The organism is Rhodococcus sp. BUPNP1, from assembly GCF_002215235.1.
Classification (GTDB): Bacteria; Actinomycetota; Actinomycetes; order Mycobacteriales; family Mycobacteriaceae; genus Rhodococcus.
The window spans coordinates 115,343-230,685 of record NZ_NERM01000004.1; the positions used below are offsets into that span (position 1 = coordinate 115,343).

Genomic DNA, 115,343 nt, shown 5'->3' on the forward strand with positions numbered 1-115,343 from the left:
CGACGCCGAGTCGCAGTGCGGCGGCGAGATCGTCCGGTGTGTCCACATCGAGTCGCAGTCCGGGGAGCGCGTCAGGTACCGGATACGCGCCGGCATCGATGTGGCGACCGGCCGATCCCGGTCCGAACGACAGGGGCGGCAGGGTGCCGCTCACGCAGTGCAGCAACGCCGTCGTACCGCTCGCCGTGTGGTCGACGACCACGGCCGTTCCCGTCCGCCGCGCAGTCTCGCGTGCGAGCGCGAATTCCTCGGGCCGCAGGGAGGGCAGGTCGGCCTGCAGTGCCACGAGTTCGGCGCCGGGTGCATGCTCCCGCGCCCGGCGGGCCGCTGCGAGCAGTGCGGAGTTCAATGGGTCGGGGGAGTCGGGACCGACCGGATCGGGGAGGACGTCCGCGCCGCAGTCCAGCGCCGCGGCCGCGACCCGCTCGTCGGCGGTGACGACGGTGACCGTCACGTCTCCGGCGGACAGCGCCGCCGTCGCGGTGTCCTGCAGCATCGCGAGCACCAGTGATTCCCGCGCCGCCGGGTCGAGGACGTGCGAGAGCCGCGACTTCGCCAGGCCGAGGGCCTTGACGGGAACGAGCACGTGCGTCGCGGGCATTGCCCGATTGTGCCATCAGCGATCGATCGCACGATCGCGCGAGGTGACGAACCGCACGACCGCCCGCTGTGACCGCCGTCGTATGCGGTCCGTCCTCCGACCCGGCGCGGTGTCGGTGGCGCCTGCGCGATACTGGGTGCGACCGTGGGTGGTGACCGCCCGGACCGAACCGGTCGCGACCGCCCGCTCCGGGCCGATCGCGACCGCGAGTGCCGGGCATCGGACGAGAGTGAGGATCGCGTGACCACAGCAGCAGTTCTGGGCGCGGGTTCGTGGGGGACGGCGTACGCCAAGGTGCTGGCCGACGCCGGAACGGACGTGACGATCTGGGCACGGCGCGAGGAGGTGGCGCGCTGCATCGCGGAGCGACACGAGAACTCCGACTATCTGCCCGGTGTGGAACTGCCGCACTCGCTGAAGGCGACGGCCGATCATCGGGTGGCCGTCGAGGGCGCCGATTTCGTGGTCCTCGCCGTCCCGAGCCAGACCCTGCGGGCCAATCTCGAGGCGTGGAAGGTGGATATCGGACCGGAGGTCACACTTCTCAGTCTCGCCAAGGGAATCGAGAGCGGCACCCTGATGCGCATGAGCCAGGTGATCGGTCAGGTCACCGGCGCCGAACAGAATCGCATCGCCGTGCTGTCCGGCCCCAACCTCGCTCGCGAGATCGCCGAGGGGCAACCGGCCGCGACCGTCATCGCGTGCCCCGACTCCACCCGCGCCATGGAGATCCAGAAGTCCTGCGCCACAAAGTACTTCCGTCCGTACACCAACTCCGACGTGATCGGCTGTGAGATCGGCGGCGCCTGCAAGAACGTCATCGCCCTCGCGTGCGGCATGGCCGCCGGGGTGGGCCTCGGTGAGAACACCGTCGCGAGCATCATCACCCGCGGTCTCGCCGAGATCACCCGGCTCGGAACCGCCCTCGGTGCCAAGCCGGCCACGCTCGCCGGTCTCGCCGGGGTCGGCGATCTCGTCGCCACGTGCACGTCCCCGTTGTCCCGCAACCGTTCGTTCGGCGAACGCCTCGGTCGCGGCGAGTCGCTCGAGAGCGCGCAGGCGGCCACCCACGGTCAGGTGGCCGAAGGGGTCAAGTCGTGCACCTCGGTCCGAGCCCTCGCGGCGAGCTACGACGTCGAGATGCCGCTCACCGACGCCGTGCACCGCGTGTGCCACGAAGGCATGTCGGTGCCGGACGCGATCGGACAGCTGCTCGGACGCCGGATCAAGCCGGAATGAGCGGCATGACGGGCGATTCGACACGCTGTGTGAAGGCGGTTGCACACGAGGGTGTTCCGGGCTCCCCGCTGCAGGCGGGGCCGGTCTTCGCCGCGCCGTATCTGCTCGGTGAGGGCGAACGCGACGATGTCGACACCTATGCGCGGGCCTCGAATCCCGGCTGGCGCGCACTCGAATCGGCGCTCGCGGAACTCGAGCACGCCTCGGCCGCCCGCGTCGTCGGCTCGGGCATGTCGGCGATCACGGTCGCGCTGCGATCACTCGTGGCCCCGGGTGGCACGGTCGTCGTCCCCTCCGACGGCTACTACCAGGTGCGCAAGTTCGCCACCGAATATCTCGCGCCGCACGGCATCGACGTCCACGAACTCTCCGTCGCCGAATTCGGGGACGGCTCCCTGCAGCGGGTCCTCGACGGTGCGGGCCGGGGTGCGGTGGTCCTTGCCGAGACGCCGTCGAATCCCGGTCTCGACACGGTGGATCTGCGTGAGACCGCGCAATCGTGCCGTCGCACCGGGGCATTGCTGCTTGTCGACAACACGACCGCCACCCCGCTCGGACAGCTCCCGCTCGACCTCGGCGCCGACGTCGTGGTGGCCAGCGGAACGAAATCGCTCAGCGGACACAGCGATCTGTTGTTCGGATACATCGCCGTCGCCGATCCCGACCTGCTGCCCGCGATCGACCGGGAACGACTGCTGTCGGGAACCGTGCTGGGACCGTTCGAGACCTGGCTCGCGCACCGCAGCCTCGGCACCGCCGGACTGCGCTTCGAACGGCAGTGCGCCAATGCACTCGCCGTCGCCGGGATGTTGCTCGAGCATCCCGCCGTCACGGACGTCCGCTATCCCGGGCTCCCCGGCGACCCCGCTCACGCCGTGGCGGCCGGCCAGATGAGCCGCTTCGGCCCCCTGGTCACCTTCCGGCTGCCCGGCCGCGACGAAGTGCACCGCTTCGTCCGTGCGGCCGCGCTCGTCGCCCCCGCCACCAGTTTCGGCGGCATCCATACGACAGCGGATCGCCGCGCACGCTGGGGCGATGCGGTGCCGGAGGGATTCGTCCGGTTGTCGTGCGGAATCGAGGACACCGCGGATCTGCTCGCCGATCTCGACGCAGCGCTGAAGGAGACGGAGTCGGCGGGGACATAGCAGGGTGTCCGGTCCCACCCGTGTAGGACTCGCCCGTCACGCGGAGATCGCCACCCGGTACGGTTCGACACGTGAGTACGCCCCGAACCCGGGTGGCCGTCGTCTTCGGTGGTCGCAGCAACGAACATTCCGTCTCCTGCATCTCGGCGGGGAGCATCCTGCGCAACCTGGATCCGGAGAAGTACGAGGTCGTGCCCATCGGCATCACTCCCGAGGGCGCATGGGTCCTCGGCGACGCGGACCCCGCCGGCCTCGCCGCGGCCGGTCGCGAACTGCCCGTCGTCGCCGGTGACGGCTCCGATCTCGTGCTCACCGCGGATCCCACTCGTGGCGGCGACATCGTCGCCCTCGACGAGGCCTCCTACGGCCGGGTGCTCGCGTCGGTCGACGTGGTGTTCCCGGTCCTGCACGGCGCCTACGGCGAGGACGGCACCATCCAGGGTCTGCTCGAACTCGCGGACATCCCGTACGTCGGTCCCGGCGTCCTCGCCAGCGCCGCCGGGATGGACAAGGAGTTCACCAAGAAGCTGCTCGCGGCCGAAGGCCTGCCGGTCGGCTTCCAGATCGTCCTGCGTCCCGGCACCGCGACCCTCACCGAGGAGCAGAAGAACCGCCTCGGCCTGCCCGTCTTCGTCAAGCCCGCCCGCGGCGGATCGTCGATCGGCATCAGCCGCGTGGCCGACTGGGCCGCCTTCGACGACGCCGTCGCGAAGGCCCGGCAGCACGATCCCAAGGTCATCGTCGAGTCCGCGATCCTCGGCCGCGAGGTGGAGTGCGGCGTGCTCGAGTTCCCGGACGGCGACGTCCGCGCGAGTGTCGTCGCCGAGATCCGCATGCCCGACACCTCCGGCGACCACGAGGCGTTCTACGACTTCGACACGAAGTACCTCGACGACGTCTGCGAGTTCGACGTCCCGGCCAAGCTCGACGAGGAGATCTCCGACCGGATCCGCGAGCTCGCGGTCCGGGCGTTCCGCGCCCTCGACTGCCACGGTCTGTCCCGCGTCGACTTCTTCGTCACCGAGGACGGACCGGTGATCAACGAGATCAACACGATGCCCGGTTTCACGTCGATCTCGATGTACCCGCGGATGTGGGAGGCCACCGGCGTGGAGTACGCCGAGCTGCTGTCGATCCTGGTGGAGACGGCGCTCGCACGGGGGACCGGCCTGCGCTGACGGCACACGGCCTGTCGGGTTCCGCGAGGACCCGACTAGGCTGGACACATGACTGCCGTGACCCCCGACTCAGCTGCGACCGACGCCGGCACGGACACCCGTGAGGCCGTCCACGAGGCCGCGCGTCGCGCCCGCGTGGCCTCGCGTCGTCTCGCGCTGCTCACCACCACCGAGAAGGACGCGGCTCTGCACGCCGCGGCCGACGCTCTGCTCGCCGCCGCCGACACCGTCCTCGCCGCGAACGCGGAGGACATCGAGGCCGCCCGCGCCGGTGGCACCGAGGAGGCCATCCTCGACCGGCTGCGCCTGACCTCCGCCCGGATCGACGGGATCGCCGCCGGCCTGCGCCAGGTGGCCGGCCTGCCCGACCCGATCGGCGGAGTGGTCCGCGGCTCGACGCTGCCGAACGGTCTCGAGCTGCGCCAGGTGCGCGTCCCGCTCGGCGTGGTCGGCATGGTCTACGAAGCGCGTCCCAACGTCACGGTCGACGCCTTCGGTCTCGCCCTGAAGTCCGGCAACGCCGCACTGCTGCGCGGCTCGTCGTCCGCGGCCCGGTCGAACGCCGCGCTCGTCGAGGTGCTGCGTGCCTCGCTCGAGAGCCGGGGCATCCCCGCCGACGCCGTGCAGCTGCTGCCGAGCGCCGACCGCTCGTCGGTGACCCACCTGATCCAGGCTCGCGGCCTGGTCGACGTCGTGATCCCGCGCGGTGGCGCCGGTCTGATCGCCGCGGTGGTCCGCGACGCGACCGTCCCCACGATCGAGACGGGCACCGGCAACTGCCACGTCTACGTCCACTCCGCGGCCGATCTGGAGATGGCCGAGAAGATCGTGATCAACGCGAAGACCCGCCGGCCCAGCGTGTGCAACACCGCCGAGACGATCCTCGTCGACAAGGCGATCGCCGACACCGCCGTCCCGAAGCTCCTGCAGGCGTTCCAGCAACACAGCGTGACGGTCCACGGCGACCTGCCCGGCCTCGTGCCCGCGACCGACCAGGACTGGTCCGACGAGTACCTCTCGCTCGACGTCGCCCTCGCGGTGGTCGACGACCTCGACGCCGCCGTCGACCACATCGACCGTTACGGCACCGGCCACACCGAAGCGATCGTCACCTCGGACCTCGCCGCTGCGCGGGAGTTCACGACGCGCGTGGACGCCGCAGCCGTTATGGTCAACGCTTCGACGGCGTTCACGGACGGCGAGCAGTTCGGATTCGGCGCGGAGATCGGCATCTCCACCCAGAAGCTGCACGCCCGCGGTCCGATGGGTCTGCCCGAGCTGACGTCGACGAAGTGGGTGGTGTGGGGCGACGGCCACACCCGCCCCGCCTGATCGAGACCGGCCCGACGAAAGGAACCAGCGTGGATCGTGCGCTGCCCGCCACCCCGCCGATCTTCGCGGACGTCCAGGACGTCGTCGATCGTCTGGCCGGTACCGGATATCTCGCCGACAAGTCCACCGCGACCGCGGTGTTCCTCGCCGATCGCCTCGGCAAGCCGTTGCTGATCGAGGGACCCGCGGGCGTGGGCAAGACCGAACTCGCCCGCGCCGTCGCCGAGACCTCCGAGGCCGAACTCGTGCGCCTGCAGTGCTACGAGGGCGTCGACGAGTCCCGCGCGCTGTACGAGTGGAACCACGCCAAGCAGATCCTGCGCATCCAGTCGGCGGGGGCGACCGCCGCGGCGGGGGAGTCGTGGGACCGCACCAAGGAGGACGTCTTCTCCGAGGAGTTCCTGCTGTCGCGGCCGCTGCTCACCGCGATCCGGCGTCAGGATCCGACCGTGCTGCTCGTCGACGAGGTCGACAAGGCCGACGTCGAGATCGAAGGCCTGCTGCTCGAGGTGCTCAGCGACTTCGCGGTCACCGTGCCCGAGCTCGGCACCATCCGGGCCACCCGCAAGCCGTTCGCGGTGCTCACCTCGAACGCCACCCGCGAGCTGTCCGAAGCGCTCAAGCGCCGATGCCTGTTCCTGCACCTGGACTTCCCCGATGCCGACCTCGAACGGCGCATCCTCGCCAGCCGGGTCCCCGATCTGCCCGACGCGCTCGCCGAACAGCTCGTGCGCACCGTCCGGGTACTGCGGGGCATGCAGCTCAAGAAGGTGCCCTCGGTGGCCGAGACGATCGACTGGGGCCGCACCCTGCTCGCGCTGGGTCTCGATACCCTCGACGACACCGCGCTGCGCAGCACGCTCGGCGTGATCCTCAAGCACCAGTCCGACCAGGTCCGCGCTGCCGCCGAGCTCCGGCTGAACTGACATGGCGGCCGCGCACCTTCCCGGATCCGGGGCGCCCCCGACTCCCCACGGACTGCCCGGGCACCTGGTCGGATTCGTCGAGGCGCTGCGTCGCCGCGGCATCGCGGTCGGGCCGTCCGAGACGGTCGACGCCGGACGGGTCATGACGGTGCTCGATCTCCTCGACCGGGAGGCCCTCCGCGAAGGTCTCGCGTGTACCCTGCTCCGCCGGTCCACGCACCGCCCGACCTTCGACGCCCTGTTCGACCTGTGGTTCCCACCCGCGATCGGACGTCGCGAGGCCACCGGCCCGCAGGTGAGCATCCCGCGCACCCCCACGGGGGAGGTCGACTTCGAGGCCCTGCGCGACCTCATTGCCGAGTTGCTGTCCGACGAGTCGCCGGAGGCACTCGAGGCCTCCGAGATGCTCGTCTCCGCCATCGTCGAGGAACTCGGCCAGTACGCGTCGTCGAACGGCCCGTCCTTCTCGGCCTATCAGGCGCTGCGCGACGTCTCCCCGGAGACCTTGCTCACGAAGATCCTCGAGGGTCTGCTCGGCAACGGCACCCGTGAGGAACGCGACGACGCCGCCTACGAGAGCGAGGTCGCGCGGCGCACCGCCGCCCAGCGCATCGCCGATTTCCGGGCGATGGTCGAACGGGAGACCCGCCGGCGCACCGCCGAGCAGGTCGGCCGCGAACGAGTCGAGAAGTACGGGGTGCCCAAGCTCGCCGAGGAGGTCGACTTCCTGCGCGCGTCCGACGCGGAACTCGTCGCCCTGCGCCGCAGCGTCATGCCGCTCGCGCGTCTGCTCGCGAGCCGTCTCGCCGCGCGCCGCCGGCGCGCTCGTGCCGGCGCCATCGACCTGCGACGCACCCTGCGCAAGTCCATGTCTACCGGTGGCGTGCCCATCGATCTGGTCAACCGCAAGCCCCGTCCGGCGCGTCCCGAGCTCGTCGTGCTCTGCGACGTCTCCGGTTCCGTCGCCGGCTTCTCCCACTTCACGCTGCTGCTCGTGCACGCTCTGCGCGAGCAGTTCTCCCGCGTGCGCGTGTTCGCGTTCATCGACACCGCCGACGAGGTCACCCACTATTTCAGTGCGGGCTCCGATCTGGGCGAGTCCATGTCGCGGATGCTGAAGGAAGCGGAGCTGATCACCTACGACGGTCACTCCGACTACGGACACGCCCTCGGCAGCTTCGCGGAGAACCACGCACACGCCCTCACCAGCCGCAGCTCACTGCTGATCCTCGGCGACGGTCGCACGAACTACCGCAATCCGAACCTCGAAGTCCTCGAACATCTCGTGTCCGTCGCACGGCACGCGCACTGGCTCAATCCCGAGCCGAAGGGACAATGGGGTTCGGGGGATTCGGCCGCCAGGGTCTACAGCGAGGTCGTCACGATGCACGAGTGCCGGTCGGCGCAGCAGCTCGCAACGGTGGTGGCGAGTCTGCTCCCCGTGTGAACCCGTAAGCTGGACAACCGTGCATCAGCCAACGGATCGGCCCTCGGCCCCCAGGCGCCGCCTGGGCGTCATGGGTGGAACGTTCGACCCGATCCATCACGGACACCTCGTGGCGGCCAGTGAGGTCGCCGCGAGCTTCGACCTGGACGAAGTGATCTTCGTGCCCACCGGGCAACCCTGGCAGAAGACCGGACGCGACGTCAGTGCCGCCGAGGACCGTTACCTGATGACGGTGATCGCAACCGCATCCAACCCGCGGTTCTCCGTCAGCCGCGTCGACATCGATCGACGCAAACCCACCTACACCGTCGACACGCTGCGCGATCTCAGCGAGCAGTATCCCGACGCGGATCTGTACTTCATCACCGGCGCGGACGCCCTGGGATCGATCCTGTCCTGGCAGGACTGGCAGACCCTGTTCGACCTCGCCCGCTTCGTCGGGGTGTCCCGGCCCGGATACGACCTGCACGCCGAACATCTGGCACCGCATCTGGACGATCTTCCGCCGGAGGCGGTGAGCCTGGTGGAGATCCCGGCACTGGCGATCTCCTCCACGGACTGCCGCAGGAGGGCACGCGAGAACCGTCCCGTCTGGTATCTGGTGCCCGACGGAGTGGTGCAGTACATCAGCAAACGCCGGCTCTACCGCACGAATCCGCACCCCGACGGAGATCCCGTCTCGGTGTTCGACGGAAACACCCCCGGCACCATCGAGAGAAAGAGCACGCAGTGAGCGCAACGGCAGAAGCCACGGAGATGGCCCGAATCGCAGCCCTGGCCGCCGACGAGAAACTCGCCACCGACGTCGTGGTGCTCGACGTGTCCGAGCAGCTGGTGATCACCGACTGCTTCGTCATCGCGTCCGCACCCAACGAGCGTCAGGTCAACGCCATCGTCGACAACGTCGAGGAGAAGCTGCGTCTGGCCGGCCACAAGCCCGTCCGCCGCGAGGGCACCCGCGAAGGACGGTGGACCCTGCTCGACTACGTCGACGTCGTGGTGCACATCCAGCACGAGGACGAGCGCAACTTCTACGCCCTCGACCGCCTGTGGAAGGACTGCCCGACCATCGAGGTCGACGGTGTGGGCGGCCCCCGTTCGGCGATCGACGCCGCCGACTCGCCGGAGGACGTGTGAGCCATCCGGGGGAGGGGGCGCAGAGCCCACGGGTGCGGCAGCTGGTCCTGCTGCGCCACGGTCAGACCGAGTACAACGCCACGCGGCGGATGCAGGGACAGCTCGACACCGATCTGTCCGAACTCGGCCGACGGCAGGCGCTCGCCGTCGCCGACGTGATCGCCCGGTTCGATCCGCTCGCCGTCGTCTCGTCCGATCTGCGCCGCGCCTACGACACCGCGACCGCGCTCGGTGACCGCATCGGCCTGCCGGTCGCGATCGACACGCGCCTGCGCGAGACGCATCTCGGCGAATGGCAGGGCCTGACCCACACCGAGGTCGACGCCGTGGCCCCGGGCGCGCGCAGCGCGTGGCGCGCCGACGCGACCTGGGCACCGCCGGGGGGCGAGAACCGCGTCGACGTGGCACGGCGCAGCATCGCCGTCGTCGGCGAACTGCTCGACAAGTACGAGGACTGGAACGATCGGCCCATCGTGCTGGTCGCGCACGGGGGCCTGATCGCCGCGCTCACCGCGGCCCTGCTCGACCTGCCGGTCGACCGGTGGCCCGTCCTCGGCGGTCTCGGGAACACCGGCTGGGTGCAGCTCAGCGGATACGGCGAGGTGCCGTCCTGGCGCCTCGACGTGTGGAACGCGTCGGCCACGGTGGCGCCCGATGACGTCCTCTGAACCCACGCCGATCGAGACCGACGCCGCTCCGCGGCGCCCGGTCCTGCTGGTGATCGGCGACTCGCTGAGCTATTACGGTCCGAAGGGCGGTCTGCCCGCCGACCATCCGCAGATCTGGCCCAACCTGGTCGCGGCCGAACTCGGCTGGGACATCGAACTCGTCGCCCGGATCGGGTGGACCACACGCGACGCGTGGTGGGCCATGACCCAGGACCCGCGGGTATGGGCCGCGATCCCGCACGCCGGGGCTGTCGTCCTCGCCGTGGGCGGGATGGACACTCTGCCGTCCCCGCTGCCCACCGCACTGCGGGAAGGCCTGCGCTACATCCGCCCGCCGGCCCTGCGTCGCGCGGCGCGTAACGCCTATGGGTGGTTGCAGCCGCGACTGTCGCCGCTCGGGCGTCCCGTGGCGCTCCCGCCCCGGGTCAGCGTCGAGTACCTCGAAACGATCAGGGACGCACTGGCATACATGCGCCCCGATCTGCCCGTCATCGGCACCCTGCCGTCGGTGCACCGCAGCGAGCAGTACCGGTCGGTGCATGTCGGCCGGCTCCCCGCGGCACGCGCGATCACCCGCTGGGCGGCCGAGAAGTCGGTTCCCCTCGTCGATCTCGCCGAAGCGGTGCGGGAGAACGTCTTCTCCGACGACGCCAATCCCGACGGGATCCACTGGGGTTGGGAAGGACACCGTCGCGTCGCCTCCGCTGTCGGCGATGCGGTCCGGATCGTGCATCGGGATGCGGAAATCCCGGTGGAGGGCCTACGGTAGGCGTCGTGTCCGTCGTCGTCGTCACAGATTCGTCGAGTTGTATCGACCCCGAACTGGTCCGTCGGTACGACATCCGTGTTGTGCCACTGCACATCATCGCGGGCGGACGCGACCTCCGCGAGGGCGTCGACGAGTTGCCGGACGACCTGTCGACCGTGACCACCTCCGGGCCGTCGCCCGCCGAACTGACCGACGCCTACACCGAGGCGCTCGAGGCCAGCGGGGGAGACGGCGTCGTCGCCGTGCACCTCTCGCGTGTGCTGTCCGGGACGTGGGACGCCGCCCGGCACGCCGCAGAATCGCTGGGCGACCGGATCCGGCTCGTCGATTCGCGGAACACCGCCATGGGTTCGGGTTTCGCCGTTCTCGAAGCGGTGCGCGCCGCCCGGGCCGGAGCCGATCTGGCGCGGGTGTACGACCGGGCCGTGGAGGTCGCGGCGTCCGCCCGGACCCTACTCGTCGTCGACCGGCTCGACCACCTGCGTCGCGGCGGCCGGATCGGCACGGCCACAGCGCTGTTGGGTACCGCGCTCGCGATGAAACCCGTGCTGCACATCTCCGACGGCAAGCTCGTCCTGCGGGAGAAGACCCGCACGATGACCAAGGCGATGGCCAAACTCGTCGACGGAGCCGCAGCCGATGTCGGCGACGAACCGCTCGTCGCGGTACACCACCGCGAGGCACCCGAGCGGGCCCGCAGCCTCGCCGATCAGCTCGCGCAGCGCCTTCCGGAGGGTACCGAGATCGTCGTGTCCGAACTCGACGCGGTTCTCGGCGCGCACGTCGGGCCGGGCGCGGTCGGTGTGGTCGTCGCCTCCGCGGCGACCGGTACCACCGAGGACTGACCACCTACACCACCTCCCGGCCCGGATCATGCCGGTGGAGGCCCGATCCGGGCATTCATCCACAGGGGTGCTGGTCATCCACAACCTGGGCCGGATCGGCGCCGACACCGAATCCGGCGTTCGCGGACGCGGTTAGCGTCGCGGCATGGCGAGCAGTGACCACCGTGATCTCGCGCGCACCCGCCTCGGCGCAATCACGCGTTCCTCGGCGATGCCCGCGGAACCGCCCTGGACCGAAGACACATCGACCGACGACCACCCCTGGGCGGATCCCGACGACGGCGACGAACCCCTCCACAGCGGTCCCGGCCGGGAACGATTCGTCGATCGGCTGACCGCCGCGCGATGGGACACGGGACGACGGGGAACCGCAGCTCTCGCCGCGATCGGAGTGCTCGCCGCCGCAGTGGCTCTCGTCGTCGTGTGGCGCGACCGGCCGGTCCCCGAACCGGTACCGCCGCTGCCACGGGTCGAAGTCGTGGACACCGCAGAGCCGTCCGCCACGAAGGAGACGGACACGGCACAGCCGGATTCCGCCGAGTTCGTCGTCAGCGTCGTGGGCGCGGTGACACGGCCCGGACTCGTGCGGCTGCCGGCAGGGTCCCGTGTGGCCGACGCGCTCGACGCGGCCGGCGGTACCGTCGACGGCGCCGACCTCATCGGCCTGAATCTGGCCCGGCGGGTCGCCGACGGTGATCAGATCGTCGTGGGAATCGCCCCGCCCCAACCTGTTCCGCAGACCAGTGGAATCGTCGGGGTGCAGGCACCGGGCGATGCTCCACCGGAGGAAGGCGGGCTGGTGGACCTCAACACCGCCGACGAGACCGCGCTCGACGCGCTGCCGGGAGTCGGTCCCGTGACGGCCGCGGCGATCGTGTCGTGGCGCGACACCAACGGACCGTTCACGGACGTCGAACAACTCGGTGAGGTCGACGGGATCGGACCGGCGCGACTGGCCAGGCTGCGTGAACTGGTGACGGTGTGACCGTCCGCAACGACAGGTCCGATTCCGCAACGGTTCTCGACGCCAGGTTGGTGCCGTGCGCGTTGGCCGCGTGGGGCGTGACGCTTCTCGGGTTGTACACGGGATGGCGGATCGTCACCGTCGTGGCGGTCGCGGCCGTCGTCGGATGCGCCGTGACGGTCCGTCTCGTCGCGACCGGGCGTATCCCTCGCGGAGGTGCACGGATCCTCCTCGCCGCACTGGCCGTCGTCGCGGGATTCGGGCCGGCTGCCGGTCTCCGGATGTGGGCCGCCGACCAGCACCCGATCGCCTCCGCAGCGGAAAGGGGAGCGTGGGCCGGTGTCGTTCTCGTCCCCACGGACGACCCGCGGCGCATCCGGTCCGCGGCCTTCGACGACACGCCCCGGGTACGCATTCCGGCACGGCTCGAGCAGGTGACGGTCGGTGGACGATCCATGGACACCGGGGGATCGGTGGTCGTGTTCGCGCCGGCCGACTCGTGGGGAGATCTCCTGCCCGGACAGTCGGTCACCACACGGGTGCGGGTCGCGCCGCACACCGGGCCGGGCACCACGGTGGCGGTGCTCCGCGCGGAGAACGCGCCCACGGCCCTCGGCCCGCCACCGATGTGGCAGCAGTGGGCGGGCACGGTGCGCGACCGACTCACGCAGGTGAGTTCCGCCGTGCTTCCCGCTGATCGGGCCGGACTGTTGCCCGGTCTTGTGGTGGGCGACACCACCGCGCTCACCGACGAGGTGCGCGAGGACTTCCGGGTGGCCGGACTGACGCACTTGACCGCCGTGTCCGGAGCCAACGTCAGCATCGTCCTCGGCGCGGTGCTGCTGCTCGTGCGCGCGGCGGGACTCGGCCCGCGTTCCGGGACCGTCCTCGCCGCAACGGCTCTCGTCGCCTTCATCGTCGTGGTCCGTCCGTCGGCGAGTGTGGTGCGCGCGGCGGCGATGGGATCGATCGGGCTGCTGGCATTCGTGACGGGTCGTGAGCGACAGGCACTTCCCGCACTGTGCACCGCGGTGGGCGTGCTGCTCGTGCTCGTGCCCGACCTCGCCGTCGACGTCGGGTTCGCGCTGTCGGTGTCCGCGACGGCGGCGCTCATCGTCGCCGCGCCACCGGTCGTGACCCGACTCGTGGATCGCGGGTGGCCGCGTCCCGTCGCGGAAGTCATGGCGATGTCGCTGGTCGCGTTCGCGGCGACCGCACCTCTCGTCGCGGCGGTGAGCGGGACGGTGAGCGTCGTGTCGGTCGCGGCCAATGTCCTCGTCGCCCCGGTACTCGCGCCACTGACGGTCCTCGGCTCGCTCGTCGCGGTAGCCGCTTTCGTCGTCCCGTGGGCGGGGGAGATGCTCGCACGCGGCACTGGGCCCTTCCTGTGGTGGCTGATCTCGGTGGCCGACCGGGCGGCCTCGATGCCGTCGGCAGAGTTCGAGGTGCCGGACGGACCGGCGGGGGCACTCGTCGCGGCCGTACTGGTCGTCGTGGTGTGGTCGGTGGCTCGTCACCGGCGGGTGCGGATCACGGCTCTCGTGATCGCGGTGGCCGTCGCGGCGGTGTGGCTTCCGGTGCGGATGCTGCGGCCGGGCTGGCCCGGAGCCGAATGGGTCCTCGTCGCATGCGATGTCGGCCAGGGCGATGCACTGGTATTGGCGACGGGGGACGGACGCGCGGTCGTCGTCGACACCGGGCCCGAGCCGGAACCCGTCGATCGGTGCTTGCGCCGGTTGCGGATCCGCGGTGTCGCGCTGCTCGTCGTGTCGCACCTGCACGCCGACCACGCGGGCGGAATCCGTGGTGTGCTCGGCGGGCGCTCGGTCGAGGCGGTCGTGGTCGGGCCGGGCGCTGCGAGTGACGACGCGGCGGACGTTCTCGACCCCGCGATCGAGAGCGGTGTCGTCGTGCGGGAAGTGGCCGCCGGTGCGGTCCTGCGCGCAGGCGATCTCGAGATCCGGGTGGTGGGACCGGCCGCACGCGGGACGGGCGGTTCCGAGAACGACGACTCCCTCGTCCTGGTGGTCGATACTGTCGTGGGGCGGATCCTGCTGCCGGGCGACGCGGAGGAGGCCGCGCTCGACGCACTCGTGCGGTCGGGCATCGACGTGCGTGCGGACGTGTTGAAGGTGCCGCACCACGGCTCGCGCACCACTCCTGCCCGGTTCCTCACCGCCGTGCGGCCGAGCGTCGCCCTCGTCAGCGCCGGGCGCGACAACCTGTTCGGGCATCCGCATCCCGAGATCGTGTCCGCCCTGGCCGGAATGGGGGCGCGGGTGTTGCGGACCGACCTGCACGGCGACGTCGCAGTGGTCCGTGCCGGTTCCGGGGCGCTCGCGGTGGTGTCGGACGTGCGTGGCACGATCGAACCGTGAGCGACGCGTCCCTGCATCTGGTCCTCGGTGAGGAAGAACTGCTCGTCGACCGTGCCGTCGCGCAGATCGTGTCCGATGTCCGCACGCGCAGCGAAACTCCCGGTGACCTCCCCGTCTCCCGGCTGCGCGCCGGCGACGCGGGTGTGCCCGAACTTGCCGAGCTGCTCAGCCCGTCGCTGTTTGCAGAAGAACGCATCGTGATCCTCGAATCCACGGCCGACGCCGGGAAGGACGCCGCGGCGCTGATCCTCGACGTCGCCGGCGATCCGCCTCCGGGCGTGACGCTGGTGATCCTCCACAGCGGTGGCGGTCGCACCAAGGCGATGGTGCCCGCCCTGCGCAAGTGCGGCGCCGAGGAACACATGTGTGCCGCTCCCGCGAAGGCGGGGGAGAAGGCTGCGTGGGTGCGAACGTTCGTCCACAAGGAGTTCCAGGCCGCGGGCGTGCGGGTCTCGGGCGACGTCGAACAGCTCGTCATCGAAGCGGTGGGATCCGACCTGCGCGAACTCGCCGCTGCGTGCAGCCAGCTCGTGGCCGACACCGGCGGCAAGATCGACGCTGCGGCCGTGCGGCGTTACTACTCGGGCAAAGCCGAGGTGTCGGGATTCGACGTGGCCGAGAAGGCCGTGGCCGGCGACACGGCCGGTGCGCTCGAAGCACTACGGTGGGCGATGCACCGCGGTGTCGCCCACGTGCTGCTCGCCGATGCCCTCGCCGACGCCGTGCACACCATCGCCCGGGTCGGCTCCGCCGGTCGCGGCGACCCGTTCTCCCTCGCGTCGTCGCTCGGTATGCCGCCGTGGAAGGTGAAGAAGGCGCAGGCGCAGGCGCGCACATGGGCGCCGGCGTCGATCGGGACCGCACTCACGGTGGTCGCTGCGCTCAACGCCGACGTCAAGGGAGCGGCCGCCGATCCGGACTACGCTCTCGAGCACGCCGTGCGGGTCATCTCCGAACTGGCGGCCTGAGCCGTCCGCGTCGATCCCGCTTCCGGGGCGGCGTCATGTCTGCCGTTCAATGCCACGAAGGCCGTCCCCGGCGGGGGACGGCCTTCGTGAAGCAGAGCCTGCGTCTACTACCTCGGAGCGATGAACTCAGAGCTTGTTGGCAAGCTTCGCGAGAGCAGACTTCTTGTTGGCGGCCTGGTTGGGGTGGATGACACCCTTGCTGGCAGCCTTGTCGAGCTGACGGCTGGTGGCGACGAGGAGCTCGTTGACCTTGTCCTTGTCGCCGGCGGCCGCAGCCTCGCGGAACGAACGGATCGCCGTACGAAGCGACGACTTCACCGACTGATTCCGGAGTCGGTTGCGCTCGTTGGTGCGAATCCGCTTCACCTGGGACTTGATGTTGGCCACGCGTAAAATCCTGTCGTCTTGCTGGTAGCTGGTAGGAAAGCTCTGGGTGCATCTGAGCACCGATGGACAAGGTTACCAAGAACGGATCGCAAAGCCCAAACCGGCGGTCGAATCACCCTTCTCACCGGCCTGATCGTTTCGGCCAGGACGACGCGCACCTGACTGTTGTTGTTGCGTGCCGCCGCGGGAGGGCATCTACATGGGCGGACACGCCACGGCGCACGATGTCGTTGTCGAGGTCACGGCGCTTGCGTAATCTCCCTCACAGCGCGAACGGCGAGTTCGCGGCTGCGGTGCATCGACTCGAAGTGTTCTACCACCAGGTTCCGCCTGCGTGCGGGACCGCGAACATCGAGGTGACCCATGGAACCCCCACGCGATCCCGAATCCCGACTCGACGAAGATCTCGCGCGCCAGACATCCCTGGAGATCAGAGACCCCGGTGAGTTCTCCGACCTGCGGAAGTACGTGGCGGAGGCGATCGGAACCTTCCTCCTGGTGTTCTCCGCGGTGGGCACCGCGGTGTTCGCCGGAACCTATGTCGGCCAGCTCGGCGTCGCATTGGCGTTCGGCCTGACCCTGCTGTTCCTCGTGTACACCATCGGCCCGATCTCCGGATGTCACGTGAACCCGGCGGTGACGCTCGGTCAGCTCATCGTCGGTCACGTGACCCCGGTGCGCGCCGTGGGCTACTGGATCGCGCAGGTCGTCGGCGGTCTGATCGCCGGTCTGACGCTCTACGCGGTGGCGTCGTCGCTGCCGAGCTACGACCGTGCCGCCGACGGGCTCGGGGCGAACGGCTGGGGCGCGCACAGCCCCTCGGCCGTGCACGGCCCGCTCGGCGGTGTGCTCGAGAACGGCTACGGCATCGGCGCGATGATCGTCGTCGAGGTCCTGCTCACGGCCGTGCTCGTGTTCGTGGTGCTGGGTGCGACCGACCAGGTCGCCGACGCACCGATCGCCGGCATCGCCATCGGCTTCACCCTCGCGGTGATCCACCTGATCTCGATCCCGATCGACAACACGTCGGTCAATCCCGCCCGCAGCCTCGCCGTCGCCTTCTATCAGGACGGTGCGCTCGGGCAGCTATGGGCGTTCATCGTGTTCCCGCTCATCGGCGGCGCGCTCGGAGCGCTCGTCTACACCTTCCTCTTCGGACGGCGGTACGGGCTCCGGGCCTCCTGAGGCCCTGCGGTCGGGACGCGGCCCGGTTCAGCTCCAGCCGAAACCGGTACGGAGCCGGGCCGCGACCTGATCGAAGCGTGCGCGGGGAAGGATCGCACCCTCGCGGCGGATGCCGTCCTCGGGGACGTCGAGCACGCGATCGAGACGCACCCAGCTCGGGCGGTTCTCGGCGTCCCACTGTCCGGAGCCGATTCCGAGCCAGTCGCGGTGACCGTCGCGGTCGGAGTTCGACGAGAGCATCAGTCCGAGCAGCGTCCTGTCGTCACGGCCCACGACGAGCACCGGGCGGTCCTTGCCCTGCGTCGGATCCTCCTCGTAGGCCACCCAGGTCCACACGATCTCGCCCGGATCGGCGCGACCGTCGAGGTCGGGGGAGTACTCGAGGCGGCGGGCACGCTGCGCCGTCGGCGTGGTGCGCGACGCCACCGGCCGACCGGGGGCCGGACGCTTCGTACCGGACGGGGTCTTCGCAGCACCCGGCTTCGGCGTCGCGGTCCCGGACGCGCCGGGCTTCGGTGCCGCGGTGGTACCGCTCCCCGAGGTTCCGCTCGCTGTGCCTGCCTGGCCGGCCGCGTTCAGCGCGGCGCGCGCCTTGTCGAGCGCCCCGGACTGCTGCAACTGCTGGTAGATCTTCGGACCCTGCTCGACGGCGAGACGCCCCAGCTGCCTGCCCAATTTCTTCCATGTACCGGCCACGGGAACCGAGCTTAACCGGAGCTGAACCGGGCGAAGTCCCGGCCGCCGCCCGACTTGGATATTCTGCAGGGTGACCGCGGTCTGCAGGCCGCTGCCAGTCCGAGTCAGGAGCACGACATCAGCACCTTCGCCGACACCACGTTCACGGACCCCGCAAAGATCCGGAACTTCTGCATCATCGCGCACATCGACCACGGAAAGTCGACGCTCGCGGACCGGATGCTGCAGCTCACCGGGGTGGTCGAGGAGCGGCAGATGCGCGCCCAGTACCTCGACCGCATGGACATCGAGCGCGAGCGCGGCATCACGATCAAGGCGCAGAACGTACGTCTGCCGTGGAAGCTCGACGGCGAAGACTATGTGATGCACCTGATCGACACCCCGGGCCACGTCGACTTCACCTACGAGGTCTCCCGCGCGCTCGAGGCGTGCGAGGGCGCGGTCCTGCTCGTCGACGCCGCACAGGGCATCGAGGCGCAGACCCTCGCCAATCTCTACCTCGCGCTCGACAAGGACCTGACGATCATCCCGGTCCTCAACAAGATCGACCTGCCCGCCGCCGACCCCGACCGCTATGCCGGTGAAATCGCGAACATCATCGGCTGCGAGCCGTCCGACGTGCTCCGGGTCTCCGGCAAGACCGGCGAGGGCGTCCCCGAACTCATCGACGCCGTGATCCGCCAGGTGCCGCCGCCGGTCGGTGACGCCGACGCGCCCGCCCGCGCCATGATCTTCGACTCCGTCTACGACACCTACCGCGGTGTCGTGACGTACGTGCGTGTGGTCGACGGCAAGATCGTGCCCCGCGAGAAGATCAAGATGATGTCGACGGGCACGACCCACGAACTGCTCGAGGTCGGCATCGTCTCGCCCGAACCCAAGGCCACCGCCGGTCTCGGCGTCGGCGAGGTGGGCTATCTCATCACCGGCGTGAAGGACGTGCGTCAGTCGAAGGTCGGCGACACCGTCACCACCGCCCGCAACGGTGCGGAGGAGCCGCTCACCGGCTACCGCGAACCGCGCCCGATGGTCTACTCCGGCCTGTATCCGGTCGACGGCTCCGATTATCCGGTGCTGCGCGACGCGCTCGACAAGCTCCAGCTCAACGACGCCGCGCTCACCTACGAGCCCGAGACGTCCGTCGCCCTCGGATTCGGTTTCCGCTGCGGCTTCCTCGGTCTGCTGCACATGGAGATCACCCGCGAGCGTCTCGAGCGTGAGTTCGGCCTCGACCTGATCTCCACCGCCCCCAACGTCGTCTACCGCGTCGTGCTCGAAGGCGGCCAGGAGGTCGTCGTGACGAACCCGTCCGACTGGCCCGAGGGCAAGGCGCGCGAGATCTACGAACCGATCGTCAAGTGCACCATCATCGCGCCGAGCGAGTTCATCGGCTCGATCATGGAACTGTGCCAGTCGCGGCGCGGTGAGCTCGGCGGCATGGACTATCTGTCCGAGACCCGCGTCGAGCTGCGGTACACGCTGCCGATGGCCGAGATCATTTTCGACTTCTTCGACTCGCTGAAGTCGCGTACCCGCGGCTACGCCTCGATGGACTACGAGGAGGCCGGCGAGCAGGAGGCCGCGCTGGTCAAGGTCGACATCCTGTTGCAGGGCGAGGCCGTCGACGCGTTCAGCGCGATCGTCCACAAGGACGCCGCGGCCGCCTACGGCAACAAGATGACGACCAAGCTCAAGGAACTCATCCCGCGGCAGCAGTTCGAGGTGCCCGTCCAGGCCGCGATCGGCTCGAAGATCATCGCCCGCGAGAACATCCGGGCGATCCGCAAGGACGTTCTCGCCAAGTGCTACGGCGGCGACATCAGCCGTAAGCGCAAGCTGCTCGAGAAGCAGAAGGAAGGCAAGAAGCGGATGAAGACGATCGGCCGCGTCGACGTGCCGCAGGAAGCGTTCGTCGCCGCGCTGTCGTCCGAGGCATCGTCGGACAAGCCGAAGAAGTAGCCGTCCCTGCTACGACGCCCACCGGAAGGATTCGCGTGCTCGACACCTGGCTCACCCGTGAACTCGGAATCTCCGTTCCTCTGCTGGGTGCGCCCATGGGTGGCCGGGCCGGTGGGCGGCTCGCCGGCGAGGTGACGCGGGCCGGCGGCCTCGGCCTGATCGGCGCTGCCCGCTACAACACCGCCGAATGGATCGAGGGCGAGGTGCGCACCGCCCGCGAGATCGGCGGTGGGCCCGTGGGATTCGGTCTGATGACCTGGGCGCTCGCCGACGACGACAGCCTCCTCACCGCCGTGCTCGAGCACCGGCCGCAGGTGGTCACGCTCTCGTTCGGCGATCCCGCACCCTACGTCGAGCGCGTCCACGAGGCCGGGGCCGTCGTCCTCTCGCAGATCAACACGATCGACGATCTCCGGGTGGTCGAGGCCGCGGGTGTCGACGCGGTGATCGCGCAAGGACACGAGGCCGGTGGGCACACGGGCCGGATCGGCACCCTCCCGCTGCTGCAGGAGGTGCTCGAGTCGACGTCGCTGCCCGTGCTCGCCGCGGGCGGCATCGCCACGGGTCGCGGTCTGGCGGCGGTGCTCGCAGCCGGTGGGCAGGGCGCCCTGGTCGGGACGGCGTTGCTCGCCAGCCCGGAGACCGTCGGCCCCGACTACGCCCGCGGCCGGCTCGTGGAGGCCGGCAGCGCCGACACCGTGTACACCGACGTCTTCGACAAGGCCCGGCACCAGCCGTGGCCGGCGCGCTGGGGCGGACGCGCCCTGCGCAATGCCTTCACCGACGAGTGGCACGGCCGGGGCGCCGACGAGGACACCCTCGCCGCGACGTACACCGGCGACGATCCCGACATCGGTGTGGTCTACGCGGGGGAGGCCGCCGGACTGGTGCGGTCCGAGCGACCCGCGGGCGAGGTCATCCGGGGAATCGCCGAGCAGGCGGAGACCCTGTTGTCCCGCTTCCGCTGAGGACGGCATCGGCACACGGACGTCTCCACTCGAGTTAAGGTGAGCCTCACCTGAAATGGAGGTCGCCCATGCGTCGAGTCGTTCTCTCCGCCGTAGCGCTCGTACTGTTCGCCGTCCCGACCCTCGTCGCATGTTCGTCGGACACCGACGAACCCGCGACCGCCGGTGGCGAGACCGTCACCGTCGAACACTCCTACGGCACGACGTCGATCGAGGGCACACCCGAGCGGATCGTCGCGACCTCCAGCCAATGGCTCGACGCCCTCGTCGAACTCGGAGTGCAGCCGGTCGCGTACTACAGCGCCGGCTCGTACGGCGACGATCGCGGCCTCTACCCCTGGCAGACCGACGTCTCTCCGGATGCGGTGGCGCTGAGTCCGACGGCGGAGACGTCGGTGCCCGTCGAGGAGGTGGCCGCTCTCGAACCCGACCTGATCCTCGGCGCCTGGCAGATCGCCTCGCAGAACGACTACGACACGATCTCTGCGGTCGCACCGACGATCGGGACTCTCGGCGACACCGGCGTGGATCGCTGGGACGAACAGGTGCGCGTGCTCGGTGAGGTCCTCGGCCGCACCGACGACGCCGAGCGGATCATCGCCGACCGCAACGCCGAGATCGAGGAGGCCGCTCTGCCGGGATTGGAGGGCCGGACCGCCGCGTTGTCGCAGTACGTCACCAACGAGCAGCAGGTCGTCGTGGTCGCCGATCCGGACGACGGTGCCGCTGCGCTGTTCACGCAGCTGGGCATGACGTTGCCGCCCGCGCTGGTCGCGGAGGGCGGAGCCTCCCAGGGGCGGGTCGTGCTCGGCCCCGAACGCGTCGACGCCCTGGTCGCCGATCTGCTGATCATCCTGCCGCGCGGCGGAACCGAGCAGGACCTGATGGCCCTGCCCGGATTCGACCGGCTGCCCGCCGTCACCGGAGGCGGTCTCGCCGTCGTCGACTTCCCGACGGTCGTCGCGTTCAACACGCCCTCGTCGCTGTCGATCGGCTATGCGCTCGACGTGATCCGGCCGCAGCTCGAGGCGGTCGCGAACGCCTGAGACCGGCTCACGGCCCGAGATGCGCGGGCCGGAAGTTGCCCGCCCCGATCTCCCGCTCGGCGCGGATGACGTGGACGACGGCATTGATGAGCGCCAGGTGGGTGAACGCCTGCGGGAAGTTCCCCAGATGGCGTCCGGTCTCGGTGTCGATCTCCTCGGCATAGAGCTTCAGGGGGCTCGCGTAGTCGAGCAGGCGCTGGCACAGGGCGGCCGCCCGCTCGACCTCACCGATCTCGACGAGCGCCGAGACCAGCCAGAACGAGCAGATGGTGAACGAGCCCTCCTTGCCTGCGAGCCCGTCGTCGGTGGTCTCCACCCGGTAGCGCAGCACCAGCCCGTCCTCGGTGAGTTCGTCGGCGATCGCCAGCACCGTGGCCCGCACCCGGGGGTCGTCCGCGGGCAGGAAACGCAACAAGGGGATCAGCAGAGCCGAGGCGTCGAGCGACGGGTGGCCGTACCGCTGGGTGAAGACGCCGCGTTCGTCGACGCCGTGTTCGAGGACGTCGGCCTTGATCTCCTCGGCGATCGCCGCCCACTTGCGGGCGTAGTCGGGGCGGCCCTGCAGCTCGGCGAGTTTCGCGCCGCGATCGAGGGCCACCCAGCACATGACCTTCGACGACACGAAGTGCTGGGGTTCGCCCCGCACCTCCCAGATGCCGCGATCGGGCTTGCGCCAGTTGGCCGCCGCCTCCTCGACCTGCCGCCGCAGGGTGTGCAGCAAGGTCTGGGGGAAGTGCCCGCGGGACTTGACGTGCAGGTACACCGAGTCGAGCAGCGTGCCCCAGATGTCGTGCTGCTGTTGGTGATAGGCGTCGTTGCCGATCCGGACCGGGGTCGCGCCGTCGTAGCCGCTCAGATGCGCGAGGGTGGACTCCGGCAGTTCGCGCTCGCCGCCCACCCCGTACATGACCTGGAGCGGATATCTCATGCCGTCCGCGTCGCGCGAGACGTCGAGGATGAACGAGAAGAAATCGTCGGCCTCCCGGTCGAACCCGAGTGTGTACAGGCCCCACAATGCGAACGTCGAATCACGCACCCATGCGTAGCGGTAGTCCCAGTTGCGCCTTCCGCCAGGGGTTTCCGGCAGTGAGGTCGTCGACGCGGCGAGCAGCGCCCCGGTCGGGCTGTAGGTCAGTCCCTTGAGCGTCAGCGCGCTGCTCTGCAGGTAGGTGCGCCACGGGTGATCGGGGAAGCGGCCCGTCGTGATCCACTCGCGCCAGTAGTCCTGGGTGGCGGCCATCTTCACTGCGGCCTCGTCGAAGGTGTGCGGCATCGGGCAGTCCGACCACGACAAGGCGACGAACGCCGTGTCGCCCTTGTGGAGTCGACGACGCGCGCGGACCTCGCGGTCCTCGATCCCAAGGCGCAGATCCGTCGTCATGCGCAGCGTCGGATGTTCGTCCGGCGCATTCCGGCACACGGCGGTGGCCTCCTCGTAGACCTTGCCGGTGTAGCTCCACTCGGTGCGGCCGCGGTGGTAGTCGAAGGCGGGCTCGCAGCTGACGTACAGATCCACCGTCCCGTTCACACAGCGCACCGTGCGCAGCAGCATGTGCTCGGACTCCCAGTCGGACGGGGTCCGGCGGTGCGTGGTCGAGCGCTCCTCGACGTCGTACCAGGGCGCCATGACCAGCGCGTCCCGCACGATCATCCAACCCGTGTCGGTCTGCCAGGTCGTTTCGAGCACCAGACCGCCCGGCAGGTACCGGCGTGCCGCAGGAACGGTGCGGTCGTGCGGCGACAACCGGAAATGTCCCGCGCTGCGGTCCAGCAGCGACCCGAACACACTCGGGGAGTCCGGACGGGGCACGCACATCCACTCCACGGTGCCGTCACGCGCGATCAGACAGGTGCTCTCGCAATCCGAGAGGAATGCGTAGTCGTCGATCGGCGGGAACGGACTCCGTCGGAAGGGTGCCCCCGACAGCGGTGAGGAGGAGTGGTGGTGGTCCATCCCTCCATGATCACCGCGGGCCGGGCGGATCGCAGCGCGGTTGCCGAACCTACTAGGGTGTAGGCAATGGATCGGGTGGCTTCGTGGTGGGACGGCTTCGAGCTGTGGCTCGCGGGCCTGTCCTTCGTCCCCCAGGTGGCCCTGGTGCTCGCAGTGCTGGTGCCGGCCTGCTTCGGGGTCGCATGGCTGCTCGATCGGGCGATGGCCGGTGTCTTCGGACTGCTCGGCCGCGGAGAGACGGACTCGCCCGCCACGACGACGGAGGATTGCTGACATGCCGCGTTCGCGCGTGACCCTGGCGCTGATCGCGCTGCTGATCATCGTCGTCGTCGCATGGCTCGTCTCCATGTGAGCATGCCGCTCGCGCATCCGGTTCGGTGCTCGACGCCCGGTGTCCGAATCGTCGATTTCGGTCGACCCTCGACCTCTGCTAATCTCTGCCGCGTGTCCGCGACCACTCTGCCCCGCATCCGCCACGAGTTGGCGTTGATCGCTGTGGGCATGCCTTCGGTCGCCGACATCGACTGTTGTCGCTGAACACTTCTTCTCTCCGCGGTCCCCATCTTCCGGATCCTCTCGTCCGTCGGTGCCGCATCCTCGCGAATCCCGGCCGGTCCGATTCCGGCAGCCCCTCGTCCGGTGCCGGTCGCGTTCATCCCCCTCGAAACAGCCCCTCAGGAGGCTCGTCATGAAACGTTCCAGGTTCGTCGTCGCGGCGTTCGCCGCGGTCACCGCCCTCTCCCTCACCGCCTGCGCCGGCGGTTCGAGCGACACCGTCGGAGCCGAGAGCGGCGGCGACGGATCCGGCGGCACGATCAACCTCTACGCCTACGCCGTGCCCAAGGTCGGATTCGACTCGCTGATCCCCGCATTCGAGGCGACCGAGGAGGGCGAGGGTGTCGTCTTCCAGCAGTCCTACGGCGCCTCCGGAGACCAGTCCCGCAAGGTGCGCGACGGCGCCGAGGCCAACTTCGTGAACTTCTCCGTCGAGCCCGACATCACCCGCCTCGTCGACGCCGGTCTCGTCGACGAGAACTGGAACGACAACGCCTACAACGGGATTCCGTTCGGATCGGTCGTCACCATCGTCGTCCGTGAGGGCAACCCGAAGAACATCCGCGACTGGGACGACCTGCTCCGTCCGGACGTCGAGGTCGTCACCCCCAACCCGTTCAGCTCGGGTTCGGCGAAGTGGAACCTGCTCGCGCCCTATGCCGCGAAGAGCAACGGCGGCGCCGACCCGCAGGCCGGCATCGACTACGTCACCGCATTGGTCACCGACCACGTGAAGGTGCAGCCGAAGTCCGGTCGCGAGGCCACCGAGACCTTCCTGCAGGGCACCGGCGACGTGCTGCTGAGCTACGAGAACGAGGCACTGTTCATCGAGCGCAACGGCGACCCCGTCGAGCACGTCACCCCGCCCGTCACCTTCAAGATCGAGAATCCCGCAGCGGTACTGAAGAACGCGAAGGACGTCGAGGTCGCGCAGGCGTTCAACGACTTCCTGTACACCCCCGAGGCGCAGCGCCTGTGGGCCGAGGCCGGCTTCCGGCCCGTCGATCCGACCGTCGCCGAGGAGTTCGCCGACGAGTTCCCGCAGCCGGAGAAGCTGTGGACCGTCGCCGATCTCGGTGGCTGGGAGACCGTGAACGAGGAGCTGTTCGCCGACAGCACCGGCACCATCGCGGTGATCTACGACAACGCGACGAAGTAGAGCACGCGCGTGACCGTTTCGGAACACACCGCCGGGTCGGGAGATTCGTCTCCCGCCCCGGCGGGTTCGCGTCGCCGGCCGTCCGCCACGGCCCCCGCCCGACCACGACGCCGGATGTTCACCGGCGCCGTCGGGCCCCTCGGTATCGGCATCGCCACCCTGTGGTTGAGCCTGATAGTCCTGCTTCCCCTCGCGGCCCTCGCCTTCCACTCCGTCTCGGACGGTCTCGGGACCTTCGTCGATGCGATCACCGCGCCGGCCGCCCTGGCGACCCTGCGGATCACCGTCGTCGTCTCGCTGGTCGTCGCGGCGATCAACGCGGTGATGGGCACGGTGATCGCCTGGGTGCTCGTCCGCGACGAGTTCCCGGGCAAGAAGTTCGTCAACGCCCTCATCGACCTGCCCTTCGCCCTGCCGACGATCGTCGCGAGCATCGTGCTGCTCTCGCTGTACGGGCCGCAGAGCCCGATCGGTGTGCAGCTCAACGCGACCGAGCCGGGACTGGTGGTGGCGCTGGCGTTCGTCACGCTGCCGTTCGTGGTGCGCTCGGTGCAGCCGGTGCTCATCGAGGCCGACCGTGAGGTCGAGGAGGCCGCCGCCTCGCTCGGAGCCGGCAACTTCACGATCTTCCGCACGGTCGTGCTGCCCGTGCTCGCACCGGCCGTCCTCGGCGGCACCGGCCTGGCGTTCGCCCGCGCCATCGGTGAGTACGGCTCGATCGTGCTCATCGGCGGCAACATCCCGTACAAGACCCAGGTCGCGTCGCAGTACATCCAGCAGCAGATCGAGATCGACCGGCCGGTCAACGCCGCCGCGGTCTCCGTCGCGCTGCTGGTGATCGCCTTCGTCGTGCTGTTCGTCCTGCGCCTGGTCGCGAACCGGGGGCTGCGCCGAGAGGAGGACGACCGGTGAAACCGTCCGTCGCATCCCGACTGTCGTTGCGCTTCGTCGCGCTCGCCTATCTGTTCGTGCTGTTGCTCGTCCCGATCGGGGTGATCCTCTACCGCACCTTCGAGAACGGCATCGTGGCGTTCGCCCAATCGATCAGCACCCCCGCCGCGATCTCGGCGCTGAACCTGTCGCTGCTGATCGTCGCGATCGTCGTACCCGTGAACGTGATCTTCGGCATCGTCGTCGCTCTGGCCCTCGTCCGCGGCAGATTCCCGGGGAGGGGACTGCTGCAGGCCGTCGTCGACCTGCCCTTCGCGGTCTCTCCGATCGTCGTGGGTGTCGCGCTGATCATGCTCTGGGGCGCCAACGGATGGTTCGGTGCCGTCGAGGATCTCGGCTTCAAGGTGATCTTCGGCCTGCCGGGCATGGTGCTCGCGACGATCTTCGTGACGCTGCCGTTCGTCGTGCGCGAGGTCGAACCGGTGCTGCGCGAGATCGGGGAGGAGCAGGAACAGGCCGCCGCGACCCTCGGCGCGAACACCTGGCAGACCTTCTGGCGGATCACGTTGCCGGCGATCCGCTGGGGCCTGACCTACGGCATCGTCCTCACCGTCGCGCGAGCCCTCGGCGAGTTCGGTGCCGTCATCATGGTCTCGTCCGGCTTCCCCGGCGTCTCCCAGACGCTGACGCTGCTCGTGCACGCCCGGTACATCGACGACCACAACACCTTCGGCGCCTACAGCGCCGCGACCCTGCTCATGGCCATCGCGGTGATCGTCCTGCTGCTGATGACCCTGCTCGACCGGAAGAGGAGCACCGAATGATCACCGTCACCGGGGCGCGCAAGAACTACGGAGACTTCGCCGCACTCGACGACGTCGACATCGACATCCCGTCCGGCTCGCTCACCGCCCTGCTCGGCCCGTCGGGTTCGGGGAAGTCGACCCTGCTGCGCTCGATCGCGGGCCTCGAGACCCTCGACGCGGGCAGCGTCCACATCGCCGGCAAGGACGTCACCGGCGTCACCCCGCAGAAGCGCGACATCGGGTTCGTGTTCCAGCACTACGCCGCGTTCAAGCACATGACCGTGCGCGAGAACGTCGCCTTCGGACTCAAGATCCGCAAGCGCCCCAAGGCCGAGATCACGAAGCGGGTCGACGACCTGCTCGAGATCGTCGGGCTCGGCGGATTCCAGCGACGCTATCCGGCGCAGCTGTCCGGCGGCCAGCGTCAGCGCATGGCGCTCGCGCGTGCCCTCGCGGTGGACCCGCAGGTGCTGCTGCTCGACGAGCCGTTCGGTGCCCTGGACGCAAAGGTCCGCGCCGACCTGCGGACCTGGCTGCGCCGCCTGCACGACGAGGTGCACGTGACCACCGTGCTCGTCACGCACGACCAGGAGGAGGCGCTCGACGTCGCCGACCGCATCGCGGTGATGAACGCCGGACGCATCGAACAGGTCGGAACGCCCGAGGAACTCTACGATCGCCCGGCGAACAGCTTCGTGATGTCGTTCCTCGGCACGGTGTCCAAGCTCAACGGCGTGCTGGTGCGGCCGCACGACATCCGGCTCGCCCGGCAACCCGCGCTCTCCGACACGTCCGGCGGCTCGGTCGGTGTCACGCGGGCGACCGTCGAGCGTGTCGTCCGGCTGGGCTTCGAGGTACGTGTCGAACTGCGCAACGACGCGACCGGTGAGCAGTTCACGACGCAGATCACCCGCGGCGAAGCCCACGACCTGGGGCTCGTCGCGGGCGATACCGTCTACGCGCACGCTCCCGCCGCGTCCGAGGCCGCCCCGCTCGGTACCGCCGCGCAGTAACCGAACGCCGGCGTCGGGCTCATGCGCGCCGGGTCAGTGCGCTTCGGTCTCCGACCGGTGGTGGGCCCGGCAGATCATGACCGGACAGCAACTGTGGTGGATCAGTCCCTGGCTGCTCGAGCCGACCACCGCAGCGGCCAGCGGACTCCGCCCGTGGCTGCCCACCACCACGAGCTGGGCGCTCTTGGACTCCTCGAGCAGGACGATGTCGGGCTTGCCCCGCTCGACCCGGTAGGAGACCTCGACGTCGGGGAACCGCTCGGTGTGCCCGGAGGTGTTCGACCTCATCTCCTCCCTCCGGTACTCGACGTAGGCCGTCCAGTCCGTGAACCGTGACCCCTCGCCGTAGGTGAGCGTGGACTGCTCCGTCCACGTGTGGATCGCGACGAGCGGTGCCTCGAGCGCCGCCGCGGTCGCGAACGCGTGCTCGACGGCCCCCGCACTGACCTCGGTGCCGTCCACGCCGACGACGACCGGACGACCGTCGGGTGGCTGGAATCCCTCGCGGCTGCGCCACGTCACCACCGGGCATTCGGCGTGGTTGGCCACCGACACGACGTCGGAACGCCGCACCATCGACTGCCATTCGGTGGTGGTGGTGTGACCGAGAACGATCATCCGTGCCTCACGCGACAGGTCGGTGAGCACGCGATCCGGCTTGCCCGACGGCGTGGACCGCCGGACCTCCACCCGGTCGACCGCGCCACGAACGGCTGCTTCCGCGGCGGTGAGAACGGCCTCCGACGGGTCGGTCCCGTTGTCGGAGGTGGGGGGATGAACGTGCACCAGGTCGATCGGTTCGCCGAGACGCCGGGCGACGCAGGCGGCCCACCGGGCCGCATCGAGTGCGCTGTCCGATCCGTCGATGCCGACGACGATTCCGTGACCGACATTGGCTGTGCCCATGCTGCCTCCTCGCGTCACCGTCCAGTGTGGTACGGATCACAGGCTGCGCGCCAGCCCTGCGCACCTCGGCACGCCCGGAGCACGACCTCCCGGAGGCTAGTCGCCGACGGCATCCTTGCCGCGCCGGACGATCTTCGGGTCGGCCGGGAAGACGATCTGACGGTCCTTGTCGTCGTACTCGAACTGGTTGAGGAAGAACCGCATCGCGTTGATCCGTGCCCGCTTCTTGTCGTTGGACTTGATGGTCGTCCACGGCGCCCAGTCGGTGTCGGTGCGCCGGAACATCTCTTCCTTCGCGTCGGTGTACTGGTCCCACTTGTCGAGCGATTCGAGGTCCATCTCCGACAGCTTCCACCGCCGCACCGGATCGAGCTGGCGGATGGCGAAGCGCGTGCGCTGCTCCCTCCGGGTCACGGAGAACCAGAACTTCGTCAGGGTGATGCCGGCGTCCACGACGAGCTTCTCGAACAACGGGACGTGCTCCATGAAGCGTTCGTACTCGTCGTCGCTGCAGAAACCCATGACCCGCTCGACCCCGGCGCGGTTGTACCAGGAGCGGTCGAACAGCACGAGCTCACCGGCGGTGGGGAAGTGCTGGATGTAGCGCTGCAGGTACCACTGGCCCTGCTCGCGGTCGGACGGCTTGTTGAGCGCGACGGTCCGGGCGTGCCGGACGTTGATGTACTCCTGGAACCGCTTGATCGTGCCGCCCTTGCCGGCGGCGTCGCGACCTTCGAACACGATGATGTGCTTGGACCCGTTGTCCTTGGCCCACGACTGGAACTTCAGCAGTTCGATCTGCAGGAGGTACTTCTCGACCTCGTAGGTGGCGCGGTCCATCCGGGTGTCGTACGGATAGTTCTCCCGCCAGGTGTCGACGGCGCGGCCCTCGATGTCGATCAGATCAGGGTCCTCACCGTGGTCGTCGCGCACCGAATAGCCCTCCGTACGGAGCCGGTCGATGTAGCGACGGAGTTCGTTCTGCACGCGAGGCCCTCCCGGATCACCGATGTCGCCGAACGACGACCGTGACTCCGTTGTAGCGGAGGAATGCGAATCGTGCGTGAACTCGGGCGGAGAGTCGGACGCGACTCAGGCGACGTGCAGTCCGCGCCGCCGGTGCACGGCCTCGGTGTAGCGCGCGGTGATCACCCGCGCGACGGCATCGTGCCGGGTGAGGGTCTGCGCGACCCGCACGTGCCCGAGGCTGTCGGCCTCGGCGCAGGCGCGGTCCCAGAGCAGTCCGGGGGCGAGGATCCACGGTGTCAGCACGACGGTGCGGGCGCCGCGGGAGGTGAGGTCGGCGAGGGTCGTCCCGACGGACGGACCGGTGGTGGCGAAGCACGCCGCGGCCCGCGTCCACGCCGTGCCGGCGAGGATACGAGGAACGACCAGTTCGGTCGCCCGGTTCGCTTCGGGGCGTCGCGATCCCACCGCGCACACCGCGACACCGACGGACGGATCGTCGACCGACACACCCGTGGCCGTGATCAGGTCGCGAGCCGCGTCGACGAGGAGATCGTCGTCGCCGAGGATCGGCGAGCACAGCACCTCGAGCAAAGGATGACGTTGCTGCGCCTCGTGCAACAGGGCCGGCAGATCGACCCGCGCGTGGAAGGCGCTGCCGAGCAGCAGCGGCACCACCACGACCTGCCGATGCCCGTCCGCGACGAGCGCGTCGAGGACCTGACCGACCGCCGGGGTGTTCAGGTCCAGGAACGCGAGTCGCACATCCAGACCGGGATTCTCGGCCCGGACGGTGTCGAGCGCGGCAGCCACGGCCCGCGCCGAACGCGGGTCGCGACTGCCGTGCGCGACGGCGACGAGCGGCATCATGCCGGGACGCGGTCCCCGAGCTCGATGTCGGCGAGTCCGTCGCCCACGAGACCCGCGGCGAGGGTGTTGCCCCCGGCCGGATCGATCAGCAGGAAGCTGCCGCTGCGGCGGTTGACGCGGTAGTCGTCCGCGGCGATCGGCTCGGCCACACGCACCGTGATGCGCGCGATCTCGTTGAGCTCGATGCTGTCCGGGCTCGGGACGGAGGAGAGGTTCTGCTCGTCGAACCGCTCGTCGATCGTCCCGACGATGGCCTGCGTGGTGCGGGTGCCGTGCTTGAGCAGCAGCCGGGCGCCGGGACGCAGCGGCTTCTCGGCGAGCCAGCACACGGTGGCCTCGAACTCCGACAGCGGCTCGGGTGCCGCCTCCGGGGTGGCGATGATGTCGCCGCGGGAGACGTCGACGTCGTCGGCGAGCACGAGGGTCACCGACCGGCCGGCGTGCGCGACATCGAATGCGCCGTCGGCACTGTCGATGCGCTCGACGGTGGTGCGGACACCGGACGGCAGCACGACGACCTCGTCGCCGGGGCGCACGGATCCCGCCGCGACCTGGCCGGCGTAGCCGCGGTAGTCGGGGAACTCGGCGGTGCGGGGACGGATCACGTACTGCACCGGGAAGCGCAGACCGGTCTCGTGCCGGCCGTGCACGTCGGCGTCGACGGGGACCGACTCGAGGTACTCGATGAGGGTCGGGCCGTCGTAGTAGGGGGTGTTCTCGCTGCGCACCGCCACGTTGTCGCCGTGCAGCGCGGAGACCGGGATCTCCTGCACGTCCGCGGGCGCCCAGCCGAGCGAGCTCGTCAGTTCCCCGAACTCGGCGGAGATCTGCGCGAACACCGAGGCCGGATCCTCGACGAGGTCGATCTTGTTGACCGCGAGGACGAGCTTCGGCACACCGAGCAGGGCCAGCACGGCGGCGTGCTTGCGGGTCTGCGAGACGACACCCTTCCGTGCGTCGACCAGCAGGACGACGAGCTGCGCGGTGGACGCACCCGACACCGTGTTGCGGGTGTACTGGACGTGACCCGGCGTGTCGGCCAGGACGAAGCTGCGCTTCGGCGTCGCGAAGTAGCGGTAGGCCACGTCGATGGTGATGCCCTGCTCACGCTCGGCGCGCAGACCGTCGACGAGCAGCGACAGGTCGGGGGTGTCGAGGCCGCGGTCGACCGACGCGCGGGTGACGGCGTCGATCTGGTCGGCGAGTACGGACTTGGTGTCGTAGAGCAGCCGGCCCACCAGGGTGGACTTGCCGTCGTCGACCGAACCGGCGGTGGCGAGGCGCAGCAGCTGCGTGTCGCTCTGCACGCTCCGCTCGTGAAGGTCGCTCATGATCAGAAATAGCCCTCTCGCTTGCGGTCTTCCATCGCCGCTTCGGAAACCCGGTCGTCGCCGCGGGTGGCGCCGCGCTCGGTCAGTCGTGATGCCGCGACCTCGGCGAGGATCTCCTCGTTCGTGGAGGCCTCGGACAGGATCGCGCCGGTGGTCGAGCCGTCGCCGACGGTGCGGTAGCGCACCGAACGCGTCTCGAGCTCTTCGCCCTCGGCCGGACCACCCCAGACACCCGGGGTCATCCACATGCCGTCGCGGCGGTAGACGGGACGCTCGTGCGCGTAGTAGATGCTCGCCAGTTCGACGTTCTCGCGGGCGATGTACCGCCAGATGTCGAGCTCGGTGAAGTTGCTCAGCGGGAACACTCGCACGTGCTCACCGGGTGCGTGCTTCCCGTTGTACAGATTCCACAGCTCCGGACGCTGCCGCTTCGGATCCCACTGGCCGAATGCGTTGCGCAGCGAGAAGATCCGCTCCTTGGCGCGCGAACGCTCCTCGTCGCGGCGGCCGCCGCCGAAGACGGCGTCGAACCGGTTCTCCGAGATCGCGTCGAGCAGCGGCACGGTCTGCAGCGGGTTGCGGATGCCGTCGGGACGCTCGGTGAGCCGGCCGTCGGCGAGGTAGTCCTCGACGCTCGCGACGTGCAGTCGCAGGTTGTACTTCTCGACCACGTGGTCGCGGAACTCGAGGACCTCGGGCAGGTTGTGGCCGGTGTCGACGTGCAGCAGCGCGAAGGGCAGCGGTGCGGGCCAGAACGCCTTGATCGCGAGGTGCAGCAGGACGGTGGAGTCCTTGCCTCCCGAGAACAGGATGACGGGGCGTTCGAACTCGCCCGCGACCTCGCGGAAGACGTGGATCGCCTCCGACTCGAGGGCGTCGAGGGTGTCGAACCGGTTGCCGTCCAACAGCGTCCGGGTGTCGGTGGGATTCGTATCGGTGAGTGTCATGAGGCGTGCAACCCGCATTCGGTCTTGGCTCGGCCGGCCCAGCGCCCGCTGCGCGGATCGGCTCCGGGAAGTGGTTTGGTGGTGCACGGGGCGCACCCGATGGACGGGTAGCCCTCGTCGACGAGGGGATTGACGAGGATCCCGTGTTCGTCGATGTAGTTCTGCATGTCCTCGTCGGACCATGCCGCGATCGGATTGATCTTCACCAGTCCGAACGCGTCGTCGAACGAGATCAGCGGTGCGTTCGCGCGGGTGGGCGCCTCGACACGGCGGATGCCGGTCACCCAGGCGCGGTAGCCCTTCAGACTCTCCTTCAGCGGCACCACCTTGCGCAGGCGGCAGCACTCGTTCGGGTCGCGAGCGAACAGATCCTTGCCGAGCAGGGCGTCCTGCTCCGCGACGGACTGCTGCGCCCGGGCGTTGACGATGTTCACGCCGTACACCTGCTCCACCGCATCGCGCGTGCCGAGCGTCTCGGCGAAGTGGTAGCCGGTGTCGAGGAACAGCACGTCCACGCCGGGGCGCTGCTGCGCGGCCAGATGGACCAGGACACCGTCCTGCATGTTGGACGCGACGATGTACCCGCTACGTCCACCGTCGGTGGTGGGGGTACCGAAGGTCTCGTCCGTCCACCGCAGGAGTTCCTGCGCCGACGCACCTTCGAGTTCTGCCGCCCCCTGCGCGGCAATACTTCGGAGCTCGTCGATGTTCGTATCGATCGTCATCGCGTCCCTTCCCGATCCGTCTTCGTGTCGACCGCTGCAGCAGTGCCCGTCATCGCAGGTCTGCCTCCTCGGCGCGGACGACCCATTCGCCGAAGCGCTCGCCGGGCGCGCGCTCCTTGACGAAGGTGCGCACCACCCGCTCGATGTAGTCGCCGAGCTCGGCGCTGGTGACCTTGTGCTGGCGCAGCTTGCGTCCGAACTTCGCGTCGAAGCCCAGCGCACCGCCGAGGTGCACCTGGAAACCCTCGACCTGGTTGCCCTCACCGTCGTCGACGAGCTGACCCTTGAAGCCGATGTCGGCGATCTGGGAGCGCGCGCACGAGTTCGGGCAGCCGTTGATGTTGATCGTCACCGGGACGTCGAGCTGCGCGTTGATGTCGGCGAGACGCTCCTCGAGCTCGGGCACGAGAGCCTGCGAACGCTTGCGCGTCTCGACGAAGGACAGCTTGCAGAACTCGATTCCCGTGCACGCCATGAGGTTCTTGCGCCACGGCGACGGGGAAGCCGGCAGACCCAGCGCCTCGAGCTCGGTGACGAGCTGCTCGACCTTGTCGTCGGCCACGTCGAGCACGATCAGCTTCTGGTACGGGGTGAACCGGATCCGGTCCGAACCCGCACGCTCGGCGGCGTCGGCGACCTTCGACAGGATCGTGCCCGAGACACGACCGGCGATCGGCGCGACACCCACGGCGTTGAGGCCGTTGCGCAGCTTCTGGACTCCGACGTGATCGATCGGACGCTCCGGTGCAGCCGGGGCCGGGCCGTCGATCAGCGGACGCTTCAGGTATTCGGTCTCGAGCACCTCGCGGAACTTCTCGATGCCCCAGTCCTTGATGAGGAACTTCAGGCGTGCCTTGGACCGCAGCCGGCGGTAGCCGTAGTCGCGGAAGATCGCGACGACGCCTTCCCACACATCGGCGACCTCCTCGAGCGGCACCCACGCGCCGACCCGCTGCGCGAGCATCGGGTTGGTGGACAGACCGCCGCCGACCCACAGGTCGAAGCCGGGGCCGTGCTCGGGGTGCTCGACGCCGATGAAGGCGACGTCGTTGATCTCGTGCACGACGTCCTGCTGGCCGGAGATCGCGGTCTTGAACTTGCGCGGCAGATTCGAGTACTCGGGGTTGCCGATGTAGCGGCTCACGATCTCGTCGATCGCCGGAGTGCCGTCGATGATCTCGTCGAGGGACTCACCGGCGAGCGGCGAACCGAGCACGACGCGGGGGCAGTCGCCGCACGCCTCGGTGGTCTTCAGACCGACCGATTCGAGACGACGCCAGATCTCCGGGACGTTCTCGACCTCGATCCAGTGGTACTGGACGTTCTCGCGATCGGACAGGTCGGCGGTGTCGCGACCGAACTCGGTGGAGATACCGGCGATCGTGCGCAGCTGCGCGAGATTCAGGGCGCCGGCGTCGCAGCGCACCCGCATCATGAAGTACTTCGCCTCGAGCAGGTCGATGTTCTCGTCACCGGTGTAGGTGCCGTCGTAGCCCTGCTCGCGCTGGGTGTACAGACCCCACCAGCGGAAGCGGCCGCGCAGATCGCTCTTGTCGATTCCGTCGAAACCGGTTTGCGCGTAGATGTTCTCGATACGCTTGCGGACGTTGAGCGGGTTGTCGTCCTTCTTCGTCTGCTCGTTGGCGTTGAGCGGCTCGCGGTAACCGAGGGCCCACTGGCCCTCGGCGCGACGCTTGGCGGGACGCGCGCGGCGGGCGGGAGTGGCCGACTCGTCGGCGGGCGTGACGTCGGTGGTCGACGACATACAGGGTCTCCTGATATTCGCTGGAACCGGATCGACGAGCGCAGGAGGGGGCTGACCTCGTGCACGCATGCTTCGACCCGGCGGGATCTGGGATGTGCCGGGGAGTGCCGACTAGAGACAGTCGGCGCAGAGACAAGCGGCGCAAGGCAGACAACAGGATGCGCAGACGCGCTTGAAGTCGACGTGGCGTCGCGCCACGAGTCGCACTCCGTGTCCTGTCATGCGGACCATTGTGCCATGTCACCGGGGCGATTCCGAATTGCGGGCGGTATTTCCACCCAATTTTCGGGAAATGTCGAGGTAGGGGCGTCGCGCGCGGAACCGCCCTTCGGGTCTCTGGAACACTGGAGGGCGTGAACAGCACTGAGATCGGTCGACGCACCGGCACGGAAATCGGTATCGCGGGTCGTCCGGCCGGTCTCGAACTTCCCGCTTCGGCACTCGCCGGCGTGGGGACGCGACCGTTCGGCGTGTACGTGCACGTGCCCTTCTGCGCGACCCGCTGCGGCTACTGCGACTTCAACACCTACACGGCCGGGGAACTCGGCAGCGCGGCCTCGCCGCAGTCCTGGCTCGAGGGTCTGCGCCGCGAACTCGACGCCGGTGCCCGGCTGCTGTCCGAGGCCGGACGACCGGCCCCCGCCGCCGAGACGGTCTTCGTCGGCGGCGGAACGCCCTCGCTGCTCGGCGCGGACGGTCTCGCGCAGGTACTCGACGCGATCCGCGACTCGTTCGGGCTCGCCCCCGGCGCCGAGGTGACGACCGAATCGAACCCGGAGTCGACCTCCACGGAGTTCTTCTCGTCGATCCGCGAGGCCGGATACACCCGCGTGTCGCTCGGCATGCAGTCCGCGGCGCCGCACGTGCTGGCGGTCCTCGACCGCACCCACACACCCGGGCGTCCCGTCGCGGCGGCGAAGGAAGCGCGCGCGGCCGGTTTCGGCCACGTCAACCTCGATCTGATCTACGGCACTCCCGGCGAGCGCGATGCCGATCTCGACGCCTCCCTCGACGCCGTGCTCGAAGCGGGCGTCGACCACGTCTCGGCGTACGCGCTCATCGTCGAGGACGGCACCGCCCTCGCCCGCCGTGTCCGTCGCGGCGAGCTGCCGGCCCCGGACGACGACGTGCTCGCATCGCGGTACGAGCGGATCGACGTGCGACTCGCCGACGCCGGAATGACCTGGTACGAGGTGTCCAACTGGGCGAAGGCCGACGATCCGTCGGCGCGCTGCGCCCACAACCTCGGTTACTGGGACGGCGGCGACTGGTGGGGCGCCGGGCCGGGCGCGCACAGCCATGTCGGCGGCGTGCGCTGGTGGAACGTCAAGCATCCCGCCCGTTACGCGTCGACCCTCGCCGACGGAGTCCTGCCCGTCGGGGGCAGCGAACACCTCACGGCCGAGGACCGGCACACCGAACTCGTCATGCTCACCGTGCGGCTGCGCACGGGCCTGCCGTTGTCGGAACTCGACGACGGTGAGCGCGTCGCGGCGGAGACGGTGGTCGCCGACGGGCTCGCCGTGGAGCGCGACGATCATCTCGTGCTCACCGACCGGGGCCGGCTGCTCGCCGACGCGGTGGTCCGCACCATCCTGCTCGGCGCGGACGACTAACCGTCCGGTCGCGTCACGCCGCTCCGACCGACCGGTCGCGTCATGCCGCGCCGATGCGCTCCGAGTCGTAGACCGACAGCCGCCCACGGTTCTCGACCACCGACACCCAGCGCTTCTCCGACTCGGTCCGGCCGTCGACGGTGACGAACGTCAGGGTGACGATCACACTCGACGCATCGCGGGGCTCCACGGCATCCACCGAGACGGACCGGATCGTCGGCCAGAACTCCTCGAACCCGGCCCGGCCGACCTTCCCCGCGTAGTGGGGATCGAACAACGCCCAGGCCTGTTCGGTGTCGTCCGGGAGCAACGCGTAGTAGTCCCGCACGAAGGTCTCCATACGCTCGAAACTCGGCGGTGACTCCGACGAGGTCGGTTCGGGTGACGTCGATCCGGGTGAGGACGGCACGGTGGAGGGTGTCGAGGTCTCCGCCGGGAGTGGACTCGTGGCACCGGCGGACGGCGAGTCGCCGGTGCCCCGCCCGAGGACGAAGGCGAGCACCGCCCCCACCGCGATCACCGCGGCGGCGACCGCGAGTGCCACGACCGCACCGCGGCGCGGTGCACGCGCCGGAGGTGGGGGAGGAGGCCCCATCGGGGGTCGGTTCGGGAAGGTCGGCGGGCCCATCCAGCTCGACGGGTTCACCGCGGTCGGCGGGATCACCGCCGTGGGCGGCGGTCCGGGCTCGACCTTCCGGAGCGGGACCGGTGCCCCGCGCGGCGGCCGTCGGTCCATCGTGCTCCGGGCCAGATCCTCGGCGAGTTCACCGGCCCGGCGATACCGATCCTCGACCCGCTTGGCCATCCCACGTGCGACGACGCCGTCCAGCGCGGCAGGGAGGCCGGGCACGAGGTCGGTCGGACGCGGCGGCGGTTTCGTGAGATGGGAGGCGACGTGCTGAGCGGTGCTGTCGGTGGCGAACGGTGCTCGTCCGGTGAGGCACTGGAACAACACGCAGGTCAGCGCGTAGATGTCGGAACCCGGCCCGGATCGGCCGTCGAAGCGTTCCGGGGCCATGTACGCGAGAGTGCCGATCGCTCCGGCCTCGCGCGTGAGCGCGGTCTGACCGTCGGCATGTGCGATCCCGAAGTCGATCAGATAGGTATGGCCGCTGGGGTGCAGCACGATGTTGGCCGGTTTGACGTCCCGGTGCACCAGTCCCGCATCGTGTGCGGCGTCGAGAGCCGCAGCGACCTGGCCGATCACGCGCACGGTGCGGTCGAGCGGCAGGGAACCTTCACGTCGTAGGACGGTGCCGAGATCCTCGCCCTCGAGCAGGGCCATGTCGATGTACAGCCGTCCGTCGATCTCACCGAAATTGTGGATCGGGACGATGTTCGGATGGCGGAGCTTGGAGACGGCCCGGGCCTCACGATCGAAACGCGCGCGGTATCCGGCGTCGTCGGCGAGTTCCGGCGGCAGGACCTTGACCGCGACCTGACGATCGGTGACCGAGTCGAATGCGCACCACACCTGACCCATCCCGCCCTGGCCGAGCCGGGTCTGCAGTTCGTAGCGGCCGAACGTCTCGCCCATGCCATTCCTTCCCGGTCGGTGTCCGAGAGCTCGGGCGGTCCGTCGGACGTCGGTCGAAACGGGGCGAATCCACCCCTGATCGGGCTATGCGGGAGACGGGCCCCGAACCTCGGCGCCCGGGTCGGGCACGCCACCGGGAATCAGCACGTCGTACTCGAAGACACGCACGTGCAGCACCGGCCGGTTCCGCAGTGCGGACTGCACGGCACGGTGGAGCCCGTCCTCGAGGTACAGCACGCCCTGCCACTGGACGGCGTGTGGGAACAGATCGCCGTAGAAGGTCGAGTCCTCCGACAACAGCCGGTCGAGTTCGAGCACCTTCGTCGTCGTGACGATCTCGTCGAGGCGCACCTGGCGGGGCGGAATCCTCGACCAGTCGCGCAGAGACAGTCCGTGATCGGGATACGGTTTGCCGTCCCGGACGCCCTTGAAGATCATGCGGACACATTACGGGGGACGCGCCGACGGCGTCGCCTCCGGTTCGGGGTGGTGTCGCACACGTGCCCGACACCTTCGAGGTCGTCGCGCGATTAGACTGGCAGGGTACGGCCCCGAGAGGTGCAGTCCTGCAGGCGGCGGAAACGGAGGTGGCGGGTTGTCGAGTACCGAGGAGCGGAGATTCAAGGTCTTGCGCGCCATCGTGGCGGATTACGTGTCCACCAAGGAGCCGATCGGCTCCAAGACTCTCGTCGACCGGCACAACCTCGGTGTGTCCAGCGCCACGGTCCGTAACGACATGGCTGTGCTCGAAGCAGAGGGATACATCACACAGACCCACACGAGCTCGGGACGCGTGCCCACCGACAAGGGCTACCGCCAGTTCGTCGACAGGATCGCGGAGGTCAAACCGCTCTCGTCGGCCGAGCGCCGCGCGATCCTGCAGTTCCTCGAATCGGGCGTCGACCTGGACGACGTGCTGCGCCGCGCGGTGCGGTTGCTCGCGCAGCTCACCCGCCAGGTCGCGGTCGTGCAGTACCCGACGCTCTCGGCGTCGTCCGTGCGACATCTCGAGGTGGTCGGGCTGACGCCGGCGCGGCTGCTGCTCGTGCTCATCACCGACTCGGGCCGCGTCGATCAGCGCATCGTCGAACTCGGCGACGTGATCGACGAGGACGGCCTGTCGCGGCTGCGTGAGCTGCTCGGTGGGGCATTGACGGGCAAGCGGCTCGCCGCGGCTTCCGTCGCGGTCACCGAGCTCGCCGACAACGCACCGGACGATCTGCGCGACGCGCTCATCCGGTGCACCACCGTGCTGGTGGAGACCCTCGTCGAGCACCCCGAGGAGCGTCTCGTGCTCGGAGGCACCGCCAATCTCACCCGTAACGCCGCCGACTTCGACGGCCACGGGATAGTGCCGGGTTCGTTGCGCACGGTCCTCGAAGCCCTCGAGGAGCAGGTCGTGGTGCTCAAACTGCTCGCGTCCAGCCAGGACGCCGGCCGGGTCACCGTCCGCATCGGTGAGGAGACCCAGTTCGAGGAGATGCGCACCACCTCGGTCGTGTCCACCGGTTACGGGGCCGCGGGTACGGTCTTCGGTGGTCTGGGGGTGCTCGGCCCCACCCGGATGGACTATCCGGGAACCATCGCATCGGTCGCCACCGTTGCGAGATATATCGGTGAGGTGCTCGGCGAACGCTGAGCACCGTCCATTTTGCTCTGTAGAACGACGTAAGGACGAGAACCAAACGTGGCACGGGACTACTACGGGACGCTCGGCGTGTCCAAGAACGCGACCGACCAGGAGATCAAACGGGCGTACCGCAAGTTGGCGCGCGAGCACCACCCGGATGTGAACCCCGACGAGTCGGCGCAGAAGCGTTTCCAGGAGATCTCGGCCGCCTACGAGGTGCTGTCGGATCCCGAGAAGCGACGCATCGTCGACCTCGGCGGCGACCCGCTCGAACCCGGTGGCGGCGGTGCAGGCGGCTTCGGCGGTGCCGGCTTCGGTGGCGGCCTCGGCGACGTCTTCGAGGCGTTCTTCGGTGGCGGCGCCGGCGGTTCCCGCGGTCCGCGCGGCCGCGTCCAGCCCGGCGCCGACTCGCTGCTCCGCACCCGCCTGACCCTCGAGGAATGCGCTCGCGGCGTCACCAAGACGGTCACGGTCGACACCGCGATCCTGTGCGACGCGTGCACCGGTTCCGGCACCCACGGCGACTCGAAGCCCGTGCGCTGCGAGACCTGCGGCGGTGCCGGCGAGGTCCAGTCCGTCCAGCGTTCCTTCCTCGGCCAGGTCATGACCTCCCGGCCGTGCCCCACCTGTCGCGGTGTCGGCGAGACGATCCCGGATCCCTGCCGCAAGTGCGGCGGCGACGGCCGCGTGCGTGCCCGCCGCGAGATCACCGTCAAGGTGCCCGCCGGTGTCGGCAACGGGATGCGCATCCGCCTTGCTGCCCAGGGCGAGGTCGGTCCCGGCGGCGGACCCGCCGGCGATCTCTACGTCGAGGTGCTCGAACAGCAGCACGAGGTCTTCGTGCGCGACGGCGACGACCTGCACTGCACCATCCGCGTGCCCATGGTCGACGCTGCGCTCGGCACCAAGGTGACGGTCGAGACCATCCTCGACGGACCCACCGAGATCACCATCGATCCCGGTACCCAGCCCGGTTCGATCTCGGTGCTGCGCGGCCACGGCATGCCGAAACTGCGCTCGGGTACGCGCGGCGACCTGCACGCGCATCTCGAGGTCGTGGTGCCGAGCAAGCTCGATCACAAGCAGACGAAGCTGCTCGAGGACTTGCGCCGGCACAGCGACCGGGAGCACGTCGAGGTCGTGACCACGGGTTCGCAGAACACCGGCGGCCTGTTCTCGCGCCTGCGCGACGCGTTCAGCGCCCGCTAGGTCGGTCGGGTGGCCGCGACACTGTTCTACCTCGATCCGCTGCCCGACGAGGGGCGGACGGCCGTGCTCGACGGCAAGGAGGGCCGGCACGCCGCCACGGTGCGCCGCATCGCGGTCGGCGAGCGGCTCGTGTTGTCCGACGGTGCCGGTGAAGTCGCCGACGTCGAGGTCACGGCGGTGGCGAAGGACCGGCTCGAAGCGCTCGTGCTCGGTCGTCGCGTCGTCGACCCGCCGCGTCCGAGCGTGACCGTCGTGCAGGCGCTGCCGAAATCCGATCGGTCCGAACTCGCCGTCGAACTGGCCACCGAGGCCGGCGCCGACGAGTTCGTGCCGTGGCAGTCGGCGCGCTGCGTCGCCCGGTGGGATGCCAAAGCGGTCAAGGGTGTTGCCAAGTGGCAGGCGGTCGCGACGTCCGCGGCGAAGCAGTCGCGGCGCGCGCACGTGCCGACGGTCGCCGGGTTGCACCGCACGCCCGAGGTCGTCGCCCGGGTCCGGTCGGCCGTCGAGCGCGGCGAGGTCGTCGCGGTGCTCCACGAATCCGCCACCATCCCCTTCGCCGATCTGCCGGTGCGCGATGCCGATTCGCTGACGCTGATCGTCGGTCCCGAAGGCGGACTCGACGACGCGGAGGTCGAGGCGCTCGTCGACGCGGGCGCGGTGGCCGTCGGTCTCGGTCCCACGGTGCTGCGCACCTCGACCGCGGCGGCCGTGGCACTCGGCGCGATCGGTGTGTTGACCGACCGGTGGCGGACCAGGCCGTTGCACTGAGGGACCGCTTGCGGGTCCCGACCATGTACTGAGGGACCGCTGGCGGGTCCCGACCATACGTACCGAAGGATTTCTCTTGGCTCGTACGAAGATCGCCTACGGCACCCACTCGCAGCAGTTCGGGCACGTCTTCCTGCCCGACCCCGAGACGGTGATGGGGCCCGTTCCCGTCGTCATGGTCGTCCACGGCGGTTCGTGGCACGGCCGCTACCAGCTCACCCTCGGCACGGCGCTGTCGGTGGAACTCGCGCGTCGCGGTGTGGTGGCGTGGAACGTCGAGTACCGACGCCTCGAGGCCGGGGGCGCGTGGGACGAGATGTCCGCCGATGTGGTCGCGGCGTACGAGACGATCTTCACCGAGGTCGTTCCGCACGCGCAGCGTGGCGGTGTCGAGGTCGATCCCGACCGTGTGCGCCTCGTCGGTCATTCGGCGGGAGGCCAGCTGGCTGTGTGGCTCGCGGGTGAGAGCACGTCGGTGCGACCGGAATTCGTGGTCTCGCAGGCGGGTGCGCTCGATCTCGTCACCGCCGGGGAACGTGGTCGTCGCGTGGAGGCGTTCGAGGCGCTCTTCGGTGCGTCCTACGCGGATGCACCCGAGCGTTACCGGTCGGCCTCACCGATGCACCGGCCGCCGATCGGTGTGCCGGTCGCGGTGCTGCACGGCACCGCCGACGAGCAGGTGCCGGTGAGTGTCGCGCATCGTTACGTCGACGCAGCCGACGCGGCGGGGGATCCGGTGTCGCTGGAACTGTTCGACGGCGAGGACCACGTCGCCTTCCTGAACCGGACCACCCGTGCCTGGGAGCGGTCGCTCGACCTGCTCACCGCGCGGTCAGTGGCCGATCTCGGCCTCGCTGCGGGTGCGCGTGTGGAGTCCGCGGGGGAGTAGCGCGGTGACGGCCGCGGCGCCGACGAGCAGGACGATGCCGGCGACGAGGCTCGCGGACGAGATCGCTTGGGCGAACGCTGCGGACGACGCGTCGAGCAGCGGTTGTGCGTACGACGCCGCGAAGGGGTTCGCCGCGAGTTCCTCCGCGACGATCGCCGCCCCGCCCACCGAATCGCCGGCCGCCTCGATCGCCATCGCGGCCTGATCGGCCATCGGGCCCGTCAGATCCGCGAGCGGCAATCCGTCGAGGAAGCCGGAGATCTCGCGGTGATAGGTGGTCGCGAGGATCGAACCGAGCACGGCGATGCCCAGCGAACCACCGAATTCCACTGCGGTGTCGTTCAATCCGCCCGCAGCTCCGAGATCCGAGTCGGGGAAACCGCCCATGATCAGGTCGGTGGACGGGGGCGTGGCCAGACCGATGCCCAAGCCCAGCAGCAGCAACGAGATCAGGAACGGCGTGAAGTCGGAGGCGCCGTCCGTGACGGTCAGGGTGAGGATGCCCACCGCGGCGGCGACCATGCCCGCGCCCACGAGGATCCGCGCACCGAGTCGGGGTGCGAGCCGGCCGCTCAGCGCCGCACCGAGCGAGACCGTCACCGCGAGAGGAAGCAGACGCAGGCCGGTCTCGAGCGGGCCGTAACCGAGCACGAACTGGAACTGCTGCGCGACGAAGTAGATGGCCCCGAAGGCGACGAGGAACAGCAGCAGCACCGACAGGCAGGCGCCGCCGACGGTCCGGTCCGCGACCCGGCGCACATCCAGCAGCGGCCGGGGGTGGCGAAGTTCCCACACCACGAAGAGAACCGCGGCGATCACCGAGCCGATCGAGGTGGCGATCACCCCGGTGCCCCAACCGAAGTGGAACCCCTCGATGATCGCGTAGACGATTCCGCCGAGAGCGGCGACGGACAGGGCGCCGCCGACCCAGTCGGTGCGGGTGAGATCGTCCGCCTTCGAGGCCGGCACGAGGATCAGGGCCGCGATCGCCGCGAACGCCGCGATCGGCACGTTGATGAGGAAGGTCGAACCCCACGAGTTCGATTCGAGGAGCCATCCGGCGAGCAGGGGACCGAGCGCGATCGCGAGTCCGGACGTGGCTGCCCAGGCCGCGATCGCACGGGCACGCTCGTGCACGGGGAACATCGCGACGAGCAGCGACAGCGTCGCGGGCATGATCACGGCGGCGCCCACCCCCATGACGATGCGCGCGACGATCACGTCGCCGGCGCTGTCGGCGAACGATCCGTAGACCGCGCCGGCGGCGAAGGCGACCAGACCGGCCAGCAACGCGCGGCGTCGCCCGTACCGGTCGCCGAGCACGCCGAACAACAGCATCAGCGCGGCGTAGGGAACGGTGTAGCCGTCGATGATCCACTGCATGTCGGCGCTGGTGAGCTGCAGGTCGCGCAGCATGCCGGGGGCGGCGACGATGAGCGAGGTGTTGGCCATCACAACGATGAGCAGACTCAGGCACAGCACCGTCAGTCCTACCCAGCGCAGCCGGTAGGGTTCCTTCGCTGCAGTCCCTCTTGCGGGGGTGACGGCAGTGGCCATGGGCTCTCCTCGGGTGCGACACGGGCCGGGACCGGAGCCCCTATCTACACGGTGGTGTGCAAGTTACGCAGCTGCACATCCGTGTGCAACTAAAATGAAAGACAGATCACAGTCGGCGGAAGAGGGCGAGAACGTGGAGAACCCGGTCACACGACCGCGAACCCGATTCAATGCGAACCGCATGCGCATACTCGACGCTGCGGTGATGTGCTTTGCGGCCGACTCCGACGCGAGCATGGACGATGTCGCCAAGGCCGCGGGTGTCGTCCGGCGCACCGTCTACGCGCACTTCCCCAATCGGGAAGCCCTCGTCGAGGGGATCGTCGACGATGCCTCGACCGCGCTCGCCGAGGCTCTCGACCATCCCGAACCGGACGATCCCGCCGTCGCGCTCGCGGTCGTGGCGCTGCGGACCTGGCCCATCGGCGACCGCTACCGCGTGCTGCTCTCGTTCGCGCGCAAGGAGATGGGAGAACAGCGCATCGCCGAACTCGTCTCCCCGGTGCGCTCGCGTGTCCTCGGGCACGTCGAACGCGGCCTCGCGCAGGGCCAGCTCTCCGACTATCTTCCGGCGCCCGTGCTCGTGGGGATGATGGAAGGCCTGACGATGGCCACCCTCGAGCAGGCCAATCTCGGGCTGGTCGACGATTCCGGCGACACCATCGTCCTGGGCAACCTCGTGCTCGCCGGGGTCTCACCCGACCGAGCGCCCGGGATCCTCGCCGAGGCACGACGGTGGCTCGTGGAGGCCGGCTCGGGCGACGGCGGAACCGAACCCCGCTGAAACTCGCTGTTGCGGGAGGGTACGCCCCGTCCGGCGCTAGACTGGCACGAACACGACGACCGTCGTGCAGGAGCCGAACCGAAAGCAGGACGTACCGTCCACGTGAGTGAACCAGACCGACCCCACGAGCCCGCCGAATTCGAACCGACCACGGTCAAATCGAGCCTCGACCTCCCCTCGGAGGCCGCAGCGCCCCTGCTCGGAGCCGCGGACGAGAATCTGATCGCCCTCGAAGCCCTCCTGGCGGCGGACATCCACGTGCGGGGCAACACCGTCACGCTGACCGGAGCGCCCGCCGACGTCGCTCTCGCCGAACGTGCGCTCGCCGAGCTCGTCACCATCGTCCGTCGCGGACAATCGCTCGCCCCCGACGCCGTGCGTCGCACCGTGGGCATGCTCACCCAGGGGCTCTCCGAGTCGCCGGCCGACGTTCTCAGTCTCGACATCCTGTCGCGGCGCGGGAAGACGATCCGGCCCAAGACCCTGAACCAGAAGCGGTACGTCGACGCCATCGACGCCCACACCATCGTCTTCGGTGTCGGACCGGCCGGTACGGGCAAGACCTATCTCGCCATGGCGAAGGCCGTGCAGGCGCTGCAGACCAAGCAGGTCAACCGCATCATCCTCACGCGTCCCGCCGTCGAGGCGGGGGAGCGGCTCGGCTTCCTGCCGGGCACCCTGCACGAGAAGATCGACCCGTATCTGCGGCCGCTGCACGACGCGCTGCACGACATGATGGATCCCGAGGCGATCCCGAAGCTCATGCAGGCCGGGGTCATCGAGGTCGCGCCCCTGGCGTACATGCGTGGCCGCACCCTGAACGATGCCTTCATCATCCTCGACGAGGCGCAGAACACCACCGCCGAGCAGATGAAGATGTTCCTCACGCGCCTGGGCTTCGGCTCCAAGATCGTCGTGACGGGCGACATCACGCAGATCGACCTGCCCGGCGGTGCCCGTTCGGGTCTCGCCGCCGCCACCGAGATCCTCGACGGCATCGACGACATCCACATCGCGCGACTCGACAGCAGCGACGTCGTGCGGCACCGGCTCGTCTCCGACATCGTCGACGCCTACAGCCGTTTCGAGGCCACCACCCGCGACGGCGACGGGATCCCCGGCAACCGCGCCCAGCGTCGCGCGCAGCGGGTGCAGCGTCGATGAACGCCCTTGTAGATCAACCGAATACCGTCGTGCAGAAGGAACTCCAGTCATGAGCATCGAGATCTCGAACGAATCGGGAATGGACGTCTCGGAGGAGGAACTCCTCGACGTCGCCCGCTTCGTGATCGCCCGGATGGATGTGCATCCGGCAGCGGAGTTGTCGATGGTGCTCGTGGATCTCGACACCATGGCCGATCTGCACGTTCGGTGGATGGACCTGCCCGGCCCCACCGACGTGATGTCGTTCCCCATGGACGAACTCGAACCCGGCGGGCGTCCCGACGCTCCCGAACCGGGACCGTCGATGCTCGGCGACATCGTGCTGTGTCCGCAGTTCGCCGCCGACCAGGCCGCGAAGGCCGGTCACCCGGTCGCCCACGAACTCGCCCTGCTCACCGTGCACGGCATGCTCCACCTCCTCGGCTACGACCACGCCGAACCGGAGGAGGAGAAGGAGATGTTCGGCCTGCAGAACCAGCTCCTCGCCGAGTGGTACGAGGAGATCCGTCGCGCCGAGCACGAGGCGCGTCTCGCCGCCCGCGACCGGAAGTTGCTGGGCAAGGCCGGTTTCGTCGACACCCCCGAATCATGAGCGGCGACAGTACGAGCCATCGTGATCGGACGACACCGATCGAGGGAGTGACGATCGCGTGAGTACCGTGCCCCTCGTCGTCCTGGCGGTCGTCCTGGTGGTGCTCGGAGGCCTGTTCGCCGCCGTCGATTCCGCGCTCAACACCGTATCCGCGGCGCGCGCCGAGGAACTCGCGAAAGAGGGCCGTCCCAGTGCTCGCCGGTTGCTCGGGCTGCTCGACGATCGGCCCCGCTACGTCAATCTGACGGTGCTGCTGCGCATCCTCTGCGAGATCACCGCCACCGTCGTGCTCGTCGGTGCGTTGCTCGCCGTGCTCGACCGCACGTGGGCGCTCGTCGTGGGCGCTGCGGTGATGGTCATCGTCGACTACGTCGTCATCGGTGTCGGTCCGCGCACGCTCGGACGCCAGCACGCGTACCCGATCGCGCTCGCCGCCACCGGACCGCTGCGGATACTCGGTGTCCTGCTCGGCCCGATCAGCCGGATCCTGATCAGCGTCGGCAATGCCGTCACCCCCGGGCGCGGTTTCCGGAACGGTCCGTTCTCCAACGAGATCGAGCTGCGCGAACTGGTCGACCTCGCTCAGGAAAGCGGAGTCGTGGCCGACGAGGAACGCCGGATGATCCAGTCGGTGTTCGACTTCGGCGACACCACGGCCCGCGAGATCATGGTCCCGCGCCCCGAGATGGTGTGGATCGAGGAGACCAAGACAGCCGGTCAGGCCACCTCGCTCGCCGTCCGCAGCGGGCACTCCCGGATCCCGGTGATCGGCGAGAACGTCGACGACATCCGCGGTGTCGTCTACCTCAAGGATCTCGTCCAGCAGACCTACTACCACCGCGACGGTGGGCGCAGCGTCTCCGTCGCCGACGTCATGCGACCGGCGGTCTTCGTGCCGGATTCGAAGCGCCTCGACGACCTGCTCGCCGACATGCAGCGCGACCGCAACCACATGGCGGTCCTCGTCGACGAATACGGCGGCATCGCCGGCCTCGTGACGATCGAGGACGTCATCGAGGAGATCGTCGGTGAGATCGCCGACGAGTACGACACCGGGGAGATCCCCGACGTCGAGGACCTCGGCGACGACACCTACCGGGTCTCCGCGCGACTTGCCGTCGAGGACCTCGGCGAACTGTTCGACATCGACATCGAGGACGACGAGGTCGACACCGTCGGCGGACTCCTCGGTTACGAACTCGGCCGAGTTCCGCTGCCGGGTGCGGAGGTACGGACCCACGGCCTGCTGCTCCGCGGCGAGGGCGGACCGGACGTCCGCGGACGGGTGCGTGTGAGCACCGTCTTCGTGCAGCGCGCCACACCCGAAGAAGAACCCACCGATACCGATACGGCCACCACCGAGGAGCATGCATGACCGACACCGACTTCCGTTCCGGCTTCATCTGTTTCGTCGGCCGGCCCAACACCGGGAAGTCGACGCTCACGAATGCACTCGTCGGCAGCAAGATCGCGATCACCTCGTCGCGCCCGCAGACCACCCGTCACACCATCCGCGGCATCGTCCACCGCGACAACGCCCAGCTCATCCTGGTGGACACCCCGGGACTGCACCGCCCGCGCACCCTGCTCGGCCAGCGGCTGAACGATCTGGTGCAGGACACCTACTCCGAGGTCGACGCGATCGGCATGTGCTTCCCCGCCGACGAGAAGATCGGCCCCGGCGACCGCTGGATCCTCGAGCAGGTGCGCCACATGGCGCCGAAGACCCCGGTCATCGGCATCGTCACGAAGATCGACAAGGTGGGCAAACAGCAGGTCGCCGCGCAGTTGCTCGCCGTGTCGAAACTCCTCGGCGAGAACTGCGAGGTCGTGCCGGTCTCCGCGGCCTCGGGTGAGCAGGTCGAGGTCCTCGTCGACGTCCTCGTCTCGCACATGGAGCCCGGACCGGCCTTCTATCCCGACGGCGAGCTCACCGACGAGCCGGAGGAGACCCTGATGGCCGAGCTCATCCGCGAGGCCGCCCTCGAAGGTCTCGGCGACGAGCTGCCCCACTCGCTCGCCGTTGTGATCGAGGAGATCACCGAACGTGAGGGTCGCACCGAGAAGCAGGGCGAGATGCTCGACGTGCACGCCCTGCTCTACGTCGAGCGGCCGAGCCAGAAGGGCATCGTCATCGGCAAGGGGGGTGCGCGGCTGCGCGAGGTGGGCACCGCCGCACGCACCCAGATCGAGAAGCTCCTCGGCGTGAAGATCTACCTCGACCTGCACGTGAAGGTCGCGAAGGACTGGCAGCGAGATCCCAAACAGCTGGGCCGTCTGGGATTCTGACGCCGAGCCCCTACGGGGTGGACGCGGTGATCGGCCGGGCGACCCACATCGACGCGAGGTCGTCTGCGGTCACCACGGTCCCGAAGTTCTGCGCGACCACCGCGACCGAGGCGGCGTGCGCCGCGGGACTGTAGGACGCGGTGCAGTCCTCGACGAGCGAGACCCAGTATTCGTGGAACAGCCCGCTGCGCAGGCTCGATTCGACGCAGATCTCGGTGGCGACACCGGTGAACAACAACGATTCGATACCCCGTGCCCGCAGGACGCTGTCGAGGTCGGTGCCGACGAACGCGCTGAAGCGATGTTTGACGATCACCGGTTCTCCCGCCTCCGGACGAACCCCGTAGAAGTCCGCCCCGGGAGTACCGGGCCGGCAGGTCAGACCGGTCCGCGCGGTGCCGGGACCGGTGCCGACGCGGCCCAGCCACTGCGGCGTGTCCGTGGTCTCGTTGTGCTCCGTGCGAACCCACACGACGGGCACGTCCCTGCGGCGGGCGCGGTCGATCAGTTCCGCCAGCCGCGGTGTCATGGCGACGGCGGCGGAGACATCGAAGCCGCAGCCGGCGAGAGCGCCCTCGGGGGAACAGAAGTCGTTCTGCATGTCGACGACGACCAGGGCGCAGCGTCGCGGGTCGTAGCGGAAACCGGATTCGTCCACGGGGATCCTCTCCTCGAAGGTGTTCGGTACGGATGCGGTGGTCACCAGATCACCACCGCGGCGACGGCGGCGACGAGCAGTCCGCTCACCACCGGGATCGCGAGTCGTCGCACGAGATCTCCGACCGGGACACGGCAGAAGCCCGCGACCACGATCAGCGACGACCAGATGACGAGGGTGCCGCCGCCGGTCCAGGTCGCGGCGTTCTGCGCGAGGGCAGCGAGCGTCGCGGTGTCCATACCGGCCTGCGGGGCGAGCGCGGCGGCGATACCACCGGTGAGTGGCAGACCTGCCCAGCCGGAGCCGTCCAGGCCGATGAGCATGCCGATGAGGAGCATGCTGAACGCGGCGAAGAGGCCGTTGTCGGGGATGTAGGTCTGGATGCTCTCGACGGTGTCGAACAGGAAGGCCGGTCCGGTGCCGTCCTCGAGTCCGAGGATCGAACCGGAGTAGTCGGGGATGCCGAGGTACACGAATCCGGCCACCGGCAGGATGATTCCCATGGCCTTGAACGCATACACCAGGCCGTCGACGAAATGGGTGGCGCAGTGTTCGAGGGCGTCGGCCGGGCGCGTCGTCAGGGTCACGGCGGCCATGAGGACCAGTGCGGTGCCGCCGACGAGCGAGGCGCCGGCGCCGTCCGACCACGGCACGAGATCGGTGAAGCGCCCCAGCATCATGTAGACGAGTACCAGACCGAAGGTCGCGGGAACCCCGATCGCCCAGGCGCGTGCCCGGGTGGGGCGCGTGAGGACCGGTGTGAGAGTTCCGGGCAGGTCGATGTCGGCCACGGTGCCCACCGGTGCGGTGTGATCGTTCTCGGGGGTCGGGAGGTCCCCGTTCGGGTGCAGTGCCGGACGTCCGGAGACGGAGCCACCCGTGCCCGGATCGTCCGTCGCAGACACGAGACCCGCGGAGTGGCGCACGATCTCCTTGCGGATGGTGAGGAACCACGCGAGCACGGCCGCGGTCAGACCCACGATGAGGGACAACACCAGTGCGCAGTCGGCGATGTCGTCGGCCGGCACACCTGCGCCGCTCGCCGAGATCGACGGTGCGAGACCGATGACGTAGTCGGAGGCGAGTGCCATGCCCTGCCCGGAGATCGCGAGGGCGAGCGCGGCGCCGAGCGGCGGCAGCCCGGCCTTGATCGCCGCCGGGAGCAGCACGGCACCGATGAGTGCGAGAGCGGGTGTGGGCCAGAAGAACAGCGACAACAGGTAGGTGACGACGAACAGCACGACATAGGCGACGCGGCCGTTGATCATCCAGCGGCCGAAGGGGCGCACCATGAGTTCGTCGGCGCCGATGGTGCGCATCGCCGCAAGCATCGATGTCACGGCGGCGATGACGACGAAGATCTCGAAGAGCGCTCCGCCGGCGGTGAGGGTGGCGCGGAAGACCGCCATGACGGCGGAGGCGACGTTGCCGTCGTAGGCGAGGGCGGTGGCGAAAGTGGCGACGACGGCCGGGATCAGGACGTTCTTGCGCAGGGCCATGGCGACGATCAGGCCGACCAGTCCGAGCAGGAAGACGATGTGCGCGACGGTCACGGGAGACTCCTCGACGTGTGAACATGCGGCGGGTGACGACCGTGGACGGATCGAAGGGCGCCGCGACATCGATGGGCGGCACCGCCGTCGGCGGCCGGAACATGTCGATCTTGAAGAGTCGGACAGGTCTCGGCAATCGGCCGACAGACCACTCGGGACAGGAAAGAACTGTGCACAGTGCACAATTCGTGACGGTGGTGTTTCGTCGGGGACGCGGATGTGAACGCATCGTCACGCCGGGCGGGCGACCGAGCGGAACTCAGTGACGCGTGGCCGCCGCGCCGTGCAGCAACAGCAGAACGGCCTCCGGCAGATCCGGTTCCGTACCCGTCGACAGGCGGCGCAGTTGCAACCCGGTGATGGTCGCGACGACCGTCGGGGCGATCGTCTCCGGTTCCGGCACCCCCAGGGCGGAGAGGATCGAGGCGGTCAACGCGTCGTAGGCACGCCAGCAGCGTTCGGCGACCCGCCGCAGTTCCTCGTCGCGCCCCGCCTGCACGTACAGCTCGAAGGGGGCGATGCGTTCGGCCGTGAAGGTCAGGTCGTGGGCGACGCGTTCGGTGAGCTCGGCGGCCTCGGTCAGCGACAGGGCGCGGGATCGATACTGCTCGGCGAGTTCTCGCAGCCGCTCGGTCTCCTCGTCGACGAAGAACTCGAGCGCGGCGCGCAGCAGGTCGGCCTGGGTGGGGAAGTGGTAGGTGATCGACCCGAGCGAGACCTCGGCGCGCGCTGCGATGCGCCGGTTGGTCACTCCGGCGACCCCGTCTGTGCCGACGAGATGCAGGGTGGCGTGGACGATCCGCGAGCGGGCGTCGTCGCGTGTGGTCACCACCAGTGCTCCGGGGTGTGTTCGTGCCAGCGCAGCACCGACTCGAGTTGGGAGGCGAGGGACACCAGCAGCGGTTCGGAGTTCTCCGGGCCGAGCAGCTGGGCTCCCACCGGAAGTCGCTCGTCGGTGAATCCCGCGGGGACGTTGATCGCGGGCCAGCCCAGCACGTTCCACGGCCACGCGTAGGGGCATGCACCGGTGATGACCTTGTCGGTCGCCCAGCCGCCGATGCCGTCGATCGCCGTCACCGGTAGCGGCGGGGTGGCGGTGGTGGGGGCGAGCACGACGTCGAACCGGTCGAAGATGCGGCCGACCCGACGGTGCAGGCGCGGTTCGATCGCGCGCGCCGCCCGCAACGGATAGCCGTGCAGGTACCGGCCGGTGCGGGCGTTGGCGCGGGTGCGGACGTCGGCGAGGGACGGGTCGGGCAGGCGGTACAGCCAGTCCGCGATACCGGCCATGGATCGCGGGAGGAAGGCGAGGCCGAACGTCGTTCCGTAGTCGGGGTCGGCGAGGGTCACCTCGTGGCCGAGATCGCGCAGCACGGCGGCGAGTGCGGCGATACGGGTGCGGACGCGGGCGTCGAGGCGGGTGGGTGTCGCGGTGAACGGAATCTTCAGCGACAGAGCGATGTTCAGCCTGCCGGGATCTCGTCCCACAGCGTCGGAGACGGTGAGCGGCGCGCACCTGTGCCGGTCGCCGGGGTGGTTTCCGGACACGACGTCGAGGAGCAGGGCCGCGTCGGCGACCGTGCGGGCGAGCGGGCCGTGTGTGGTGAGTCCGTTGAAGGATTCGGCGTCGGGCCACATGGAGATCCGGCCGCGTTGCGGCTTGATGCCGACGAGATTGGACCACGAGGCGGGGATGCGGACCGATCCGGCGCCGTCGGATCCCAGGGCGGCCGGCACGAGGCCCGCAGCGACCGCCGCGGCACTGCCACCCGACGAGCCGCCGGGGGTGTGGTCGCGCGACCACGCGCTGCGGGTGTGCCCGAAGGCGTCGCCGCCGGTGAGCGGCCACTGGCCGAGTTCGGGGGAGTGCGTCTTGCCGACGATCACCGCGCCGGCGGCTCGTAGACGGCGCACGACCTCGGCGTCGGTGTCCTTCGGGGTGAAGGTGCCGGCGCAGCCGAACATCGTCGTCTCGCCGACGATGTCGGTGTCGTCCTTGATCGCGATGGGGACGCCCAGCAGGGGGAGACGCTCGCCGTTCGCGCGGCGCCGGTCGGCCTCGCGGGCCTCGTCGAGTGCGGCCGTGCGGCGCACGACGCGGAAGGCGTTCAGGTGCGGTTGCGACTCGTCGATCCGGTCGAGGCTCGCACGGACGAGATCCGTGGAGGTGGTCTCGCCGCGGTCGAGCGCCTCGACGGTCGCCTTCAGGTCGCGCAGGTCGGTTCGAGCGTCCATTCGTTCCCCCGTTCGTTCGAACGAACAATAACGCGTTCCAGTTCTGGGTGTCGAGTCCCTTCGCGGGTCGTCCCGTGTCACCGCGACATGACAGACTCGGGGAGTGAGGCTTTATCGGGACAACGCGGTGGTGCTGCGCCAGCACAAGCTGGGCGAGGCCGACCGCATCGTCACCCTGCTGACGCGCCGGCACGGACTCGTGCGGGCCGTCGCGAAGGGCGTGCGCCGGACGCGCTCGAAGTTCGGCGCACGGCTCGAACCGTTCGCCCACATCGACGTCCAGCTCCACCCGGGCCGCAGTCTCGACGTCATCACCCAGGTGCAGACCCTCGACGCCTTTGCGGTGGGCATCGTCGACGACTACCCCCGCTACACCACCGCGTGCGCGATCCTCGAGACCGCCGAACGCCTCGCCGGTGAGGAACGCGCGCCCGTGCCGCGCCTGCACGCGCTCACTGTCGGAGCCCTCCGCGCGGTGTGCGACCGCACCCGGCCGCCCGAACTCGTGCTCGACGCCTATCTGCTGCGGGCCATGGCCTACGCGGGATGGGCGCCGGCGATCACCCACTGCGCGCGCTGCGACCGTCCCGGCCCGCACACCGCCTTCCACGTCGCTGCCGGAGGTGCGGTGTGCGTGCACTGCCGCCCGCCGGGGGCGGCCACCCCCGCCCCGGGCGTGTTGGCGCTGCTCGACGCGCTCAACCACGGACGCTGGGCCGACACCGAGGCCGCCGACACGCCGGTGCGCCGCCAGGCCAGCGGCCTCGTCGCCGCGCACCTGCAGTGGCATCTCGAACGGCAACTGCGCTCGCTGCCCCTCGTCGAGCGCGGTCGTACCGAACCTGCGACGGGGAACCGGGTTGATGACGTCGCCCGCGGTGTCCGGCAGGATGGGGACCGTGATTCGACGACGTACCACGCCCCCATCGCCTGAGCGGGTGATCCGGCCGCCCGACCCGCATCCGTCGGGCGCGCGACCTCCCGTACTGCAACCCGAGCTGATTCCCCAGCACGTGGCGCTCGTGATGGACGGCAACGGTCGCTGGGCGCAGGAGCGCGGTCTGCCGCGCACCGCCGGCCACGAACGCGGCGAGGCCGTGCTGATGGACACGGTGTGCGGATGCATCGAGATGGGCGTCAAGTGGCTCTCGGCCTACGCCTTCTCCACCGAGAACTGGAAGCGCAGCCCCGACGAGGTCCGCTTCCTCATGGGCTTCAACCGCGACGTGATCCGCCGCCGCCGCGACGAGATGCACGAGATGGGTGTGCGCGTCCGGTGGGCCGGTCGCCGTCCCCGCCTGTGGCGCAGCGTGATCAAGGAACTCGAGATCGCCGAGGAACTGACGAAGGACAACGACGTCATGACCCTCACGATGTGCGTCAACTACGGCGGTCGCGCCGAGATCGCCGACGCCGCACGGGAGATCGCCCGCCGGGTCGCGGCAGGAGAACTCGATCCCGAACGCATCACCGAGTCGACGATCGCGCGGTATCTCGACGAGCCCGACATGCCCGACGTCGACCTGTTCCTGCGGCCCTCGGGCGAGCAGCGCACCTCGAACTTCCTGCTGTGGCAGTCGGCCTACGCCGAACTCGTCTTCCAGGACACGATGTTCCCCGATTTCGACCGGCGCGATCTGTGGGCGGCGTGCGTCGAATACGCCTCGCGCGACCGGCGGTTCGGTGGTGTGAAGTGACGTCGCTGCGTGAGCGGATCGCAGGTGCGCTGACGCCCTTCGTCGACGTCCGCACCCCGTCGTCCGCCGCGAACGGCGACGGCTCGTTCGGATTCGACTACGGCGCCGTGCCGTTCGCCCTGCAGGTCGTCACGCTCACCGAAGGACTCGACGTGGTCTCCGTCACCGGAGTGCTCGCGTGGGATCTTCCGCTCGACGACGCCGTGCGCGGTCGGGTCGCGGCCGCCGCCGACGCCCTGCAGTTCGGCTCGGTCCACCTCATCGAACGCGAGACCGACGCCGATGTCGTGCTGCGGTACTCGTTCCCCGCGACCGGTCTCGACGACACGGCGCTGACCACCATGCTGTTGCTCGTGCTCGACGGTGCCGCCGACGCGCGCGGTGCCGTCGCCGGCACCCCCGACCCCAAGGAGAATTCGTGACCACCACCGACGCCGACGTCGAGACCACCACCGAGGAGGTCGTCGCCGCCGACGGGGCGCACGCCGTCGCGATCCCCACCGAGGACGACGACGCACTGACCGCTGCCGTGGTCGAGACGCTGTCCGAGATCCTCGAGGAAGCGCCCGAGCCCGACGAGGACGGCGAGATCCCGATCTGGATCGACGACGTGCTCACCTACGCGACCGTCGACGCCGAGGGCGGCTTCGTGCTGCTCACCACCTACCTGGTCGAGGGCATCACGGGCCGCACCCGGGCCGCCGAGGTCCTCGGCGACCTGCAGGTCGAGTTCCCCGAGGTCAAGTTCGTCCTCGACAAGGACCGGGTCACCGTCGAGCTGCGGGTCGCAGCGTCGCCGCTGGTCCCGATCCATCTCGTGCGGGCCGTCGCATCGCTCGTGCCGGTCGTCGAGCAGGCACGCGCGCTGGCGCAGCGTCTCGGCGGCGAAGCGTCGGTCTTCGACGGTGAGGCCGAGGACGACGACGAGAACCTGCTCGTCGACGGTTGCGGCTGTGGTGACTGCGATTGCGGCTGATCGCCGCGGTGATTGCGACTGACGGCCGACGGCCCTCGCTTCAGGCCTGAGCGAGGGCGCAGTCGCGGCAGTTGCCGAAGATCTCGACGGTGTGGCTGACGTCGACGAAGCCGTTCGACTCGGCCACCTCGTGCGACCAGCGTTCGACCTCCGGGCCGTCCACCTCGACCGTGAAGCCGCAGTGGCGGCACACGAGATGGTGGTGGTGCCCGGAGGAGCACCGCCGGAACAGCGATTCGCCGCTGTCGGTGCGCAGCACGTCGACGCTGCCGACCTCGGCGAGCGACTGCAGGGTGCGGTAGACGGTGGTCAGGCCGATGCCCTCGCCGCGCTTGCGCAGCTCGTCGTGCAGGTCCTGGGCGGACCGGAACTCCTCGGTGTTGTCGAGCAGGTCGACGATGGCGCTGCGTTGACGGGTCGAGCGGACCCCCACGAGAGGTTTGCGGGCGGAGGTCACTGCGATCGTCCTTCCTGGGCGTGAGCGACGGCGTCGACGACGATGCGGGCGAGGTGGTCGTCGGCCAGGTGGTAGAGCACTTCGCGCCCCGAGCGTTCGCCGCGCACCACGCCGGCGGTCTTGAGCACGCGGAGATGCTGGCTGATGAGCGGCTGGGTGACGCCGAGGGCGCCGACGAGTTCGTGCACGCAGCGGGCCGACTCGCGCAGTTCGAGCACGATCGAGATGCGGACGGGCGCCGACAGCGCGCGCAGCAGCTCACCGGCCGCGATGAGGGTGGCGGGGGAGACGTCGACCGGGGACGGCAGGGCGTCGCTTCCGATCGGTCCGCGGGCGCGCTCGCCCGTGCTGCACTCACGTGGATCGGCGTCGATGCTCACGGGGCTCCTCGGGGCGGGGACGGCCGCCGGTCGGCGGGCCTTATTGCAAATCGATTCCATTTTGATATGCACGGTTGTGCATGTCAACCGGCGCGAATTCGAGCTGCGAACGAGGAGCGATAGGCTTACAGATCGACGCATGCTGCGAAAACCCGCATCGAAGATGGAGAAACCGAGTGGCACCCAAATCCAAGATCGATACCGTCGCCAACCTCGCCAAGCGCCGGGGCCTGGTCTATCCCTGCGGTGAGATCTACGGCGGCACCAGGTCCGCCTGGGATTACGGGCCGCTCGGCGTGGAGCTCAAGGACAACATCAAGAAGCAGTGGTGGCGCAACATGGTCACCAGCCGCGAGGACGTCGTCGGCCTCGACTCGTCGGTGATCCTGCCGCGTCAGGTCTGGGTCGCCTCCGGCCACGTCGGTGTCTTCAACGACCCGCTCGTCGAGTGCCTGAGCTGTCACAAGCGCCACCGGCAGGACCACCTGCAGGAGGCCTACGCCGAGAAGAACAAGCTCGACGACCCCGATGCCGTGCCGATGACCGAGATCGTCTGCCCGGACTGCGGCACCAAGGGCCAGTGGACCGAACCCCGCGACTTCAACATGATGCTCAAGACCTTCCTCGGCCCGATCGAGAGCGAGGAAGGCCTGCACTACCTGCGCCCCGAGACGGCGCAGGGCATCTTCGTGAACTTCGCGAACGTGCTCACCACCTCGCGCAAGAAGCCCCCCTTCGGCATCGGCCAGATCGGCAAGAGCTTCCGCAACGAGATCACCCCTGGCAACTTCATCTTCCGCACCCGCGAGTTCGAGCAGATGGAGATGGAGTTCTTCGTCAAGCCCGGCGAGGACGAGCAGTGGCACCAGTACTGGATCGACTACCGGATGAACTGGTACACCGATCTGGGCATCAACAAGGACAACCTGCGCCTGTACGAGCACCCGCTCGAGAAGCTGTCGCACTACTCGAAGCGCACCGTCGACATCGAGTACCGCTTCCACTTCCAGGGCAGCGAGTGGGGTGAGCTCGAGGGCGTCGCGAACCGCACCGACTTCGACCTGTCGACGCACTCGAAGCACTCCGGCACCGACCTGAGCTTCTTCGATCAGGCCACCAACGAGCGCTACACGCCGTACGTCATCGAGCCGGCGGCCGGCCTGACCCGTTCGCTCATGGCCTTCCTCGTCGACGCCTACACCGAGGACGAGGCGCCCAACGCCAAGGGCGGTGTCGACAAGCGCACCGTGCTGCGCCTCGACCGTCGCCTCGCGCCGGTCAAGGCCGCCGTGCTGCCGCTCAGCCGCAACGCCGACCTGAGCCCGAAGGCCAAGGACCTCGCTGCGAAGCTGCGCCAGAACTGGAACATCGAGTTCGACGACGCCGGCGCCATCGGCCGCCGCTACCGTCGCCAGGACGAGATCGGCACCCCGTTCTGCATCACGGTCGACTTCGACACCCTCGAGGACCAGGCCGTCACGATCCGTGAGCGCGACACCATGGCGCAGGAGCGCGTGAGCCTCGACCAGGTCGAGGGTTACCTCGCGCAGCGCCTGATCGGCTGCTGACCGACCCGAGAGACGCAGATGCCCTCCGGTCCCGACGGACCGGAGGGCATCTGTCACTTCGTAGGCGGGTGTTTCGTAGCGGTCAGGTCGTCAAGCGCCGATCGATGTACTCGAAATATCCGCGACCGGAGATCTCCTCGCCCCGCCAGGTCGCCGACCACGCGAAACCGGTGACGAATCCGGTGCCCAGACCGTAGGTGAACGGAGTGTCCATGATCCCTTCGAGATCCAGCCAGGGACGACCGCGGGTGTCCTTCACCAGGAACCGGGTCCGGCGCGGCACCGGCATCGGGATGCCGTAGGGAGTCGGCTCGGGCTCGTCGTGCAGTTCGAGTATCTCGAAGTCCACGTCCCGGAAACGGGTTCCGTAGCCGCCGCGGGTGCGCAGGATCGCCGTCGTCATGAAGGGCCGGCCACCGATCGCGTAGCGGCTCAACAGGATCTGCGTGTCGGCGTCGAGATCGACGATCTGGTAGACGAAATGGTCGAGCGGAGCCTTCGCCGCGGGTGGCAGGGGAGTGGACCGCATCAGATACGGGCTCGGCATCGCCCCGTACTCGAACGAGCACAGACCTTCGGCCGTGACGCTGTGGCCCTCGTGGGTGAAGGTGCCCTCGTATTCGGTGAGCAACCCGAAGTGCTTGTAGAGCGGGCTGCGGAAGAACCACGAGACCGTGTCCGTGTTGGTCAGTGTCAGCGCGACGTCGACCGTTCCGAGCCGTCCCACGAGTTCGTAGTGGGGGTAGCGGCCGGTCAGGCTCAGATCGTCCCCGAACTTCACCAGTGATCCGTCCGGGGAGGACACGAAATCGTCGCCCACGGCGTAGTTCCCGAAGTGCGCGGGATGCGATGCCGCCGTGCCGGCGACCACGGTGGCGTTGCGGCGCGGCGGCGCCACGAGCGCGTGGTCGTTGTCGAAGGCGAGCGACCCGGTGGCGCCGATCAGCGACATCATCGAGAAGAACCGGTGCGGCTCCGGCAGATCCGGGATCATGACGCCGTAGTGCACCCACCCCAACCGACGCGTGTCGACGTGCGGGCGCAGGATGTCGGGTTCGGAGAACGGTTTTCCGTCGGACGACGCGGCGGAATCGAACAGGCGGACGGCCGATCCGAGACCGGCACCCAGTGCGCGTGCTGCGATCGGGCGCATGGTCTAGAAGCGTCCTCCGCTCGATCCGCCGAAGCCGCCGCCCCCGAAACCACCGCCGCCGAAGCCGCCCCCACCGAAACCGCCGCCGAAACCACCACCGCGGCCGCTGTTGAGCACGCTGTTGATGAGGATGCCCCCGAGCACGGCGCCGGCGACGTTGCCGCCCGACGAACCACCGCGGGGCGGACGGTGCTGGTTGTTCCAGCGCTGCACGTCGTTCTGGGCGCTGCGCAGTGCCTGCGCGGCCAGCGACGCGGCGGACCGCGCGTACTGGATGGCCGCCGCCGGATCGGACTCGGCTGCCTGCTGCGCGGCCTGCAGGTGCCGCTGGGCCTCCGACAGGCGGGTGCGTGCCTGGGCACCCACGACGCCGCGGCGCGTCCCGATGAAGTCGGCCGCGGCGGTGACCTGCGCCTGCGCCGCGCTCAGATCCTGCTCGAGGCGGCGACGCATCTCCTCGGCCTGCTGCTTGGCCTGCCGCGTCCGGGCACGCAACTCGTCGAGCCGCGCATCGGCCTCGACGACCCGCGTGAAACTGCCCAGCGGGTCGGTGTGCTGCTCGGCCCGAGCGTGTTCGAGGGCTTCCTGCACGGCCTTCAGGGCGTCGACGAGTTCGGGGCCGCCCGCGTCGAGGAGCTGCTTCGCGTCGGCGACACCCTGTTCGGCGTCCTCCACCGCGGCGGGAAGCGTCGCGATCGCGCGCCGGATGTCCTCCGCCGCATGGTCGAGCGCGTCGAGCAGCGTCGCGGCATGCCCCAGTGCGCGTTCGGCCTCGCGGATCGCGCGCACGGCGTCGCCCTGCTCACCGACCGGTCGCGCCACCGCGGTGCGGCCCTGGTCGATCGCGTTCTCCGCGAAGGAGATCTCCTCCCGGGCCAGCGAGACGTTGTCCACCACCGGGGTCAGGGCGCCGGTGGGGAACTCCGAGTGCAGCTGCCCGAGGATCCGCTCGGCCTCCGGGATGCGGGCCGTCAGCGCGATCGCGCGCTGCGTGAGCCCGTCCAGACGGGCCGGAGCGTCGAGCAGCAGATTCCGCATCTTGTCGAACGCCTCGACCTGCGCGTCGAGTTCGCGGTTCGCCTGCCCACACGAGGAGACGAGCTGCACGAGCATGTCGCGCTGCTGTTCGGGCGTCTCGGGGATGTCGTCGTCGAGACGCTGACGGATCTCGAAGGCGTTCGCCAACGCGACCTGCGCCTGCCGGTGCGCGCGGTCGAAGGGAGCCACCGCCGAGTCCCCGAACTCGCCCCGGGCGAGCTCGAGCGCTTCGGCACTGGACCGCACCGCGTTGTCGGTGTCCACCAGGAGGGTCTGCGCGTACTGGTCGAGACCCTCGATCGGCAGACCGCGCAGGGCGGTGGTGTCGGCCGGATCGATCTGCGCGGCCTGCGCTGCACCGGCCTCGGCGCGCTTCTTCTTCGACCGCCGGTTGTAGGCGTAGACACCGGCACCGCCGGCTGCGATGACACCGCCGCCGACGAGCAACGTCGTCACCGGAGCGGCCGACGGCGTAAGGGCGTTGCTCAACCCGTCGGCCGCACCCACGGCGGCACCTGCCCAATCACTGTTGCGTAGCGCCGGCACGACGTCGGACGAGCTGATCCGGTCGCGTTCGCTCTCGGAGATCTCCGAACCCGTCGGTGTCCACAGCGCGAACTCGCGGTCGTCGGTCGCGACCGCCAGCAGGGCGGTGTCGGGACCGAAGTTGCTCGCCTGCGCGGTGGCCTGCGCCCAACTGTCGTAGTCGCGTCCGTCGAAGCTCGACACGTAGGTCACCCACAACTGCAGGCCGTGCTCGTCGTACAGGGTGTTCGTCGCTTCCTGGATCCGTGCGACGTCGGCGTCGTCGAGCACGCCTGCCGTGTCGGTGATCGGCTGGGGGAGCCGCGAGGGTGGCTCCGCGGACGCCGACGCGGGAAGGAGCAGCCACGCGGCCACTGCCAGCAGGGCGGGGACGAATGCGAGCGCGGACCGTGCAGGTCGCCGGGGCGGTGCGGCCGATACGTGTGCCATGGAATCGAATCTAGTGGCTGCGAGGTGAGGACGGGGTCGGCGCGTCGTCCGGTCGACGCGTTCTCGTTCGCTGGCAGAATCAGGGGGTGAGCACCGCATCCCGCCGCACCGGCACCACCGCGACGTACACCGGGGACGACCTCGGGGTCGGCGCGCGCATCGCGCGCTGGCTCCGGCGACTGATCGTCGGGGTGCTGCTCGCCGCCGTCCTCGTCGTCGGCGGCACGGCGTTGCGGGTGTGGCAGGTCGCGCGGATCGACGACCGCACCCCAGCCGACGCCATCGTCGTGCTCGGGGCCGCCCAGTATTCGGGCACACCGTCGTCGGTCTTCGAGGCCCGCCTCGAGCAGGCCCTCAAGCTCTACGAAGCGGGAGTGTCGCCGCGGATCGTCACCGTCGGCGGCAAGCAGGAGGGCGACCTGTTCACCGAGGCCGCGGCGGGCAAGAACTATCTCGTCTCGCGCGGGGTGCCCGCCGAGGCGATCGTCGCCGTCGAGGAAGGCTCGGACACACTGCTCAGCGTCGAGGCCGTCAGCCGCGAGATGTCGGATCTGGGCCTGTCGTCGGTCGTGCTCGTCAGCGACCCGTGGCATTCGCTGCGCACCCGGACCATGGCGCGCGACGCCGGTCTCGACGCCTGGACAGCTCCCACCCGCCAGGGTCCGGCAGTGTTCACCCGCGAGTCGCAACTGCACGGCATCGCCCGCGAGACCGGCGCGTTGATCTGGTACCAGATCACCCACTTCTCCGCCGATTTCCCGTACACGGCGCAGCAGTGAGGCGGAACGTAGGGTCTTCGGTGACGGAAGGCAGTGTGATGCAGGGCTACAGCGAACACGATCTCGAACGGCGCGTTGCCGAGCCGCGGAAGACCTCGGCGCTCGCCGGGTCCGAGGGAGCGGCGTCCGAGCGGACCGCCTTCGCACGCGACCGTGCGCGCGTGCAGCACTGCGCGGCCCTGCGCCGCCTGGCCGACAAGACACAGGTCGTCGGCCCCCGCGACGGCGACACCCCGCGCACCCGTCTGACGCACTCGATGGAGGTCGCGCAGATCGGCCGCAGCATCGCCGAAGGACTCGGCGCCGACCCCGATCTCGTCGACCTCGCCGGCCTCGCCCACGACATCGGGCACCCGCCCTACGGGCACAACGGTGAGCGGGCACTCGACGCGGTCGCGGAGTCCTGCGGCGGATTCGAGGGCAACGCGCAGAACCTGCGCATCCTCACCTGCCTCGAACCGAAGATCCTCTATCCGGACGGCTCGAGCGCCGGTCTCAACCTCACCCGGGCCTCGCTCGACGCGACGCTCAAGTACCCGTGGACGCGTCCGCGCCCGGGCGCGAAGTTCGGCTCGTACGACGACGACGCCGAGGTCCTCCACTGGATCCGCGAAGACGCACCCGAGCGCCGCAAGTGCCTCGAGGCGCAGATCATGGACTGGTCCGACGACGTCGCGTACTCGGTGCACGACCTCGAGGACGGTGTGATCGACGGTCGCATCGACCTGCGGATGCTCGACGATCCCGACGATGTCGCCGGACTCATCGAGGTGGGCATGCGCGAATTCTCGGGTCTCGACCCGGCCGAGTTGACCGAGGCGGCCAAGCGGTTGTCCTCCATGCCGGTGGTCCGCGCCGTCGGCACCTTCGACGGCACCCTCGCCTGCTCGGTCGCGCTCAAGAAGCTGACCAGCGAGCTGGTGGGCCGCTTCGCCAACGCAGCGATCCTCGGGACCCGGGAGGCGACGGAAGGTCGACGCGTCACCCGGTACGACGCCGACCTCGTGGTCCCGCCGATCGTGGTCTCGGAGGTCGCGTTGCTCAAGACGATGGCGCTGCAGTTCGTCATGTCCGACCGCGCCCACCGCACCCGCCAGGAATCACAACGCGAGCGCATCCACCGCGTCGCCGAGTGGCTGCTGCGCACCGCGCCGGTCGGTCTCGACCCGTTCTTCGTCGCCGCCTGGAAGTCCGCGCCCGACGATGCTGCGAAGGTGCGGGTCGTGGTCGATCAGATCGCCTCGTGCACCGAATCACGCCTCGAACGGATCGACCGCGACAGCCTCGCCGCGCAGGCGAGCTGGGGCTGATGAGGCTCGAGCGATCGCGACGGCAGGTCGCGGCCGACCGTCCTGCCGAGCAGTCTGCGGGGCGGCTTAGACTCGTCTCGTGGCCGGCCGTATTTCAGACAGAGACATCGCGGCCATTCGCGACCGCGTGCGCATCGAGGACATCGTCGGCGAGTACGTCGCACTCAAGCGCGGGGGCGCCGACTCGCTCAAGGGCCTGTGTCCCTTCCACGACGAGAAGTCCCCGTCCTTCCACGTGCGGCCCAATCACGGGCACTACCACTGCTTCGGCTGCGGTGAGGGCGGCGATGTCTACTCGTTCCTGCAGAAGATCGAACACGTCAGCTTCGTCGAAGCCGTCGAGCAGCTCGCCGAGCGTGTCGGCTACACGCTGAACTACGAGGGCGGCGGTCCGTCCGTCCAGCGCGACCGGGGCACCCGTGCCCGGCTGGTCGCGGCGAACGCGGCCGCCCAGCAGTTCTACGCCGAGCAGCTGCGCACGCCCGACGCCCAGGCCGCCCGCGACTACCTGACCGAACGCAACTTCGACCAGGCGGCCGCCGAGACGTTCGGTTGCGGCTACGCACCCGCCGGCTGGGACGCGCTCACCAAGCACCTCCTCGGCCGGGGATTCGACTTCTCCGAACTCGAGGCCGCCGGACTGTCCCGGCAGGGACGCCGCGGTCCGATCGACCGCTTCCACCGTCGGCTGCTGTGGCCCATCCGCAATCTAGCGGGCGACGTCATCGGCTTCGGTGCCCGCCGTCTGTACGACGACGACCAGATCACCGCCAAGTACATGAACACACCGGAAACGGTGCTGTACAAGAAGTCTCAGGTGTTGTTCGGTCTCGACCTCGCCAAGCGCGAGATCGCCAAGTCGCATCAGGCCGTGATCGTCGAGGGCTACACCGACGTCATGGCCATGCACCTGGCCGGTGTGAAGACCGCGGTCGCCGCGTGCGGCACCGCCTTCGGTGACGAGCATCTCGCACTACTGCGTCGTCTGCTCATGGACGACAGCTTCTTCCGCGGTGAGGTCATCTACACCTTCGACGGCGACGACGCCGGTCGCGCGGCGGCGATGAAGGCGTTCGAGGGAGATCAGAAGACCGCTGCGAAGACCTACGTCGCGATCGCACCCAAGGGCATGGACCCGTGCGAGTTGCGGCAACAGTCGGGCGACGGCGCGGTGCGCGACCTGGTGGCCCGCCGCACCCCGATGTTCGAGTTCGTCGTGAAATCGATTCTCGCCGAACACGATCTCGACACCGTCGAAGGTCGCGTCGAGGCCCTGCGCCGATGCGTCCCGGTGGTGGGACGGATCAAGGACCGCACGATCCGCGACAACTACGCGGTGCAACTCGCGCACTGGACGGGATGGGACGACATCCCCACCGTGCGCCGGCGCGTGCAGGAGGAAGCGCGACGGGGAGTCCGTGCACCGGAAGCGAAGACGCGGGCCGCAACGGCCACGGCAGAGCCTGCGTCGGCCCTGCGACGTCCCCGCCCCAACGATCCGACGTTGTGGCCGCAGCGCGACGCGCTCAAGGCCGCCCTGCAGTATCCCGGCATCGCCGGGACTGTCTTCGACTCCTTGCCGCCGGAGACCTTCACCGACCCCGCCTACGCGGCCGTGCGGCAGGCCGTCGCCGACGCCGGCGGAACCGCAGCGGGCCTCGGGGGAGCCGAATGGGTCGACGCCGTCGGAAGGGCCGCGACCGACCCCGTCGCGCATTCGCTCGTGATGGAACTCGCCGTCGAACCCGTCCCCACCGAAGAGGACCGGCTGCCGCGCTACATCGGCGGCGTACTCGCGCGGCTGCAGGAGGTCTGGGTCGGCGAGCAGGTGGCCGAACTGAAGTCCAAACTGCAGCGGATCTCCCCGGCCACCGAGTCCGAGGAGTTCCACGCCCTGCTCGGTGACCTCATGGCGCTCGAACAGTACCGGCGGAGCCTGCTCGACCAGGCCATCGGGGACGGCCTGGCCGGCTGACCGTCTACTTCTTCAACTGGTCCCGCGGGATCATGATCGTCGTCGTCTCGTCGATGGGCTTCATCGGCTCGAGCTTGGGCTGAGGGCTGAGCGAGTCGGCGAGCTTCTGCCGGCCCACCTCGATCGCCTTCTTCGTGACGGGGCTCGCGGCCACCGCCTTGGCCGTCTTGCTGATCTGTTCGTATCTCGCGCGACCCGCTCGGGTGCCGAGCACGTATCCCGCAGCGACCCCGACCAACAAACCCATCAATGTGTTGTCCTTCCACCCGTGACTGCGTCGTCCCCATCCTGCCCGATGACCCCGCAGCATGCCCACAAGCAGGCGATTTGGTGCTGCGGTGGGTAGGACGCTATGGTTTTTCACGCACCGGGGGAAACCGCGGAGCACCGCAGGACAATCCCCTGTAGCTCAATTGGCAGAGCATTCGACTGTTAATCGAACGGTTGCTGGTTCGAGTCCAGCCGGGGGAGCGCCCAAGAATCCTCCCACCCGTCACGGGTGGGAGGATTCTGTGTATCCGGGGTGTGCCGATGCGGCAGAGCATCCCCAATGTGATCTCTGTTACTTCGCGCCCGGCAGCGTGTTGCCCGCTGTGTCCGGGTAGCATTCGATCGCGCCGTGCGACGAGTGCGGCACTGTGCGACGCGTGTCGTCGCGACGGGGCGGTAGCTCAGTCGGTTAGAGCCGCGGACTCATAATCCGCTGGTCGCGGGTTCGAGCCCCGCCCGCCCCACATCCTCCGCTCGTGGCCGCGAGATGTTCCTGCTTCTCGGAACGGTAGCGTTCGACCCCATGAGCACCCTTCGAGAAGTCGGCGAACGCGAGGCGTGGCGTTGCTGGTTGTGCGACGAGCCCGTGGACCCCGACATGTCGGTCAACGACCCGCGCGGTCCCAGTATCGACAGCATCAACACCGCCAAGAAGGGTGGCAAGGGGAAGGGTGGAGTCGAGCGGCTCGCGCACCGCGCCTGCAACACCAAGAAGGGTGCCGTCAAACCCGTCGTGCTGTGGCCCGACCGGCTGTTCGTCGTCGACCCGGCGCCCATCATCGGCGTCGTCGAGCAGCTCACGCGCAAGGGCGGTCGCGTCGCCGTCGCTCGGTGTCCCGAGAAGTCGGACGCGGAGGACGCCTCCGAGTGGCTCCTCGACCGCTTGTCGCGCCTCGAGCCGGGAGTGCGGTTCGACACCAGGATCGAGTCGGCCGGCGGCGGCTACCTCCTCGTGCTGACGGCCTAACCAGGGGCCAGCACCAGTCCGGAGTGATCCGGTGACTCGGCGGAGACCTCGACCTCGGTGAGCACCGTTCCGTCGTCTCCCAACAGCGTGTAGCGACCCGGCATGAGACCGGTGAACAGGAACCAACCCTCGCTCGTCGTGACGATGCTGCGGTCGATGTGCTGCTCGCACACGTCCAGGCCGACCAGTCGAACCGTGGTGGACGGATGGAAGACGCCTCCGATCCGCCCGCTCGCCACCGCTCCGATCGCAGCCGGTGGATCCGGGTGGTCGCCGAGCGCGTCCGGACGCCAGACGGGCGCGCCGTCCGGCGGCGCGCACACCGGGACCGAGGAGTGCGACGACCGGGCATGCGCGACCGTCGGGTCGGTCCCGTCCACAGAGACGGGCTGATGTGTCGTCGCCGCGACGAGTACCCCTGCTCCCACTGCGGTGATCAACATCCATCGGGTTCTTCGGATCGTTCCCCTGTGCAGCAACGGATCCACCTCCTCTCCGTAAGAGAACTTAGGAAAGTTGTTCTCGCCGAGGGTTATTCGGAACCGACGCTTCGGTGGATCGTGACGATACCCGGCGCGGACGCGCAGGGCTATCGTCCGTGGAGGTGACACGAAGCGGCGGAATGTAACGGTCGGGCTGTCGAACCGCCGAAAACGGTTGTTGGCACAACGATTCGGTCTAGTTTCGGACGAGGTCGGTAGTCGGAGGGGTGCATTCCGCCTCCTGGACGACAGATCCGGTTGCATTGTTGTGTTCGGACAATGCAGTTCCGAATGGTCGGTTCCGGAAATAATCGTCCCGGGGCCGGGCGTTGTGCGGTTTCGTCGGCGTACTCACCGGCACCGAGTTGCTCGAAGCGGACCGTGGAACGAGGGAGCACATGACGGTCGACGAGAAACCGACGACGCTCCGCCGGGCGTCCGATCTCCTGGCAGGGGTCCGCGACGGCACGGACGACGACACGCTCGCGGCAGGCGTCGTACTCGCCGCGACCCTGATCGCTCTGGTCTGGGCCAACCTCGGCGACTCGTACGAGGCGTTCTGGCACACGCCGCTCAGCATCAGCATCGGCGACTACGGCATCGACCTCGACCTCAAACACTGGGTCAACGACGCCGTCATGACGCTGTTCTTCTTCGTCGTCGGCCTCGAGGTCAAACGCGAGCTCACCATGGGGGAGCTCACCGACCGGACGCGCGCGGCGGTCCCGCTCGTGGCCGCGATCGCGGGTCTGGCGCTGCCTGCAGCACTGTTCCTGCTGCTCAATCCCAGCGGGGAGGCCGCGGGAGCGTGGGGTGTGGTCGTCTCGACCGACACCGCCTTCGTCCTCGGCGCGCTCGCGTTGGTCGGACCGCGGTGCCCGGCCCGCCTGCGCGTGTTCATCCTGACGCTGGCCGTGGCCGACGACATCGGCGCTCTCGCCATCATCGCCTTCGTCTACACCGACGATCTGCAGCCGGTCTATCTGATACCCGCGGCGATCGGACTGTTGCTGATCCTTCAGTTCCGCCGGCTCGAAGTGTGGCGGGGCGTCGTCTACTTCGTCGTCGCAGCAGGGACGTGGGTGGCGTTCTACGAATCCGGTGTGCACCCCACACTCGCCGGTGTACTGATCGCGTTGATCCTTCCCGTCTATCCGCCGCGCCGCAGCGAAGTGGAGCGCGCCGGCGAACTCACGCGGGCATTCCGTCAATCGCCCAACTCCGACTACGCGCGCGCCGCGCAACTCGGGGTACTCCGCGCGGTGTCCGTCAACGAGCGGCTGTTACGGCTCTACCAGCCGTATACGGCGTTCCTCGTCGTGCCGATCTTCGCCCTCGCCAACGCGGGTGTGGTGATCTCCGCCGAGACCGTCGGCATTGCGATCCGGTCGCCGATCACGTGGGGCGTCGTCCTCGGTCTGGTCGTCGGCAAACTCGTGGGCATCACCGCGGCCACCGCCGTCTTCTCGAGTCTGCGGCCGGGCAGCCTGCCGCCGGGACTCACCCTCTCGCGCGTCAGCGGCGGTGCCGCGCTCGCTGGCATCGGATTCACGATCTCCCTGTTCATCGTGGATCTGGCAATCGAATCTCCCGAGGCGGCCAACGACGCCCGGATAGGCGTACTTCTCGCGGCGGTTCTGGCCACCGCACTGGGCTGGGCGTTGTTCCGGCTGTCCGACCGTCTGCATCCGCCACAGGGACCGGCCGGGTTGGTACTGCTGCGTCCGGTGGACCCGGATCGCGACCACGTGCGGGGACCAGTCGACGCTCCGCTCACACTCGTCGAGTACGGAGACTTCGAGTGCCCGTTCTGCAGCAAGGCCACCGGCAGCATCCGCGACGTACACAAGCACTTCGGCGACGAACTGCGGTACGTCTTCCGGCACCTGCCCCTCGACGAGCACCACCCGCACGCGCGGTTCGCTGCCGAAGCGGCCGAGGCTGCCGCCGCGCAGGGACGGTTCTGGGACATGCACGACCATCTGTTCGCCCACAGCGACGCTCTGTCCCACGACGAGATCTACGAACACGCCCAGCAACTGGGGCTCGACATGGACCTGTTGGACGAGGACCTGCGCCTCGGGCGTCACCGGCACCGCGTCGAGGACGACGATCTCGACGCCGAGACCAGCGACGTCTTCGGAACACCGACTTTCTATCTCGGCGTTACCGGCTCGGACCTCACCCGGCACACCGGCCCGTTCGACGCGGCAACGCTGATCCGCAGGCTCGAAGAGGTGCGGCAGGGGTGATGCGATTCGGGTGGATCCGACCCCGGAAAGCGGGGGCGGATCCACCCAAGTCGTGACGGCTCTTACCGGATGGCGGGTCCGGCCTCCGCGGATCCGGTCGGTAACAGGCCGGCCAAGCTGGCGAGGAGCGTTTCCCAGCGGCATTCCGCGGAGATCGACGCGAAACGGCACCCGGAGTAGTCCTCCGTGGGGAGCGTAGGTGTGCCGGGATCTGCGTACGCCGTGGCCGGCACTGCGAGGGCGATTGCGGCACAACCGAGCACGCCCGCGGCGAATCGCTTCATGAGAACCTCGAATCTCTCGTACGAACCTTCGGGGAAATCACTCCCCGGTGGGTCGCACCCCGCCATTCGAGACGAGCGGTTCGAGCCCGTCGAGGACGCGCTGCAGCCCGAACTCCCACGCGTGGTGCGGGCTGTAGGCGGCGTTCATCTCCGCCCCGGCCGCCGCCCCTACCCGCTGGGCGAGGGAATGGTCGTCGCCGAGATAGTGCGCGAGTCGCTCGTTCCATCGCGCCCAGGCCTCGCCCATGTCGGCGGCGTGCGGATCGGGGCGTCGGGCTCGGGCCGCACCCCGCACGAAGTCCGCGACGAACGTGAGCGCGGCGTCGCGATCGATGTCGCCGAGGGATGTTCCGTCGAAGGCGTGGAGTTCGTGGTCGTACTTCGCGATCGTGCCGGGGCCGAGGGCCGTGCGCTGATCGTCGACGTCCAGCAGCCACCAGTGTGCGGCGTAGTGCTCGAGTTCGGATTCGGCGACCTGCCGTACCCGATCCCGCCACGACGGGGACTCGTAGGGCGGTCGGGGTTGCCGGGTGTGGACCCGGTCGACCATGAGGACGAGGAGGTCGTCGCGCGACCCGACATGGGTGTAGAGGGCCATGGCGGAGACACCCAGATCGGTCGCGAGGCGACGGATCGTCACCGCGTCGAGGCCCTCCGCGTCGGCGACGGTGACGGCCGCCTCCACCGCGGATGTGGTGGTGACCTTGGCTTTCGGGCCGCGGGAACCCCCGGTCGGCGCGTCGGGATGTTCGCGCCACAGCAGGTCGATCAGATCGCGCGCCATAAATGCCTCCCGAAATCCCGTTCTCGGGAGTATTCTATACGCCGTACAAGGTTTCTGCTCCCGGGGGAGGTCCTATGAAAATCAAGTCCACAGCACTGTCGCTCAACGTCGCCGACACGGCCGCATCGGCCGATTTCGCGATCCGGCACTTCGGTTTCACCGAGGAGATGTCCGCGGACGGATTCGTCTCGTTGACTCACCCGGACGCAGGATTCAACATCGTGTTCCTGCGTACCGGGCTGGCGACCTTCAAACCGGAATCCGTCGCCGGCCCGGCCGGACAGGGCATGCTCATCGCCTTCGTCGTCGACGACGTCGACACCGAGTTCGCGCGCATCGCCGAAGCCGGTGCGACGGTGGTGACCAAGCCGGAGACCGAGCCGTGGGGCGAGCGATACTGCCAGTTCACCGATCCCAACGGGATCATCTGGCAACTCGTCCACTGGGTCTCGGAACCGGCCTGACCACGCGACGTTTCAGTCGAGGCAGAATTCGTTGCCCTCGGGGTCGGCCATGACGATGTGGCCGGCCCCGAACGGCGGCGCCGGGTCGTGACGCTCCAGGCGCGTGGCCCCGCGCGCGACGAGCCGTTCGGCCTCGGCTTCCAGGGCGGCCATGCGCTCGGCGCCGTCGAGTCCGGGTGCGGCACGCACGTCCAGGTGCACCCGGTTCTTGGCCTGCTTGCCCTCGGGCACCTTCTGGAAGAACAGCCGGGGCCCTGCCTCGTCCGGGTCGACGATGCCCGAGGCGTCGTTGCGTCGTTCGAGTGGCACCCCCATCGCGTCGAGCGCGTCGTCCCACGAGACGAAATTGCCGGGCGGCTTCTGGAGTTCGTAGCCGAGGGCGTCCGCCCAGAAATCCGCGAGAGCCGCGGGATCGGCGCAGTCGAACGTGATCTGGATGTCGCGGGCCATGTCAGCTCGCCTCCTGTCGGGCGCGGGTACGGGTGTGCAGGTAGAGGTCCCTCAGAAGGCAGACCTCGGACAGATGATGGATGAGTTCGCGGTGGATGTGCAGGACCAACATGCCCATCGGGTACTCGGCGTATGGTCCTTCGGCTTCACCGCACGGCCGGGCGAGTCCGTCTTCCCCGAGGGACTCGACGCCCGCGATCCACGTGGCGAGTTCGGCATCGAGCTGGGCGAGGGCCTCGTCCGCGGTCGCTGCGTACTCGAACGACATGTAGTCGGTGGCGGTGCGTCCGAAATGGCTCGCGTTGCGCATCGCCAGTACACCGACGATCACATGACCGAGCCGCCACGCAATGGTCGTGAAGGGCGGCGGATCGGGTTCGGGGAACGCGAAATCGATGGTCATCGCCCCGGCGCCTCCCAGTAGGGGAGCGGTGCCCGTCCCGCGCGGCCGAACACTCCAGCAGTCGAGTGCGGGTTCGAAGAAGTATTCGTCGTCGGTGAGGCCGTCGAGGCGGCGGCGAACCGGATAGTCGAGTTGCTGTCGCAGTAGGTGGTTCCAGTCGAGTTCTGTCATGGCTCCAGGTTGACGCATATTCCGGACAGATTCGGTCCGTGATCCGTGCGACGATCGTCGTGTGACCGTCGAGTCGACCACCGAACGGGTTCTGAGGGTGCTTGCGCTGTTGCAGAGTCGCCCGTCGTGGACCGCTGACGAACTGGCTGCGGAACTCGGCGTGACCGATCGCTCGGTGCGCCGCGACGTCGATCGTCTGCGCGCCCTCGGCTATCCCGTCCGCGCGACCCCCGGTGTCGGCGGTGGGTATCAGCTCGGTGCCGGCACGAGACTGCCGCCGCTGCTCCTGCACGACGACGAAGCGATCGCGACGGCGGTGTCGCTGCGACTGGCGTCGGGCAGCACCATCGCCGGTGCCGCCGAGGCGGCCCTGCGCGCACTGGCCAAGCTCGACCAGGTGATGCCGCCGCGCCTGCGCGCGGAGGTGCGGGCGATCTACGGCGCCACCGAAACCGTCGTCGGCACGAGCACCGAGATCGATGCCGACACGCTGCTGGGCTTGGCTCGCGCATGCCGCGACGCGATCCGCGTGCGGTTCCGGTACACCACCCGGCAGGAGGTGGACGACGAGCGCACCGTCGAACCGGTGCGGATGGTCGCTGCAGGGCAGCGCTGGTACCTCATGGCATGGGACGTCGATCGCGACGACTGGCGCACCTTCCGGCTCGACCGGATGCGCGACGTGACGCCCACGACGTGGCGGTTCCGGCCGCGGCAGCACCCCGATCCGGTGTCGTACGTCCAGCGGTCCGTGACGGAGTCGCCCTACCGGTACATCGCGCGGATCCGCCTGCGGGCGGACGCCGACCAGGTGCGTGACATGGTGCCACCGCAGGTCGGGCGGGTCGAGGACGACGAGGACGGGTGGTGCGTACTCGTCGTCGGCGCGGACGACCCGGACTGGGTCGTGATGCACGTCGCGCGAATGGGTTTCGAGGCGGTCGTCATCGAGCCACCGGAACTTCGGGAGGCCGCGGACCGGCTCGCGAAGCGCCTCGCCGCGATCGCCTCCCGCTCCGATCGGTGACGGGTCCTCGCGCACGGACCTGCGGCATGGTTGTGTGGCGTGGTGACTGCGAAGTGGCTCCGGCTCGGATCGGACGTTCTCGGGTGGACGTCAACCGCGACAGGCGCGGTCGGGCTCGCGCTCCACTTCGGTACGTGGTCGGCTCAGCCCTTGGTGCTCGCAGGGTCCGGCGCGTCGTATCTGATGGCCGGTGCGGTGATCGGGCTGATCGTCTTCGCCGTCCGTCGACGCCCACTCGGGGCCCTCGTTGCGATTGCGGTTGCTGCGGCGGCGGTCTGGACCCAGGCGCCTCTCCACGTCGCGACGGCCGCGTCCGGTGACGGTCCCGACCTCACGGTGATGCACGCGAACATCCTGTTCGACGGGGGTGCCGATCCCGAGGTCGTCGTGTCCCGGGTCCGGGACCGCGACGTCGACCTGCTCACGGTGAACGAACTCACCTCTGCGGGGGTCGACGGACTCACCCGTGCCGGTCTCGACGAGCTGTTGCCCCATCGGTATCTCGTCCCCGGAGAGTTGGCGTCGGGAACGGGGATCTGGAGCCGGTTTCCGTTGTCGGACACCGTCGAACACGACGGATTCGTCTTCCGCCAGCTCTCGGCCGTCGCGGACGTACCGGGAGCGGGACCGGTCGCGGTCCACGCGTTCCATCCGGTCCCACCGGTGTTCGACGCGCAGGACTGGGCTGCCGAACTGTCACGGTTGCAGGACATCCTCGATCGATCTCCGGCCGACGTCCCCGCAGTCGTGGGCGGCGATTTCAACGCGACCTACGACCATGCGCAGTTCCGCGCGTTGCTCTCGGGGCGTTTCGCCGATGCCGCGGAGCAGGCGGGAGCGGGGACGGTGCGTACCTATCCCACCGACAAACCCGGCCCACCGCTGGTGGCGATCGATCGCATCCTCGTCGGCAACGGGACGGCCGTCGCGTTCGAGTCCGACGACCTTCCCGGGGCGGATCACCGTTCGGTGGTCGCCCGGATCCGGTTGGACCCCGGCGAGTGACGCCTCGCGATCAGGCCTCAGCGCCCATCGACTCGGCGAGGATCGGCCACGCCTTGCGCAGGTCGTCCTCCCAGTAACCCCACGAATGCGTGCCGTCGGCATCGAGTTCGGCCGTGACCGGGATGTCGAGCGCTTGGAGCCGGTCCACCAGCTGACGCGTGCAGGCATTCGTGGCGGCCTCGATCGCTCCGCCTGCGACGATCTGCGTGGCGAACGATTCGCCCGCCGCTCGTTCCTGACCGGGGACGTCGTACGGGCCGGGCAGACCGTTGCGGCTCGACAGGTACAAGGCCTTGCCGCGCAAGCCTTCCGCGTTGAGGTAGACGTCGTGCTCGGCCCAGCGCGGACCGTCGGCCGGACCCCACATGTTCTCGACGTCGCCCTTGCCGCGGCGCTCGACGACGAGCCTCACGTACAGCTGACCGACCGGATCGCTGGTGCGCACGCATCCGCTCAGGGATGCGACGCCGGAGTACAGGTCGCCGCTCTGGATCGCGAGGTCCAGCGCGGAGCCGGCGCTCATGGACATGCCGATGATCGACTGCTTGCCGTCGGTGTCGAGCAGCTCGTCGACGACGGGCGGCAGTTCCTCGAGGAGGAAGGTCTGCCACTGGTTGCGACCGAGAACCGGATCGTCGAGATCCCAGTCGGTGAAGTAGCTGAAGTTGCCGGTGGCGGGGATGACCACGTTGACGTTCTTGTCCGAGAAGAACTCGGCGATGTCGCTGCTCTCCATCCACCCGGTGCCGTCGATCACGCCGACACCCGCGCCGCCGAGGGCGTAGACGACCGGCCGGGGCTCGCTCGGATCGGCCGGACGCAGGACGTCCAGGGGGATCACGGTGTCCATGGCTGGAGAGTAGACGCGGACCGTCCGGTGCTGGTCGGTCACCTCGTCGACGCCCTCGACGTAGGCGGTGGCGGGCTCGGCGTCGGGTTGCTCGGGATCGGCGTGCGCGGTGGCGGTGCCGAACACGAGCGCCGAGAGGCCTGCGAGACCGACAACAAGGCTGCGAAAGCCACGACGGGACACGACGGATCGACGCACGGATGAACTCCTCGACTCGAATTGATGCTGATGAGTCGTTCCCCCACACTCGACCCGCTGAGCTGGACAGTACCTTCCTCCGGTTGCGAAAAGCGCCCCGGGGTGCTGTGATTCCGGACTCGCGATGGCGCCGAGACGAGTTCGGCCACCGCACTCGGGATCTCGTGCGGTGGCCGGACTTTCGAACGATTACGTGGCACTCAGAGTGACAGGATCGACGCGGCGGCGGTGCCGGGTGCGCCGTAGACCTGGGCGAGGCCCACCTTCGGTTCGCCCGGAACCTGCCGCTCGCCGGCCTGACCGCGCAGCTGCAGCACCAGTTCGTGGACCTGGCGGATACCGGAGGCGCCGATGGGTTCACCGTTGGCGATGAGACCACCGTCGGTGTTCACCGGGAGGGACCCGCCGATCTCGGTGGCTCCCTCGGCGATCAGCTTCTCCTGGTCGCCGTCGGCGCACAGGCCGGTCTCGGCCATGTGGATCACTTCCGCGCCGGCGTCGGTGTCCTGGAGCTGGGCGACATCGACGTCCTCGGGGCCGATGCCGGCGGCCTCGTAGGCGGCCTTGGCGGCGTAGGCGGTGGGGGAGACGTCCTCCTCGACCGACGCCCACGTCGCATGGACCTCGTACGCGCCGTAGGTGCGCGTGCGAATCGCAGTGGATCGCAGGTAGACCGGCTTGTTGGTGGTGTACTTCGACACCAGATCGCCGCGGCACATGATCACCGCTGCGGCACCCTCGTCCGGCGCGCAGAACATCTTCGCCGTGAGTGGGTAGTTGAGCATCGGCGACGACAGGATCTCGTCGATGCCGAACTCCGTGCGGCGGAAGGCCTTCGGGTTGAGGCCGCCGTTGCGGTAGTTCTTCGCTGCGACCCGTGCGAGCGTCTCGTGCGAGATGTTGTGATCGATGGCGTAGCGGTTCGCCTTCATGCCGAAGAACTTGGTGGTGACGAACTGTCCGTTCTCGGCGTACCAGGCGGGCAGACCGAGCATGGCGGGATCGGCGGTGAAGGCGCCGCGGGGGTGCTTGTCGGTGCCGACCGCGATGCCGATGTCGTACTTGCCGGAACGGATCCCGTCGGCGGTCTGCTCGATCGCGCTGGCGGACGTCGCGCACGCGTTGAACACGTTGGTGAAGGGAATGCCGGTCAGGCCGACGAGGCGGGTGACGGCGTCGGTGTTGTCGACCTCGTAGCTGCCGCCGATGCCGAACTGGATGTCCTTCCAGGCGACACCCGAGTCCTCGAGCGCGAGCTGGATTGCGTCTGCGGCCATTTCGATGGCCGACTTGGCGCCGAATCTACCGAACGGGTGAAGGCCCACCCCGATGATGGCAACGTCGTTCATGATGTCGGGAACTCCTCGATGGGATGTGTGCGGATCAGATCGGCGCGAAGGCCCACGTGACGATGTCGGTGCCCTCTTCGTCGGTGTAGAAGGGGACGAAGGTGAGCTCGAGTTCCATGCCCGGGCGCAGTTTCTCGGGGTCGGTCTCCGTGAGGCGGGCCTCGACGCGGACCACGTCACCGAGCTGGACGAGGCCGAACGCGAAGGGAGTGAAGGTCGCCGCCGTCTCGTTGCCCGCGTAGGGCTGCTTCGGCACGAATCCCTGCGTGGTCCATGCCACGAGCGTGCCGCGACGCGGCAGCAGCAGTTCCGAGATGTTCGCCCCGCTGCACCGGGGGCAGCGCGGCTGGGTGGGCCACGTGGTCGCGGAGCAGTCGTCGCAGCGGCTGCCGATGAGCTGCGGGTTCTCTGCCGGCCACGTGGATACGTCGGGCGCGAGCGCCTTCGTCGTCATGGTTCGTCCTCCGTTGTCCGATGCCGATGCGGCGGCCCTCGCCGCGGTCGAACATGAGGATCACGTTAGACGGAAATGCCATTCTCTACAATGAGAGGATGCATATCGCGCGATACGATTCTCGCGGAAGGTGGAGGGATCGGCTCAGAAACGGCGCCTCCGACGAGGTGGTGGCTTGCGTCGGCCCGGCCTCGAGTGGCGTCGGTGCTCCTCCGGGGGCGGGGCACCCGTGCGGTATTCGTCGAGCACCTTCCGCATCGCAGCGATCGCACGCTCCCGGGTGCGCGGGTCGTCGATCTCGAGCAGTTGGTCGCGCAGGCCGGTGGCGAACTCGGCGTACTCGTTCTGCCAGTCGCGGCCGACGTGCACCGGCGCCGGCGGTGCGACGGTCGCGACGTACTCGGCCGGGCCACCTGCCACGAGCCGGTACCGCGCACCGATCTCCGGAACGACCACGTTCAGGTCCGCATCGAGTCCGTGCAGTGACGCCGTGAAGGCAGCGAGCGCATCGGGCTCGCCGTGGTCGAGGAAGACCGTGCCGGAGATCGGCGCGCGGTGCCCGACCCAGCGCACCAGCTCGCCGCGGTCGGCATGTGCGGAGTAACTGTCGATCCGCCGGATCTGCGCCCGGACGTCGATGTCCTCACCCGAGATCCGGACCTTCGACGCACCCTCGAGGATCACCCTGCCGAGCGTGCCCTGCGCCTGATAGCCGACGAAGAGCACCGTCGAGTCGGGGCGGGCGAGGTTGTTCCGCAGGTGGTGCCGAACCCGTCCCGCCTCGCACATCCCGGAGGCCGCGATGATGATCGCGCGTCGGTAGGTGTCGATCCGCATCGACTCCTCGGCCTCGGCGGTGTATCGGATGCCCGGATGGCGGAAGACGTTCCGGCCGTCGAGGTCCTCGAGTTCTCCGGCGTGTGCGGCGAAGACGTCGGTGGCGCGGATCGCGAGCGGGGAGTCGACGAAGACCGGCACATCGGGAATGTGCTCGTCGTCGAGCAGGTATCCGATGTCGAGCAACAACTCCTGGGTGCGTTCGAGAGCGAACGACGGCACGATCAGGTTGCCGCCGCGCTCCATCGCCTCGTTCACCTCCCGCGCGAGGAGGTCGCGGCGCTCGGCGATCGTGAGCCGAGGGCGTGAGCGATCCCCGTAGGTGGATTCGCAGACGACGTGGTCGAGTCCGGTCGGACCTTCCGGATCGGCATGGAAGGCCTTCTGTTCCGGGCCCAGATCGCCCGAGAACAACATGCGCACACCGCCGGCCTCGATCTCCGCCGATGCCGACCCCAGGATGTGTCCGGCATTCCACAGGCGGACCCGGAAGCCGGGTGCCGGCTCGAACCACTCCTCGAGCGGAACCGGCCGGGCGCGCGAGGCGGCGAGCCGGGCGTCCTCCTCGGTGTAGATCGGGTGGAATTTCGCCCGGTGCGCGCGGTCGCGGCGCCGATTGCGGCGCTGGGCCTCGAACTCCTGGATCCGCGCCGAATCGGCGAGCATGAACGAGAGCAGCTCGGCCGTCGGGGCGGTGCAGAAGATGCGGCCCCCGAATCCGCGCGCGACGAGCTTGGGAAGCAGCCCGCAGTGGTCGATGTGCGCGTGGGTGAGGATCACCGCGTCGATCGACTCCGGAGCGAACGCGAACTCCGCGACGTTGAGTTTCTCGAGGCTGCGCGAACCCTGGAACATCCCGCAGTCGACCAGGATGCGGGCGTCGCCGAGTTCGATCATCGCGCACGAGCCGGTGACGGTTCTCGCCGCGCCGTGGAAGGTGAGTTCCGGATTGTCGGGCACGGCATCTCCTCGGACGGTCGGGCGGTGGGGACCCGCGGTGCTCGGGTCCCACGGTATCCGCGGTCGCATGTCGACCGGACCGGGACGAGGGCTAGAACCTGTTCCAATTCTGTGCGATTGTGTCTATCGTCACGTGCACAACCGGCAATGCGATGGAGGGCGAGCCAGATGAAGACCAAGGGTGCAGTGCTGTGGGGCATCGACGAACCGTGGTCGGTCGAGGAGATCGAACTCGGCGATCCCGTCGCGGGCGAAGTGCAGATCCGCATGGAAGCCGCCGGCATGTGCCATTCCGACCACCACATCGTCACGGGCGCAACCCCGATGCCGTCGTTCCCCGCCATGGGCGGTCACGAAGGTTCGGGCGTGATCACCAAGGTCGGTGAGGGAGTGGTGGGCCTCGAGGTGGGCGACCACGTCGTGCTGTCCTTCATCCCCGCGTGCGGGCGGTGTCCGTCCTGTGCCTCGGGGCATTCGAACCTGTGCGATCTCGGCGCCGGACTGCTCAGCGGCCAGGCGATCTCCGACGGCACCTACCGCATCCAGGCGCGCGGCCAGAACGTGATCGCGATGTGCCTGCTCGGTACCTTCTCGCCGTACATGACAGTCAACCAGAGCCAGGTCGTCAAGATCGACAAGGACGTGCCGTTCGAGCTCGCCGCGCTCGTCGGCTGCGGCGTGCCCACCGGTTGGGGTTCGGCGACGAACATCGCCGAGGTCAAGGCCGGCGACTCGGTTGCCATCATCGGCGTCGGCGGCGTCGGCATGAGCGCCCTGCAGGGCGCCGTGGCCTCCGGTGCGCGTCACGTCTTCGCGATCGACCCGGAACCGTTCAAGCGCGAGCAGGCGCTGAAGTTCGGTGCCACGCACACCTACGCCTCCATCGAGGAGGCCATCGTGCCGATCATGGAGATCACGTGGGGCCGCATGTGCCACTCGACGATCATCACGGTGGGCGAGATGAAGGGTGAACTGGTCGATCCCGCGTTGACCCTCACGGCCAAGGGCGGCCGGTGCGTCGTCACGGCGATGGGCTACATGTCCGACATGGACGTCAAGCTGAACTCGTTCCTGTTCTCGATGCTGCAGAAGGACCTCAAGGGCAACATCTTCGGTGGGTGCAACGCCCGCGTCGACATCCCGAACCTGCTCGACCTGTACAAGTCCGGTCAGCTGAACCTGGCCGACATGGTCACGCGCACCTACACCCTCGAGCAGATCAACGACGGATACCGGGACATGCTCGAGGGCAGGAACATCCGCGGCGTCATCCGCTACACCGAAGCCGACTGGTGACCGGTTCCGACCGGTGACCTCGCCCCGCCGGGCCGTCTCGTAGGCTGATCGCGTGCACAGCCTCGATCTGCTCAGCGACTGGCCTGTCGACCGTTCCGCCGCCGCGGTGGTGACCCGCGACGGCGGAACGGTCGCGTCCAGGGGAGACCTCGACGAGGTCTTCCCCCTCGCATCGGTGACGAAGCCGCTCGTGGCGTACGCCGCGCTGGTGGCCGTCGAGGAGGGCGCGATCGAGCTCGATCAGCCCGCGGGCCCCGAGGGGTCGACGGTGCGCCATCTGCTCGCCCACGCCTCGGGTCTGGCGTTCGGTGAGCGCACCGTGCAGACCGAACCCGAACGCAAGCGGATCTACTCGAGTGCGGGCTTCGAGGTGCTCGCCGAACTCGTCGAGACGGAAACCGGTATCGAGTTCCCGGAATACCTCCGGCAGGCGGTCTTCGAGCCGCTCGGCATGCCGTCCTCGTCCCTGCCGGGGCCGGCCGGTCACGGGGCGCAGTCCTCGGTCGCCGATCTCGCGTTGTTCGCGCGCGAGCTGCTCGACCCCGTGCTGGTCTCGCGCGAAACCCTCGCCGAGGCGACCAGCGTGCAGTTCCCGGGTCTGAACGGACTCGTGCCCGGCTACGGGATGTTCAAGCCCAACGACTGGGGCCTCGGATTCGAGATCCGCGGTGAGAAGAATCCGCATTGGACCGCCATCGGTAATTCACCGCGCACTTTCGGTCATTTCGGTCAGTCGGGCACCTTCATTTGGGTAGATCCCGAAATTTCCGTCGCCGCTGTGGTACTTACTGATCGTGCGTTCGGAGACTGGGCGAAACCGCTCTGGCCTGCCCTCGGAGACGCGATCATCACCGAATTCACATAAACCTCTCTGGTTCGCTGGCGAAACACACGCCACACGGGCACACTTGTACGCAGCCTGCATGGAGAAGCCTTGATCGACGAAGGTCGTTGGGGAAGACGTCCTGGTCGAATCGGAGGTGAATGTATGCGCGCATCCAACCAATTCGCGGATGCCACGGCGGGGGTGATCTATGTCCATTCCTCACCGGCGGCCGTGTGCCCGCACATCGAGTGGGCACTGGCCGACATCCTCGACTGCCGGCCCGATCTCTCGTGGACGGGCCAGCCCGCCGCACCGGGGCTGCTGCGCACCTGCGTCGACTGGGTCGGGCCCGTGGGCACGGCCGCGCGACTGGCCGACGTGCTGCGGTCGTGGCCGATGCTCCGCTTCGAGATCACCGAGAATCCCAGCGAGGGCGTCGACGGCGAACGTTTCAGCTACGTCCCCCGACTGGGTCTGTGGCGCGGGTGCACGAGCGCCAACGGCGACATCGTCGTCGGAGAGATGCGTCTGCGCGCCATGCTGTCCTCCGCCGATGTCACGAGCGAACTGCACCGCGCCCTCGGAACGGCATGGGACGAAGAGCTCGAGCCGTACCGCAGCGGCGACGAAGGCGCGCAGGTGACGTGGCTCCGCCGGGACGTCGGCTGACCGCGGTCCGCCGCCCCGGTGACGCGACCGGAACGCACCCCACATCTTCCTGATACGAGAACACCGGCACCACTCCGAGGAGCGGTGCCGGTGTTCTCGTGCTGTGTCCGGATCAGAGCGGAATGTTCTTGTGCCGTCCGCGAACCGCGGGTGCGGCGGCGAGCGCGGCGGCCAGGGTGCTGCGCGTGGTGGCGGGATCGATCATCTCGTCGACCACACCGATGGCCATCGCACGCCCGACGCCACCGGCGATCGCCTCGTGTTCGGCGGCGAGACGGTCGTGCAGCGCCTCACGCTCCTCCTCGGGAGCCGCGGCGAGGGCCTTCTTGTGGAGGATGCCCACAGCGGCCTTCGCGCCCATCACGGCCACCTCGGACTCCGGCCACGCGTAGACGGCAGTGGCCCCGAGTGCCCGGGAGTTCATCGCGATGTATGCGCCGCCGTAGATCTTGCGTGTCACGAGCGTGACGCGGGGAACCTTCGCCTCGGCGAATGCGTGGAGCAGCTTGGCGCCGCGTCGCACGACACCCTCCCACTCCTGGCTCACGCCGGGAAGGTAACCGGGAACGTCGACGATGACGACGAGCGGAACACCGAAGGCGTTGCACATCCGCACGAAACGCGCTGACTTCTCGGCGCTCTCGGAGTTGAGGCAGCCGCCGAGGCGCAGCGGGTTGTTGGCGATGACCCCGACCGTGCGGCCGCCGAGACGGCCGAAGCCGGTGACGATGCTGCGGGCCCAGCCGGCCTGCAGTTCCTCGAAGGAGGACTCGCCGTCGACGTTGTCGAGCATCTGGTGGACGATCGGCCGCACGTCGTATGCGCGTCGCGGCGACGCGGGCATCAGCGCCCGCAGGTCGGTGTCGCCGAGTGCCGCTGCGGCGACGTCGAATTCGCCCTGCTCGGCCAGCATCGACACCAGGCGGCGTGCCCGGTGCAGGGCGTCGGCCTCGTCGTGCGCGGCGATGTGCGCGACACCGGACTTCTTGGTGTGCGTGTCGGGGCCGCCGAGCGACTCCATGTCGACCTGCTCACCGGTGACGCTGCGGACCACGTCCGGTCCGGTGACGAAGACACGGCCCTCGGGGGCCATGATGACGATGTCGGTCAGGGCCGGGCCGTAGGCGGCACCGCCGGCCGCGAAGCCGAGAACGACGGAGATCTGGGGAATCAGACCGGACGCGCGGACCATGGCCTCGAAGACCAGGCCGACGGCGTGGAGGGCCTCGACGCCCTCGGCCAGACGCGCGCCACCGGAGTGGAAGATGCCGACCACGGGAATCTCGTGGTCGATGGCGTGGTCGATGGCGGAGACGATGTGCTTGCATCCCTCCACGCCCATGGCTCCGCCCATGACGGTGGCATCGGAGCAGTATGCGACGGTGCGGATGCCGTCGACCTCGCCGACGGCGGCGAGGACGCCCGACTTGTCGCGGGTGTGCAGCAGTTCCAGGCTGCCCGGGTCGAACAGTTTCTCGAGACGGGCCAACGGATCTCTCGGGTCCACCGTCGTCTCACGCGGGGTGGCTGGATCCAGGATGGTCATCGGGTGCTCCTCGGGCAGACGCGGTGGTGGTGGGCTGCGGTGGAGGCTCCGGGTGGAGCCTCCACCGCATGGGGCGGACCGGCGTCGACGGTCAGGCGCGACCGAATGCGAGCGCCACGTTGTGCCCACCGAAACCGAACGAGTTGTTCAGCGCGAAATCGATCCGGCCGGAACGTGGTTCGCCCTTGACCACGTCGAGATCGATCTCTGGATCCTGGTTCTCTAGATTCAGCGTGGGCGGGATGACCCCGTCACGCAGAGTCAGGACCGTGAGTACTGCTTCGAGTGCACCCACCGCACCGATCGAATGACCGAGCGCGGACTTGGGGGCGTAGATCGCGGCGTGGTTGCCCACGGCCGCGTTGATGGCCTTGGCTTCGGCCACGTCGCCGATCGGGGTGGCCGTCGCGTGCGCGTTGACGTGCCCGATGTCGGCCTTGGTGAGCCCGGCGGTCTCGATCGCCCGCCGCATGGCCCGAGCCGCTCCCGTACCTTCCGGATCGGGGGCGACGATGTGGTAACCGTCGGAGGTGATGCCGGCGCCGAGGATGCGACCGTGGATGGTCGCTCCGCGTGCCTTGGCATGCTCCTCGCTCTCGAGGACCATCAGTGCGCCGGCCTCGCCGAAGACGAAACCGTCGCGGTCCTTGTCGAACGGACGCGAGGCGCCCTTCGGGTCGTCGTTGCGGGTGCTCAGCGCCCGCATCATCGCGAAGCCCGCGGTGGCGACCGCGTCCAGCTGACCCTCGACACCACCGGTGACGACGATGTCGGCGTCGCCGAAGGCGATCATCCGGTACGCGTTGGCGATCGCCTCGGATCCGGACGAGCACGCCGAGACCGGGGTGATGACCCCGGCGCGGGCACCGAGTTCGAGTCCGACGGTGGCCGACGGGCCGTTCGGCATGATCATCTGCACCGCGAAGGGCGAGACCTTGCGGTAGCCGCCGTCACGGAGCTTGTCGACGGCGTCGATGAGCGATTCGCCGCCACCGAGACCCGTACCGATGACCACACCGAGACGGTCCTGGTCGACCTCGGGGCTGCCGGCGTTCTGCCAGACGGTGCGTCCGAGGGTGAGCGCGAGGCGCTCGACGAAGCTCATGCGACGGAGTTCCACGCGGGACAGACCCTCGTCGGGGCTGACCTTCAGGGTTCCGCCGATGCGCACCGGGAGGTCGAACTCGTCGACGAATCCGCCGTCGATGGTGCCGATCCCGCTCTCACCGGCCAGCAGTGCTTTCCAGGTGGCGTCCACGTCGCCGGCGATCGACGTCGTAGCCGCGAGGCTGGTGACGACGACGTTGCGGAGTGCCCGAGGAGAAGGGGAGGTCACAGCAGAACTCATTCGTTGTCGTTCGTGGCCTGAACGCCTGCGGCCTCGAGCTTCTGGATGTAGTTCACGGCGTCACCGACGGTGCGCAGGCCGGCGAGATCCTCGTCGGGGATCTTCACGCCGTACTTGTCCTCGGTCTGGACGGCGATCTCGACCATGGACAGCGAGTCGATGTCGAGGTCGTCGACGAAGGACTTCTCGACGGTCACCTCGGAGGGCTCGATGCCGGTGACCTCTTCGATGATCTCCGCGAGACCGGCGATGATTTCTTCCTGGGTGGCGGCCACGATGTGGCTCCCTTCTCGATCTGTCGACTATGTCGTTCGAAACCGGCCGGATGTTTCCGGTCGGGGGTCCGGGGAGGTCCCGGTGAGGTGCCCGTGCTGTGCGACGGCGCGCGCAGCAACCTAACCGAGTTGAAGACTTTCGGCCAGAGCGGAGATCTCCGCGGGGGTCTTGAGGGCGACGGTGGGCGTGCCGCGCATCTCGCGCTTGGCGATGCCCACCAGCGTGCCGGCGGGGGGAAGCTCGACGATCCGGCTCACCTGCGCTTCACGCAGGGAGGCGGTGCACAGGTCCCACCGGACGGGCCGGGTGACCTGGGCTGCGAGACGTTCGAGGGCGTCGGCTCCGGAGGTGACGGGCTTGCCGTCGTAGTTCGACAGCAACGTGTGCGTCGGATCCGAAGGTGTGATCTTCGCCGCGGCGGCAGCCACGGCGTCCTGGGCGGGTGCCATGAATCGGGTGTGGAAGGCACCGGCGACCGGCAGAGCGCGGACGCGGGCCTTCTCGGGCGGGTTCGCAGCGAGCTCCTCGAGCGCGCTCAGGCGCCCGGCTGCGACGATCTGACCGGCCGCGTTCATGTTCGCGGGGGTCAGATCCAACTCGGCGAGGCGCGCAAGCACCTCGTCCTCGGCACCGCCGAGCACGGCGGACATTCCGGTGGGTTCGAGCGCGCAGGCGCGGGCCATCTCGGCTCCGCGGATGGCGGCGAGGGCGACGGCATCGTCGGCGCTGATGACACCCGCGATGGCGGCCGCGGCGAGTTCACCGACGGAGTGGCCGGCCACGATCGTGTCGGCGGGCACGAGGCCGCGACGGTCGAGATCCTCGAAGGCGAGCAGGGCGGAGGCCACCACGAGCGGCTGGGTCACCGCGGTGTCGGTGATCTCCTCGGCGGTGGCAGTGGTGCCCAGACGCGCGAGATCGAGTCCCGCCGTCTGCGACCACTGGTCGATGCGGTCGCGCGCTCCGGACTGCTCGAGCCACGGGGCGAGCATTCCGGGTGTTTGAGACCCCTGACCGGGGGCAAGCAGCGAAATCACGATCACCAGGGAACACCGCGAGCGGGTGCCTGCGAGATGTCGGTAGCGATGAAAGGTTGCCCCTCGATTTGTAGGGTTCCCACAAATCTGCACGTCGATGCTCGCTATCGGACGAAAGGTCGGAGACGTTACGTGTCCGATTCGCGAATTGTGAATCGAGTGGCAGGTGGTGCAGGCGATCTCAATTCGTTATGGCTTCGTGCCAGGCGACCTACCGTGGCAGCGATTCGGAGCACGTACGCATCGCGGGGATTTGTGGGATCCCGACCCGTTATTTCTGTGATCCGCTTCAATCGATACCGCACGGTATTTGGATGAACAAACAGCTTTCGGGCGCAAGTCTCGACAGCGCCCCCACTGTCGAGGTATGCGTCGAGCGTGTCCGCGAGGGACGGCCCGGCAGCCGCCAGCGGAGCGACGACGAAGTCCTCGAGCGCGGCGATCGCGCCGGGATCACCGAGCAACGCACGCTCGGGCAGCAGCTCCGCGGCGTGCACCGGCCTGGGAGCTCCCGGCCATCCGACGACCGCCTCCATGCCGGCGAGCGCTTCGACCGCGGAGACGTGTGCGGTCGCCAGCGTCGGTGTCGTCGGACCGATCACGACGGGATCGTCGGAGAACGCGCGCATCAACTCGGTGCGGAAGTTCGCTGCGTCGACCGTCCCGTGCAGTTCCCCGCTGACCACCATCACCAGGCGTTCGCCCTGCACCACCGCGAGGGCGGCGCGACCGTGCTCCTGGGCGACGGTGTGCACGGTGGTGATCACCGAGACGCCCTGGTCGGGTGGGGGAGTGCCGACGATCACCGTCGCCGGGGCGGTCGCGTCCCAGTTGAGGGTCGCGGCCCGCGACTGCATGTCGGGCCCGGTGTCCCCGCGTACCACGGCGTCGACGACGAGGGCTTCGAGGCGCGTGTCCCATGCGCCCCGCGACTCGGCCGCCCCCGCGTACACCGCCGCGGCGGCGAACCCGAGCTCGCGCCCGTACCGCAGGATCGCCTCGGTGAGTGCCACGAGTTGTTCCTCGTTGCGGGCGAGGGCCGGCAGCCACTGCTCGAAGAACTCCATCGCCGCGCGGACCATGTCCACCGTCTGACGCAGTGTCAGGCGCCGGGCGAGATCCTGCGGGATCATCTGGAAGGCGTCGAGGCTGAACCGCAGGTCGCTGTCGGGACTGTCGGGATTGCGCACCCACTCGAGGAAGTCGACCACCGACGTCTGGATGACCAGCTGCACGGTCGACCGTTGCGATGCGTCGAGATCGGCGAAGAAGGGCAACTGCTCCTGCATGACGTGCACTGCTTCGGTGGACAGTCGCCCCGAGAACTGTTTGACCCGACGGAGCAGCGCGTCGGGCAGCGGTGCCCGCTGAGGACGGGACGGCGGTACCGGGCGTTCCCTGTGAACGCCCGGTACCTGCCCGGTCCGGCGGGGCTGCGGCTCGTCGACCATGGGACGAAAGTACCCGGCGGCCGCGAGCCGGCCGGTCACGCCACTCGGACGTGACCGGCGGACGGATCAGGCGACGCCCGGGTCCGCCATCGAGACCGGAGCGGCCGTCACGTCGTCGATCTTGTAGGTGCGGGCCGCCTCGACGGCCTTCTCACGATCGATCGCGCCTTCGCGGCCCAGCGCCGAGAGCACCGCGACGACCGTGGACTCGGCGTCGATGTTGAACACGCGGCGAGCGGCGCCACGGGTGTCGGAGAAGCCGAAGCCGTCGGCGCCGAGCACCGTGTAGTCGCCCGGAACCCACTTGCGGATCTGATCGGGCACCGCGCGCATCCAGTCGGACACCGCGACGAACGGACCCGCAGCGTCGTTGAGCACCGACGCGACATAGGGCACCGGAGCTTCCTCACCTGGGTTCAGCAGCGCCTGCCGGTCGCACTCGACACCGTCGCGACGCAGCTCGCCCCACGAGGTGACGGACCAGACGTCCGCGGACACACCCCACTCGTCGGCGAGGATCTCCTGCGCACGCAGCGCCTCGGGCATCATCACGCCCGAGACCAGGATCTGCGCCTTCGGACCCGACTCCTGGCCCCGCTTGTACAGGTAGATGCCCTTGAGCAGACCCTCGACGTCGAGGTCCTCCGGCTCGGCCGGCTGCGAGTACGGCTCGTTGTAGACGGTGATGTAGTAGAAGACGTCCTCGCCACCGAAGCCGTCGACACCGTCCGTGCCGCCGTACATCCGCCGCAGACCGTCGCGGAAGATGTGGGCGATCTCGTAGGAGAAGGCCGGGTCGTAGGTGACCGCGGCCGGGTTGGTCGACGCGAGCAGCAGTGAATGCCCGTCGGCGTGCTGCAGGCCCTCACCGGTCAGCGTGGTGCGACCGGCGGTCGCGCCGAGGACGAACCCGCGTGCCATCTGGTCGGCCGCCGCCCACAGGCCGTCGCCCGTGCGCTGGAAACCGAACATCGAGTAGAAGATGTACACGGGGATCATCGGCTCGCCGTGCGTCGAGTAGGACGTACCGACCGCCGTGAACGACGCCGTCGAACCGGCCTCGTTGATGCCCTCGTGCAGGATCTGCCCGACCTCGCTCTCCTTGTAGGCGAGCATCAGATCGGCGTCCACCGAGGTGTACAGCTGACCGTTGCGGTTGTAGATCTTCAGCGACGGGAACCACGAGTCCATACCGAAGGTACGGGCCTCGTCCGGGATGATCGGCACGATACGCTTGCCGATCTCCTTGTCGCGCAACAGTTCCTTGAGCACACGGACCGTCGCCATGGTGGTGGCGACCTCCTGCTTGCCCGAACCCTTGCGGACGACGTCGTAGGTCTTCTCCGCGGGCAGCGCCAACGGCTTCGCGGTGGTGCGGCGCTCCGGAAGGAAGCCGCCGAGGGCCCGGCGACGCTCGAGCATGTACTGGATCTCGGGCGACTCGAAGCCGGGGTGGTAGTACGGCGGCATCTTCGGATCCTTCTCGAGCTCTTCGTCCGAGATCGGGATCCGCTGGAGGTCGCGGAAGTACTTCAGGTCCTCGAGGGTGAGCTTCTTCATCTGGTGGGTCGCGTTACGGCCCTCGAAGTGCTTACCGAGCGTGTAGCCCTTGATGGTGTGCGCGAGGATCACCGTCGGCTGACCCTTGTGCTCCATCGCGGCCTTGTACGCCGCGTAGATCTTGCGGTAGTCGTGGCCGCCGCGCTTGAGATTCCAGATGTCCTGGTCGGACAGATCCTTGACCAGTTCCTTCGTCCGCGGGTCGCGGCCGAAGAAGTGCTCGCGCACGAACGCGCCGTCGTTGGCCTTGTACGTCTGGTAGTCGCCGTCGGGCGTGACGTTCATGAGATTGACCAGCGCGCCGTCCTTGTCGGCGTGCAGCAGGGCGTCCCACTCGCGGCCCCACACGACCTTGATGACGTTCCAGCCGGCGCCGCGGAAGAACGACTCCAGCTCCTGGATGATCTTGCCGTTGCCGCGCACCGGGCCGTCGAGACGCTGCAGGTTGCAGTTGACGACGAAGGTCAGGTTGTCGAGACCCTCGGTGGCCGCGACGTGCGCCAGGCCGCGCGACTCCGGCTCGTCCATCTCACCGTCACCGAGGAAGGCCCAGACGTGCTGGTCGGAGGTGTCCTTGATGCCGCGGTCGTGCAGGTAGTGGTTGAACCGTGCCTGGTAGATCGCGTTCATCGGGCCCAGGCCCATGGACACCGTCGGGAACTCCCAGAAGTTCGGGAGCAGGCGCGGGTGCGGGTACGACGGCAGGCCGCCGCCGAGCGAGGCGTGGCTGTGCTCCTGACGGAAGCCGTCGAGCTGCTCGGTGCCGATACGGCCCTCGAGGAAGGCGCGGGCATAGATACCGGGGGAGGCGTGGCCCTGGATGAAGACCTGGTCGCCGCCGCCGGGATGGTCCTTGCCGCGGAAGAAGTGGTTGAAGCCGACCTCGTACAGGGCGGCGGACGACGCGTAGGTGGAGATGTGACCACCGACGCCGACACCCGGACGCTGCGCGCGGGTGACCATGATCGCCGCGTTCCACCGGATGTACGCGCGGAAGCGACGCTCGACCTCCTCGTCACCGGGGAACCACGGTTCGCTCTCGGTGGGGATGGTGTTGACGTAGTCGGTGGAGGTCAGGGCGGGAAGGGAGACCTTGCGCTCGTTGGCACGCTCGAGCATGCGCAGCAGCAGGTAGCGCGCGCGGGTGGGACCCGCGGCCTCGAGCATCCCGTCGAACGACTCGAGCCACTCGTCGGTCTCCGCCGGATCGATATCCGGCAGGTAGGAGGCCACGCCCTCGCGGATCACCCGGACACGATTGTCCTTGGTCGATGCCGGCTTGGCCGAGGAACCCGGTCCCGACGCGCCCGGTGCGGCGCCTTGTCGGGAGTCGGATCCGTGGATCAGGTCTGTCAACGTCTGCTCCTCATCGTGGTGGGCGCGTAGGTGGAGCGCCCTCTCCGTCGGCCGGCTCTTGTGGGAGCCGACGCAATCGACATCTGAACATGATGCACCCCTCATCTTCCCCCATCCGCGACGAAGGATCACGCCGTGGCCCGGCCAACAGGACGGATCGGACACGGTGCGGGGTGGTGCAATGGGTCCCTCTCCAAAGATTCTCCCGCTTTTCCCAGCGATTCGGGTTGCGTTGAGGCTTCCGACGATGTTCGCTTTGACCAATTGATCGTCACGCCGGTACGCGGATCCGATTCGCGCACCACAACCCTTAGGAGGAGCCACCGTGGTCGCCGCGGCGGATGCCAAGAACTATGTCTCCAAGCTCGGTATCACTCACGACCACGTGGTGCAGGAACTCGGTTGGGACGAGGACACCGACGACGAGTTGAGAGCTGCGATCGAAGAGGTCACCGGTACCGAGCTGCTCGACGAGGACTCCGACGAGGTCGTCGACGTCGTGCTGCTGTGGTGGCGCGACAGCGACGGCGACCTGGTGGACACCCTCATGGACGCGATCGGTCCCCTCGCCGACGAGGGCGTCGTGTGGGTTCTCACCCCCAAGACCGGTCGCCCCGATCACGTCGAGCCCAGCGAGATCGCCGAGTCGGCCACCACGGCCGGCCTCACCCAGACCACGGCCACCAACCTCGGTGACTGGATCGGCAGCCGCCTCGTCCAGCCCAAGGCCGGCCGTCCCCGCCGCTGAACCGGCTCCCAGAACGTAAGGATCCACACGCATGCCGATCGCCGTGGGCACCGAAGCCCCCGATTTCACCCTCAAGGACCAGAACAACCAGGAAGTGACGCTGTCGAGCTTCCGGGGTAGCAAGAACGTGCTCCTGGTCTTCTACCCGCTCGCCTTCACCGGCGTCTGCCAGGGCGAGCTGTGCGCCGTCCGCGACGACCTACCCACCTTCGAGAACGACGACACTGCGATTCTCGCGGTGTCGGTCGGCCCGTCGCCGAGCCACAAGATCTGGGCGGCCGAGCAGGGCTACACCTTCCCGCTGCTGTCCGACTTCTGGCCGCACGGCGAGGTCGCGCAGGCCTACGGTGTGTTCAACGAGAAGTTCGGTTTCGCCAACCGCGGCACGTTCGTCATCGACAAGGACGGCATCGTGCAGTTCGCGGAGGAGAACCAGCCCGGAGAGGCCCGTGACCAGGGAGCTTGGGCCAGAGCGCTCGCCGCGCTAAAGTCCTGATGCGAAGTCGGCGGCACCTGCCGCCGTCTTTCGGGCGTGTAGCTCAGTGGTAGAGCTCTGGTTTTACACACCAGCGGTCGGGGGTTCGAAACCCTCCGCGCCCACAATCCTCTGTGCGATTCCGGTGGATCGAGCCCCGCTCAGCGGGGTCGGATCCACCCAGATCTAATGTCCCGCATTCACCGCCGCGACGAGCGTCGGCAGGTCGTCGGCGACGACGATCATGAGCGGCCGTTCCTTCGCGCTGCCACTGTGCGTGACGATCAACGCCGTCGGCGGCAGTTGCCCGCCCGCGGGCGGCGATAGCTTCTTGATCGCCTGCGGCACGGTGATGGTGCGGGGCAGGTGCGCGGCCCGCTCGTGTGGTTCGGCGAACTCCAGGGCCGCTCCGACGGTCTCGCCCTCGACGATCTCGTCCGTCGCGAGACGATGCGCGAGCCACCGGGCGATGCAGTTCGTCGTCAGCAACCCGAGATAGGTGTCGTCCTCGTAGATCGGGAACTGCGAGTAGTCGTGGCGTCGGATCTCGTCGAGCACCTCATTCAGCGGTGTGCCCGTCTCGAACACGGCGGGTGCCCGTCTCGGCAGGACCTGCAGCACCTTCGGCGGATCGATGATCCTGTCGCGCAGTCTCTCGATCGCCTCGACGACCTCCGGGACCGGATCGGCGACCGGCTTGCCCCCGTAGTAGTCCTGGTGCACGAGCGCGTTGCGCAGGTCCGCGAAGGCCCGGAGGGCGGGCAGATCGACCTGGGTGCGGTGACGCCGGGCGTACTCCTTGGCCATCCGGACGAAGCTCATGTGCTCCTCGTCCGTCTGCAACTGCCACTTGAAGTGGTTCTCGATGGCCGTGAACGCCGACAGGAACCGGATCGCTCCGCTGACCTCGTCCATCTCGTCTCCTTCGTGCGGAAGGGAGCCGTGGGGCGTCAGTCGCGCGGTTCCGCCGCGGTGCGGTAGGCGACGTCGAGCAACTCCACGAAGTGGTCGTCGAGTTCGTCGACCGACGAGACGCTCAGGCGGTGCGTCGTGACCGTCCCCTTCTTCGGGAACGCCTCACGCAGCGTCGCGTGGTGGATGCGCCGCGGCAGGTCCAGGGCCACCTCGAGACGCGAGGCGTAGACGAACGCCGCCGCGAACGGGCGACCCCGCGACCAGGAGATCTCCGACGCGTGGACGTGCTCGGTGACGTCGTCGCCGAGGTCGAGGATCATGGCGCGCACGTGCCGGAACACATCGACGGCGGCCGGATCCTTGTCGGCCAGGTAGTCGTCGACGGTCGCGTACATCGGGAGCTCCTCGAATCGGGGCAGGGTGGTCGGCTCGGTCACCGCGGCCGGCCGTATCGATCGGCGAGCTTCTCGCTCGCGGTGCGCGGTGCCGCTTCCGCCGGGGCCCCGGCTGCGTCACCACCGTCTTGCTGACCCTTGGTCTTCCTGCGCTCCCGCAGCTCGGCCCACACGAAGTAGCCCAGACCCAGCGGAGCCATGATCCCGAATGCCAGCCACTGCAGGCCGTACGACAAATACGGGCCGGAGTCGAGCTGGGGGAGCGGGATCACGCCGAGACCACCGGGCTGATCGGCGTCGAGCTGCAGGTAGACGTCCTCGAGGTCGAGACCCGTGATGGACGCGACCTGCGGGGCGTCGATGAAGTACACCTGCTGGTAGCCGGCGTCCACGAAGGGGGCCTTGTCCTCGACCGTTCCCTCGGACATCCGGATGCGGGCGTCGAGGGTGACGGTGCCGGACGGCGCGACCGGGATCTCCGGGATCTCGGTGCCGCGCACGGGACGCACGTACCCGCGGTTGACCAGGATCGTGCCACCGGAATCGAGGACGAACGGGGTCAGCACCTCGTAGGCCGGCCGCGACTCGACGTTGCGCAACCGCACGAGCACGTCCGACTCGGGCAGATAAGAGCCCTGCGCGAGCACGCGGCGCCACTCGTCCTCGATCGTCGGACCGTCGCCGCCCAGCAGTTCGCCGACGGGAACCGGGTCCTGTGCCATCGACGCAGAGATGCGGCCGTTGCGGTCCTCGGTGCTCGTGTTCTTACCGAGCTGCCACGGCGCGAGGACCGTGAAGCACGCGTAGGCGAAGCCGACGACCACCAGTGCCAGGACCAACCAGCCGGGGCGTAGGAGAAATGTCAATCGGCGCACAGATCCACGGTAGCCGGTGAGGTGCGTCTCACTGCTGCCGCACCCGCTCGAGCAGGCCCGGAACAGCGGCTTCGATCTGCTCGCGGACCTGCTCGAACTCGTCGAGGGAGCCGTAGTACGGATCGGGCACCGAATCGTCGTCGGCGTCGGGATCGAACGAACGCAGCAGCACACGGCGATCGGACGGGACACCGAGCTGCGCCAGTGCCCGCTCGTGGGTGGTGGTCATGGCGACGACGAGGTCGGCCGACAGGTGCTCGGCACCGAGCTTCGCGGCGCGGTGACCGGTCGGATAGCCGTGCCGCTGCAGCACCGCGTCGGTGCGCGGATCCGCCTCCGACCCGACGTGCCAGCCGTGCGTGCCGGCGCTGCTCACCCGGACCCGGTCGTCGAGTCCCTCCCGCCGCAGGTGCTCCGCGAAGATCTTCTCGGCCATCGGCGACCGGCAGATGTTGCCGGTGCACACGAAGGTCACGTGGAAGCGGTCGTCAGCGTCCACCCGTGAGCACCTCCCGCAGTTCCTGGACCGAGGCGGTCGTCCGCGCCGCCGCACGACCTTCGGTCTCGGTGCCGTAGCCCCACTCGACGAAGACCGTGGGGATGCCGAACCGGCCCGCACCGTGGATGTCGTGCTCGCGGTCGCCCACCATCACCACACCGGTCGTGCCACCGGCCTCGGCATCCTGCGGCTCGATCCCGAGAGCGGTGAGGCTGTGCGCGACGACCTCCCACTTGTGCCGCCGGGCGCCGTCGTCGCTCGCACCCCCGATGAACTCGAAGTATCCGGTCAGACCGAAGTGGTCGAGGATCCGCTCGGCGAACGTCTGGGACTTCGACGTCGCCACCGCCAGGCGGCTCCCGGCCCCGCGCACGGCCTCGAGCACCGCGTCGATGCCGTCGAAGACGGCGTTCTCCGCCCAGCCGGTCGCGGAGTAGTAGTCCCGGTAGGCCGCGAGTCCCGCAGCGACCTGCTCCTCGTCGAGTCCGAGATTCTGCAGGGTGTCGCGCATGGGCGGTCCGAGCAGCCACTGCAGGTCGCCGTCGGGTGCCTCGAAACCGGTCGTCTCGGCGGCGTGGAGGAACCCGTTGATCACCCCGGTCGCGGAATCGGTGAGCGTGCCGTCCAGATCGAACAGGACGACGGGAGCGGGGAGCACGAGCGGCTGGGTGGCAGCGAGAACGGTCACCGGGCCATTCTCCCCGTTCGTCCGGTCTTCCGCCGCGTAGGGTCGTGCGCGTAGGAGAGAGCGGACCAGCTGGAGGTGGACGTGACGGCGGCGACGCTGCGTGAGGTGATCGACGTTCTGGAGACGGCCTACCCGCCGTCGCTGGCGGAGAGCTGGGACTCGGTGGGACTCGTCGCCGGCGACCCCGACGAGCCGGTGCGCAAGGTGCTGCTCGCCGTCGACGCGACCGCGGCCGTCGTCGACGAGGCACTCGAATGGGGCGCGCAACTGCTGCTCGTGCACCACCCGCTGCTGCTGCGCGGAGTCGACACCGTGGGCGCGCACACCCCCAAGGGCGCGCTGATCCACCGCCTCATCCGCGGCGGCTGCGCCCTGTTCACCGCGCACACCAACGCCGACCGCGCGAACCCCGGCGTCTCGGACGCGCTCGCCGGGGCGCTGGGCCTGACCGGGCTGCGACCGCTCGAGGCCAAGCCCGAACCGGCGACCGACAAGTGGGTCGTCATGGTGCCGTCCGACGCCGCCGACGCGGTGCGCGCGGGACTGTTCGCGGCGGGCGCGGGTGCCCTCGGCAACTACCGCGAATGCTGCTGGTCCACCACGGGCACCGGCCAGTTCCGCCCGGTCGACGGCGCGGATCCGGCCATCGGCTCGGTCGGTGACCTCGAACGCGTCCCCGAGGACCGGATCGAGGTCATCGCGCCGCGCCGGTCGCGCGCGGCGGTGCTCGCGGCCCTGCGCGATGCGCACCCCTATGAGGAACCGGCCTTCGACATCATCGAACTCGCCGACCTGCCGAGCGATCGCGGTCTGGGCCGGGTGGGGGAGCTGCCGCACACCCGCACGTTGCGCGAGTTCACTGCCGACGTCGCCGCCGCACTGCCGGCCACCGAATGGGGTGTGCGCGGTGCGGGCGACCCCGAGCGGCCGGTGCGGACCGTGGCGGTGTGCGGCGGATCCGGTGATTCCTTCCTCGGACTCGCCACCGCGCAGGGTGCCGACGTCTACGTCACCGCCGATCTGAGGCACCATCCCGCCGACGAGCATCTGCGCGCCGGAGGTCCCGCGCTGGTGGATGTCGCGCACTGGGCGAGCGAGTACCCGTGGTGCGCGCAGGCCCGCGACGTCCTCGACGGGGCGTTCGCCGATCGGGACGGCTGGCAGGCGCGGGTCAGCGAGTTGCGCACCGATCCCTGGACGACCGCGGCGGGCGCGGTACGGTAATCAGCTACGACACGTCCCGCGTGGCCGCCGACTCCCGGCCCACCATCGAAAGCAGGAACCACCCGAGTGAACGTCGAACCCACCGTGCAGGCCAAGCTGCTGTCCCTCGCCGCCGTGGACGCAGAGCTGAACCGCCTCGCGCATCGCCGTCGGACACTGCCCGAACAGCAGGAGGTGGACCGCCTGCAGACCGAGCGCAACGCGCGCAAGGACGCCGCGGTGGCCGTCGAGATCATCCTCGACGACCTCGACCGGGACATCCGGAAGCTCGAGGGCGAGATCGAGGCCGTGCGCATGCGCGCCGACCGCGACCGGTCGATGCTCCAGAGCGGCTCGGTGGGATCGAAGCAGCTCACCGAACTGCAGCACGAGCTCACCAGCCTCGAGCGTCGTCAGGCGGCACTCGAGGACGACCTGCTCGAGGTCATGGAGCGACGCGAGGCGTCGAAGGCCGACCACGACCACGCCGGCGCGCAGGTTTCGCAGGTCGACGACCAGCTCGGCGACGCCGTCCGCGCCCGCGACGAGGCGCTCGCCGACATCGAGGTGGCCGAGCAGCGGTGCCGCAGCGACCGCGAGGCACTGCTCGCCGTCTTCCCCGCGGAACTGGTGACCCTCTACGAGAAGCAGCGCGAGAAGTCCGGCATCGGCGCCGCACTGTTGCAGGCCCGTCGTTGCGGCGCGTGCCGTATCGAGCTCGACCGCGGTGTGATCGCCCGGATCGCCGCCGCACCCGCCGACCTGCTGGTCCGGTGCCCGGAGTGCGACGCGATCCTGGTCCGCACCAAGGAATCCGGGCTGTGACGACGGTCGTCGTCGAAGCGGACGGCGGTTCCCGCGGGAATCCCGGACCGGCCGGCTACGGTGCCGTGGTCTTCGATGCCGACCATCGCACCGTCCTCGCCGAACGTCAGGCGAGCATCGGGCGCGCGACGAACAACGTCGCCGAGTACAAGGGCCTGATCGCCGGTCTCACCGCCGCCGCCGAACTGGGCGCCGACGAAGTGCACGTCCGCATGGATTCCAAGCTCGTCGTCGAACAGATGAGCGGCCGGTGGCAGGTCAAGCATGCCGACATGATCCCGCTGGCCGCGCGGGCACGTGAGCTGGCCGGCCGGTTCCGCAGTGTCGACTACACGTGGATCCCGCGTGCTGAGAACGCCCACGCCGACCGGTTGGCCAACGCCGCGATGGACGCGGCGGCCGAAGCGATGCTGGACGTCGCGTCCGACACCGTGGCGCGCCCGGTGCAGGTGGGCGCGCGGACCGAGAACGTCACGACCCCGCCGGTCGTGCCGGTGCCGGATCCGGCCGTTCCCGCCTCGCCCGGCTGGACCGGTGCGGTCGGGACACCGACCCGTCTGCTGCTGCTGCGTCACGGGCAGACCTCGCTGTCGGTCGAGCGTCGCTACTCGGGGCGGGGCAACCCGGAGCTCACCGAACTCGGTCGCGACCAGGCGGTCGCCGCGGCCCGGCGGCTCGGTGCCCGTGGGGGGATCACCGCGGTGCTGTCGTCTCCGCTGGGGCGCGCGCGGGAGACCGCCGCTGCGGCCGCGGACGCCCTCGATCTCCCGGTGACGGTGCACGACGGACTCATCGAGACGGATTTCGGCGACTGGGAGGGTCTCACCTTCGCCGAGGCCGCGCGTCGCGACCCCGAACTGCACCGGCGCTGGCTCGGCGACACCTCCGTGCGACCCCCGAACGGCGAGAGCTTCGACGAGGTGGCCAAGCGGATCGCGTCGGTGCGCGACGACCTGCTGACCGACTACGCCGGCTCGACCGTGCTCGTCGTCTCGCACGTCACGCCCATCAAGACGTTCCTGCAGATGGCGCTCGAATCGGGGCCGTCGCTGCTGTACCGCCTGCACCTGGATCTCGCGTCGCTCAGCATCACCGAGTTCTACGCGGACGGTGGCTCGTCGGTGCGGCTCGTCAACGACACCTCGCACCTGTGAACGGGTAGCGGTCGCGAAACGAAAAGTGGCCGCGCAGACATGTCGGGGGGTTGCCTGCGCGGCCACTCATCAGGCTTATCTGTCGGCCGCCCGACCGTGTTACACGGTTGCCGGAAAATTTTCTCCGGCGGGGATGTCAGGTGGTGCAACCGGACCGGGATTCCTGGCCGGCGAATCGCTGAGCGAGCCAGTCGAGGCCTTCGACGACGGCCGGGAACATGCCGATCAGGTGGCCCGTCCCGGTCTTCGTCAGGACGGGTCCGACGTCGTAGCGGCGGTAGGTGACGTCGGCGCCGGCCGAGCACCACTTGTCGACCATCGTGTCGACACCCTGCACGAGCACGAAGTCGTCGCCGGTGCTCTGCGCCACGAAGACCGGCATCGACGGGGCGCGGTTGCCGAGTTGTTGCTCGGCGACCAGCGACGCCCACGGCTCGTCACCGAGGTGCTGGGCGATGGGCCGTCCGTCGACCGTGTACGACGAGGTCTGCCCGAACGGATTCAGGGTGAACGCGTCGAAGACGCAGGACGTCTCGGCACGACGCAGGACGTCGAGTCCGGCAGGATTGAACGCCGCCAGCAGCGACGGGGCGTGCTCGGGGTAGGCCGAGATGAAACCGTCGACGACCCAGCCGATCCCGCCGGAGAGCAGGGATCCGTCGCCGGCCACGGCGAGATCGCCCAGGTCGGCGGGCGGTGAGCCCGCCACGGCGCCGACCACCGACAGTTCGGGGGCGTACGTCGAGGCGAGTTCGGCAGCCGATGCGGATGCCATGCCGCCCTGCGAGTATCCCCAGAACGCGATCGGGCCGTCGGGGTCGAGACCGAGATCGCCGAGCGACCGGGTGGCGCGCGCGAGGTCGAGCATCGCCCGTCCCTGCGACTCGCGGTTGAGATAGGGGTGCACGCCGGGTGTGCCGAGTCCTTCGTAGTCGGTGACCGCGACGGCGTAACCGGCCGCGAGCATCGGACCGATGTGGATGTACTCGTACTCCTGGCCGAAGGTCATGAGCTTCGACGGTGCGCACTGGTCGCCCATGCCCTGCGTGCCGGGACCGAGCACGACGGTGGGCCGGGGTCCGGGGCCGGACCACGGTTGCGACGGGACGAGCACGGTGCCGACGGTGGCGACCGGACCCCCGGTGGCGTTCGTGCTGCGGTACATCACGCGGGTGACGGCCGCGTCGAGGACGGCCGGGGTGTTCGGGACGACGGCGGCGACCGACGGTGCGGTGCGCAGGACGTCGCCGAGCGGCGCCGTCTCGAAGGCCGGAGGGGGCGTGTAGAAGTCGGTGTCCGACTCCGCGTTCGCCACTGTCGGTGTGGTCGCGAGGAGCGCGGCCGCGGCGATCGAGGCGAATACTCCGGTGCGTCTGCGCATCCTGGACCTTCCGAACGGAACGAACGTCGAGGAGGGACGCTACCTGCAGTCTGTACGCAGGTGCAATGGATCCTCCCGATGAAGCGGCAGACCGGTGACCTGCTCGGTCAGACGAGTCGCCGCAGCGTGTTGAGATTCCGGACGGTCGTCGTCGCCTTGTTCCGGGCCGAACCCGACTGCTTCCCCACGGCACTGTCGAGCGTCGCCCCCTTCACGACCTGCCAGTAGAGGACACCCTCGCCCGCTTCGATGCATTCGAGGTCCGGATCGAGATCGTCCGCGAGGGCGGCCAGCGGTTCGAGCGCGGCGGGATCGGAGGCGAACACGACGTACGAATGCCGGTCGGTGCGTGCGGCGTCGAAGGGATACGCCTCGACGACCCGCGCGAGATACGACTGCTCGACGACGAAGGTGTAGGCCTCGTAACCGAACCGCTCGGTGAGCGCGGCCTCGATCGCGGCCTTCGCGGTGGCGGGGTCGTCCGCGGCGTCGAAGAGCACGTTGCCGGAGGCGAGGACGGTGCGGACGTTCTCGAAGCCGAGGCCGACGAAGACCTCCTTCAGATCGGCCATCCGGATTCGGATGCCGCCGACGTTGATTCCGCGCAGCAGGGCCACGAGTCGCGTCATGAGTGCACCGTAGTTGGCGGCGCCGACACACCGCGGGCTAGTCTGGTCGAGCGAACGAGTCGGCCGGGCGGCCGCGGAGCAGGGAACCGGTACCGCATGGTGCCAGGCCCTGAATCGAGGAAAGTCCGGACTCCACAGAGCAGGGCGGTTGCTAACGGCAACCCGAGGTGACTCGCGGGACAGTGCCACAGAAAGCAAACCGCCTGCCGTACGGCAGGTAAGGGTGAAAGGGTGCGGTAAGAGCGCACCAGCGCCCCGGGTGACCGGGGCGGCTAGGTAAACCCCGCCCGGAGCAAGGTTGAAGGTCGCACCGCGTGCGGTGCGGCTGCGCAGGTGTTCGAGGGCTGCTCGCCCGAGCCTGCGGGTGAACCGCTCGAGGTACCCGGCGACGGTGTGCCCAGATGGATGGTCGCCACCCCGTTTCGGCGGGGGACAGGATCCGGCTTACAGGCCGGCTCGTTCGCCCGGCGTCTCCCGATCCCACCGCGTTGCTACCGGTCGGGTCAGATCGGATCGATGACCAGCAGGTGCGCCCAGTACGAGGCCGCATCCGGACCCAGCCAGGGCAGCAACGCGTCGTAGAGGATGTAGGACATTGCTTGCTCCTTCGTTCGGACATCGAGCACGGGTGTGCGGCCCGACAGTACCGCGCCACGCCTGCCGACGGGTTGTCCGTACAGACAGGCGCGATTCGGGCACACTGAGACCATGAGCGACGACGGCTGGTACTACGACGTGCGCACCGGGAAGGTCTCCCAGGGCAAGGATCCGCACGCCCTCAACCGCATGGGTCCCTACCCGGACAGGGAGACCGCTCAGCGGGCGCTGGAGATCGCGGCAGAACGGAACAAGGCGGCCGACGCCGCCGACGACGACTGGAAGAACGGCTGAGTTCGACGACGAGCATCCGGACCACCAGGAGTTCACGAGCATCGTGGTGACCACTCCCATCGTCGTCGCGCCTGCGATCGACTTCGCCGACGTGCGCGCCGAATTCGACCTTGTCGACGAGTTCTCGCCGGACGCACTCGCCGAGGCGCGACACGCGACCGACCGCTACGCGGACGTCCGTGAGGACCGCACCGATCTTCCTCTCGTGACCATCGACCCACCCGGATCGATGGACCTCGACCAGGCACTGCACCTCGAACGCACCGACGACGGCTTCGTACTGCACTACGCGATCGCCGACGTGTACGCACTCGTCGAACCGGGTGGCGCGCTGGACGCCGAGACACACCGCCGTGGGCAGACCTTCTACCTGCCCGACGGCTCCGTGCCGCTGCATCCGCGCGAGCTGTCCGAGGGCACCGCGAGCCTGCTGCCGGACGCCGGCCGTCCGGCGGCGCTGTGGCGGATCGAGACCGACCACCGCGCCGAGCCCGTCGCGGTGAGTGTGCGGCGCGCCCTCGTCCGGTCGGTCGCACGCATGGACTACGCCGGAGTGCAGCGCGACGCCGACGCGGGCCGGCTGCATCCGTCCGTCGAGGCGTTGCCCGACTTCGGGCGGTTGCGGGCGGCCGCGGCGCTCGCTCGTGGAGCGATCGAACTGCGCCTGCCCGCGCAGGACGTCGTGCAGCACGGCGACGGCTGGACGCTGCAGATCGAGCCGCGCACCGAGGCCGACGAGTGGAACTCGGAGATCTCGCTGCTCACCGGGATGTGCGCCGCGCAGATGATGATCGACGCGCGGGTCGGCCTGCTGCGCACGCTCCCGCCCGCCGATCCCGCCGCGGTCGATGCTCTGCGCCGCACCGCGCGGTCGCTGGACGTGCCGTGGCCGTCGAGGCTCGGTGTCGGTGCCTTCCTCGCCTCGCTCGACGCCAACGACCCGAAGACGCTCGTGCTGATGAGCGAAGCGCCGACGCTGCTGCGCGGGGCGTCGTATGCGGCGTTCGACGGTGAACTGCCCGAGACGATCCTGCACGGCGCGATCGGTGCGCCCTACGCGCACGTCACCGCGCCGCTGCGCCGGTTGTCCGACCGCTACGCCACCGAGGTGTGTCTCGCGGTGTCGTCGGGCCGGGACGTCCCGGAGGCGGTCCGCGCCGAACTGTCCGCGATGCCGAAGATCATGTCGTCGACCGATTCGCTCGCCGGGAAGGTGAACCGGGCATGCATCGACCTGACCGAGGCGGTCGTGCTCGCGCCGCGGGTGGGGGAGACCTTCGAGGCGACGGTCCTGAAGGAGGCCACCGAGCGGCGCGACGCGGAGGTGTTCGTCGCCTCCGAGACCGTCATCGGCCCGTGCGGCGGTGCGCCGGAGGAGGGCGGCACGGTGCGGGTGCGGCTCACCCTCGCCGACCCGCAGGCACGCAAGATCCGCTTCGACCATGACCGGTGAGACGACGCGGCGGCGACGGCCGGTCGCTGCCGTCCTCGCCGTTGTGCTCGCACTGTGTGCGGTGCTCGCGCTGCTCGTGTGGTGGATCCTGCCGAACCGGCTGTTCCCGTGGGACAGTGCGGCATTCCCGGAGATCGACACCTCGGCGTTGTCGCCGACGAAGGTGCGGATCGTCGAACTGCTCGAGGAACAACACGAGGCGCAACATCCCGGCACGTTCTACTCGGAGGGTGTCCGCGAACCGTGGTGTGCCGACTTCGTCAGCTGGATCATGCGGGAAGCCGGTGTGCCACTGTCCAATCCGCATTCGGGGCACTGGCGGATCCCCGGTGTGTTCACGCTCCAGGAGTTCTACGAACAGGCCGGCCGCTACGAACCGGCGGGCACGGGCCACCGGCCGGAGGTCGGCGATGTGGTGCTGTACCACAACGGGATCGGCGTCGGTCAGCGCGAGCACACGAACATCGTCGTCGCCGTCGACGGTGATTCCGCGATCACCGTCGGCGGCAACGAGATGGGCCGCATCCGCGTCCACGAACTCGACGTGACCGGGGACGACGCCGTGGTCGGCTTCGGGCGGCTGCCGGACTGATCCGCCCCGGCGGCTGCCCGCCTGATCCGCGCCGGCGGATGCCCGACCGATCCGGGTCAGCGGAAGCCGTCGGTGGCCTCGACGAGCCGGTGCACGATCCCCGGTTCGGTCGCCGCGTGTCCCGTATCGTCGACGATGTGCAGACGGGAGGACGGCCATGCCTCGTGCAGGTCGTGCGCGCTGCGCGCCGGGCACACCACGTCGTAGCGGCCCTGCACGATCACGCCCGGGATGTCGCGCAGCAGATGCGCGTCGCGCAGGAGTGCGCCCTCGTCGAAGAAGCCGCGGTGGTGGAAGTAGTGGTTCTCGATGCGCGCGAAGGCCAGCGCGAACCGGGGTTCGGCCGTCTCCGCGACGCGATCCGGGTTCGGAAGCAGTGAGCTCGTGGCGCCCTCCCAGGTGGACCACGCGATCGCCGCGTCCAGGGCGACGTCCGGATCGTTCGAGTGCAGCAGGCGGTGGTAGACGTCCACGGGATGCTCGCCCGACTCTGCGGCCGCGAGCGGGGCACAGAAGCCTTCCCACGCCTCGGGGAACAGCTGCCCGGCGCCGCCGTTGTAGTACCAGTCGATCTCGCTGCGGCGCAGCAGGAAGATCCCGCGCAGGACGAGTTCGGTGACGCGCTCCGGGTGCCGCTGGGCGTAGGCGAGGGCGAGCGTCGAGCCCCACGACCCGCCGAAGACCATCCACCGGTCCACGCCGAGGAAGGTGCGCAGCCGCTCGATGTCGGCGACCAGATGGTCGGTGGTGTTGACCGACAGGTCGGCGCCGTCGGCCACGTGGGGTTGCGACCGGCCGCAGCCACGCTGGTCGAACAACACGATCCGGTAGGCGGCGGGGTCGAAGAAGCGCCGGTGCTGCGGCGCGGTGCCGCCGCCCGGACCGCCGTGGAGGAAGACCACGGGCTTGCCCTGCGGATTACCGCTGACCTCCCAGTACAGCTGCTGGCCGTCACCGACGTCGAGCATGCCCGTCTCGTGCGGCTCGACCGGCGGATACAGTTCGCGTCGCTCCACGGATCAGAACCCGACGAGGCCCGACGCGAGATCGGGGATCTCGAGTGCCTGCACGGCCTCCTCGCGCACCTCCGGGCACTGCGCGGAGGTCGCCGCATCGATGCGGCCCCGGTCGCCCGCGAGCGCGACGAGGTCGACACCGTTCGCCGCCCCCCATTCGCCGACCAGGATGTTGAGGCCACCGCGGCCCACCGACGGGGTGTAGGTGCGCCAGTTCGACAGCTGGCCTTCGAGGCGTGCGCACAGATCTGCGGCCTGCGCCTCGGTGAAGCCACCCGCTCCGGCCTCGGACGACGACCCCGTCGTCGGCGCCGAGCGCGTCGACTCGGCCGGACTCGACGTTTCGACCGCGGAATCGGTCGACGTTCCGGTGGGCGCCGGATCCTGTGCGGTCCCGCACGCGGCGAGGGTGCCCGTCAGGGCGATCGCTGCGAGCACAGCCGGAACGAGTCGGAGTCGGGTCTGGGTCATCGGCACCTCGGTGATCGTGGGGTCGGGTCGTCGTCGAGTCTGCCCACCGATCGCGGGGCTGTCGAGAAAACGAGACGGGCACCACCGACCGCGTCGATGGTGCCCGTCCCCGGAGATCGTCAGAAGGAGTGCTCAGGCCTTGGGAAGGTGCCCTGCGCAACCTCTGCTGCGTACTGTGTTGCGGCGCGGCGCAGTTCGTCGCCGACCTGCCCGAACTTCTTGACGAACTTCGCGGTCTTGCCGCTGGTGTAGCCGGCCATGTCCTGCCAGACGAGCACCTGGGCGTCGCACTCGTTGCCGGCACCGATGCCGACCGTGGGGATGCTCAGCTTGCGGGTGACCTGCCCGGCCAGCTCGGCCGGCACCATCTCCATCACGACGGAGAAGGCACCCGCCTCCTGGACGGCGATCGCGTCGGCGACGAGCTGCTCGGCGCCGTCGCCGCGGCCCTGCACCCGGAAGCCGCCGAGCGTGTTCACGGACTGCGGGGTGAAGCCGATGTGTGCCTGCACGGGGATGCCGGCGGCGGTGATCGCGGCGATCTGCGGAGCCATCCGCTCGCCGCCCTCGAGCTTCACCGCGTGGGCGCCGCCCTCCTTCATGAACCGCACAGCCGTGGCGAGGGCCTGTTCGGGCGAGGCCTCGTACGAGCCGAACGGCAGGTCGGCGACGACGAGCGCGTGCGGGGCACCGCGCACGACACCGCGGACGAGGGGGAGGAGTTCGTCGACGGTCACGGGCACCGTGGTGTCGTAGCCGTAGACGACGTTGGCTGCGGAATCGCCCACGAGCAGGACGGGGATACCGGCCTCCTCGAAGATGCGGGCGGAGGAGTAGTCGTAGGCCGTCAACTCTGCCCAGCGGCGGCCTTCGGCCTTCATCGCCTGCAGGTGATGGACTCGCGTCTTGCGCTTGGGGGTGTCGGCAGGGGCTGCGGCGGAGGTCGCGCCACCGTATACGGACGTCACGTTGTCGGACATCACTGTCCCTTTCTTCCTCGAGGCCCTCGGGGTCCCCGGGTCGGGTGATGACTGTCTCAGTCTGCCACTCGGGTCCGGGCGCACGAAGACCGCGCAGCGGTGCGATTCGTCACACCGCACGACCGTTCGGGAGGGAGTGCAGGTCGTGCCGCTGCAGGCAGGCCGGAGCGTGGCACGATCGGATCGTGCCCCACCCTGCTCGCGCGCGCATCCGTCGTCTGTCCGTCCTGGCGTTCGTGGCCGCTGCCGCGGCGACCGCGTGCGGTGACACCGCGCAGGAGGAGCGGCAACCGTCGGCGGTCGGAGTGGTTCCGGGACTCGAGCGGTTCTACGAGCAGGACGTCGACTGGGAGTCGTGCAGCTCGTACGGCGCCGACGGGCCGATGATGGTGCGTCAGGGTGTCGAGTGCGCACGCATCGAGGTTCCCCTCGACTACGAGGACCCGAACGGTGAGGTGATCACCCTCGCGGTGTCGCGACTGCCCGCCGGTGGCGACCGGATCGGTTCCCTGCTCGTCAACCCCGGCGGCCCGGGCGCCTCGGGACTGTCCACCGCGCTCGCGGCCGACGGCACCGTCCTCGCCGACCGCTTCGACGTGGTCGGCTTCGACCCCCGCGGTGTCGGCTCGTCCGAACCGGCGGTCCGCTGTCTCACCGACGCCGAGTTCGACGCCGACCGCGCTGTGGACGACGGGGACACGAGCCCCGAGGGCATCGCCGCGACGGAGAAGCGCAATCGCGAGTACGCGGAGTTGTGCGCCGAACGCAACGGCACCGATCTGCTCGCGCACCTCGGCACCCGGGAGGTCGTGCAGGACATGGACGTCCTCCGCGGCGTCCTCGGGGACGACGCGCTGACCTATCTCGGCTACTCCTACGGAACCCGCCTCGGCACCCTCTACGCCGAGGCATTCCCGGGCCGGGTGCGGGCGATGGTGCTCGACGGCGCGATCGATCCGGAACAGGACCCGGTCGAGGAGATCGTGTTGCAGGCCGAGGGCTTCCAGAAGGCCTTCGACGAATTCGCGGCGTACTGCGCGCAGTACGCCGGGTGCCCGCTCGGCACCGATCCGGCCCGGGCCGCCGAGCGGTTTCGCAGCCTCGTCGACCCGCTGCTCGACGCTCCGGCACCCACCACCGACCCGCGCGGACTGAGCCACCGCGACGCCATCACCGGTGTGCAGCAGGGCCTGTACTCGCCGACCCTGTGGGGTTCGCTGCGCGGCGGGCTGGAGTCGCTCGCGACCACCGGCACGGGCGACACCCTGCTGCGACTCGCCGACCTCTACGAGGGCCGCGCCGAGGACGGCACCTACAGCAACATCACCGACGCCTTCAACGCCGTCCGGTGCGTCGACGACCCGCCGGTGACCGACCGGGCCCTGGCCGGCGAACTCGACATGCGGTTCCGCGCGGCTGCCCCCTTCCTCGACGACGGCCGCGGCACCGGATCGGCGGCCCTGGACGTGTGTGCCTTCTGGCCCGTTCCGGCGACGGGGGAGCCGCACACCCCCGACGTCCGCGATCTGCCGCCCGTGCTCGTGGTCTCGACAACCGGCGATCCGGCGACGCCCTACGGCGCAGGAGTCGAACTCGCCGCCAGGCTCGGCGGTGTCCTGGTGACCTTCGAGGGAACTCAGCACACCGTCGCCCTGGACGGCAACGCGTGCGTCGACACCGCCGTGACCAGCTATCTTGTGGATTCGACGGTGCCGGAAAGTGATCCTCACTGCTGAGCGTCGACGGGCGTGAGCGACACGCCATCCGCAAGTGTCACCTGATGTAACACGGAATTAACGGATTGTGCCTAGTCTCGCGAGTATGGATCGCCAGAAGGAGTTCGTGCTCCGCACCCTCGAAGAGCGCGACATTCGGTTCGTGCGCCTGTGGTTCACCGACGTCGTCGGCACCCTCAAGTCGGTGGCGATCGCGCCGGCCGAACTCGAAGGCGCCTTCGAGGAGGGCATCGGATTCGACGGCTCGGCCATCGAAGGCTTCTCCCGGATCTCCGAAGCCGACATGGTCGCGCGTCCCGACGCCACCACCTTCCAGGTGCTGCCCTGGGTCGACGACCGGGGTCACCAGTACTCGGCCCGGATGTTCTGCGACATCACCATGCCCGGCGGCACCCCCAGCTGGGCCGACCCCCGCCACGTGCTGCGCCGCCAGCTCAACAAGGCCTCCGATCTCGGCTTCAGCTGCTACGTGCACCCCGAGATCGAGTTCTTCCTCGTCGAGGACGGCCCCGAGGGCGGCGCCCCCGTCCCGGCCGACATCGGCGGCTACTTCGACCAGTCCGTGCACCGCTCGGCCCCGCACTTCCGGCGCCACGCGATCGACGCTCTCGAGTCCATGGGCATCTCGGTGGAGTTCAGCCACCACGAGACCGCACCCGGCCAGCAGGAGATCGACCTGCGCTACGCCGACGCGCTGTCCATGGCCGACAACGTCATGACCTTCCGCTACGTGGTCAAGGAGATCGCGATGCAGGAGGGCGTGCGGGCGACGTTCATGCCCAAGCCCTTCCGCGACCACGCCGGTTCCGCGATGCACACCCACATGTCGCTGTTCGAGGGCGAGACCAACGCCTTCCACGACCCCGACGACCCGCTGCAGCTCTCGGCGACCGGCAAGGCGTTCATCGCCGGTGTCCTCGAGCACTCCAACGAGATCAGTGCCGTCACCAACCAGTGGGTCAACTCGTACAAGCGTCTCGTGCACGGGGGAGAAGCCCCCACGGCCGCGTGCTGGGGCCCGTCGAACCGGTCCGCGCTCGTCCGCGTCCCGATGTACACGCCGAACAAGGCGTCGTCGCGTCGTGTGGAGATCCGTACCCCGGACTCGGCGTGCAACCCCTACCTGACCTTCGCGGTGCTTCTCGCGGCCGGTCTGCGCGGCATCGAGAAGGGCTACGAGCTCGCTCCCGAGGCCGAGGACGACGTGTGGTCGCTGACCTCCGCCGAGCGTCGCGCCATGGGCTACCGCGAACTGCCCACCGATCTCGACATCGCGCTGCGCGAGATGGAGAAGTCCGAGCTGGTCGCCGAAACCCTCGGTGAGCACGTCTTCGACTACTTCCTGCGCAACAAGTGGCGGGAGTGGGAGAACTACCGCAGCCAGGTCACTCCCTTCGAACTCGAGCAGTACCTGGGGTTGTAAGCGACGATGGAAGCGTGGTGAGACCGCCCAGCGCGCGTTCGGTAGTTCCCGGCCCCGGTCGGCTCGGCCTCGTCGAGCCGACCGCGCCCGCCGAGCTCGCTCGACTCGGATGGAACGACGCCGACAGCGTCGAACTGCTGTGGGCGCTGTCCCGTGCCCCCAACGCCGACCTGGCCCTGCGCACCCTCACGCGCCTGGCCGACGCGCTCGGTGACGACTGGGCCGAGCTCGACTCGGCGCTGCGCTCCGACACGCGTCTGCGCGGCCGGTTGTTCGGGTTGTTCGGGGCGTCGTCGGCGCTCGGCGACCACGTCGTCGCCAATCCCGATCGCTGGAAGATGCTCGCGGGCGGTACGGCACTGCCCGACAAGCACACCTTCACGGCGCGGATGCTCGACAGCGTCGACGCCGAACCCGAACCCGACGGGCGTCCCGGCCGGCTGATCCACCGGGCCGGGCTCGTCGGTCCGCACGCCGTCGCGGCGTTGCGCACCACCTACCGCGACCAGCTCATGTTGATCGCCGCCGCAGACCTCGCGGCGGTCGTCGAGAACGAACCGGTGCTGCCCTATCTCGAGGTGGGGGCGCTGCTCGCCGACCTCGCCGACGCGGCGCTCACCGCTGCCCTCGCGGTGGCCGTGTCCACGGTGATCCCGGAGGGTCCGTGCCCGATCGACCTCGCCGTCATCGCGATGGGCAAGTGCGGTGCGCGCGAGCTGAACTACGTCAGCGACGTCGACGTCGTCTTCGTCGCCGAACCCGCCGATGCCCGTGCGAGCCGGATCGCCGGGGAGATGATGCGTATCGGGACGTCGGCCTTCTTCGAGGTCGATGCCGCGCTGCGGCCGGAGGGCAAGCGCGGTGAGCTCGTCCGCACCCTCGAATCCCACGTCGCCTACTACAACCGGTGGGCGAAGACCTGGGAGTTCCAGGCGCTGCTCAAGGCGCGGCCGATGACCGGGAACCTCGACCTCGGCCGCCGGTACATCGACGCCCTGAGTCCGATGGTGTGGACCGCCTCCGAACGCGAGGACTTCGTGCCCGACGTGCAGGCGATGCGCCGCCGGGTCGAGGAGATGGTGCCCCCCGAGTTGCGCGAACGCGAACTCAAGCTCGGACGCGGCAGCCTCCGCGACGTCGAGTTCGCCGTGCAGTTGCTGCAACTCGTGCACGGTCGCGTCGACGAAGCGCTGCGCGTGCCCAACACCGTCGAAGCGCTGTGTGCGCTCGCCGACGGCGGGTATGTCGGGCGCGACGACGCCGCGAACATGCGGGCGTCCTACGAGTTCCTCCGCCTGCTCGAACACCGGCTCCAGCTCCAGCGGCTCAAGCGGACCCACACCCTGCCGCCGCCCGAGGACCGCGAGGCCCTGCGGTGGCTCGCGCGCGCCGCGCACATGCGGCCGGACGGGCGCAAGGACGCCCTCGGCGTGCTCGAATCGGAGATCAAGCGCAACTCGTCGCGGATCCGGAAACTGCACGCGCGCCTGTTCTACCGGCCGCTGCTGGACTCGGTGAGCAAGCTCGACAAGGAAGCGCTGCGGCTGTCGCCCGACGCGGCCGTCCGCCAGCTCGCCGCGCTGGGCTACAACGGCCCGCAGCACGCGATGGAACATCTGGCGGCGTTGTCCGGGGGAGCCTCCCGCAAGGCGCGCATCCAGGCACTGCTGCTCCCGCAGTTGCTCGAGTATCTCGGCGAGACAACCGATCCCGACGCCGGTCTGCTCGCCTACCGACGGCTGTCCGATGCGCTCTACGACACGGTCTGGTTCCTGCGGGTGCTGCGCGACGAACCGGCCGTCGCCGAACGTCTCATGACGGTGCTCGGCTCGTCGGCCTACGTCGCCGATCTGCTGGTGAAGTCTCCCGAGGTCATCCGCCTGTACGCCGACGCGTCGACCGGGCCGCGACTGCTCGAGGCGAACCCGCCCGAGGTGGCGCGCGCCCTCGTCGCATCGTCCTCGCGCTACTCCGACCCCGCTCGCGCCATCGCCGCCGCGCGTTCGCTGCGCCGCGCCGAACTCGCGCGCGTCGCGAGCGCCGACATCCTCGGCATGCTCGACGTGCCGCAGGTGTGCCGGGCGTTGTCCACGGTATGGGCGGGTGTCCTCGAAGCCGCGCTCGACGCGGTGATCCGGGGCTCGGAACAGTCCCGCGGACCGGCGCCGGCGCGTATCGCAGTGATCGGGATGGGCCGGCTGGGAGGCGGCGAACTCGGCTACGGATCCGACGCGGACGTGCTGTTCGTGTGCGACCCGCTGCCGGACGCCGACGAGACCGAGGCGGTCAAGTGGGCCACGAGCATCGCCGAGCAGGTGCGGCGACTGCTCGGCGCGCCGAGCACCGACCCACCGCTCGAGGTCGATCTGGATCTGCGTCCGGAAGGTCGCAGCGGCCCGATCGTCCGGACGTTCGCGTCCTACCGGGCGTACTACACGCAGTGGGCCGAGGTCTGGGAGGTGCAGGCGCTGCTGCGTGCACACGCCGTCGCGGGCGACCGCGAACTCGGCACCCGCTTCCTGCACATGATCGACGAGGTGCGCTATCCGGAGGGCGGGGTCTCGCAGGAGGCCGTCCGCGAGATCCGGCGCATCAAGGCACGCGTGGACTCCGAGCGGCTGCCGCGCGGGGCCGACCCGGCCACCCACACCAAACTCGGACGGGGCGGCCTCGCCGACATCGAATGGACCGTGCAGCTGCTGCAACTCCAGCACGCCTACCGGCTCCCGGCGCTCCGCACGACCTCGACGCTCGAGGCGCTCGACGGCATCGGCGCGGCGGAACTGCTCAGCGCGACCGACGTCGAACTCCTGCGCACGGCATGGATCACCGCGACGGATGCGCGGAACTGTCTCGTGCTCGTCCGCGGCAAACCGACCGACCAGCTCCCGGGGCCGGGACGGCTGCTCGAAGCCGTTGCCCGCGTGACGGGGTGGCGTGGTGAGGACGCGTCGGAGTTCCTCGACCACTACCTACGCGTCACGCGTCGGGCGCGGGCGGTCGTCGAGCGGGTGTTCTGGGACTGACGGACCATCAGTCGCAGAAGACGACGAGTGCGAGTCCTCGCCAGACCTCGACCTCGGTCTTGTCCCACTCCTTGTTCTCGTGGTCCCAGTCGTACTCGACCTCGACGTCGTAGCCGCGGTCGCGTTGCTCGGTCACCCTGCAGTTCTGCATGGTGCTGCCGGACCGGTTGAGGATGATGTAGGGGACTCCCGCGTCGGAGAGCACCTGCTGTGCCTGCTCCTGCGACATGCCGACGACGGAGATGTCGGTCTGGGCCGCTGCGGTGCCTGCGAGTGCGACGGACAGAGGGACGGGGGACAGCATGACAGCGGCGCATGCTGCCGAAACGAGGGATCTACGCATGGTGGCCTCCCGAGGAGACGTGTCGTTCGGATACGGACCACGTCGCATCCACTCCCCCGCGAGCGGGTGTGACGAACATCACCAAAGCTGTGTCCTCACGGTACACCCGTGTGCAGTACGGCTGTCCAGTCGGTTTCGGCTCGGCGGACCTGCGCACGACCCCCTCCACACGACGGAGCCACCCGCCGAACACGACGGGTGGCTCCGGGACGGTGCGTCAGGCGCGGTCGTGGACCGCCGGCGCGGTCACTTCTTCAGATCGAAACGATCCAGGTTCATCACCTTCGTCCAGGCCGCGACGAAATCGCGGACGAACTTCGGGCCGGCATCGTCGGTCGCGTAGACCTCGGCGAGCGCCCGCAGCTGCGAGTTGTGCCCGAAGACCAGGTCGACGGCGGTCGCGGTGTATTTGACCTGGTCCGATCCCCGAGCGCGTCCTTCGTAGACGCCCTCGCTGTTCTGCGAGACCTTCCACTCGGTCCCCATGTCGAGCAGATTGACGAAGAAGTCGTTCGTCAGGGTCTGCGGGCGGTCGGTGAAGACCCCGTGCTTGCTGCCGCCGTGATTCGCGCCGAGCGCACGCAGACCGCCGACGAGCACCGTCGTCTCGGGAGCGGTCAGCGTCAGCAGGTTGGCGCGCTCGAGGAACAGCTTCTCGGGCGGAAGCTTCTCTTCACCGCGCAGGTAGTTGCGGAAACCGTCGTGCTTCGGCTCGAGCACCTCGAACGACTCGACGTCGGTCCACTCCTGGCTCGCATCGGTGCGGCCGGGGAAGAACGGAACCGTGATGTCGTGTCCCGCATCCTCGGCGGCCTTCTCCACCGCGGCGTTACCGGCGAGCACGATCAGATCCGCCAGGGAGACCTTCTTGCCGCCGCCGGCGGAGCCGTTGAAGTCCTGCTGGATGCCCTCGAGGATCTGCAGCACCTGTGCGAGCTGCTCGGGTTCGTTGGCCTCCCAGTTCTTCTGCGGTTCGAGCCGCACCCGTGCACCGTTCGCGCCGCCGCGCTTGTCGGTGCCGCGGAAGCTCGCGGCCGACGCCCACGCGGTGGCGACGAGCTGCGGGATCGTCGCTGCCGAGTCGAGGACCTTCGCCTTGAGCGACGCGATGTCGCTGTCGTCGATCAGCTCGTGGTCGACGTCCGGCACCGGGTCCTGCCAGATCTGCGGTTCCGGGATCCACGGTCCGCGGTACCGCGAGATCGGGCCCATGTCGCGGTGCAGCAGCTTGAACCACGCCTTGGCGAACTCCTGCTCGAGTTCCTCGGGATGATCGAGCCAGCGGCGGGTGATCTCCCCGTAGATGGGGTCGTACCGCAGCGCGAGGTCGCTGGTGAGCATGCCCGGCGCGTGCTTCTTCGTCGGGTCGTGGGCGTCGGGCACAGTGTCCGCGCCGGCGCCACCCTTCGGCGTCCACTGCCACGCACCGGCGGGGCTCTTGGTCTTCTCCCATTCGTAGGCGTACAGCGTCTCGAGGAAGCTGTTGTCCCACTTCGTCGGAGTCGGCGTCCAGGTGACCTCGAGACCGCTGGTGATCGTGTCGCCACCGGCACCGGTGCCGTGCGAGTTCTTCCAGCCGAGACCCTGCTGTTCGAGCGGGGCACCCTCGGGTTCGGGACCGAGATTGTCGGCCGGGGCGGCGCCGTGCGTCTTGCCGACGGTGTGACCGCCGACGATGAGCGCGGCCGTCTCGACGTCGTTCATCGCCATCCGGCCGAACGTCTCCCGGATGTCGCGTCCGGACGCGAGGATCTCCGGGTTACCGTTCGGGCCTTCGGGATTGACGTAGATCAGACCCATCTGGACGGCGCCCAGCGGGCCCTGGAGTTCACGCTCACCGGCGTAGCGCTCGTCGCCGAGCCAGGTGTCCTCCGGACCCCAGAAGACCTCGTCGGGCTCCCAGATGTCCTCGCGGCCGAACGCGAAGCCGAAGGTCTTGAAACCCATCGACTCGTAGGCGCAGTTGCCGGCGAAGACCAGCAGGTCGGCCCACGAGAGCTTGCGGCCGTACTTCTTCTTGATCGGCCACAGGAGGCGACGTGCCTTGTCGAGGCTGACGTTGTCGGGCCAGCTGTTGAGCGGCGCGAACCGCTGCGCACCCTTGCCGCCGCCGCCGCGACCGTCGGCGATGCGGTAGGTGCCGGCCGAATGCCAGCTCATGCGGATGAACAGACCCCCGTAGTGGCCGAAGTCGGCCGGCCACCAGTCCTGGGAATCCGTCATCAGGTCGATCAGATCCTGACGGAGCGCCTCGACGTCGAGGGATTCGACTTCCTTCGAGTAGTCGAAGTCGGGTTCCAACGGATTGGACAGCGGTGAATGCTGGTGCAGGACCGTCAGATCCAGCTGGTCCGGCCACCAGTCCTGATTGGTCCTGGGCCGGTGCGGTGACGGCTCGGGGGAGGGGACTGCCGGGTTTTCGCTTTCGGACACTGCGGTTTCCTTCCGGATCAGGGTCGATCGGACCGATTCAGGGCTGTTGTCGTGGATCGTCTGTCGAACAGTCGCGGCACAGGCCCCAGAAGACGACGTCCGCCT

111 protein-coding genes, 3 tRNA genes and 1 other RNA gene (2 of these 115 running past the window's edge) are annotated in these 115,343 nt (G+C 69.1%); 65 read left to right on the forward strand and 50 right to left on the reverse strand.

Going from position 1 to position 115,343, the window contains the following annotated elements; genetic code table 11:
* Positions 1-601, reverse strand: partial view of a 2-phospho-L-lactate guanylyltransferase gene (cofC, locus tag B9C99_RS05460; protein ID WP_088897191.1) — the 5' portion only. 101 nt of this gene lie to the left of the window's left edge; the window shows 601 of its 702 coding nt (coding positions 1-601); it begins with the start codon at positions 599-601; its stop codon lies beyond the left edge, outside the window.
* 240 nt (positions 602-841) lie between these two features.
* Between cofC and B9C99_RS05465 the strand changes: the two genes are divergently transcribed.
* The 14 genes from B9C99_RS05465 (at position 842) to holA (ending at position 15,597) form a co-directional block, all read left to right on the forward strand.
* Positions 842-1,840 carry an NAD(P)H-dependent glycerol-3-phosphate dehydrogenase gene (locus tag B9C99_RS05465; protein WP_088897192.1) on the forward strand — a complete coding sequence of 333 codons (999 nt, stop codon included), beginning with the start codon at positions 842-844 and terminating at the stop codon, positions 1,838-1,840.
* 5 nt (positions 1,841-1,845) lie between these two features.
* Entirely contained in the window at positions 1,846-2,985 is a 1,140-nt protein-coding gene (locus B9C99_RS05470) for a cystathionine gamma-lyase (protein ID WP_088897290.1), read from the forward strand.
* A gap of 71 nt (positions 2,986-3,056) precedes the next feature.
* Entirely contained in the window at positions 3,057-4,163 is a 1,107-nt protein-coding gene (locus B9C99_RS05475) for a D-alanine--D-alanine ligase family protein (RefSeq protein ID WP_172414872.1), read from the forward strand.
* A gap of 48 nt (positions 4,164-4,211) precedes the next feature.
* Positions 4,212-5,495: a glutamate-5-semialdehyde dehydrogenase gene (locus B9C99_RS05480; RefSeq protein WP_006554515.1), complete on the forward strand. Its 1,284-nt coding sequence runs from the start codon at positions 4,212-4,214 to the stop codon at positions 5,493-5,495.
* A gap of 29 nt (positions 5,496-5,524) precedes the next feature.
* On the forward strand, positions 5,525-6,421 hold the full coding sequence (locus B9C99_RS05485; protein WP_088897194.1) for a MoxR family ATPase: 897 nt from the start codon (positions 5,525-5,527) through the stop codon (positions 6,419-6,421).
* 1 nt (position 6,422) lies between these two features.
* Positions 6,423-7,868: a VWA domain-containing protein gene (locus B9C99_RS05490; protein ID WP_088897195.1), complete on the forward strand. Its 1,446-nt coding sequence runs from the start codon at positions 6,423-6,425 to the stop codon at positions 7,866-7,868.
* A gap of 70 nt (positions 7,869-7,938) precedes the next feature.
* On the forward strand, positions 7,939-8,601 hold the full coding sequence (gene nadD / locus B9C99_RS05495; RefSeq protein WP_143543545.1) for a nicotinate-nucleotide adenylyltransferase: 663 nt from the start codon (positions 7,939-7,941) through the stop codon (positions 8,599-8,601).
* Positions 8,598-9,005, forward strand: coding sequence for a ribosome silencing factor (rsfS, locus tag B9C99_RS05500; RefSeq protein ID WP_016694085.1), 408 nt, complete (start codon positions 8,598-8,600; stop codon positions 9,003-9,005). Before nadD ends, rsfS begins: the two co-directional genes overlap by 4 nt.
* On the forward strand, positions 9,002-9,673 hold the full coding sequence (locus B9C99_RS05505) for a histidine phosphatase family protein (RefSeq protein ID WP_026061546.1): 672 nt from the start codon (positions 9,002-9,004) through the stop codon (positions 9,671-9,673). Before rsfS ends, B9C99_RS05505 begins: the two co-directional genes overlap by 4 nt.
* Positions 9,660-10,442, forward strand: coding sequence for a diglucosylglycerate octanoyltransferase (gene octT / locus B9C99_RS05510; protein WP_088897196.1), 783 nt, complete (start codon positions 9,660-9,662; stop codon positions 10,440-10,442). Before B9C99_RS05505 ends, octT begins: the two co-directional genes overlap by 14 nt.
* A 5-nt stretch (positions 10,443-10,447) precedes the next feature.
* Positions 10,448-11,287, forward strand: a complete 840-nt coding sequence (locus B9C99_RS05515; protein ID WP_088897197.1) for a DegV family protein — start codon at positions 10,448-10,450, stop codon at positions 11,285-11,287.
* A gap of 145 nt (positions 11,288-11,432) precedes the next feature.
* On the forward strand, positions 11,433-12,272 hold the full coding sequence (locus B9C99_RS05520; protein ID WP_088897198.1) for a ComEA family DNA-binding protein: 840 nt from the start codon (positions 11,433-11,435) through the stop codon (positions 12,270-12,272).
* Entirely contained in the window at positions 12,269-14,629 is a 2,361-nt protein-coding gene (locus B9C99_RS05525) for a DNA internalization-related competence protein ComEC/Rec2 (protein ID WP_088897199.1), read from the forward strand. Before B9C99_RS05520 ends, B9C99_RS05525 begins: the two co-directional genes overlap by 4 nt.
* Complete coding sequence (gene holA / locus B9C99_RS05530) at positions 14,626-15,597, forward strand: DNA polymerase III subunit delta (protein WP_088897200.1); 972 nt, start codon at positions 14,626-14,628, stop codon at positions 15,595-15,597. Before B9C99_RS05525 ends, holA begins: the two co-directional genes overlap by 4 nt.
* 126 nt (positions 15,598-15,723) lie before the next feature.
* Here holA and rpsT read toward each other — a convergent pair whose 3' ends face one another.
* Positions 15,724-15,984, reverse strand: coding sequence for a 30S ribosomal protein S20 (gene rpsT / locus B9C99_RS05535; protein ID WP_006554505.1), 261 nt, complete (start codon positions 15,982-15,984; stop codon positions 15,724-15,726).
* Between the two features lie 363 nt (positions 15,985-16,347).
* Between rpsT and B9C99_RS05540 the strand changes: the two genes are divergently transcribed.
* Positions 16,348-17,169, forward strand: a complete 822-nt coding sequence (locus tag B9C99_RS05540; protein ID WP_016694095.1) for an aquaporin — start codon at positions 16,348-16,350, stop codon at positions 17,167-17,169.
* Between the two features lie 27 nt (positions 17,170-17,196).
* Here the strand turns inward: B9C99_RS05540 and B9C99_RS05545 are convergent, their stop codons facing one another.
* Complete coding sequence (locus tag B9C99_RS05545) at positions 17,197-17,865, reverse strand: type II toxin-antitoxin system PemK/MazF family toxin (RefSeq protein ID WP_088897201.1); 669 nt, start codon at positions 17,863-17,865, stop codon at positions 17,197-17,199.
* 63 nt (positions 17,866-17,928) lie between these two features.
* Between B9C99_RS05545 and lepA the strand changes: the two genes are divergently transcribed.
* From lepA to B9C99_RS05560, 3 genes are all read left to right on the forward strand, one after another.
* Positions 17,929-19,824 carry a translation elongation factor 4 gene (lepA, locus tag B9C99_RS05550; protein WP_237451241.1) on the forward strand — a complete coding sequence of 632 codons (1,896 nt, stop codon included), beginning with the start codon at positions 17,929-17,931 and terminating at the stop codon, positions 19,822-19,824.
* A 35-nt stretch (positions 19,825-19,859) separates the two neighbouring features.
* The gene (locus B9C99_RS05555) at positions 19,860-20,792 is read left to right on the forward strand and encodes a nitronate monooxygenase family protein (protein ID WP_088897202.1); all 933 of its coding nucleotides are present in this window, start codon (positions 19,860-19,862) and stop codon (positions 20,790-20,792) included.
* Between the two features lie 68 nt (positions 20,793-20,860).
* A complete protein-coding gene (locus B9C99_RS05560; RefSeq protein WP_088897203.1) occupies positions 20,861-21,838 on the forward strand; it encodes an ABC transporter substrate-binding protein in 978 nt (325 codons plus the stop codon).
* A 7-nt stretch (positions 21,839-21,845) separates the two neighbouring features.
* On the opposite strand, the gene B9C99_RS05565 is transcribed toward B9C99_RS05560, so the two are convergent.
* The gene (locus B9C99_RS05565; RefSeq protein WP_016694100.1) at positions 21,846-23,792 is read right to left on the reverse strand and encodes a glycoside hydrolase family 15 protein; all 1,947 of its coding nucleotides are present in this window, start codon (positions 23,790-23,792) and stop codon (positions 21,846-21,848) included.
* 66 nt (positions 23,793-23,858) lie between these two features.
* Between B9C99_RS05565 and B9C99_RS05570 the strand changes: the two genes are divergently transcribed.
* From B9C99_RS05570 to B9C99_RS05590, 6 genes are all read left to right on the forward strand, one after another.
* Entirely contained in the window at positions 23,859-24,065 is a 207-nt protein-coding gene (locus B9C99_RS05570; protein ID WP_016694101.1) for a hypothetical protein, read from the forward strand.
* A 171-nt stretch (positions 24,066-24,236) separates the two neighbouring features.
* Complete coding sequence (locus tag B9C99_RS26330) at positions 24,237-24,329, forward strand: Ms4533A family Cys-rich leader peptide (RefSeq protein ID WP_315899260.1); 93 nt, start codon at positions 24,237-24,239, stop codon at positions 24,327-24,329.
* Between the two features lie 151 nt (positions 24,330-24,480).
* Positions 24,481-25,506, forward strand: coding sequence for a sulfate ABC transporter substrate-binding protein (locus B9C99_RS05575; RefSeq protein WP_088897204.1), 1,026 nt, complete (start codon positions 24,481-24,483; stop codon positions 25,504-25,506).
* Between the two features lie 114 nt (positions 25,507-25,620).
* Complete coding sequence (gene cysT, locus B9C99_RS05580; protein ID WP_016694104.1) at positions 25,621-26,418, forward strand: sulfate ABC transporter permease subunit CysT; 798 nt, start codon at positions 25,621-25,623, stop codon at positions 26,416-26,418.
* Positions 26,415-27,221 (forward strand): sulfate ABC transporter permease subunit CysW, encoded by an 807-nt coding sequence (cysW, locus tag B9C99_RS05585; protein WP_088897205.1) that lies wholly within the window; start codon positions 26,415-26,417, stop codon positions 27,219-27,221. The genes cysT and cysW overlap by 4 nt, the downstream gene beginning before the upstream one ends.
* On the forward strand, positions 27,218-28,216 hold the full coding sequence (locus B9C99_RS05590) for a sulfate/molybdate ABC transporter ATP-binding protein (RefSeq protein ID WP_088897206.1): 999 nt from the start codon (positions 27,218-27,220) through the stop codon (positions 28,214-28,216). Before cysW ends, B9C99_RS05590 begins: the two co-directional genes overlap by 4 nt.
* A gap of 33 nt (positions 28,217-28,249) precedes the next feature.
* Here the strand turns inward: B9C99_RS05590 and B9C99_RS05595 are convergent, their stop codons facing one another.
* The 7 genes from B9C99_RS05595 to B9C99_RS05625 form a co-directional block, all read right to left on the reverse strand.
* Complete coding sequence (locus B9C99_RS05595; RefSeq protein ID WP_088897207.1) at positions 28,250-29,122, reverse strand: universal stress protein; 873 nt, start codon at positions 29,120-29,122, stop codon at positions 28,250-28,252.
* 96 nt (positions 29,123-29,218) lie between these two features.
* Positions 29,219-30,109, reverse strand: a complete 891-nt coding sequence (gene ppk2, locus B9C99_RS05600) for a polyphosphate kinase 2 (RefSeq protein WP_016694117.1) — start codon at positions 30,107-30,109, stop codon at positions 29,219-29,221.
* Between the two features lie 105 nt (positions 30,110-30,214).
* Entirely contained in the window at positions 30,215-30,958 is a 744-nt protein-coding gene (locus B9C99_RS05605; RefSeq protein WP_088897208.1) for a sirohydrochlorin chelatase, read from the reverse strand.
* Positions 30,955-32,289 carry a GTP-binding protein gene (locus B9C99_RS05610; protein ID WP_088897209.1) on the reverse strand — a complete coding sequence of 445 codons (1,335 nt, stop codon included), beginning with the start codon at positions 32,287-32,289 and terminating at the stop codon, positions 30,955-30,957. Before B9C99_RS05610 ends, B9C99_RS05605 begins: the two co-directional genes overlap by 4 nt.
* 2 nt (positions 32,290-32,291) lie before the next feature.
* Complete coding sequence (cysD, locus tag B9C99_RS05615; RefSeq protein ID WP_088897210.1) at positions 32,292-33,236, reverse strand: sulfate adenylyltransferase subunit CysD; 945 nt, start codon at positions 33,234-33,236, stop codon at positions 32,292-32,294.
* Entirely contained in the window at positions 33,233-33,961 is a 729-nt protein-coding gene (locus B9C99_RS05620) for a phosphoadenylyl-sulfate reductase (protein ID WP_016695466.1), read from the reverse strand. Before B9C99_RS05620 ends, cysD begins: the two co-directional genes overlap by 4 nt.
* Positions 33,962-34,010: 49 nt before the next feature.
* Positions 34,011-35,726, reverse strand: coding sequence for a nitrite/sulfite reductase (locus B9C99_RS05625; RefSeq protein WP_088897211.1), 1,716 nt, complete (start codon positions 35,724-35,726; stop codon positions 34,011-34,013).
* 392 nt (positions 35,727-36,118) lie between these two features.
* Between B9C99_RS05625 and hemW the strand changes: the two genes are divergently transcribed.
* A complete protein-coding gene (gene hemW, locus B9C99_RS05630) occupies positions 36,119-37,342 on the forward strand; it encodes a radical SAM family heme chaperone HemW (protein WP_172414882.1) in 1,224 nt (407 codons plus the stop codon).
* A 40-nt stretch (positions 37,343-37,382) separates the two neighbouring features.
* On the opposite strand, the gene B9C99_RS05635 is transcribed toward hemW, so the two are convergent.
* Positions 37,383-38,879 carry a serine/threonine-protein kinase gene (locus B9C99_RS05635; RefSeq protein WP_088897213.1) on the reverse strand — a complete coding sequence of 499 codons (1,497 nt, stop codon included), beginning with the start codon at positions 38,877-38,879 and terminating at the stop codon, positions 37,383-37,385.
* Between the two features lie 84 nt (positions 38,880-38,963).
* Positions 38,964-39,317 (reverse strand): type II toxin-antitoxin system VapB family antitoxin, encoded by a 354-nt coding sequence (locus B9C99_RS05640; RefSeq protein WP_060651486.1) that lies wholly within the window; start codon positions 39,315-39,317, stop codon positions 38,964-38,966.
* Between the two features lie 157 nt (positions 39,318-39,474).
* Here B9C99_RS05640 and hrcA point away from each other — a divergent pair, with 157 nt between their 5' ends.
* The 4 genes from hrcA (at position 39,475) to B9C99_RS05660 (ending at position 43,375) form a co-directional block, all read left to right on the forward strand.
* Positions 39,475-40,518 (forward strand): heat-inducible transcriptional repressor HrcA, encoded by a 1,044-nt coding sequence (hrcA, locus tag B9C99_RS05645; RefSeq protein ID WP_088897214.1) that lies wholly within the window; start codon positions 39,475-39,477, stop codon positions 40,516-40,518.
* Between the two features lie 48 nt (positions 40,519-40,566).
* A complete protein-coding gene (gene dnaJ, locus B9C99_RS05650) occupies positions 40,567-41,718 on the forward strand; it encodes a molecular chaperone DnaJ (RefSeq protein ID WP_088897215.1) in 1,152 nt (383 codons plus the stop codon).
* Between the two features lie 9 nt (positions 41,719-41,727).
* Complete coding sequence (locus B9C99_RS05655) at positions 41,728-42,486, forward strand: 16S rRNA (uracil(1498)-N(3))-methyltransferase (protein WP_088897216.1); 759 nt, start codon at positions 41,728-41,730, stop codon at positions 42,484-42,486.
* A gap of 76 nt (positions 42,487-42,562) precedes the next feature.
* Positions 42,563-43,375, forward strand: coding sequence for a S9 family peptidase (locus B9C99_RS05660; RefSeq protein WP_088897217.1), 813 nt, complete (start codon positions 42,563-42,565; stop codon positions 43,373-43,375).
* Here B9C99_RS05660 and B9C99_RS05665 read toward each other — a convergent pair.
* Complete coding sequence (locus B9C99_RS05665; RefSeq protein ID WP_088897218.1) at positions 43,319-44,932, reverse strand: MFS transporter; 1,614 nt, start codon at positions 44,930-44,932, stop codon at positions 43,319-43,321. The two genes, B9C99_RS05660 and B9C99_RS05665, sit on opposite strands and share 57 nt — an antisense overlap.
* A gap of 181 nt (positions 44,933-45,113) precedes the next feature.
* On the opposite strand from B9C99_RS05665, the gene B9C99_RS05670 reads away from it, so the two are divergent.
* The 5 genes from B9C99_RS05670 to era all read left to right on the forward strand — a co-directional run bounded on the left by B9C99_RS05670 (position 45,114) and on the right by era (position 49,761).
* Entirely contained in the window at positions 45,114-45,716 is a 603-nt protein-coding gene (locus tag B9C99_RS05670; RefSeq protein ID WP_172414873.1) for a TetR/AcrR family transcriptional regulator, read from the forward strand.
* Positions 45,717-45,818: 102 nt separating this feature from the next.
* A complete protein-coding gene (locus tag B9C99_RS05675) occupies positions 45,819-46,880 on the forward strand; it encodes a PhoH family protein (protein WP_016691337.1) in 1,062 nt (353 codons plus the stop codon).
* A gap of 49 nt (positions 46,881-46,929) precedes the next feature.
* Positions 46,930-47,472 (forward strand): rRNA maturation RNase YbeY, encoded by a 543-nt coding sequence (gene ybeY, locus B9C99_RS05680; protein WP_006554478.1) that lies wholly within the window; start codon positions 46,930-46,932, stop codon positions 47,470-47,472.
* Between the two features lie 58 nt (positions 47,473-47,530).
* Positions 47,531-48,847: a hemolysin family protein gene (locus tag B9C99_RS05685; protein ID WP_088897220.1), complete on the forward strand. Its 1,317-nt coding sequence runs from the start codon at positions 47,531-47,533 to the stop codon at positions 48,845-48,847.
* Positions 48,844-49,761 (forward strand): GTPase Era, encoded by a 918-nt coding sequence (gene era, locus B9C99_RS05690; RefSeq protein ID WP_024101353.1) that lies wholly within the window; start codon positions 48,844-48,846, stop codon positions 49,759-49,761. The genes B9C99_RS05685 and era overlap by 4 nt, the downstream gene beginning before the upstream one ends.
* 10 nt (positions 49,762-49,771) lie before the next feature.
* Here the strand turns inward: era and B9C99_RS05695 are convergent, their stop codons facing one another.
* The 4 genes from B9C99_RS05695 to B9C99_RS05710 form a co-directional block, all read right to left on the reverse strand.
* Positions 49,772-50,464: a cysteine hydrolase family protein gene (locus B9C99_RS05695; protein WP_088897221.1), complete on the reverse strand. Its 693-nt coding sequence runs from the start codon at positions 50,462-50,464 to the stop codon at positions 49,772-49,774.
* Positions 50,461-51,972 carry a permease gene (locus B9C99_RS05700; protein WP_088897222.1) on the reverse strand — a complete coding sequence of 504 codons (1,512 nt, stop codon included), beginning with the start codon at positions 51,970-51,972 and terminating at the stop codon, positions 50,461-50,463. Before B9C99_RS05700 ends, B9C99_RS05695 begins: the two co-directional genes overlap by 4 nt.
* 259 nt (positions 51,973-52,231) lie before the next feature.
* The gene (locus B9C99_RS05705) at positions 52,232-52,807 is read right to left on the reverse strand and encodes a TetR/AcrR family transcriptional regulator (RefSeq protein WP_088897291.1); all 576 of its coding nucleotides are present in this window, start codon (positions 52,805-52,807) and stop codon (positions 52,232-52,234) included.
* Positions 52,798-54,207, reverse strand: coding sequence for an amidase (locus B9C99_RS05710; protein ID WP_088897223.1), 1,410 nt, complete (start codon positions 54,205-54,207; stop codon positions 52,798-52,800). Before B9C99_RS05710 ends, B9C99_RS05705 begins: the two co-directional genes overlap by 10 nt.
* A 103-nt stretch (positions 54,208-54,310) precedes the next feature.
* Here B9C99_RS05710 and recO point away from each other — a divergent pair, with 103 nt between their 5' ends.
* Genes recO through B9C99_RS05730 form a run of 4 tightly spaced genes read left to right on the forward strand, consistent with a single transcriptional unit; the run spans position 54,311 to position 56,880 of the window.
* Positions 54,311-55,141, forward strand: a complete 831-nt coding sequence (gene recO / locus B9C99_RS05715) for a DNA repair protein RecO (protein ID WP_088897224.1) — start codon at positions 54,311-54,313, stop codon at positions 55,139-55,141.
* Positions 55,098-55,904 (forward strand): isoprenyl transferase, encoded by an 807-nt coding sequence (locus B9C99_RS05720; RefSeq protein ID WP_051032947.1) that lies wholly within the window; start codon positions 55,098-55,100, stop codon positions 55,902-55,904. The genes recO and B9C99_RS05720 overlap by 44 nt, the downstream gene beginning before the upstream one ends.
* Complete coding sequence (locus tag B9C99_RS05725; protein WP_016691345.1) at positions 55,901-56,326, forward strand: hypothetical protein; 426 nt, start codon at positions 55,901-55,903, stop codon at positions 56,324-56,326. The genes B9C99_RS05720 and B9C99_RS05725 overlap by 4 nt, the downstream gene beginning before the upstream one ends.
* Positions 56,323-56,880 carry a hypothetical protein gene (locus tag B9C99_RS05730; RefSeq protein WP_088897225.1) on the forward strand — a complete coding sequence of 186 codons (558 nt, stop codon included), beginning with the start codon at positions 56,323-56,325 and terminating at the stop codon, positions 56,878-56,880. Before B9C99_RS05725 ends, B9C99_RS05730 begins: the two co-directional genes overlap by 4 nt.
* A gap of 40 nt (positions 56,881-56,920) precedes the next feature.
* Here the strand turns inward: B9C99_RS05730 and B9C99_RS05735 are convergent, their stop codons facing one another.
* Both B9C99_RS05735 and B9C99_RS05740 read right to left on the reverse strand, forming a co-directional pair.
* Entirely contained in the window at positions 56,921-57,337 is a 417-nt protein-coding gene (locus B9C99_RS05735) for a Fur family transcriptional regulator (RefSeq protein ID WP_088897226.1), read from the reverse strand.
* Complete coding sequence (locus B9C99_RS05740; RefSeq protein WP_232622087.1) at positions 57,334-57,660, reverse strand: helix-turn-helix transcriptional regulator; 327 nt, start codon at positions 57,658-57,660, stop codon at positions 57,334-57,336. The genes B9C99_RS05735 and B9C99_RS05740 overlap by 4 nt, the downstream gene beginning before the upstream one ends.
* 233 nt (positions 57,661-57,893) lie before the next feature.
* Between B9C99_RS05740 and B9C99_RS05745 the strand changes: the two genes are divergently transcribed.
* Entirely contained in the window at positions 57,894-59,285 is a 1,392-nt protein-coding gene (locus B9C99_RS05745) for a glycine--tRNA ligase (protein ID WP_006554466.1), read from the forward strand.
* 82 nt (positions 59,286-59,367) lie between these two features.
* On the opposite strand, the gene B9C99_RS05750 is transcribed toward B9C99_RS05745, so the two are convergent.
* Together B9C99_RS05750 and B9C99_RS05755 are read right to left on the reverse strand one after the other, a co-directional pair.
* On the reverse strand, positions 59,368-60,438 hold the full coding sequence (locus B9C99_RS05750) for a DUF6670 family protein (protein WP_088897227.1): 1,071 nt from the start codon (positions 60,436-60,438) through the stop codon (positions 59,368-59,370).
* Between the two features lie 3 nt (positions 60,439-60,441).
* The gene (locus B9C99_RS05755; protein ID WP_059380848.1) at positions 60,442-62,451 is read right to left on the reverse strand and encodes a TPM domain-containing protein; all 2,010 of its coding nucleotides are present in this window, start codon (positions 62,449-62,451) and stop codon (positions 60,442-60,444) included.
* 86 nt (positions 62,452-62,537) lie between these two features.
* Here B9C99_RS05755 and B9C99_RS05760 point away from each other — a divergent pair, with 86 nt between their 5' ends.
* From B9C99_RS05760 to dnaG, 3 genes are all read left to right on the forward strand, one after another.
* Entirely contained in the window at positions 62,538-63,230 is a 693-nt protein-coding gene (locus tag B9C99_RS05760; protein WP_059380849.1) for a YdcF family protein, read from the forward strand.
* Positions 63,231-63,268: 38 nt separating this feature from the next.
* Complete coding sequence (locus B9C99_RS05765; RefSeq protein ID WP_088897228.1) at positions 63,269-64,540, forward strand: deoxyguanosinetriphosphate triphosphohydrolase; 1,272 nt, start codon at positions 63,269-63,271, stop codon at positions 64,538-64,540.
* 79 nt (positions 64,541-64,619) lie between these two features.
* A complete protein-coding gene (gene dnaG / locus B9C99_RS05770; RefSeq protein ID WP_088897229.1) occupies positions 64,620-66,515 on the forward strand; it encodes a DNA primase in 1,896 nt (631 codons plus the stop codon).
* Positions 66,516-66,519: 4 nt separating this feature from the next.
* Here dnaG and B9C99_RS05775 read toward each other — a convergent pair whose 3' ends face one another.
* Complete coding sequence (locus B9C99_RS05775) at positions 66,520-66,765, reverse strand: hypothetical protein (protein ID WP_024101344.1); 246 nt, start codon at positions 66,763-66,765, stop codon at positions 66,520-66,522.
* A 148-nt stretch (positions 66,766-66,913) separates the two neighbouring features.
* Here B9C99_RS05775 and B9C99_RS05780 point away from each other — a divergent pair.
* From B9C99_RS05780 to B9C99_RS05790, 3 genes are all read left to right on the forward strand, one after another.
* Positions 66,914-66,986 (forward strand) — tRNA-Asn (locus tag B9C99_RS05780).
* A 189-nt stretch (positions 66,987-67,175) separates the two neighbouring features.
* Positions 67,176-67,249, forward strand: a tRNA-Ile gene (locus B9C99_RS05785).
* A 122-nt stretch (positions 67,250-67,371) separates the two neighbouring features.
* Entirely contained in the window at positions 67,372-67,752 is a 381-nt protein-coding gene (locus B9C99_RS05790) for a hypothetical protein (RefSeq protein ID WP_088897292.1), read from the forward strand.
* Here the strand turns inward: B9C99_RS05790 and B9C99_RS05795 are convergent.
* Positions 67,749-68,195: a hypothetical protein gene (locus tag B9C99_RS05795; RefSeq protein WP_088897230.1), complete on the reverse strand. Its 447-nt coding sequence runs from the start codon at positions 68,193-68,195 to the stop codon at positions 67,749-67,751. The two genes, B9C99_RS05790 and B9C99_RS05795, sit on opposite strands and share 4 nt — an antisense overlap.
* A 437-nt stretch (positions 68,196-68,632) precedes the next feature.
* Between B9C99_RS05795 and nhaA the strand changes: the two genes are divergently transcribed.
* Positions 68,633-70,486, forward strand: coding sequence for a Na+/H+ antiporter NhaA (gene nhaA / locus B9C99_RS05800; protein WP_088897293.1), 1,854 nt, complete (start codon positions 68,633-68,635; stop codon positions 70,484-70,486).
* 321 nt (positions 70,487-70,807) lie between these two features.
* Here nhaA and B9C99_RS05810 read toward each other — a convergent pair whose 3' ends face one another.
* Complete coding sequence (locus B9C99_RS05810) at positions 70,808-71,554, reverse strand: TetR/AcrR family transcriptional regulator (RefSeq protein ID WP_088897232.1); 747 nt, start codon at positions 71,552-71,554, stop codon at positions 70,808-70,810.
* Positions 71,555-71,628: 74 nt separating this feature from the next.
* On the opposite strand from B9C99_RS05810, the gene B9C99_RS05815 reads away from it, so the two are divergent.
* A complete protein-coding gene (locus B9C99_RS05815; protein ID WP_088897233.1) occupies positions 71,629-72,018 on the forward strand; it encodes a VOC family protein in 390 nt (129 codons plus the stop codon).
* A 12-nt stretch (positions 72,019-72,030) separates the two neighbouring features.
* Here B9C99_RS05815 and B9C99_RS05820 read toward each other — a convergent pair whose 3' ends face one another.
* Positions 72,031-72,468: a VOC family protein gene (locus B9C99_RS05820; protein ID WP_088897234.1), complete on the reverse strand. Its 438-nt coding sequence runs from the start codon at positions 72,466-72,468 to the stop codon at positions 72,031-72,033.
* A gap of 1 nt (position 72,469) precedes the next feature.
* Positions 72,470-73,042, reverse strand: a complete 573-nt coding sequence (locus tag B9C99_RS05825; RefSeq protein ID WP_088897235.1) for a DinB family protein — start codon at positions 73,040-73,042, stop codon at positions 72,470-72,472.
* 61 nt (positions 73,043-73,103) lie between these two features.
* On the opposite strand from B9C99_RS05825, the gene B9C99_RS05830 reads away from it, so the two are divergent.
* Together B9C99_RS05830 and B9C99_RS05835 are read left to right on the forward strand one after the other, a co-directional pair.
* Entirely contained in the window at positions 73,104-74,069 is a 966-nt protein-coding gene (locus B9C99_RS05830) for a YafY family protein (protein ID WP_088897236.1), read from the forward strand.
* A 39-nt stretch (positions 74,070-74,108) separates the two neighbouring features.
* Positions 74,109-75,074, forward strand: a complete 966-nt coding sequence (locus B9C99_RS05835; RefSeq protein WP_088897237.1) for an endonuclease/exonuclease/phosphatase family protein — start codon at positions 74,109-74,111, stop codon at positions 75,072-75,074.
* 10 nt (positions 75,075-75,084) lie between these two features.
* Here B9C99_RS05835 and B9C99_RS05840 read toward each other — a convergent pair whose 3' ends face one another.
* The 4 genes from B9C99_RS05840 to B9C99_RS05855 all read right to left on the reverse strand — a co-directional run bounded on the left by B9C99_RS05840 (position 75,085) and on the right by B9C99_RS05855 (position 79,722).
* Positions 75,085-76,122: an alpha/beta hydrolase family protein gene (locus tag B9C99_RS05840; protein WP_088897238.1), complete on the reverse strand. Its 1,038-nt coding sequence runs from the start codon at positions 76,120-76,122 to the stop codon at positions 75,085-75,087.
* Between the two features lie 200 nt (positions 76,123-76,322).
* Positions 76,323-77,474: a thiolase family protein gene (locus tag B9C99_RS05845; RefSeq protein WP_088897294.1), complete on the reverse strand. Its 1,152-nt coding sequence runs from the start codon at positions 77,472-77,474 to the stop codon at positions 76,323-76,325.
* Between the two features lie 31 nt (positions 77,475-77,505).
* Positions 77,506-77,925 carry a Zn-ribbon domain-containing OB-fold protein gene (locus tag B9C99_RS05850; protein WP_088897239.1) on the reverse strand — a complete coding sequence of 140 codons (420 nt, stop codon included), beginning with the start codon at positions 77,923-77,925 and terminating at the stop codon, positions 77,506-77,508.
* A gap of 144 nt (positions 77,926-78,069) precedes the next feature.
* Complete coding sequence (locus B9C99_RS05855) at positions 78,070-79,722, reverse strand: MBL fold metallo-hydrolase (RefSeq protein WP_088897240.1); 1,653 nt, start codon at positions 79,720-79,722, stop codon at positions 78,070-78,072.
* Positions 79,723-79,890: 168 nt separating this feature from the next.
* Here B9C99_RS05855 and B9C99_RS05860 point away from each other — a divergent pair, with 168 nt between their 5' ends.
* From B9C99_RS05860 to B9C99_RS05870, 3 genes are all read left to right on the forward strand, one after another.
* Positions 79,891-81,018 (forward strand): NDMA-dependent alcohol dehydrogenase, encoded by a 1,128-nt coding sequence (locus tag B9C99_RS05860; protein WP_016691368.1) that lies wholly within the window; start codon positions 79,891-79,893, stop codon positions 81,016-81,018.
* Positions 81,019-81,070: 52 nt separating this feature from the next.
* On the forward strand, positions 81,071-81,883 hold the full coding sequence (locus B9C99_RS05865; protein ID WP_088897241.1) for a serine hydrolase: 813 nt from the start codon (positions 81,071-81,073) through the stop codon (positions 81,881-81,883).
* Between the two features lie 123 nt (positions 81,884-82,006).
* Positions 82,007-82,513 carry a DUF3145 domain-containing protein gene (locus tag B9C99_RS05870; protein ID WP_088897242.1) on the forward strand — a complete coding sequence of 169 codons (507 nt, stop codon included), beginning with the start codon at positions 82,007-82,009 and terminating at the stop codon, positions 82,511-82,513.
* Between the two features lie 112 nt (positions 82,514-82,625).
* Here the strand turns inward: B9C99_RS05870 and B9C99_RS05875 are convergent, their stop codons facing one another.
* From B9C99_RS05875 to aceE, 6 genes are all read right to left on the reverse strand, one after another.
* On the reverse strand, positions 82,626-84,059 hold the full coding sequence (locus B9C99_RS05875; RefSeq protein WP_088897243.1) for an acyl-CoA carboxylase subunit beta: 1,434 nt from the start codon (positions 84,057-84,059) through the stop codon (positions 82,626-82,628).
* Positions 84,060-84,150: 91 nt separating this feature from the next.
* Positions 84,151-85,407 carry a KasA/KasB family beta-ketoacyl-ACP synthase gene (locus B9C99_RS05880; RefSeq protein ID WP_172414875.1) on the reverse strand — a complete coding sequence of 419 codons (1,257 nt, stop codon included), beginning with the start codon at positions 85,405-85,407 and terminating at the stop codon, positions 84,151-84,153.
* Complete coding sequence (acpM, locus tag B9C99_RS05885; protein WP_016691373.1) at positions 85,404-85,682, reverse strand: meromycolate extension acyl carrier protein AcpM; 279 nt, start codon at positions 85,680-85,682, stop codon at positions 85,404-85,406. The genes B9C99_RS05880 and acpM overlap by 4 nt, the downstream gene beginning before the upstream one ends.
* A gap of 120 nt (positions 85,683-85,802) precedes the next feature.
* The gene (locus B9C99_RS05890; protein ID WP_088897295.1) at positions 85,803-86,720 is read right to left on the reverse strand and encodes an ACP S-malonyltransferase; all 918 of its coding nucleotides are present in this window, start codon (positions 86,718-86,720) and stop codon (positions 85,803-85,805) included.
* A gap of 128 nt (positions 86,721-86,848) precedes the next feature.
* Positions 86,849-88,171, reverse strand: coding sequence for a helix-turn-helix domain-containing protein (locus B9C99_RS05895; RefSeq protein WP_229565065.1), 1,323 nt, complete (start codon positions 88,169-88,171; stop codon positions 86,849-86,851).
* A 66-nt stretch (positions 88,172-88,237) separates the two neighbouring features.
* Positions 88,238-91,087 carry a pyruvate dehydrogenase (acetyl-transferring), homodimeric type gene (gene aceE, locus B9C99_RS05900; protein WP_088897245.1) on the reverse strand — a complete coding sequence of 950 codons (2,850 nt, stop codon included), beginning with the start codon at positions 91,085-91,087 and terminating at the stop codon, positions 88,238-88,240.
* 325 nt (positions 91,088-91,412) lie between these two features.
* On the opposite strand from aceE, the gene B9C99_RS05905 reads away from it, so the two are divergent.
* From B9C99_RS05905 to B9C99_RS05915, 3 genes are all read left to right on the forward strand, one after another.
* Positions 91,413-91,835 carry a DUF3052 domain-containing protein gene (locus B9C99_RS05905; protein ID WP_016933310.1) on the forward strand — a complete coding sequence of 141 codons (423 nt, stop codon included), beginning with the start codon at positions 91,413-91,415 and terminating at the stop codon, positions 91,833-91,835.
* Positions 91,836-91,866: 31 nt separating this feature from the next.
* Positions 91,867-92,331 carry a peroxiredoxin gene (locus B9C99_RS05910; RefSeq protein ID WP_016693279.1) on the forward strand — a complete coding sequence of 155 codons (465 nt, stop codon included), beginning with the start codon at positions 91,867-91,869 and terminating at the stop codon, positions 92,329-92,331.
* Between the two features lie 32 nt (positions 92,332-92,363).
* Positions 92,364-92,435, forward strand: a tRNA-Val gene (locus tag B9C99_RS05915).
* 61 nt (positions 92,436-92,496) lie between these two features.
* On the opposite strand, the gene B9C99_RS05920 is transcribed toward B9C99_RS05915, so the two are convergent.
* Genes B9C99_RS05920 through B9C99_RS05940 form a run of 5 tightly spaced genes read right to left on the reverse strand, consistent with a single transcriptional unit; the run spans position 92,497 to position 95,682 of the window.
* On the reverse strand, positions 92,497-93,225 hold the full coding sequence (locus B9C99_RS05920; protein WP_088897246.1) for a CBS domain-containing protein: 729 nt from the start codon (positions 93,223-93,225) through the stop codon (positions 92,497-92,499).
* Positions 93,226-93,260: 35 nt separating this feature from the next.
* Positions 93,261-93,662 (reverse strand): DUF5655 domain-containing protein, encoded by a 402-nt coding sequence (locus tag B9C99_RS05925; RefSeq protein WP_016690843.1) that lies wholly within the window; start codon positions 93,660-93,662, stop codon positions 93,261-93,263.
* Positions 93,659-94,495: an SURF1 family protein gene (locus B9C99_RS05930; RefSeq protein WP_172414876.1), complete on the reverse strand. Its 837-nt coding sequence runs from the start codon at positions 94,493-94,495 to the stop codon at positions 93,659-93,661. The genes B9C99_RS05925 and B9C99_RS05930 overlap by 4 nt, the downstream gene beginning before the upstream one ends.
* 28 nt (positions 94,496-94,523) lie before the next feature.
* Positions 94,524-94,994, reverse strand: coding sequence for a low molecular weight protein-tyrosine-phosphatase (locus B9C99_RS05935; protein ID WP_016690841.1), 471 nt, complete (start codon positions 94,992-94,994; stop codon positions 94,524-94,526).
* A complete protein-coding gene (locus B9C99_RS05940; RefSeq protein ID WP_088897248.1) occupies positions 94,984-95,682 on the reverse strand; it encodes an HAD hydrolase-like protein in 699 nt (232 codons plus the stop codon). Before B9C99_RS05940 ends, B9C99_RS05935 begins: the two co-directional genes overlap by 11 nt.
* 81 nt (positions 95,683-95,763) lie before the next feature.
* Between B9C99_RS05940 and B9C99_RS05945 the strand changes: the two genes are divergently transcribed.
* The 3 genes from B9C99_RS05945 (at position 95,764) to B9C99_RS05955 (ending at position 98,864) form a co-directional block, all read left to right on the forward strand.
* Complete coding sequence (locus tag B9C99_RS05945) at positions 95,764-96,906, forward strand: Nif3-like dinuclear metal center hexameric protein (protein ID WP_172414877.1); 1,143 nt, start codon at positions 95,764-95,766, stop codon at positions 96,904-96,906.
* A 66-nt stretch (positions 96,907-96,972) separates the two neighbouring features.
* A complete protein-coding gene (locus tag B9C99_RS05950) occupies positions 96,973-97,710 on the forward strand; it encodes a C4-type zinc ribbon domain-containing protein (protein ID WP_016690838.1) in 738 nt (245 codons plus the stop codon).
* On the forward strand, positions 97,707-98,864 hold the full coding sequence (locus tag B9C99_RS05955) for a bifunctional RNase H/acid phosphatase (protein WP_088897250.1): 1,158 nt from the start codon (positions 97,707-97,709) through the stop codon (positions 98,862-98,864). The genes B9C99_RS05950 and B9C99_RS05955 overlap by 4 nt, the downstream gene beginning before the upstream one ends.
* Before the next feature lie 136 nt (positions 98,865-99,000).
* Here the strand turns inward: B9C99_RS05955 and B9C99_RS05960 are convergent, their stop codons facing one another.
* Together B9C99_RS05960 and B9C99_RS05965 are read right to left on the reverse strand one after the other, a co-directional pair.
* Positions 99,001-100,245, reverse strand: coding sequence for a lipase family protein (locus B9C99_RS05960; protein WP_088897251.1), 1,245 nt, complete (start codon positions 100,243-100,245; stop codon positions 99,001-99,003).
* Positions 100,246-100,352: 107 nt separating this feature from the next.
* Positions 100,353-100,874, reverse strand: a complete 522-nt coding sequence (locus B9C99_RS05965) for a DUF1697 domain-containing protein (RefSeq protein WP_088897252.1) — start codon at positions 100,872-100,874, stop codon at positions 100,353-100,355.
* Positions 100,875-100,929: 55 nt separating this feature from the next.
* Between B9C99_RS05965 and rnpB the strand changes: the two genes are divergently transcribed.
* From rnpB to B9C99_RS05985, 4 genes are all read left to right on the forward strand, one after another.
* Positions 100,930-101,337: RNase P RNA component class A (rnpB, locus tag B9C99_RS05970), an RNA gene on the forward strand.
* Between the two features lie 245 nt (positions 101,338-101,582).
* The gene (locus B9C99_RS05975) at positions 101,583-101,765 is read left to right on the forward strand and encodes a hypothetical protein (protein WP_006554424.1); all 183 of its coding nucleotides are present in this window, start codon (positions 101,583-101,585) and stop codon (positions 101,763-101,765) included.
* 43 nt (positions 101,766-101,808) lie between these two features.
* Positions 101,809-103,218 carry an RNB domain-containing ribonuclease gene (locus tag B9C99_RS05980; protein ID WP_088897253.1) on the forward strand — a complete coding sequence of 470 codons (1,410 nt, stop codon included), beginning with the start codon at positions 101,809-101,811 and terminating at the stop codon, positions 103,216-103,218.
* A complete protein-coding gene (locus tag B9C99_RS05985; protein ID WP_088897254.1) occupies positions 103,208-103,810 on the forward strand; it encodes a CHAP domain-containing protein in 603 nt (200 codons plus the stop codon). Before B9C99_RS05980 ends, B9C99_RS05985 begins: the two co-directional genes overlap by 11 nt.
* 56 nt (positions 103,811-103,866) lie before the next feature.
* Here B9C99_RS05985 and pip read toward each other — a convergent pair whose 3' ends face one another.
* From pip to panB, 3 genes are all read right to left on the reverse strand, one after another.
* On the reverse strand, positions 103,867-104,826 hold the full coding sequence (gene pip / locus B9C99_RS05990) for a prolyl aminopeptidase (protein WP_088897255.1): 960 nt from the start codon (positions 104,824-104,826) through the stop codon (positions 103,867-103,869).
* Between the two features lie 3 nt (positions 104,827-104,829).
* Positions 104,830-105,297 carry a hypothetical protein gene (locus tag B9C99_RS05995; RefSeq protein WP_088897256.1) on the reverse strand — a complete coding sequence of 156 codons (468 nt, stop codon included), beginning with the start codon at positions 105,295-105,297 and terminating at the stop codon, positions 104,830-104,832.
* A 119-nt stretch (positions 105,298-105,416) separates the two neighbouring features.
* Positions 105,417-106,277, reverse strand: a complete 861-nt coding sequence (gene panB / locus B9C99_RS06000) for a 3-methyl-2-oxobutanoate hydroxymethyltransferase (RefSeq protein ID WP_088897257.1) — start codon at positions 106,275-106,277, stop codon at positions 105,417-105,419.
* A gap of 185 nt (positions 106,278-106,462) precedes the next feature.
* Between panB and B9C99_RS06005 the strand changes: the two genes are divergently transcribed.
* The 3 genes from B9C99_RS06005 (at position 106,463) to B9C99_RS06015 (ending at position 112,462) form a co-directional block, all read left to right on the forward strand.
* Complete coding sequence (locus tag B9C99_RS06005; RefSeq protein ID WP_088897258.1) at positions 106,463-108,013, forward strand: alpha/beta hydrolase; 1,551 nt, start codon at positions 106,463-106,465, stop codon at positions 108,011-108,013.
* Between the two features lie 85 nt (positions 108,014-108,098).
* On the forward strand, positions 108,099-109,436 hold the full coding sequence (locus tag B9C99_RS06010; protein WP_016690827.1) for a glutamine synthetase family protein: 1,338 nt from the start codon (positions 108,099-108,101) through the stop codon (positions 109,434-109,436).
* Positions 109,437-109,450: 14 nt separating this feature from the next.
* On the forward strand, positions 109,451-112,462 hold the full coding sequence (locus B9C99_RS06015) for a bifunctional [glutamine synthetase] adenylyltransferase/[glutamine synthetase]-adenylyl-L-tyrosine phosphorylase (protein WP_088897259.1): 3,012 nt from the start codon (positions 109,451-109,453) through the stop codon (positions 112,460-112,462).
* 7 nt (positions 112,463-112,469) lie between these two features.
* On the opposite strand, the gene B9C99_RS06020 is transcribed toward B9C99_RS06015, so the two are convergent.
* The 3 genes from B9C99_RS06020 to B9C99_RS06030 all read right to left on the reverse strand — a co-directional run.
* Entirely contained in the window at positions 112,470-112,805 is a 336-nt protein-coding gene (locus tag B9C99_RS06020) for a hypothetical protein (RefSeq protein WP_039958655.1), read from the reverse strand.
* Between the two features lie 246 nt (positions 112,806-113,051).
* Positions 113,052-115,238, reverse strand: coding sequence for a catalase/peroxidase HPI (katG, locus tag B9C99_RS06025; RefSeq protein ID WP_172414878.1), 2,187 nt, complete (start codon positions 115,236-115,238; stop codon positions 113,052-113,054).
* Between the two features lie 37 nt (positions 115,239-115,275).
* Positions 115,276-115,343, reverse strand: partial view of a Fur family transcriptional regulator gene (locus B9C99_RS06030; protein ID WP_186455104.1) — the end only. It continues 373 nt past the right edge of the window; the window shows 68 of its 441 coding nt (coding positions 374-441); the start codon falls outside the window, past its right edge; it ends in the stop codon at positions 115,276-115,278.

Coding starts and splice junctions, on each gene's coding strand:
- B9C99_RS05860 (WP_016691368.1), top strand. CDS start 79,891: ATGAAGACCAAGGGTGCAGTGCTGTGGGGCATCGACGAACCGTGGTCG.
- octT (WP_088897196.1), top strand. CDS start 9,660: ATGACGTCCTCTGAACCCACGCCGATCGAGACCGACGCCGCTCCGCGG.
- ybeY (WP_006554478.1), top strand. CDS start 46,930: ATGAGCATCGAGATCTCGAACGAATCGGGAATGGACGTCTCGGAGGAG.
- nhaA (WP_088897293.1), top strand. CDS start 68,633: ATGACGGTCGACGAGAAACCGACGACGCTCCGCCGGGCGTCCGATCTC.
- B9C99_RS05540 (WP_016694095.1), top strand. CDS start 16,348: ATGGAACCCCCACGCGATCCCGAATCCCGACTCGACGAAGATCTCGCG.
- B9C99_RS05965 (WP_088897252.1), bottom strand. CDS start 100,874: ATGACGCGACTCGTGGCCCTGCTGCGCGGAATCAACGTCGGCGGCATC.
- B9C99_RS05910 (WP_016693279.1), top strand. CDS start 91,867: ATGCCGATCGCCGTGGGCACCGAAGCCCCCGATTTCACCCTCAAGGAC.
- B9C99_RS06010 (WP_016690827.1), top strand. CDS start 108,099: ATGGATCGCCAGAAGGAGTTCGTGCTCCGCACCCTCGAAGAGCGCGAC.
- B9C99_RS05640 (WP_060651486.1), bottom strand. CDS start 39,317: ATGATCTTCAAGGGCGTCCGGGACGGCAAACCGTATCCCGATCACGGA.
- B9C99_RS05670 (WP_172414873.1), top strand. CDS start 45,114: ATGCGCATACTCGACGCTGCGGTGATGTGCTTTGCGGCCGACTCCGAC.
- B9C99_RS05755 (WP_059380848.1), bottom strand. CDS start 62,451: ATGGCACACGTATCGGCCGCACCGCCCCGGCGACCTGCACGGTCCGCG.
- B9C99_RS05490 (WP_088897195.1), top strand. CDS start 6,423: ATGGCGGCCGCGCACCTTCCCGGATCCGGGGCGCCCCCGACTCCCCAC.
- B9C99_RS05960 (WP_088897251.1), bottom strand. CDS start 100,245: ATGCGCAGACGCACCGGAGTATTCGCCTCGATCGCCGCGGCCGCGCTC.
- B9C99_RS05605 (WP_088897208.1), bottom strand. CDS start 30,958: ATGATGCCGCTCGTCGCCGTCGCGCACGGCAGTCGCGACCCGCGTTCG.
- B9C99_RS05750 (WP_088897227.1), bottom strand. CDS start 60,438: ATGCGCCCGATCGCAGCACGCGCACTGGGTGCCGGTCTCGGATCGGCC.
- B9C99_RS05795 (WP_088897230.1), bottom strand. CDS start 68,195: ATGTTGATCACCGCAGTGGGAGCAGGGGTACTCGTCGCGGCGACGACA.
- B9C99_RS05820 (WP_088897234.1), bottom strand. CDS start 72,468: ATGGCCCGCGACATCCAGATCACGTTCGACTGCGCCGATCCCGCGGCT.
- B9C99_RS05985 (WP_088897254.1), top strand. CDS start 103,208: ATGACCGGTGAGACGACGCGGCGGCGACGGCCGGTCGCTGCCGTCCTC.
- B9C99_RS05815 (WP_088897233.1), top strand. CDS start 71,629: ATGAAAATCAAGTCCACAGCACTGTCGCTCAACGTCGCCGACACGGCC.
- B9C99_RS05610 (WP_088897209.1), bottom strand. CDS start 32,289: ATGAGCGACCTTCACGAGCGGAGCGTGCAGAGCGACACGCAGCTGCTG.
- B9C99_RS05470 (WP_088897290.1), top strand. CDS start 1,846: ATGACGGGCGATTCGACACGCTGTGTGAAGGCGGTTGCACACGAGGGT.
- B9C99_RS05975 (WP_006554424.1), top strand. CDS start 101,583: ATGAGCGACGACGGCTGGTACTACGACGTGCGCACCGGGAAGGTCTCC.
- B9C99_RS05895 (WP_229565065.1), bottom strand. CDS start 88,171: ATGGTCGACGAGCCGCAGCCCCGCCGGACCGGGCAGGTACCGGGCGTT.
- B9C99_RS05575 (WP_088897204.1), top strand. CDS start 24,481: ATGAAACGTTCCAGGTTCGTCGTCGCGGCGTTCGCCGCGGTCACCGCC.
- B9C99_RS05570 (WP_016694101.1), top strand. CDS start 23,859: ATGGATCGGGTGGCTTCGTGGTGGGACGGCTTCGAGCTGTGGCTCGCG.
- B9C99_RS06020 (WP_039958655.1), bottom strand. CDS start 112,805: ATGCGTAGATCCCTCGTTTCGGCAGCATGCGCCGCTGTCATGCTGTCC.
- B9C99_RS05765 (WP_088897228.1), top strand. CDS start 63,269: ATGCAGGGCTACAGCGAACACGATCTCGAACGGCGCGTTGCCGAGCCG.
- B9C99_RS05995 (WP_088897256.1), bottom strand. CDS start 105,297: ATGACCCAGACCCGACTCCGACTCGTTCCGGCTGTGCTCGCAGCGATC.
- B9C99_RS05880 (WP_172414875.1), bottom strand. CDS start 85,407: ATGAGTTCTGCTGTGACCTCCCCTTCTCCTCGGGCACTCCGCAACGTC.
- B9C99_RS05875 (WP_088897243.1), bottom strand. CDS start 84,059: ATGACCATCCTGGATCCAGCCACCCCGCGTGAGACGACGGTGGACCCG.
- B9C99_RS05870 (WP_088897242.1), top strand. CDS start 82,007: ATGCGCGCATCCAACCAATTCGCGGATGCCACGGCGGGGGTGATCTAT.
- panB (WP_088897257.1), bottom strand. CDS start 106,277: ATGTCCGACAACGTGACGTCCGTATACGGTGGCGCGACCTCCGCCGCA.
- B9C99_RS05620 (WP_016695466.1), bottom strand. CDS start 33,961: ATGACGATCGATACGAACATCGACGAGCTCCGAAGTATTGCCGCGCAG.
- B9C99_RS05710 (WP_088897223.1), bottom strand. CDS start 54,207: ATGGACGCTCGAACCGACCTGCGCGACCTGAAGGCGACCGTCGAGGCG.
- B9C99_RS05850 (WP_088897239.1), bottom strand. CDS start 77,925: ATGACGACGAAGGCGCTCGCGCCCGACGTATCCACGTGGCCGGCAGAG.
- B9C99_RS05480 (WP_006554515.1), top strand. CDS start 4,212: ATGACTGCCGTGACCCCCGACTCAGCTGCGACCGACGCCGGCACGGAC.
- B9C99_RS05720 (WP_051032947.1), top strand. CDS start 55,098: ATGGGGACCGTGATTCGACGACGTACCACGCCCCCATCGCCTGAGCGG.
- B9C99_RS05920 (WP_088897246.1), bottom strand. CDS start 93,225: ATGGACGAGGTCAGCGGAGCGATCCGGTTCCTGTCGGCGTTCACGGCC.
- B9C99_RS05520 (WP_088897198.1), top strand. CDS start 11,433: ATGGCGAGCAGTGACCACCGTGATCTCGCGCGCACCCGCCTCGGCGCA.
- B9C99_RS05635 (WP_088897213.1), bottom strand. CDS start 38,879: ATGGGCGAGACGTTCGGCCGCTACGAACTGCAGACCCGGCTCGGCCAG.
- B9C99_RS05590 (WP_088897206.1), top strand. CDS start 27,218: ATGATCACCGTCACCGGGGCGCGCAAGAACTACGGAGACTTCGCCGCA.
- B9C99_RS05625 (WP_088897211.1), bottom strand. CDS start 35,726: ATGTCGTCGACCACCGACGTCACGCCCGCCGACGAGTCGGCCACTCCC.
- nadD (WP_143543545.1), top strand. CDS start 7,939: ATGGGTGGAACGTTCGACCCGATCCATCACGGACACCTCGTGGCGGCC.
- B9C99_RS05825 (WP_088897235.1), bottom strand. CDS start 73,042: ATGACAGAACTCGACTGGAACCACCTACTGCGACAGCAACTCGACTAT.
- cysT (WP_016694104.1), top strand. CDS start 25,621: ATGTTCACCGGCGCCGTCGGGCCCCTCGGTATCGGCATCGCCACCCTG.
- B9C99_RS05565 (WP_016694100.1), bottom strand. CDS start 23,792: ATGGACCACCACCACTCCTCCTCACCGCTGTCGGGGGCACCCTTCCGA.
- B9C99_RS05810 (WP_088897232.1), bottom strand. CDS start 71,554: ATGGCGCGCGATCTGATCGACCTGCTGTGGCGCGAACATCCCGACGCG.
- B9C99_RS05595 (WP_088897207.1), bottom strand. CDS start 29,122: ATGGGCACAGCCAATGTCGGTCACGGAATCGTCGTCGGCATCGACGGA.
- B9C99_RS05560 (WP_088897203.1), top strand. CDS start 20,861: ATGCGTCGAGTCGTTCTCTCCGCCGTAGCGCTCGTACTGTTCGCCGTC.
- cysD (WP_088897210.1), bottom strand. CDS start 33,236: ATGACACTCACCGATACGAATCCCACCGACACCCGGACGCTGTTGGAC.
- era (WP_024101353.1), top strand. CDS start 48,844: ATGACCGACACCGACTTCCGTTCCGGCTTCATCTGTTTCGTCGGCCGG.
- B9C99_RS05665 (WP_088897218.1), bottom strand. CDS start 44,932: ATGGCCACTGCCGTCACCCCCGCAAGAGGGACTGCAGCGAAGGAACCC.